At 71.6% G+C, this 112,893-nt stretch carries 105 protein-coding genes (2 of these 105 cut by a window edge); 56 read left to right on the top strand and 49 right to left on the bottom strand.

Going from position 1 to position 112,893, the window contains the following annotated elements; genetic code table 11:
* Positions 1 to 1,263, top strand: partial view of a B12-binding domain-containing radical SAM protein gene (locus tag ACGFH8_RS01465; RefSeq protein WP_393361692.1) — the 3' portion only. 858 nt of this gene lie to the left of the window's left edge; 1,263 of the gene's 2,121 nt are visible here — the last part of the coding sequence; its start codon lies off the left edge, out of view; its stop codon occupies positions 1,261 to 1,263.
* Between the two features lie 49 nt (positions 1,264 to 1,312).
* Here the strand turns inward: ACGFH8_RS01465 and ACGFH8_RS01460 are convergent, their stop codons facing one another.
* The 3 genes from ACGFH8_RS01460 to ACGFH8_RS01450 all read right to left on the bottom strand — a co-directional run bounded on the left by ACGFH8_RS01460 (position 1,313) and on the right by ACGFH8_RS01450 (position 4,052).
* Positions 1,313 to 1,834, bottom strand: coding sequence for a monooxygenase family protein (locus ACGFH8_RS01460; RefSeq protein WP_393361689.1), 522 nt, complete (start codon positions 1,832 to 1,834; stop codon positions 1,313 to 1,315).
* A gap of 124 nt (positions 1,835 to 1,958) precedes the next feature.
* A complete protein-coding gene (locus tag ACGFH8_RS01455) occupies positions 1,959 to 3,194 on the bottom strand; it encodes an MFS transporter (RefSeq protein ID WP_393361686.1) in 1,236 nt (411 codons plus the stop codon).
* Positions 3,195 to 3,254: 60 nt separating this feature from the next.
* A complete protein-coding gene (locus ACGFH8_RS01450; protein ID WP_393361683.1) occupies positions 3,255 to 4,052 on the bottom strand; it encodes an alpha/beta fold hydrolase in 798 nt (265 codons plus the stop codon).
* A 140-nt stretch (positions 4,053 to 4,192) separates the two neighbouring features.
* On the opposite strand from ACGFH8_RS01450, the gene ACGFH8_RS01445 reads away from it, so the two are divergent.
* On the top strand, positions 4,193 to 4,429 hold the full coding sequence (locus ACGFH8_RS01445; protein ID WP_393361681.1) for a 2TM domain-containing protein: 237 nt from the start codon (positions 4,193 to 4,195) through the stop codon (positions 4,427 to 4,429).
* Positions 4,430 to 4,519: 90 nt separating this feature from the next.
* Here the strand turns inward: ACGFH8_RS01445 and ACGFH8_RS01440 are convergent, their stop codons facing one another.
* Positions 4,520 to 5,698, bottom strand: a complete 1,179-nt coding sequence (locus ACGFH8_RS01440) for a PEP/pyruvate-binding domain-containing protein (RefSeq protein WP_393361678.1) — start codon at positions 5,696 to 5,698, stop codon at positions 4,520 to 4,522.
* Between the two features lie 108 nt (positions 5,699 to 5,806).
* Between ACGFH8_RS01440 and ACGFH8_RS01435 the strand changes: the two genes are divergently transcribed.
* Both ACGFH8_RS01435 and ACGFH8_RS01430 read left to right on the top strand, forming a co-directional pair.
* Positions 5,807 to 6,451, top strand: coding sequence for a transcriptional regulator (locus ACGFH8_RS01435; RefSeq protein WP_393361675.1), 645 nt, complete (start codon positions 5,807 to 5,809; stop codon positions 6,449 to 6,451).
* Between the two features lie 9 nt (positions 6,452 to 6,460).
* Positions 6,461 to 7,063: a histidine phosphatase family protein gene (locus ACGFH8_RS01430; protein ID WP_393361672.1), complete on the top strand. Its 603-nt coding sequence runs from the start codon at positions 6,461 to 6,463 to the stop codon at positions 7,061 to 7,063.
* A 13-nt stretch (positions 7,064 to 7,076) separates the two neighbouring features.
* Here ACGFH8_RS01430 and ACGFH8_RS01425 read toward each other — a convergent pair whose 3' ends face one another.
* From ACGFH8_RS01425 to ACGFH8_RS01395, 7 genes are all read right to left on the bottom strand, one after another.
* Positions 7,077 to 7,688, bottom strand: coding sequence for a DM13 domain-containing protein (locus ACGFH8_RS01425; RefSeq protein ID WP_393361669.1), 612 nt, complete (start codon positions 7,686 to 7,688; stop codon positions 7,077 to 7,079).
* Between the two features lie 95 nt (positions 7,689 to 7,783).
* On the bottom strand, positions 7,784 to 8,626 hold the full coding sequence (locus ACGFH8_RS01420; RefSeq protein ID WP_393361666.1) for an S-methyl-5'-thioadenosine phosphorylase: 843 nt from the start codon (positions 8,624 to 8,626) through the stop codon (positions 7,784 to 7,786).
* 33 nt (positions 8,627 to 8,659) lie between these two features.
* A complete protein-coding gene (locus tag ACGFH8_RS01415) occupies positions 8,660 to 9,073 on the bottom strand; it encodes a hypothetical protein (RefSeq protein ID WP_393361663.1) in 414 nt (137 codons plus the stop codon).
* Positions 9,070 to 10,218, bottom strand: a complete 1,149-nt coding sequence (locus ACGFH8_RS01410; RefSeq protein WP_393361660.1) for a molybdopterin-dependent oxidoreductase — start codon at positions 10,216 to 10,218, stop codon at positions 9,070 to 9,072. Before ACGFH8_RS01410 ends, ACGFH8_RS01415 begins: the two co-directional genes overlap by 4 nt.
* On the bottom strand, positions 10,215 to 10,928 hold the full coding sequence (locus ACGFH8_RS01405; protein ID WP_393361657.1) for a methyltransferase domain-containing protein: 714 nt from the start codon (positions 10,926 to 10,928) through the stop codon (positions 10,215 to 10,217). The genes ACGFH8_RS01410 and ACGFH8_RS01405 overlap by 4 nt, the downstream gene beginning before the upstream one ends.
* Positions 10,925 to 11,605, bottom strand: a complete 681-nt coding sequence (locus ACGFH8_RS01400; protein WP_393361655.1) for a DUF2064 domain-containing protein — start codon at positions 11,603 to 11,605, stop codon at positions 10,925 to 10,927. Before ACGFH8_RS01400 ends, ACGFH8_RS01405 begins: the two co-directional genes overlap by 4 nt.
* A complete protein-coding gene (locus tag ACGFH8_RS01395; RefSeq protein WP_393361652.1) occupies positions 11,602 to 12,279 on the bottom strand; it encodes a glycosyltransferase family 2 protein in 678 nt (225 codons plus the stop codon). Before ACGFH8_RS01395 ends, ACGFH8_RS01400 begins: the two co-directional genes overlap by 4 nt.
* A 147-nt stretch (positions 12,280 to 12,426) precedes the next feature.
* Here ACGFH8_RS01395 and ACGFH8_RS01390 point away from each other — a divergent pair, with 147 nt between their 5' ends.
* On the top strand, positions 12,427 to 13,782 hold the full coding sequence (locus ACGFH8_RS01390) for a hypothetical protein (RefSeq protein ID WP_393361649.1): 1,356 nt from the start codon (positions 12,427 to 12,429) through the stop codon (positions 13,780 to 13,782).
* On the opposite strand, the gene ACGFH8_RS01385 is transcribed toward ACGFH8_RS01390, so the two are convergent.
* A complete protein-coding gene (locus tag ACGFH8_RS01385; protein ID WP_393361646.1) occupies positions 13,754 to 14,833 on the bottom strand; it encodes an NAD-dependent epimerase/dehydratase family protein in 1,080 nt (359 codons plus the stop codon). The two genes, ACGFH8_RS01390 and ACGFH8_RS01385, sit on opposite strands and share 29 nt — an antisense overlap.
* A 161-nt stretch (positions 14,834 to 14,994) precedes the next feature.
* On the opposite strand from ACGFH8_RS01385, the gene ACGFH8_RS01380 reads away from it, so the two are divergent.
* The 3 genes from ACGFH8_RS01380 (at position 14,995) to ACGFH8_RS01370 (ending at position 17,733) form a co-directional block, all read left to right on the top strand.
* Positions 14,995 to 15,690, top strand: a complete 696-nt coding sequence (locus ACGFH8_RS01380) for a response regulator transcription factor (RefSeq protein ID WP_393364423.1) — start codon at positions 14,995 to 14,997, stop codon at positions 15,688 to 15,690.
* Positions 15,683 to 16,699, top strand: a complete 1,017-nt coding sequence (locus ACGFH8_RS01375) for a sensor histidine kinase (RefSeq protein ID WP_393361643.1) — start codon at positions 15,683 to 15,685, stop codon at positions 16,697 to 16,699. The genes ACGFH8_RS01380 and ACGFH8_RS01375 overlap by 8 nt, the downstream gene beginning before the upstream one ends.
* 131 nt (positions 16,700 to 16,830) lie before the next feature.
* Positions 16,831 to 17,733: a CPBP family intramembrane glutamic endopeptidase gene (locus ACGFH8_RS01370; protein ID WP_393361641.1), complete on the top strand. Its 903-nt coding sequence runs from the start codon at positions 16,831 to 16,833 to the stop codon at positions 17,731 to 17,733.
* Positions 17,734 to 17,887: 154 nt separating this feature from the next.
* On the opposite strand, the gene ACGFH8_RS01365 is transcribed toward ACGFH8_RS01370, so the two are convergent.
* On the bottom strand, positions 17,888 to 18,418 hold the full coding sequence (locus ACGFH8_RS01365) for a GNAT family N-acetyltransferase (protein WP_393361638.1): 531 nt from the start codon (positions 18,416 to 18,418) through the stop codon (positions 17,888 to 17,890).
* A gap of 179 nt (positions 18,419 to 18,597) precedes the next feature.
* Between ACGFH8_RS01365 and ACGFH8_RS01360 the strand changes: the two genes are divergently transcribed.
* Entirely contained in the window at positions 18,598 to 19,473 is an 876-nt protein-coding gene (locus ACGFH8_RS01360) for an endonuclease/exonuclease/phosphatase family protein (RefSeq protein ID WP_393361635.1), read from the top strand.
* A 109-nt stretch (positions 19,474 to 19,582) separates the two neighbouring features.
* Here ACGFH8_RS01360 and ACGFH8_RS01355 read toward each other — a convergent pair whose 3' ends face one another.
* From ACGFH8_RS01355 to ACGFH8_RS01345, 3 genes are all read right to left on the bottom strand, one after another.
* Complete coding sequence (locus ACGFH8_RS01355) at positions 19,583 to 20,335, bottom strand: hypothetical protein (RefSeq protein ID WP_393361632.1); 753 nt, start codon at positions 20,333 to 20,335, stop codon at positions 19,583 to 19,585.
* Positions 20,336 to 20,413: 78 nt separating this feature from the next.
* Positions 20,414 to 21,247 carry a hypothetical protein gene (locus ACGFH8_RS01350; protein ID WP_393361629.1) on the bottom strand — a complete coding sequence of 278 codons (834 nt, stop codon included), beginning with the start codon at positions 21,245 to 21,247 and terminating at the stop codon, positions 20,414 to 20,416.
* Positions 21,248 to 21,365: 118 nt separating this feature from the next.
* A complete protein-coding gene (locus ACGFH8_RS01345; protein WP_393361626.1) occupies positions 21,366 to 21,761 on the bottom strand; it encodes a DUF3224 domain-containing protein in 396 nt (131 codons plus the stop codon).
* A 158-nt stretch (positions 21,762 to 21,919) separates the two neighbouring features.
* Between ACGFH8_RS01345 and ACGFH8_RS01340 the strand changes: the two genes are divergently transcribed.
* On the top strand, positions 21,920 to 22,954 hold the full coding sequence (locus tag ACGFH8_RS01340) for a phosphotransferase (protein ID WP_393361623.1): 1,035 nt from the start codon (positions 21,920 to 21,922) through the stop codon (positions 22,952 to 22,954).
* Here the strand turns inward: ACGFH8_RS01340 and ACGFH8_RS01335 are convergent.
* Positions 22,896 to 23,453 carry a hypothetical protein gene (locus tag ACGFH8_RS01335; protein ID WP_393361620.1) on the bottom strand — a complete coding sequence of 186 codons (558 nt, stop codon included), beginning with the start codon at positions 23,451 to 23,453 and terminating at the stop codon, positions 22,896 to 22,898. The two genes, ACGFH8_RS01340 and ACGFH8_RS01335, sit on opposite strands and share 59 nt — an antisense overlap.
* Before the next feature lie 259 nt (positions 23,454 to 23,712).
* Here ACGFH8_RS01335 and ACGFH8_RS01330 point away from each other — a divergent pair, with 259 nt between their 5' ends.
* The 10 genes from ACGFH8_RS01330 to ACGFH8_RS01285 all read left to right on the top strand — a co-directional run bounded on the left by ACGFH8_RS01330 (position 23,713) and on the right by ACGFH8_RS01285 (position 35,760).
* Positions 23,713 to 25,128: a family 43 glycosylhydrolase gene (locus ACGFH8_RS01330; RefSeq protein WP_393361617.1), complete on the top strand. Its 1,416-nt coding sequence runs from the start codon at positions 23,713 to 23,715 to the stop codon at positions 25,126 to 25,128.
* A 36-nt stretch (positions 25,129 to 25,164) separates the two neighbouring features.
* Positions 25,165 to 26,604: a glycoside hydrolase family 43 protein gene (locus ACGFH8_RS01325; protein WP_393361614.1), complete on the top strand. Its 1,440-nt coding sequence runs from the start codon at positions 25,165 to 25,167 to the stop codon at positions 26,602 to 26,604.
* Between the two features lie 51 nt (positions 26,605 to 26,655).
* Positions 26,656 to 28,149: an RICIN domain-containing protein gene (locus tag ACGFH8_RS01320; protein ID WP_393361611.1), complete on the top strand. Its 1,494-nt coding sequence runs from the start codon at positions 26,656 to 26,658 to the stop codon at positions 28,147 to 28,149.
* 168 nt (positions 28,150 to 28,317) lie between these two features.
* Positions 28,318 to 29,028 (top strand): ThuA domain-containing protein, encoded by a 711-nt coding sequence (locus ACGFH8_RS01315; protein ID WP_393361608.1) that lies wholly within the window; start codon positions 28,318 to 28,320, stop codon positions 29,026 to 29,028.
* Entirely contained in the window at positions 28,998 to 30,152 is a 1,155-nt protein-coding gene (locus tag ACGFH8_RS01310) for a Gfo/Idh/MocA family protein (protein ID WP_393361605.1), read from the top strand. Before ACGFH8_RS01315 ends, ACGFH8_RS01310 begins: the two co-directional genes overlap by 31 nt.
* Positions 30,153 to 30,161: 9 nt before the next feature.
* Positions 30,162 to 31,703: a phenylacetate--CoA ligase family protein gene (locus ACGFH8_RS01305; protein ID WP_393361602.1), complete on the top strand. Its 1,542-nt coding sequence runs from the start codon at positions 30,162 to 30,164 to the stop codon at positions 31,701 to 31,703.
* Entirely contained in the window at positions 31,700 to 32,146 is a 447-nt protein-coding gene (locus tag ACGFH8_RS01300) for a DUF4188 domain-containing protein (protein ID WP_393361599.1), read from the top strand. Before ACGFH8_RS01305 ends, ACGFH8_RS01300 begins: the two co-directional genes overlap by 4 nt.
* A gap of 11 nt (positions 32,147 to 32,157) precedes the next feature.
* Positions 32,158 to 33,240: a hypothetical protein gene (locus ACGFH8_RS01295; protein ID WP_393361596.1), complete on the top strand. Its 1,083-nt coding sequence runs from the start codon at positions 32,158 to 32,160 to the stop codon at positions 33,238 to 33,240.
* Positions 33,237 to 34,139 (top strand): hypothetical protein, encoded by a 903-nt coding sequence (locus ACGFH8_RS01290; protein ID WP_393361593.1) that lies wholly within the window; start codon positions 33,237 to 33,239, stop codon positions 34,137 to 34,139. Before ACGFH8_RS01295 ends, ACGFH8_RS01290 begins: the two co-directional genes overlap by 4 nt.
* 169 nt (positions 34,140 to 34,308) lie before the next feature.
* On the top strand, positions 34,309 to 35,760 hold the full coding sequence (locus tag ACGFH8_RS01285) for an alkaline phosphatase PhoX (RefSeq protein WP_393361590.1): 1,452 nt from the start codon (positions 34,309 to 34,311) through the stop codon (positions 35,758 to 35,760).
* Positions 35,761 to 35,851: 91 nt separating this feature from the next.
* Here the strand turns inward: ACGFH8_RS01285 and ACGFH8_RS01280 are convergent, their stop codons facing one another.
* Positions 35,852 to 37,597, bottom strand: a complete 1,746-nt coding sequence (locus ACGFH8_RS01280; protein WP_393361587.1) for an RICIN domain-containing protein — start codon at positions 37,595 to 37,597, stop codon at positions 35,852 to 35,854.
* A 423-nt stretch (positions 37,598 to 38,020) separates the two neighbouring features.
* Between ACGFH8_RS01280 and lanKC the strand changes: the two genes are divergently transcribed.
* The 4 genes from lanKC (at position 38,021) to ACGFH8_RS01260 (ending at position 44,310) form a co-directional block, all read left to right on the top strand.
* Positions 38,021 to 40,618: a class III lanthionine synthetase LanKC gene (gene lanKC, locus ACGFH8_RS01275; protein ID WP_393361584.1), complete on the top strand. Its 2,598-nt coding sequence runs from the start codon at positions 38,021 to 38,023 to the stop codon at positions 40,616 to 40,618.
* Positions 40,619 to 40,623: 5 nt separating this feature from the next.
* Positions 40,624 to 40,743 carry a SapB/AmfS family lanthipeptide gene (locus ACGFH8_RS01270; RefSeq protein WP_013734295.1) on the top strand — a complete coding sequence of 40 codons (120 nt, stop codon included), beginning with the start codon at positions 40,624 to 40,626 and terminating at the stop codon, positions 40,741 to 40,743.
* Positions 40,744 to 40,816: 73 nt separating this feature from the next.
* A complete protein-coding gene (locus ACGFH8_RS01265; RefSeq protein ID WP_393361581.1) occupies positions 40,817 to 42,541 on the top strand; it encodes an ABC transporter ATP-binding protein in 1,725 nt (574 codons plus the stop codon).
* A complete protein-coding gene (locus ACGFH8_RS01260) occupies positions 42,538 to 44,310 on the top strand; it encodes an ATP-binding cassette domain-containing protein (RefSeq protein WP_393361578.1) in 1,773 nt (590 codons plus the stop codon). Before ACGFH8_RS01265 ends, ACGFH8_RS01260 begins: the two co-directional genes overlap by 4 nt.
* 27 nt (positions 44,311 to 44,337) lie before the next feature.
* Here the strand turns inward: ACGFH8_RS01260 and ACGFH8_RS01255 are convergent, their stop codons facing one another.
* From ACGFH8_RS01255 to ACGFH8_RS01245, 3 genes are all read right to left on the bottom strand, one after another.
* Complete coding sequence (locus ACGFH8_RS01255) at positions 44,338 to 44,922, bottom strand: response regulator transcription factor (RefSeq protein ID WP_393361575.1); 585 nt, start codon at positions 44,920 to 44,922, stop codon at positions 44,338 to 44,340.
* Positions 44,923 to 45,041: 119 nt separating this feature from the next.
* The gene (locus ACGFH8_RS01250; protein ID WP_393361572.1) at positions 45,042 to 45,647 is read right to left on the bottom strand and encodes a response regulator transcription factor; all 606 of its coding nucleotides are present in this window, start codon (positions 45,645 to 45,647) and stop codon (positions 45,042 to 45,044) included.
* A gap of 200 nt (positions 45,648 to 45,847) precedes the next feature.
* The gene (locus tag ACGFH8_RS01245; protein ID WP_393361569.1) at positions 45,848 to 47,056 is read right to left on the bottom strand and encodes a hypothetical protein; all 1,209 of its coding nucleotides are present in this window, start codon (positions 47,054 to 47,056) and stop codon (positions 45,848 to 45,850) included.
* 298 nt (positions 47,057 to 47,354) lie between these two features.
* Here ACGFH8_RS01245 and ACGFH8_RS01240 point away from each other — a divergent pair, with 298 nt between their 5' ends.
* The 5 genes from ACGFH8_RS01240 (at position 47,355) to ACGFH8_RS01220 (ending at position 51,736) form a co-directional block, all read left to right on the top strand.
* Positions 47,355 to 47,897: a hypothetical protein gene (locus ACGFH8_RS01240; RefSeq protein ID WP_393361566.1), complete on the top strand. Its 543-nt coding sequence runs from the start codon at positions 47,355 to 47,357 to the stop codon at positions 47,895 to 47,897.
* Positions 47,898 to 47,954: 57 nt separating this feature from the next.
* Entirely contained in the window at positions 47,955 to 49,250 is a 1,296-nt protein-coding gene (locus tag ACGFH8_RS01235; RefSeq protein ID WP_393361563.1) for a GAF domain-containing protein, read from the top strand.
* A gap of 73 nt (positions 49,251 to 49,323) precedes the next feature.
* Positions 49,324 to 49,758 (top strand): glutaredoxin domain-containing protein, encoded by a 435-nt coding sequence (locus tag ACGFH8_RS01230; RefSeq protein WP_393361560.1) that lies wholly within the window; start codon positions 49,324 to 49,326, stop codon positions 49,756 to 49,758.
* Between the two features lie 203 nt (positions 49,759 to 49,961).
* On the top strand, positions 49,962 to 50,333 hold the full coding sequence (locus tag ACGFH8_RS01225; RefSeq protein ID WP_393361557.1) for a DUF302 domain-containing protein: 372 nt from the start codon (positions 49,962 to 49,964) through the stop codon (positions 50,331 to 50,333).
* 149 nt (positions 50,334 to 50,482) lie between these two features.
* Entirely contained in the window at positions 50,483 to 51,736 is a 1,254-nt protein-coding gene (locus ACGFH8_RS01220; RefSeq protein ID WP_393361554.1) for a hypothetical protein, read from the top strand.
* A gap of 73 nt (positions 51,737 to 51,809) precedes the next feature.
* Here the strand turns inward: ACGFH8_RS01220 and ACGFH8_RS01215 are convergent, their stop codons facing one another.
* Complete coding sequence (locus ACGFH8_RS01215) at positions 51,810 to 52,157, bottom strand: winged helix-turn-helix transcriptional regulator (RefSeq protein WP_393361551.1); 348 nt, start codon at positions 52,155 to 52,157, stop codon at positions 51,810 to 51,812.
* Positions 52,158 to 52,227: 70 nt separating this feature from the next.
* Between ACGFH8_RS01215 and ACGFH8_RS01210 the strand changes: the two genes are divergently transcribed.
* Complete coding sequence (locus ACGFH8_RS01210; protein WP_393361548.1) at positions 52,228 to 52,983, top strand: hypothetical protein; 756 nt, start codon at positions 52,228 to 52,230, stop codon at positions 52,981 to 52,983.
* A 5-nt stretch (positions 52,984 to 52,988) separates the two neighbouring features.
* Here the strand turns inward: ACGFH8_RS01210 and ACGFH8_RS01205 are convergent, their stop codons facing one another.
* The 8 genes from ACGFH8_RS01205 to ACGFH8_RS01170 form a co-directional block, all read right to left on the bottom strand.
* The gene (locus ACGFH8_RS01205) at positions 52,989 to 54,113 is read right to left on the bottom strand and encodes an LLM class flavin-dependent oxidoreductase (RefSeq protein WP_393361545.1); all 1,125 of its coding nucleotides are present in this window, start codon (positions 54,111 to 54,113) and stop codon (positions 52,989 to 52,991) included.
* The gene (locus tag ACGFH8_RS01200) at positions 54,113 to 55,156 is read right to left on the bottom strand and encodes an aldo/keto reductase (RefSeq protein ID WP_393361542.1); all 1,044 of its coding nucleotides are present in this window, start codon (positions 55,154 to 55,156) and stop codon (positions 54,113 to 54,115) included. The genes ACGFH8_RS01205 and ACGFH8_RS01200 overlap by 1 nt, the downstream gene beginning before the upstream one ends.
* A gap of 20 nt (positions 55,157 to 55,176) precedes the next feature.
* The gene (locus ACGFH8_RS01195; protein WP_393361539.1) at positions 55,177 to 56,514 is read right to left on the bottom strand and encodes an LLM class flavin-dependent oxidoreductase; all 1,338 of its coding nucleotides are present in this window, start codon (positions 56,512 to 56,514) and stop codon (positions 55,177 to 55,179) included.
* Positions 56,511 to 57,248, bottom strand: a complete 738-nt coding sequence (locus ACGFH8_RS01190; RefSeq protein WP_393361536.1) for an ABC transporter ATP-binding protein — start codon at positions 57,246 to 57,248, stop codon at positions 56,511 to 56,513. The genes ACGFH8_RS01195 and ACGFH8_RS01190 overlap by 4 nt, the downstream gene beginning before the upstream one ends.
* Entirely contained in the window at positions 57,224 to 58,060 is an 837-nt protein-coding gene (locus tag ACGFH8_RS01185) for an ABC transporter permease (protein WP_393361533.1), read from the bottom strand. Before ACGFH8_RS01185 ends, ACGFH8_RS01190 begins: the two co-directional genes overlap by 25 nt.
* The gene (locus tag ACGFH8_RS01180) at positions 58,057 to 59,121 is read right to left on the bottom strand and encodes an ABC transporter substrate-binding protein (RefSeq protein ID WP_393361531.1); all 1,065 of its coding nucleotides are present in this window, start codon (positions 59,119 to 59,121) and stop codon (positions 58,057 to 58,059) included. Before ACGFH8_RS01180 ends, ACGFH8_RS01185 begins: the two co-directional genes overlap by 4 nt.
* A gap of 515 nt (positions 59,122 to 59,636) precedes the next feature.
* Complete coding sequence (locus tag ACGFH8_RS01175; protein ID WP_393361529.1) at positions 59,637 to 60,827, bottom strand: amidohydrolase family protein; 1,191 nt, start codon at positions 60,825 to 60,827, stop codon at positions 59,637 to 59,639.
* Between the two features lie 103 nt (positions 60,828 to 60,930).
* Complete coding sequence (locus ACGFH8_RS01170; RefSeq protein ID WP_393361527.1) at positions 60,931 to 61,290, bottom strand: winged helix-turn-helix transcriptional regulator; 360 nt, start codon at positions 61,288 to 61,290, stop codon at positions 60,931 to 60,933.
* Positions 61,291 to 61,363: 73 nt separating this feature from the next.
* On the opposite strand from ACGFH8_RS01170, the gene ACGFH8_RS01165 reads away from it, so the two are divergent.
* The 8 genes from ACGFH8_RS01165 to ACGFH8_RS01130 all read left to right on the top strand — a co-directional run bounded on the left by ACGFH8_RS01165 (position 61,364) and on the right by ACGFH8_RS01130 (position 71,201).
* On the top strand, positions 61,364 to 62,143 hold the full coding sequence (locus ACGFH8_RS01165) for a group II truncated hemoglobin (RefSeq protein ID WP_393361524.1): 780 nt from the start codon (positions 61,364 to 61,366) through the stop codon (positions 62,141 to 62,143).
* A 26-nt stretch (positions 62,144 to 62,169) separates the two neighbouring features.
* A complete protein-coding gene (locus ACGFH8_RS01160; RefSeq protein ID WP_393361521.1) occupies positions 62,170 to 63,351 on the top strand; it encodes a MalY/PatB family protein in 1,182 nt (393 codons plus the stop codon).
* 122 nt (positions 63,352 to 63,473) lie between these two features.
* Positions 63,474 to 64,190, top strand: coding sequence for an alpha/beta fold hydrolase (locus tag ACGFH8_RS01155; RefSeq protein WP_393361518.1), 717 nt, complete (start codon positions 63,474 to 63,476; stop codon positions 64,188 to 64,190).
* 309 nt (positions 64,191 to 64,499) lie between these two features.
* A complete protein-coding gene (locus ACGFH8_RS01150; protein ID WP_393361516.1) occupies positions 64,500 to 64,799 on the top strand; it encodes an acyl carrier protein in 300 nt (99 codons plus the stop codon).
* Positions 64,799 to 66,070, top strand: a complete 1,272-nt coding sequence (locus tag ACGFH8_RS01145; protein ID WP_393361513.1) for a beta-ketoacyl-[acyl-carrier-protein] synthase family protein — start codon at positions 64,799 to 64,801, stop codon at positions 66,068 to 66,070. The genes ACGFH8_RS01150 and ACGFH8_RS01145 overlap by 1 nt, the downstream gene beginning before the upstream one ends.
* 39 nt (positions 66,071 to 66,109) lie before the next feature.
* Positions 66,110 to 68,179 (top strand): 3-oxoacyl-[acyl-carrier-protein] synthase III C-terminal domain-containing protein, encoded by a 2,070-nt coding sequence (locus tag ACGFH8_RS01140; protein ID WP_393361510.1) that lies wholly within the window; start codon positions 66,110 to 66,112, stop codon positions 68,177 to 68,179.
* An 11-nt stretch (positions 68,180 to 68,190) separates the two neighbouring features.
* Positions 68,191 to 70,161: an asparagine synthase (glutamine-hydrolyzing) gene (gene asnB / locus ACGFH8_RS01135; RefSeq protein ID WP_393361507.1), complete on the top strand. Its 1,971-nt coding sequence runs from the start codon at positions 68,191 to 68,193 to the stop codon at positions 70,159 to 70,161.
* Entirely contained in the window at positions 70,158 to 71,201 is a 1,044-nt protein-coding gene (locus ACGFH8_RS01130) for an NAD-dependent epimerase/dehydratase family protein (RefSeq protein WP_393361504.1), read from the top strand. The genes asnB and ACGFH8_RS01130 overlap by 4 nt, the downstream gene beginning before the upstream one ends.
* A gap of 11 nt (positions 71,202 to 71,212) precedes the next feature.
* Here the strand turns inward: ACGFH8_RS01130 and ACGFH8_RS01125 are convergent, their stop codons facing one another.
* From ACGFH8_RS01125 to ACGFH8_RS01115, 3 genes are read right to left on the bottom strand one after another with little or no spacing between them, the layout of a single operon-like run.
* Entirely contained in the window at positions 71,213 to 74,086 is a 2,874-nt protein-coding gene (locus tag ACGFH8_RS01125; RefSeq protein ID WP_393361501.1) for an FAD-binding and (Fe-S)-binding domain-containing protein, read from the bottom strand.
* A 24-nt stretch (positions 74,087 to 74,110) separates the two neighbouring features.
* Complete coding sequence (locus ACGFH8_RS01120) at positions 74,111 to 75,280, bottom strand: anhydro-N-acetylmuramic acid kinase (RefSeq protein ID WP_393361498.1); 1,170 nt, start codon at positions 75,278 to 75,280, stop codon at positions 74,111 to 74,113.
* 11 nt (positions 75,281 to 75,291) lie between these two features.
* The gene (locus ACGFH8_RS01115; RefSeq protein ID WP_393361495.1) at positions 75,292 to 76,851 is read right to left on the bottom strand and encodes a sodium:solute symporter; all 1,560 of its coding nucleotides are present in this window, start codon (positions 76,849 to 76,851) and stop codon (positions 75,292 to 75,294) included.
* 257 nt (positions 76,852 to 77,108) lie between these two features.
* Between ACGFH8_RS01115 and murQ the strand changes: the two genes are divergently transcribed.
* Both murQ and ACGFH8_RS01105 read left to right on the top strand, forming a co-directional pair.
* Positions 77,109 to 78,002 (top strand): N-acetylmuramic acid 6-phosphate etherase, encoded by an 894-nt coding sequence (gene murQ, locus ACGFH8_RS01110; RefSeq protein ID WP_393361492.1) that lies wholly within the window; start codon positions 77,109 to 77,111, stop codon positions 78,000 to 78,002.
* Positions 78,003 to 78,059: 57 nt separating this feature from the next.
* Positions 78,060 to 79,067 (top strand): hypothetical protein, encoded by a 1,008-nt coding sequence (locus tag ACGFH8_RS01105; protein ID WP_393361490.1) that lies wholly within the window; start codon positions 78,060 to 78,062, stop codon positions 79,065 to 79,067.
* 107 nt (positions 79,068 to 79,174) lie between these two features.
* Here the strand turns inward: ACGFH8_RS01105 and ACGFH8_RS01100 are convergent, their stop codons facing one another.
* Together ACGFH8_RS01100 and ACGFH8_RS01095 are read right to left on the bottom strand one after the other, a co-directional pair.
* Positions 79,175 to 79,453 (bottom strand): hypothetical protein, encoded by a 279-nt coding sequence (locus tag ACGFH8_RS01100; protein WP_393361487.1) that lies wholly within the window; start codon positions 79,451 to 79,453, stop codon positions 79,175 to 79,177.
* A 13-nt stretch (positions 79,454 to 79,466) separates the two neighbouring features.
* Positions 79,467 to 80,258, bottom strand: coding sequence for a hypothetical protein (locus ACGFH8_RS01095; protein ID WP_393361484.1), 792 nt, complete (start codon positions 80,256 to 80,258; stop codon positions 79,467 to 79,469).
* 293 nt (positions 80,259 to 80,551) lie between these two features.
* Here ACGFH8_RS01095 and ACGFH8_RS01090 point away from each other — a divergent pair, with 293 nt between their 5' ends.
* Entirely contained in the window at positions 80,552 to 81,817 is a 1,266-nt protein-coding gene (locus tag ACGFH8_RS01090; protein ID WP_393361480.1) for a prolyl oligopeptidase family serine peptidase, read from the top strand.
* Between the two features lie 41 nt (positions 81,818 to 81,858).
* Here the strand turns inward: ACGFH8_RS01090 and ACGFH8_RS01085 are convergent, their stop codons facing one another.
* From ACGFH8_RS01085 to ACGFH8_RS01075, 3 genes are all read right to left on the bottom strand, one after another.
* On the bottom strand, positions 81,859 to 83,373 hold the full coding sequence (locus ACGFH8_RS01085) for a family 43 glycosylhydrolase (RefSeq protein ID WP_393361477.1): 1,515 nt from the start codon (positions 83,371 to 83,373) through the stop codon (positions 81,859 to 81,861).
* A gap of 332 nt (positions 83,374 to 83,705) precedes the next feature.
* The gene (locus tag ACGFH8_RS01080; protein WP_393361474.1) at positions 83,706 to 84,365 is read right to left on the bottom strand and encodes a response regulator; all 660 of its coding nucleotides are present in this window, start codon (positions 84,363 to 84,365) and stop codon (positions 83,706 to 83,708) included.
* Complete coding sequence (locus ACGFH8_RS01075; protein ID WP_393361471.1) at positions 84,362 to 85,738, bottom strand: sensor histidine kinase; 1,377 nt, start codon at positions 85,736 to 85,738, stop codon at positions 84,362 to 84,364. Before ACGFH8_RS01075 ends, ACGFH8_RS01080 begins: the two co-directional genes overlap by 4 nt.
* Before the next feature lie 205 nt (positions 85,739 to 85,943).
* Between ACGFH8_RS01075 and ACGFH8_RS01070 the strand changes: the two genes are divergently transcribed.
* Both ACGFH8_RS01070 and ACGFH8_RS01065 read left to right on the top strand, forming a co-directional pair.
* Positions 85,944 to 86,636, top strand: coding sequence for an ABC transporter ATP-binding protein (locus tag ACGFH8_RS01070; protein WP_393361468.1), 693 nt, complete (start codon positions 85,944 to 85,946; stop codon positions 86,634 to 86,636).
* Positions 86,633 to 89,008, top strand: coding sequence for an FtsX-like permease family protein (locus ACGFH8_RS01065; protein WP_393361465.1), 2,376 nt, complete (start codon positions 86,633 to 86,635; stop codon positions 89,006 to 89,008). The genes ACGFH8_RS01070 and ACGFH8_RS01065 overlap by 4 nt, the downstream gene beginning before the upstream one ends.
* A gap of 65 nt (positions 89,009 to 89,073) precedes the next feature.
* On the opposite strand, the gene ACGFH8_RS01060 is transcribed toward ACGFH8_RS01065, so the two are convergent.
* The 3 genes from ACGFH8_RS01060 to ACGFH8_RS01050 all read right to left on the bottom strand — a co-directional run bounded on the left by ACGFH8_RS01060 (position 89,074) and on the right by ACGFH8_RS01050 (position 92,052).
* On the bottom strand, positions 89,074 to 89,829 hold the full coding sequence (locus ACGFH8_RS01060; protein WP_393361462.1) for an MBL fold metallo-hydrolase: 756 nt from the start codon (positions 89,827 to 89,829) through the stop codon (positions 89,074 to 89,076).
* Between the two features lie 135 nt (positions 89,830 to 89,964).
* Entirely contained in the window at positions 89,965 to 91,371 is a 1,407-nt protein-coding gene (locus ACGFH8_RS01055; protein WP_393364420.1) for an acyl-CoA synthetase, read from the bottom strand.
* 54 nt (positions 91,372 to 91,425) lie between these two features.
* Positions 91,426 to 92,052 (bottom strand): TetR/AcrR family transcriptional regulator, encoded by a 627-nt coding sequence (locus ACGFH8_RS01050; protein WP_393361459.1) that lies wholly within the window; start codon positions 92,050 to 92,052, stop codon positions 91,426 to 91,428.
* Between the two features lie 69 nt (positions 92,053 to 92,121).
* Here ACGFH8_RS01050 and ACGFH8_RS01045 point away from each other — a divergent pair, with 69 nt between their 5' ends.
* The 3 genes from ACGFH8_RS01045 to ACGFH8_RS01035 all read left to right on the top strand — a co-directional run bounded on the left by ACGFH8_RS01045 (position 92,122) and on the right by ACGFH8_RS01035 (position 97,544).
* Positions 92,122 to 94,323 (top strand): MMPL family transporter, encoded by a 2,202-nt coding sequence (locus ACGFH8_RS01045; protein ID WP_393361456.1) that lies wholly within the window; start codon positions 92,122 to 92,124, stop codon positions 94,321 to 94,323.
* A 97-nt stretch (positions 94,324 to 94,420) separates the two neighbouring features.
* Complete coding sequence (gene rph, locus ACGFH8_RS01040) at positions 94,421 to 97,018, top strand: rifamycin-inactivating phosphotransferase (protein ID WP_393361453.1); 2,598 nt, start codon at positions 94,421 to 94,423, stop codon at positions 97,016 to 97,018.
* A gap of 91 nt (positions 97,019 to 97,109) precedes the next feature.
* The gene (locus ACGFH8_RS01035; protein WP_393361450.1) at positions 97,110 to 97,544 is read left to right on the top strand and encodes a VOC family protein; all 435 of its coding nucleotides are present in this window, start codon (positions 97,110 to 97,112) and stop codon (positions 97,542 to 97,544) included.
* Positions 97,545 to 97,563: 19 nt separating this feature from the next.
* Here ACGFH8_RS01035 and ACGFH8_RS01030 read toward each other — a convergent pair whose 3' ends face one another.
* Positions 97,564 to 98,508: an acyltransferase domain-containing protein gene (locus tag ACGFH8_RS01030; protein WP_393361447.1), complete on the bottom strand. Its 945-nt coding sequence runs from the start codon at positions 98,506 to 98,508 to the stop codon at positions 97,564 to 97,566.
* Positions 98,509 to 98,803: 295 nt separating this feature from the next.
* On the opposite strand from ACGFH8_RS01030, the gene wrbA reads away from it, so the two are divergent.
* From wrbA to ACGFH8_RS01015, 3 genes are all read left to right on the top strand, one after another.
* A complete protein-coding gene (gene wrbA, locus ACGFH8_RS01025) occupies positions 98,804 to 99,403 on the top strand; it encodes an NAD(P)H:quinone oxidoreductase (RefSeq protein WP_393361444.1) in 600 nt (199 codons plus the stop codon).
* A gap of 28 nt (positions 99,404 to 99,431) precedes the next feature.
* Positions 99,432 to 100,289, top strand: a complete 858-nt coding sequence (locus ACGFH8_RS01020) for a GNAT family N-acetyltransferase (protein ID WP_393361441.1) — start codon at positions 99,432 to 99,434, stop codon at positions 100,287 to 100,289.
* Positions 100,290 to 100,357: 68 nt separating this feature from the next.
* Positions 100,358 to 101,086 (top strand): tetratricopeptide repeat protein, encoded by a 729-nt coding sequence (locus ACGFH8_RS01015; protein ID WP_393361439.1) that lies wholly within the window; start codon positions 100,358 to 100,360, stop codon positions 101,084 to 101,086.
* Between the two features lie 33 nt (positions 101,087 to 101,119).
* Here ACGFH8_RS01015 and ACGFH8_RS01010 read toward each other — a convergent pair whose 3' ends face one another.
* A complete protein-coding gene (locus ACGFH8_RS01010) occupies positions 101,120 to 101,728 on the bottom strand; it encodes a class I SAM-dependent methyltransferase (protein ID WP_393361436.1) in 609 nt (202 codons plus the stop codon).
* A gap of 30 nt (positions 101,729 to 101,758) precedes the next feature.
* Positions 101,759 to 104,554 carry a BTAD domain-containing putative transcriptional regulator gene (locus tag ACGFH8_RS01005; RefSeq protein WP_393361434.1) on the bottom strand — a complete coding sequence of 932 codons (2,796 nt, stop codon included), beginning with the start codon at positions 104,552 to 104,554 and terminating at the stop codon, positions 101,759 to 101,761.
* Positions 104,555 to 104,776: 222 nt separating this feature from the next.
* On the opposite strand from ACGFH8_RS01005, the gene ACGFH8_RS01000 reads away from it, so the two are divergent.
* Positions 104,777 to 105,238, top strand: a complete 462-nt coding sequence (locus ACGFH8_RS01000) for a PLAT/LH2 domain-containing protein (protein WP_393361431.1) — start codon at positions 104,777 to 104,779, stop codon at positions 105,236 to 105,238.
* Positions 105,239 to 106,083: 845 nt separating this feature from the next.
* Positions 106,084 to 106,302: a hypothetical protein gene (locus tag ACGFH8_RS00995; RefSeq protein ID WP_393361428.1), complete on the top strand. Its 219-nt coding sequence runs from the start codon at positions 106,084 to 106,086 to the stop codon at positions 106,300 to 106,302.
* Between the two features lie 41 nt (positions 106,303 to 106,343).
* Here the strand turns inward: ACGFH8_RS00995 and ACGFH8_RS00990 are convergent, their stop codons facing one another.
* The 4 genes from ACGFH8_RS00990 to ACGFH8_RS00975 all read right to left on the bottom strand — a co-directional run bounded on the left by ACGFH8_RS00990 (position 106,344) and on the right by ACGFH8_RS00975 (position 108,805).
* Entirely contained in the window at positions 106,344 to 107,450 is a 1,107-nt protein-coding gene (locus ACGFH8_RS00990) for a hypothetical protein (protein WP_393364417.1), read from the bottom strand.
* Complete coding sequence (locus ACGFH8_RS00985) at positions 107,431 to 107,694, bottom strand: VanZ family protein (RefSeq protein WP_393361425.1); 264 nt, start codon at positions 107,692 to 107,694, stop codon at positions 107,431 to 107,433. Before ACGFH8_RS00985 ends, ACGFH8_RS00990 begins: the two co-directional genes overlap by 20 nt.
* Before the next feature lie 164 nt (positions 107,695 to 107,858).
* Positions 107,859 to 108,041 carry a DUF397 domain-containing protein gene (locus ACGFH8_RS00980; RefSeq protein WP_393361423.1) on the bottom strand — a complete coding sequence of 61 codons (183 nt, stop codon included), beginning with the start codon at positions 108,039 to 108,041 and terminating at the stop codon, positions 107,859 to 107,861.
* Entirely contained in the window at positions 108,038 to 108,805 is a 768-nt protein-coding gene (locus tag ACGFH8_RS00975; RefSeq protein ID WP_393361420.1) for a DUF5753 domain-containing protein, read from the bottom strand. Before ACGFH8_RS00975 ends, ACGFH8_RS00980 begins: the two co-directional genes overlap by 4 nt.
* 315 nt (positions 108,806 to 109,120) lie before the next feature.
* Here ACGFH8_RS00975 and ACGFH8_RS00970 point away from each other — a divergent pair, with 315 nt between their 5' ends.
* The 3 genes from ACGFH8_RS00970 to ACGFH8_RS00960 all read left to right on the top strand — a co-directional run bounded on the left by ACGFH8_RS00970 (position 109,121) and on the right by ACGFH8_RS00960 (position 110,298).
* Complete coding sequence (locus ACGFH8_RS00970; protein ID WP_393364414.1) at positions 109,121 to 109,402, top strand: hypothetical protein; 282 nt, start codon at positions 109,121 to 109,123, stop codon at positions 109,400 to 109,402.
* Positions 109,402 to 109,647 (top strand): flavin reductase, encoded by a 246-nt coding sequence (locus tag ACGFH8_RS00965; RefSeq protein WP_393361417.1) that lies wholly within the window; start codon positions 109,402 to 109,404, stop codon positions 109,645 to 109,647. The genes ACGFH8_RS00970 and ACGFH8_RS00965 overlap by 1 nt, the downstream gene beginning before the upstream one ends.
* A gap of 165 nt (positions 109,648 to 109,812) precedes the next feature.
* Positions 109,813 to 110,298 (top strand): GNAT family N-acetyltransferase, encoded by a 486-nt coding sequence (locus ACGFH8_RS00960; protein ID WP_393361414.1) that lies wholly within the window; start codon positions 109,813 to 109,815, stop codon positions 110,296 to 110,298.
* 24 nt (positions 110,299 to 110,322) lie between these two features.
* On the opposite strand, the gene ACGFH8_RS00955 is transcribed toward ACGFH8_RS00960, so the two are convergent.
* Positions 110,323 to 111,111, bottom strand: coding sequence for an IclR family transcriptional regulator (locus ACGFH8_RS00955; RefSeq protein WP_393361411.1), 789 nt, complete (start codon positions 111,109 to 111,111; stop codon positions 110,323 to 110,325).
* A gap of 164 nt (positions 111,112 to 111,275) precedes the next feature.
* On the opposite strand from ACGFH8_RS00955, the gene ACGFH8_RS00950 reads away from it, so the two are divergent.
* Both ACGFH8_RS00950 and ACGFH8_RS00945 read left to right on the top strand, forming a co-directional pair.
* On the top strand, positions 111,276 to 112,523 hold the full coding sequence (locus ACGFH8_RS00950; RefSeq protein WP_393361408.1) for an ABC transporter substrate-binding protein: 1,248 nt from the start codon (positions 111,276 to 111,278) through the stop codon (positions 112,521 to 112,523).
* Positions 112,524 to 112,597: 74 nt separating this feature from the next.
* Positions 112,598 to 112,893, top strand: the 5' portion of a protein-coding gene (locus ACGFH8_RS00945; protein ID WP_393361405.1) for a carbohydrate ABC transporter permease. Its footprint extends 652 nt past the window's final position; the window shows 296 of its 948 coding nt (coding positions 1–296); its start codon is at positions 112,598 to 112,600; the stop codon falls past the right edge of the window.

Genomic DNA, 112,893 nt, shown 5'->3' with positions numbered 1-112,893 from the left:
CAGCGTCAGCTTCCCCTGCGCTACGAACGCCTGGCGCAGGTGCCGGTGCCGGACTTCTCCGGCCTGCCCTGGGACCTCTATCTCAGCCCGGAGCGGTTCGTCTACTACTCGCCGAGCCGGGGCTGCTACTGGAACAAGTGCACGTTCTGCGACTACGGGCTGAACACCGACGGTCCGACCAGCCCGTGGCGGCAGGACACGGTGGACACCATGGTCGCGGACGTCACCGAGCTGTCGAAGTTCGCCAAGTTCATCTACTTCTCGGTCGACGTGCTCGCGCCGGCGACCATCCTGCGCTTCGCCGAACGGGTCGTCGAGCGCGGGCTGGACTTCCGCTGGGGCGCCGAGATCCGGCTGGAGAAGTACTGGTCGGACGAGCGCTGCGAGCTGCTGCGGCGCAGCGGCTGCGTGGCCATCTCGGTCGGCTTCGAGTCCGGCAACCAGCGCGTCCTCGACCTGATCGACAAGGGCACGAAGCCGGAGCAGGCGCGACGCACCATGATGTCGATGACCAAGGCGAACATCGGTGTGCAGATGATGGGCTTCACCGGTTTCCCCACCGAGACCCGCGAGGAGGCGTTGGACAGCGTCAACTTCCTGCGGGACAACCCGGACCTGTGGACCCTCGGCGGGCTCGGCGACTTCATGCTGACGCCGGGTGCCATCGTCGCCAAGGAGCCGGACCGGTTCGGCATCACGAACGTGCGGCCGGTGGAGGGATCGGACATCGTCCGCATGCTGAAGTTCGACGAGCCGGTCACCGAGGCGGCGCAGGCCGAGGTCGCCCAGGCCAAGGCCGGCCTGAACCCCGGTCACTACCACCGGCCGTGGCTGGGCGCCACCGACACCCCGCACACGTTCTTCTACCACGACCGGTACGGCACGGCGGTGCGTGGCGTCCTCGCCAACGACCGGGTACGCCACGACACCGACGACCAGACCCAGTTCCTCGCCAACGGCACCTTCGTGGACCGCGACGACGAACAGGTGTGGGAGGCGTACCGGCGGATCCGCTCCGACGAACAGGACGGCGTACCCGGCGACCTGCCGGCGGACCGGCACCTGTTCCGTCGGATCGACGGTCAGGTGTTCGCCCTCAACCGCAGCAGCCGACTGTTCCTGGATCTCTTCAGCGCGCCGCTCACCCTCGCCGAGGCGCAACGCCGACTCTGGATCGTCGAACCGGCTGTCGCCGACCGGGTCTGGCGGACCTTCATCGGGCAGCGGTTGATCCGTCGGCACCAGCTCCCGGCCGACCGGTAGGGCCGGTGGGGGGCGGCGCGATCCGTCGCCGCCTCCCGGGGCCCCGCGCTCAGTGGCCGGATTCGCCGGGGTAGAGGTCTTCCTCGGTGACGACAGGTGCGATGGTGTCCTCGGGACGCCCGACCCGCGCGGCCGAGCCGAACATGGCCCCGCGGGCCGGCCGCACGGGCGCGAACGCGGCGAAGCCCCGCTGCTTCGGAATGTCGTCGTAGACCGCCTCCATCCCTCCCCGCAGCAGGTAGGTCTCGTGCCAGAACCCGGTGCCGCCGCTGTCGCGCAGGAAGTTGCGCCACCAGAGCCGGTGCGGTTCGGAGCGGGCCCACGACAGGAGCGCGGGCAGGTCCCGCCAGTACTGACGGATGCCGACATGCATGGGAAACAGCGACCACAGCAGGGATTCGCTGTGGATCAGGCCGTCCGGGTCGGCGGACGTGGACCGGCCGATCTGCGGGCCGTAGCCCAGGAGTGTCCGCAGGCCGTAGAGCCGGTTGACCCGCATGCCCAGATAGACCACCACGAGGTCCGGATACGACGACAGGTCGACAGTCTGCCGATTGACGCGGGTAGGCATCGTAGGCTCTCCTCGGTTGTGAAGCTCGACGGGACCGACGCTAGGCGGCGGCACTGAACGGGCACTTGACGCCGACTGGATGCCCCGGGCGGGCTCCGCACCGTCGGTCCCGGGGCTCTCCGTGTCACGTCGGGATCCTCTGTCGACGGTGTGGTCGGGTCGCCTCGTTCGGGAGGAGCGGCGGCACCGGTGTTGGCCCGCTCCGGGCGATGGTGCCGACGTACAGGAGCAGGCCGACCGCGGTGAGGGCGAAACCGGCCCAGACGGTGGACAGGGTGCCCCAACCGGCGTCCAGCGTGACCGCGCCGCCGATCGCGCCGAGGGAGTTGGCGAGGTTGAGGGCGGCCAGGTTGAGGGCGCCCATCAGCGTCGGGGCGTCGGGCGCGAAGCTGGTCAGCCGTACCTGGATGGTGGGGATCGCGTACATCATCGTCGCGCCGACCCCGAACAGGCACGGCAGCAGAACCGCCAGGTCGCTGCCGGCCACCCCGATCAGTGCGAGGAGGACCAGAACGCCGCCGTAGCCCCAGAACAGCCCGCGGTTCTCGTGCCGGTCGGCGACCCGCCCACCGAGGTGGTTGCCGACCGCCATGCCGAGGCCGAAGACGGCGAGCGCGAGCGGGATGAGCCAGGCGTCCCGCCGCGCCGCGTCGGTGACGAACGGGCCGATGAACGTGTAGACGGCGAAGATGCTGGAGATGCCGAGCGCCGCCACGGCGACCATCAGCCAGACGTTGCGCCGACGTAGCGCTCGCAGCTCGTTGGCGATCGAGGTGCCGCGTAGCTCGTCGGTGCGCGGTAGCCAGGCGACCAGGGCGGCGCCGGCGAGCAGACCGACGGCGACAACGGTCACGTACATCACGCGCCAGCCCGCGTTCTGACCGATGAGCGTGCCCAACGGGGACCCGGCGATGGTGGCGACGGTGAGCCCGCCCATCACTGCCGCGAATGCCTTGCCGCCCTTGCCCGGCCCGTACACGTAGGCGGCGACGACGGCTCCCGCCCCGAAGAAGGCGCCCTGCACGCTGCCGGCGACGAAGCGGAAGACGACGAGGAGCGTGATGTTCGGCGCCAGTGCGGAGAGCGTGTTGCCGACCAGGAACAGCACGATCAGGCCGATCAGCAGCGTACGTCGGTTGGCCCGGGCGGCGAGCAGGATGATCGCCGGGGAACCCAGCACCACCCCGAAGGCGTACGCGGTGATCGCGTACGTGGCGACCGGAATGGTGACGCCCAGATCGGACGCGAAGAGCTGGATGATGCCGTTGCTGCCGAACTCGCCGGTGCCGATCGCGAAGGTGCCGAGTGCCAACGCGAGCAACGTCAGCTTCGGGTGGCTGACCGGTGCCGTCGTCGACACGCGTCGAGTCTCCTCGGCGGCGCACTGACTCTCGTATGCGTGCGTGTGCATCGTGGCCTGTCAGCGCGCGGCGCGCTTGATGAGGTCGGCCGTGGCGGCGGGCTGCGAGATCATCGCGACGTGCGACGCGCCGACCTCGCGGACCTGCGCGCCGGCCCGCTGTGCCATGAACCGCTGTGCCGCGGCCGGCAGCACCTGGTCGTTGCGGGCGACGAGGTACCAGGACGGAATGGTCCTCCACGCCGGGGCCCCGGACGGCTCCCCGAGGGTGCGGGCATCCGCCGGCCGCTGCCCGGCCCACATCAGCTCGGCGGTGGCCTTCGGCACGTCGCCCGCGAACACATCCCGGAAGAACTGCCGCTTGATGTAGCCGTCGACGACGCCCTCGTCGTACGGCCGGAAGTCCAGCGCTGCCTCGTCGAGCCTGCTGCCCGGGTACCTCGTCTGCAGACCCAGCAGCGTCTCGCCCTGATCGGGCGCGAACGCGGCCACGTAGACCAGGGCCTTCACGTTCGGGTTGCCGGTGGCGGCGTTCGTGGTGACGATCCCGCCGTAGGAGTGCGCGGCGAGGACGATCGGCCCGCTCAGGGTGGCGAGGATGCTGGCCAGGTACGCGGAGTCGGTGGCGACGCCGCGCAGCGGGTTCGCCGGAGCGAGGACCGGATAGCCGTCGCGGATGAGCCGGGTGGCGACGTCGTTCCAGCCGGAGGCGTCGGCGAAGGCGCCGTGCACGAGGACGACGGTGGGCCTGGGCTGGTTACCGGGCCGGGGGTGGGCCTGCGCCGCGGGCGCCCCGAGCACCGCGCCGGTGGCGGCCGCGACGGATCCGGCGAGCAACGTTCGACGGCTGGTTGTCATGAGGTGAACCCTTCGATAATCGTTCTCGGTCGTGATTCTGCGCAGCGTAGGTCCGGCCACTTGACGAGCACTGAACGAAGCAGTGGGTCAGCCGCCAACCAATTCCGTATTCGTCAAGTCCGTCGACCTAATCTGCGCTCATGACGTCGTTGCAGAGCGAAAACGCCATCAGGTGGGGTCTGCGGATCCACCTTCTCAGCTACGTGATCGGCAATCTGGCCCAGATCGTGGTGTGGTGGTTCGCCACCCCGGACCAATTCTTCTGGCCCCTGTGGTCGATTCTCGGCTGGGGTGTCGGGCTGGCATTCCACGGCTGGGCCGTAAACAGGATGTTGGCCGGATCGCACCGCTCGGGGCAGCCATACCCGGGGCGGTGAACGGGGTTGTGCGCGTCGTCGCTGCGAACAGCCCGGCGCTGACCCGGGTGGCCACGGCGGCCACCACGCCAGGGCCGGGTCAGGGCCGGGTCAGGGCCTCTGGTCGGCCCGGGTGGCGATGACCGGTCGGGCCGCCGGGTGGTCGCCCAGGAGTGCGACGAGGCCGGTGCTCCCGTCCACCCGCACCAGCGCGCCGTCGGGCAGGGCTGTCGTCGCGTCCGGGACCGCCAGGACGGCCGGGAGGCCCTGCTCGCGGGCGACGATCGCGGCGTGCGAGAGGAGGCCGCCGATCTCGGTGACGACCGCGGCGACCACGCCGAACAGTGGGGTCCAGGCCGGATCCGTGGTGCGGCAGACGAGGACGTCACCGGGCCGCACCCGGGCGAAGTCGGCGGGGCCACGCACCACGCGCGCCGGCCCGGTGGCGCGACCGGGGCTGCCGGGCGTACCGGTGCGGGCCTGACCGCCCTCGCCGCCGACCGTGGGCGCGGGAGGGAGGGCGCTGGTGACCGGGCGCGACTGGAGGATCCAGATCCGGGAGCCGGCGATCGCCCACTCGACATCCTGCGGGCCACCCAGCAGGTCGGCGGCCTGCCGGCCGAGCTGCGCGAGCCGGGTGAGCTGGTCGTCGGTGAGGCAGAAGCGCTCCCGGTCGGCCGGCGCCACCTCGCGGGTGACCGTGCGGTCGACCCGGGTCTCCTTCGTGCCGAGCGACCGGTGGGTGATGTCGCCGCCGGAGAGCGTCCACGAATCCGGGGTGACGTGGCCGCTGACCACGCTTTCCCCCAACCCCCAGGACGCCTCGATCCGGATGTCGTCACCGGTGAACATCACCCCGGCGACGTCCGCGTCCACCAGGCGCTGCACCAGCACGGCAATCGACGGCGACGGTGCGTCGCCCTGGCGACGCCGATATTCCACGGCACGCTCGGACCACAGCGACAACCAGCACCCGCGGACGGCGTCAGCCACCTGATCGGGGCCGCGCACGCCCAGGAAGGTGTCGTGCTGCCCCGCCGCGGTGGCGTGGGCGGTGTCCTCGCTCGTCGCCGACGACCGCACGGCAAGGTAGCCGCCCCCGCTCCGCGGCAGCGCCTGAGCGATCTCGTCGATCAGCTCCGCCGGGAGGCCGTCGTCGGTCTCCTGGTAGGCGCTGGTCGGCACCACGAACCCGGGTGGGACCGGCATGCCCGCGCGGAGAAGCCGGGCGAGCGCGGCGGCCTTGCCGCCGGACGTCGCGGCCTCGGCGTCGGTCAGGTCGATGAGCAACGGGCCCCCTTCACGCGTGGGGAGCCTACCTGGCCCCGGATGAGGGGGCTGACCTGCGCCGAGTGCGCCACGTTGACGTCCGATGCGGGAATCTGGATGCTGACTGCCATGACGCATGCCTCAGCACCGGACCTGTCGGTTCTGCACGCCGTGCGGGTCGCCGGGGTGGCCGACGACGCGGCCGTCTCCGACCGCACCGGCGTCGACCTGGAGACGGCCGCCGAGCTGCTGTTGGACTTCGAGGCGTACGGGTGGGTGACACACGTCGAGTTCGGCGGCACCGGCGGGTGGACGCTCACCGAGCGCGGCCGTGAGCAGGACTCCCGGAAGCTGGGCGAGGAGCTGGACCAGACGGGCGCACGGACCACCGTCGAGCAGGCCCACAAGGAGTTCGAGACCCTCAACGGACGACTGGTCCGGGCCTGCACCGACTGGCAGTTGCGGCCGGTCGAGGGTGACCGGTTGACGTCCAACGACCACACCGACCCGCAGTGGGACGGCCGGGTGCTGGACGAGCTCACCGCGATCGGGGTGGAGCTGATCCGGCTGATCGGCGCGCTCGTCAGCGTGCTGAGCCGGTTCGACGGTTACGCCGACCGGTTCGACGCGGCGCTCACCCGGGCTCGCGCGGGGGACGGGCGGTGGGTGACCGGGGTGGGGGTCGCGTCGTGCCACGCCGTGTGGATGGAGCTGCACGAGGATCTCCTGTCGACACTCGGGATCGCCCGGGACGCCGCACCGGAAAGCCGATAGGTTCCCGCCGTGGCTGTCCGATACCTCTACCTGGCCCGACACGGCGCGGCGGACACCTTCGGCGAGCTCACCGACGTGGGATACCAGCAGGCCGACCTGCTCGGTCGACGGCTCGCCCGCCTGCCGATCGACGCGGTGTGGCACTCGATGCTGCCGCGTGCCGCCGCGAGCGCCCGCGCGATCGCGACGCACCTGCCCGACGTGCCGGTCGCCGAGGCGGCCGAACTCGTCGACCACGTGCCGTACGTGCCGAACGCGGACGAGATGCCCCGCTCCTGGGCCGGCTTCTTCGACGGCTACGACGAGGCCGAGGCGGCAGCCGGTGCACGTATCGCGGAGGCTCTGGTGACCCGGTTCACCACGCCCCCGGAGCGCGCCGAGCCGGACTCACACGAGGTGCTTGTCACGCACGCGTACCCGATCGCGTGGCTGGTGCGGCACGCGCTGGCGGCCCCGCCCACCCGGTGGCTCGGCCTGGACAGCGCGAACACCGGCCTCACCGTGCTCGAATACCGGGCCGGCCTGTCGCCCACCCTGGTGATGTTCAACGACCAGAGCCACCTGTCGGGCGACCTGCGCTGGACCGGATTCCGCACGGCCGCCCGCCCCTGAGGCGCCGGCCCGGTCAGGTGGTCTTGATGTCGGCCGCGCCGAAGGAGACCGAGAATCGCTTGCACCAGATGGAGACACTCCGGAAGTCACGGGGGTCCACCGAGGCCGGTAGGTCGTACACCTGGTTGCCCCTGTTGCCCTTGAGCCGGGCCAGCTCGACCCAATCGCCGTCGTCGAACACGTGCCAGCCGGCAGTGCCCCGGATGACCGGTTGGTCGGTCAGCCACACCCGCAGGTCCGGCCCGTTCGACGTCTTCAGGTCGCGCAGGACGAGCTGGTGGCGTCCGTTGGCGAGCCGGTGGATCTCGGCACTGCCGGTCGTCTGGTGCTCGTGGGTGACGAACGTCCCGGCGGCCAGGATCTCGTTAGCCGCCGGTGTGGCCTTCGACGCGGGGGCCGGGGTCGCGGGGGCCAGGGTCGTGAGGGCCGGGGTCGTGGGGGCCGGGGTCGCGGAGGTCGGCGCGGGGACGGCCGAGGTCGTCCCCGCGCCCGGGAGCGCCTCGTCGACGTAGGTGTCGGTGAACAGCTTCCACGGCTGAAACCAGGAGAGGGCCAGGGCCGTCACGACGACGGCGGAGACGAGGGCGGCCCAGGCCACCGGCGACCGGAAGATCGATTTTCCCACCCCCGCAGCGTACGGCGGCGGTGGTGGCCGGACCGGTCGCGAACCCTTGCGGAACCCTTACGAATCGGCAGCTGTCGACACCCCCGCCCCGGTTGTCAGGGGAGCGTGATGCCGGTTTCCGTGCCGAACAGGGCCTGTGCGCAGGGGCAGCCCGCCTGGTCCGCCGGCAACGCCTGAACCGCGTCGCCGAGCAGGACGCGCAGGCGTTCGACGTTTCGCGCGAAGACCGTGAACACCTCCTGCTGGGTGACACCGTGACCGACCTCGACGCCCGAGTCGAGATCGGTGACCAGCGACAGCGCGGTGTAACACAGGGCCAGTTCGCGGGCCAGCACCGCTTCGGGGTGACCGGTCATGCCGACGACCGACCAGCCCTGCCGGCCGTACCACACGGATTCGGCACGTGTGGAGAAGCGGGGCCCCTCGATGACGACGACGGTGCCGCCGTCGACAGGCCGCCAGTCGGCGTCGCGGGCGGCGTCGAGGACCGTGGCGCGACCGACCGGACAGTAGGGGTCGGCGAACGGCACGTGGACGACTCCGGGGAGTTGTCCGTCCGGGCGGAGCCGCCCGTCGTAGTAGGTCTGCTCGCGGCCGGAGGTCCGGTCGACAAGCTGGTCCGGCACGACGAGGGTCCCGGGGCCCAGCTCTGGTCGCAGGCCGCCCACGGCCCCCGGCGCGAGCACCTGGCGGACGCCGACCGCCCGCAGCGCCCACAGGTTCGCCCGGTAGTTGATGCGGTGCGGGGGGAGTGTGTGCCGGCGTCCGTGGCGGGGCAGGAACACCACGGGTCGCCCGGCGACGCTCCCGACGGACAGCGCGTCGCTCGGCGGTCCGTACGGTGTGTCGACGGCGACCTCGCGGACGTCGTCGAGGAACTCGTAGAAACCGGATCCGCCGATCACGCCGATCGGTGGGCGGGCCGTACCTTCTGACATGTGTACGTCTCCTCGGAAGCGGGTGGGGTCGACTCAGGAACGGTTCGTGCCGCGCCGGCCGACGAGGGTGGCGACGACAAGCACGATCACGACGACGGCCCAGACGACGGCCAGACCGGCCGCGAGCCCCAGCGGGTAGTCGCGGTCCGGTAGGCCGGGGTTCGGCGGCGCCGAGAGCGGTCGCCACAGCAGTGGCACCGCGAGCAGCAGCAGCGTGGCGCTGGCCAGCAGGCCCGCGCCGATCCAGGCCAGGCGGAACCGGTCCGTCACCAGTCGGCCCAGCCCCAGCCCGACCAGTCCGACAAGCGGTGCGACAAGGACGTCGTGCAGCACCGGACCGCCGAGAAGCCACGGCAGAGCGGTGCCGAGCTGGGGAAGGAGCAGCCAACCGCCGTACGCCGCCGCGGCGACGCCGAGCACGAGCAGGAGCAGTCGGACGGCCCTCACCGCACGACCTCCAACCGGGCCACCCACTTGGTCTGCAGGACGCCCGGCCGGCTCGGCGCGATGAGGCGGCAGGGATACCCGTGGTCCGGCGACAGCTCCTCGCCGTTGATCCGCAGTGCCAGCAGGGTCAGCGGGTCGCGGGCGTGGGCCGCGGGGAGGGTGCTCGCGGCGTACAGGCCGTCGGTCTCCAGCGAGGTGACGCGGACCGGTCGGCCGGTGGGCGCGCCGGCGTGGCGCAACAGGTCGACGACGGGTACGCCGGTCCAGTGGGCGGAGGCGCTCCAACCCTCGACGCAGGCGATCGGCAGCTCCGCCGTGCGTTGCGGCAGGGCCGCCAGGTCGGCAAGCGTCAGGGCGTACCGGCCGCCCGGCCAGACGATCTCCAGCCGCCAGTCGGGTGCAACGGTGACGTGCGCGGCGGCGGCCGTCCGGTTGATCGGTACGCCCTGCGGCCCGGACGCGGACCGCCACGCCAGCGGGGACACCCGCCGCAACCACGGCACGGTGACCCCGGCGGTGGCCAGCACGGCGACGCCGGCGACTCCCAACGAGGTACGCAGGAACGCGCGCCGTCCGGCCGCGTCCCGATCGTCGCGCCCGACGGCGCTGCGTCGCAGTGACGTGCCCAGCGCCGCCCGGGCGACCGGTAGCTGCACCGCCACGTGCAGCAGCAACGCGCCCACCACCAGCCAGGCGACCGCGTAGTGGGCCGTCGGGAAGAAGAACCCCCACGGGTACGACTGGGCGACGTTGAACAGGCCGGTGACAAGTTCGAAGAACGCGGCGCAGACCAGGACCAGGACGGAGATCCGTTCGAGGGCGTGGGCGGACAACCGGATCGGCTGGCGCAGGGGCGGACGGACGAACAGCCGGGGGTAGACGCTCCACAGTTTGGCCAGCAGCAACGGGATCGCCGCGACACCGGAGAGCACGTGGACGCCCTGGGTGATCCGGTAGAGGCTGACCGGTCGGGTCGGCCAGGTGAACCAACCCGGCGGGTGCTGGATGTAGTGGCTCAGCAGCCCGGTGCCGAAACACAGCCCGAACGCCACCGCGAGCCAGAGGCCGAGCCGGGCGGCGACAAGCGGCGAGTGCGACGGGGCGGTGAAGTCCTCGGGGACGGGCACGCGGGGCCTGCGGATCACGGGCGCACCAACTCGGTGAACCAGCGTCTGCCGAACCGGAGACGGTGCGCGACCCGTAGGCCGGCAACGGCGGCGGCACCGGCCATCACGTCCGCGCCGACCCGCGCCCACGGAAACGCCGGCCCCTGGCGTCCCCCGTCGCCGGACGCCCCGGACAGCACGTACGCCTGCCCCTGCCACAGCCCGGCGCCCGGGGGTTCCACCTCGACCAGGAGCGTCCCGTCGGCCGCGAGCAGGGTGGCGCAGCGGCGCAGCAGCCGGACCGGGTCACCGCCGATGCCGATGTTGCCGTCGACGAGCAGGGCGTGGGCCCACCTCCCCTCGCCGGGAAGGGGGTCGAAGACGTCGCGTCGCAGGGCGACCACACCCCGGCCCTGGGTCAGCCGTACCGCCTCGGCGGAGATGTCCACCCCCAGTGCGACGAGACCGCGCTGGGCGAGTGCCCTGGTCAGTCGGCCGGGGCCGCAACCGAGATCGATCGTCGGCCCGTCGCAGCGGGCGGCGATGGCTTCGATCGCCGGTTCGGGTGGGCCGTGCCAACGCCGTACCGGCAACAGGTCGCGTCGCCCGTCGGTGTGCACCAGCCAGTGCTCGGGTGCGGCCGGGGGCAACGGGGCGACAGTCGTGGCGCGGGAGCCCTGGTCGGCGGGCCACCCGTCGAGCCCGCCCAGCACCACGGCGAAACCGTCGAGGCTGATCGTCGAACTCACCTGGGACGTCCGCTCACCAGGTGGCCGCCCACCGACTCGACGGCCGCCGCGAACCGGGTGCCGGGCAGGTCGGCGGCGACGGCCAGCGCGCCGGGCCAGTCGTCGACATCGCGCTGCGCCGGCAGGATCGCCGGGCGCACGCCGTGCTCCCGGAGCGCGGCGAGGGTGCGGCGACCGGTGTCGTCGGTCGACATCGGTACGTCGCGCAACGCGCTCGCGGACGCCGGATCGCGTAACCCGAGTGCCCACCAGCCGCCGTCGAGCGCCGGCCCGAACACGGCCCCGTGCTCGGCGAGCAGGTCCAGGGCGGTGGTCAGCAGGGCCGGCCGGACCTGCGGGGTGTCCATGCCGATCTGGAGCACCGGTCGGCCGGGGAAGGCCGCGGCGGTGTCGGCGTGCGCGTTCGCGAGACGGTCGGCGAACGTCGCGCCGCGCTGCGCGACGAGGTGCCAGCCCGCCAGCGCGGCGGCCAGCTCGTCGGCGTACGCGGCATCGGCGAACCGACCGGTGTGGGCCAGCACGGGAATTGTCGCGGCGGTGGCGCGTACCGCCGCGAGGGTGTCCAACAGCGCCGCCGCCGCGATGTGGGCCGCCTGGGCGGGACTCGCCGGAGGGCAGAGGCGCGTCTTGGCCAGCCCGGCGACCGGTGCCTTCGCGACCAGGAGCAGCACGTTCACCGGCCACCGCCGACGCCGCCGCGCAACACGCCGGCGAAGTCCCGGGTCGCCCGCACCGTGCCCCGGATCGACCCGGAGACCTTCGACCTGGTGCCGGCGGCCCGCGGCGCGTACGCGACGTCCAGCTCGACGATCCGCCAACCCGCCTCGGCCGCCCGGAGCAGCAACTCCAGGGGGTAACCGAACGCGCGGTCCTCGACGCCGAGTCCGAGGAGCGCCGCGTGCCGGGCCACCCGGATCGGGCTGATGTCGTACACCGGCACACCGCGACGCCGCAGCAGCGCGGCCACCAGCGCGTTTCCCGTCCGGGCGTGCCACGGCCAGGCATCCGCCGAGACCGGCCGACGCCGCCCGACGGCGAGATCCGCCCGACCGTCGAGCACCGCCGCGACGAGCCTGGGCAACTCGGCCGGATCGAACGAGCCGTCCGCGTCGAGGACGCAGACCAGCTCCGCGTCGGCCGCCAGCAGGCCGGCGTGCACGGCCGCGCCGTACCCGCGTCTCGGCTCGTGGACGACCCGGGCCCCGTACTCGGCCGCGACGGCCGGTGACCCGTCGGTGGAGCCGTTGTCGACCACGATGGCCCGGTAGCCGGGCGGCAGCCCGCTCAGTACGACAGGCAGTGCGGCCGCCTCGTCCAGACACGGCAGCACCACGTCGATCGTTGTGTGCATACCGGCGACGCTAGGCCCGCCACGGGCCGTCGGGACCGCTGTTCGTCCTTACGAATCGCTTACGCGGCAAGGGATCTTACGAGTCCCTGACGTCCCGCCGTCGCGCTGTCGGATCCCTGGTCGGAGGTCGTAACGTCGGCCGTCACCATGACCACGATGACCCGGCCGGGACGACCCCGGTCCGCCGACCTGATCGTCCTCGGCGTCGAGGTGGCCCTGCTCGCCATCGCCGTCGCCGTGGGCGCACTGCTCAACCATCGGGGCGTACGGCTGCACGCGGACGCCGCCCCGCTCTACGCCACCTGGCAGCCGCATCTGGGCCCCGGCACTCCCGCCGCGCTCCTCGTCGCGGCGCTGTTCGTCTGGCGGGGCACGCGCTGGGCGACCACCGCGCGGTGGCCACTGCTGCTCGTCGTCGGCTTCCTCACCGCGGTGTTCTGGACGCTGTCGCTGGCCCTGGTGGACGGCTGGTCCGCCGGGTTGACCGAGCGGCTCACCGTGCAGGCCGAGTACCTGCACGAGGTACCCGGGGTGACGGATGTCGGCGCCATGGTGGCCGGCTTCGCCGATCGGATCCTCGATTTCCAGCCGGACTCGTGGTCCACCCACGCCGCCGGCCATCCACCGGGAGCGCTGCTGTTCTTCGTCGTCCTGGAGCGGATCGGTCTGGGCGGCGGGGCGGCCGCCGGGCTCGCGTGTGTGGTGCTCGGCGCCACTGTCGCCGTGTCGGTGCCGGTGACGGTGCGGGCGCTCGGGACCGAGGACGCCGCTCGGGCGGTGTGGCCGTTCCTGGTTCTCCTCCCGGGGGCGGTCTGGGTGGGCGCGTCCGCGGACGGGATCTTCGCCGCGGTGGTCGCCGCCGGGCTGGCGCTGTTGGTGGTGGGCGGCCGCCCCGGGGCAGTACTCGGTGGGCTGCTGCTCGGCTACGCGCTCTACCTGTCGTACGGGTTCGTCCTGGTCGGGATTCTCGCGTTGACTGTGGTGCTGCTGCGGGCGCGGGACCGACTCGGCGTGCTCCTGGTCGCGGCGACGGCGGTCGTGGCCGTCGTCGCCGGGTTCAGCCTCGCCGGCTTCTGGTGGCTGGACGGCTACCACCTGGTGGCGCGTCGTTACTACCAGGGCTGGGCGGCGGAACGCCCGTACGGCTACTGGATCTGGGCGAACCTCGCCGCCCTGCTCCTCTCGGCCGGGCCGGTGCTCGGGCCGGCGCTACGTCGGGCGGTGGCCGCCGTGCCGGTCCGCGCACCGCACCCGACGGCCCTGCGACAGCGGATGGTCAGCGCCGGACCCACCGTGTGGCTGCCCGTCGCGGCGGCGGTGGCCGTGCTCGCGGCGGACCTGTCCGGGCTCAGCAAGGCCGAGGTGGAGCGGATCTGGCTACCGTTCACCGTCTGGCTGCTGGTCGCCACCGCGCACCTGCCCGCCCGACACCGACGGTGGTGGCTGGCCGCCCAGGCCGTCACGGCTCTCGCCGTCAACCACCTACTGTGGACGGTGTCCTGACCGAGGCCGGCTCCCGCATCACCGCGGTGGTGAAGTCGGCGATGCCAGCGGCGAACCCGACCCGGGCGGTGAAACCCAGCAGCCGGGTGGCGCGGGCCGGATCGGCCACGACGTGCCGGACGTCGGCCACCCGCCCGCCGCCGACCGTGACCGGCGCCGGCCCGCCCATCGCCGAAGCCAGCTCGTGGGCCAACTCGCCGACGGTGTGTGGTTCACCCGAGCAGACGTTCACCGGGACCAGGGGCTCCGGCGCCGGTGTCGTCAGGGCCAGCAGGTTGGCCGTCGCGATGTCGTTCACGTGCACGAAGTCGCGCCGCTGCCGGCCGTCCTCCAGGACCCGGGGCGCCTGCCCGGCGGCCAGGGCCGACCGGAAGATCGACGCCACCCCGGCGTACGGGGTGTCGCGAGGCATCCGCGGCCCGTAGACATTGTGGTACCGCAGCGCCCAGACCGACCCGCCGGTCTGCCGGGCCCACGCGCCGGCGAGGTGTTCCTGGGCCAGCTTGGTGGCGGCGTACGTGCTCTGCGGTTCCAGCGGCGCGTCCTCGGGCACGAGATCGGGGGAGAGCGTCAGGTCGCAGCGGGGGCAGGTCGGCTCGTACCGGCCCTCGGCCAGGTCGGCGGCGCGACGGCCGGCCGGCCTGACGATTCCGTGGACCGGGCAGTGGTAGCGGCCCTCGCCGTAGACCACCATCGAACTGGCCAGCACGAGGCGGCGTACGCCGGTGGCGTGCATCGCGGCGAGGAGGGTGGCCGTGCCGAGGTCGTTGTGCGCGGCGTACCGGGGGGCGTCGGCCGGGTCGACGCCGTGGCCGACCATGGCCGCCTGGTGGCAGACCGCGTCGACACCGGCGAGCAGCCGGGTCAGCAGCTCGCCATCGCGCACGTCGCCGACCACGAGATCGTGCCGCTGCGCCCAGGGCGGTGGCGTCGCGCCGTGCGCCTCCGGCAGGAGCGCGTCGACGGCCACCACCTCGTGCCCGTCCTCGCCGAGCAGGTCGGCGACGTGGGAGCCGATGAACCCGGCAGCACCGGTGACAAGTATCCGCATTCCGGTCACCGTAGGACCCCGCGTACGCCCACACCGGCCGTCCCGCGCTGCCGTAAGAACCTCGTTAGGTTTCGCCGGTGCGGTCGGCGCCCGGCACCTGGCTACGCTGGGCGGATGGACAGGCCGGGGGACACGTCGACCGGCCGGAACGGGGGACGTTCGTGACACAGCGGGTGCTGGTGGTCGACGACGACCAGACCGTCAGCGACGTCATCTGTCGCTACCTCGAACACGACGGCTTCCAGGTCAGCCACGCCGGCGACGGAGCGGAGGCACTGGCGGCGGTGGCTCGCCAGGCACCACACCTGGTCGTGCTCGACCTGATGCTGCCCCGGATCAACGGCCTACAGGTGTGCCGGGAGCTGCGGGCCCGGCCGGACGGCATCCCGATCATCATGCTGACCGCGCGGGGTGACGAGTCCGACCGCATCCTCGGGCTGCAACTCGGCGCGGACGACTACCTGACCAAGCCGTTCTCCCCCCGGGAGCTGGTGCTCCGGGTCCGCTCGGTGCTCCGTCGCGCCGCCGGCGGGCCGCCACCCGAGCGGCCGGAGGCGCTCACCGACGGCAGCCTGGTGGTGCACACCACCTCCCGAACCGCCCGCCTCGCCGGTGCCGACCTGGCGCTGACGCTGCGTGAATTCGACCTGCTCGTCCACCTCATGCGGCATCCGTCCCGGGTGTTCAGCCGGGCCGAACTCCTCGAACAGGTCTGGGGCTGGAACTTCGGGGACCACTCGACGGTGACCGTGCACGTCCGCCGACTGCGCGAGAAGATCGAGACCACCCCGGCCGATCCGCAGCGGATCGTGACCGTCTGGGGCGTCGGCTACCGGTACGAGCCAGCCGATGCGTGACCTGCTGCTGATCTTCGCGATCGCCCTCGGCGCGGCACTGGGCATCGGGCTCGCCGGCGCGCTGCTGCTGCGCGCCCTGCGGCGCAGCTCGATCACCGTGCACGTCAGCGTGCTGCTCGCCACCACCGTGGTCGCCGTCGCCGTCGGGGTCCTGGCGGTCGCGGAGGCGATGTTCCTCTCCGCCCACGACCTCGAGGTGGTGCTGATCACCGTCTCCGCGGCGGCGGTGGTCAGCCTCGCCGTCGGCGGGCACTTCGGCCGTCGACTGGCCCGCGCGGCGGTCTGGCGCGACCAGGCCCGGGAGCGGGAACGGCAACTGGAGAAGGGCCGACGCGACCTGGTCGCCTGGGTCTCCCACGACCTGCGTACCCCGCTCGCCGGGCTGCGGGCCATGGCGGAGGCGCTGGAGGACCGGGTGGTCCGCGATCCGTACACCGTCGACGAGTACCACCGCCGGATCCGCCTGGAGACCGACCGGATGACCCGACTCGTCGACGACCTGTTCGAGCTGTCCCGGATCAACGCGGGAGCGCTGCGGCTGTCGTTGACCGCGGTGCCGCTCGGCGAGGTGGTGTCGGACGCGCTGGCCAGCACCATCCCACTGGCCGACGCACGCCGGATCAAGCTGATCGCCAGCGAGTCGGGATGGCCGACGGTGGCCGCGAGCGAACCGGAGCTGGCCCGGGTCGTCGCCAACCTGCTGCTCAACGCCGTCCGCTACACCCCGGAGGACGGCACCGTACGCATCGAGGCCGGCCGCGAGGACGACCACGCCTGGCTGTCGGTCGCCGACACCTGCGGCGGCATCCCCCCGGCCGACCTGCCCCGGCTGTTCGACATCGCGTTCCGGGGCGAACCGGCCCGCACCCCCCGCCCCGGCGACGGTGGGGCATCCGGAGGGCTCGGCCTGGCCATCGTCCACGGACTGGTGGAGGCGCACGGCGGCCGGGTCGAGGTGCGCAACACCCCGGAGGGCTGCCAGTTCATGGTCCGACTGGCCACCGCCTGAGGAATCGAACGTTCGGGGTGCTGGGAGAGGCGGGTTAACCCTACCGGAAGCTCACCGACCAGCCGGATCGTTAGGGACCGAGGATCCTCGTAGCGTCGTGGTCATCAATGCGACGACGAGATGAGCACACCATGGCCAAGTTGCGCCAACGGCAGCGCGGGCATCGCCGTCCGGTCACCCGGGCCGCGGTGGCGGACGAATTCGCGCCGACGCGCCATCTGCCCGCCGAACGCGGCTTGGTCCGCCGGCGGCTGCTGGAGTTTTGGGCCGTGTGTCTGTTGCTGACCTGGATCCCGTTTGCACTGCTGGGAGTGCTGGGTGTCAGCCCCGACGAGGGACTCGGATTGCTGGTGTTCGCGCTCGCGGCGAGTGGCCCGTCCCTGGCGGCGCTGATCCTGTGGTTGCGGCGCCGCGGGGAAAGGCGTCCGGGCCCCCGCACGCGATGGTCGCTTGGCACGTCAGTGGTGGCGGTACTGCTGGGCGGGGTCGCCCCGGTGGGTGCAGCGGTCCTGATGAACCTGAACGACCTGTCGGCGATCCCGCACCACGCGGGTTCGGTAGTCGCCGGTGTGGGCGGACCGCTCATCGCGCTGGCCTACACGCTGCTCGCAGGGCCAGTGGCGGAGGAGTTCGGCTGGCGGGGGTACGTACAGCCACGCCTGAGGCAGTCCTACAGCCGGATGGCGACCACCCTGGTGCTGGGAGCCGCGTGGGGCCTGTGGCACGTGCCGCTGTTCTTCCTGCCTGGCACCGGGCAGCACGACGAAGGCTTGTTCACCCAGCAGGGGGCGGTGTTCTTCCTGGCGCTCCTTCCATTCACCTACCTCATGCTCTTCGTCACCGAACGCCTGCGCGGTGGTGTCCCAGCGGCGATCCTGATGCACGCGGCCTGGAACCTCGCCGACGAGACGATGCCACACCTGGGCAACGGCGGCCCGTGGCTGAAGCTTGTTCTCCTGTCGGCTACGGCGGCAGTGGTGGGCCTGCTGTGGCTCCGTGCGACTCCGGTGGGCCAATACCGCCCCGACTCCTGATCCGGGTGCGCTGCAGACCTCGTCCGGCGTTGTCGTGGTTGAGGCGGGCGAGCACCTCCTGCTTACGCTGCGTCAGATCGCCCGGCGGTTCGGGTTCCATGTCGGAATCCTCCACGGGTTCTCGGCGGTCGCACAACTGACGGAGAGGCGCGGCTCAGCCGACCCGCTGGGCCAGTACCCGCCCCGGCCAGGACCCAGCCAGGAAGGTTTCGGCGGGAGTGAACCCGTGGCGTTCGTAGTACGCCACCAACTCACCACCGCCGCCCGCCCAGCAGTCGACGCGTAGCAACCGCACGCCGGCCCGTCGGGTTTCCTGCACGGCGTGGGCCAGCAGGGCCGACCCGAGATTCCGGCCGGCGAATCGTCGGTCGGTGACCAGGAGGCGGACGTAGCGCTCGGGTTCGTCCGCAGGCGCGATCGGTGCCCGCGGATCGGGCCCGGAGTCCAACACCAGGGCTGCGGCCGGCGTCCCGTCCACCTCCGCGATGTACGGGAGGTTCTCGGTCAGGTACCGGTCGACCAGTTCGGCCCCTCCGGGCTTCGCGGAGAACGGGGTCGTGCCCCACTGCTCGGTGTTCCCGCGATCATTCATCCAGGCCACCGCGGCGTCGAGCATGTCCAGCATCGCGGGGGCGTCGGGCGGGCCACCGCCTCTGATTCGTACGCCGCGGGTGGTGTCGTCCATGGCGGAATGATAATTCGTGCCTGGTCGAGCACGGCCGGTCGTCATCCGCCCCGACCCCCGCCCGCACGGGTCGACCCAGGTCTGTCCATGCTTCGTCACCGGATGTTCGGCCTCGCGTCGACTCGAATCGATACGGTTCGTTGGCCGCCACCGACGGCGGCTTGTGCGGAGGGACGTCGATGCGCAGGACAACGGACTGGCAGGCCCGCGCCCTGGGCGCTCTCGCGGGCGCCGTCGCGCTGGTGGCGGCCCTGCTGCCGGCAGCCCCGGCGACTGCCGCCAGCGCGGGCTTCAAGACGGCGACGCTGAACATCTACTACGGGCTGAGCCAGGCCGACTTCGTGCACGACCTGAACCTGATCGCGTCCAAGGCGGACCTCGTCGGTCTCAACGAGGTCGGTGCCCGCAAGGCGTTCCTGGAGAGCTGGGCCGCGGACAACGGCTGGTGGTTGTACGCCCCGGGCGGGACCAACCAGGCTGGCGAAGCGTTGATCGCCAGGAAGAGCGTGTTCGACGTACTCGACAAGGGATCGATTTTCGTCTGTGACACAAACGGTCCGGGCGAGGTGCCGCCCGCGCGGTACAACAACTGGGTCAAGTACCGGCACAGGACCAGTGGCCGCAACGTGACCCACATCAACGCCCACGCGGTGGCGAGCATCGAAAACGCCGGCCGGCCCGAGGACCTGCCGCGCACCCGGTGCGCCGAGGCGCAGTTCCAGGGTCTCAAGGACCTGGCGGTGGACAAGCAGGACGAGGGCCAGGTCATCGTGAGCGGCGACCTCAACGTCGACTTCAGCGCCGACCGGAGCTACGGGTACGCGAGGTTCCCGTGGCAGGTCTTCGAGGCCAACGAGCTGCCGAATCTGCGCTCCAACTACAACCTCTACGGCGAGAAGGGCACCGGCACACACGGCAACCGGCACATCGACTACGTCTACTTCTGGAAGCGGCTTCCCGCACACCAGCTGATGTGGATGACCGATTACGACGTCGTCGGTGGCACCAGGTCCGACCACAACGGTGTCGTCGCGACGTTCTCCATCCAGAACTGACGCGCCCGACTTCGGCCGGCCACGAGTTTCTGGAGAGGTTTGTGCCGCCGGGGGCAGACGCCACACGTGTGTCACGGCAGTCCGACTGGCCACCGCCTGACGCAGTCCGCTACTCGTACTGCTGCCCACACCGGGCCAGGTCCGCCAGATCGTCCCAGCCGAGAAAATCGATGGCCTGATCGCCTGGCTCCCGTTCGTTCACCAACTCCGCGTGTGGGCCAGGAAGCGGCTTCCGTATGCCGTCGTCCTCGCTCCAGCCGCCCAGCGCTCCGGCCGCCCCGCATTCGAGGTACGTATTCGGATCGAAGTTGTACCAGGTGGTGGTCAGGGCTCGTGCACATCCGGCGGTACGGGGCGCAGCAACGCCGAAGTAGGCGTACTTGTCGAGGGGACCCTGGTCGGCGAAGTCGGCCAGGTCCGCGATCTGCGACAGGACGATGGCTTCCCAGTGGGCATACGTGGTCGGCTCGTGTGTGTAGGGGAACGAAGCGGATCGCCAGGAGGCCTGCGGCGGCGCCGGCTCGACCATGCCTGCTGCCGCGACCATCGCGGCAACCGTGTCCAGGTCCAGCCGGACCTGGTCCGACAGCGGCCGGGAAACCTGCCACCAGGCGCGCAGGAACCTGTCCAAACTGTGTCCGGCGGCGTTCATCCCCTCGCCTTCTCGGACAAGCCGTCGGTAGAGGTCGCGGTTCGTGCGGCAGACCGGGTCGGCTGGGCCGTGGACCCAATAGGTCTGCTTGTGCACTACCCCGGATTCCAACGCCAGGGCGTTGGCCAGCGCCTCAACCCGATCAGCGAAAGCGCGTATCTGGACCCGGTTGCCGTTGTCATCCTGCCGCCACAGCTCCCACACCGCCACGGCAGCACCGTAGCCGTCCGCTCGCAGCATTGACGACCGGGGGAGCCGAGCAGGCCGCGCTCCCGGCCTGACCCAGAATCACGGACGCTCCAGGTGGCCCAATTCGTGCCATCCGGACCATCGCCAACCGTGGACGTCAGGCCAGTTTGTCGCGAGACCGGCGGAGAGCGCGCCGCCGAAGGCCACGGTCCCCTCGTGGGACGCGTAGGCGATCCAGTCGTGCCGCTCGTCGCTCCAGAGAGATTCGGCCCCGGCGTACCTCGGTGCGAAGATCCCGACGTCCAGCAGGTAGTCGGCGCCGTACTCACTCACCTCGACCACGCGGCGGCGGCCCAGTTCCCGCAGCACCCGGCGGACCTGGTCAACGCCGTCGTCCTCCCACATCGACTCCCCGGTCAGCACCAGCACGTCGTCCGGAACCGAACTGCTCAGCAAGGGGTGCCACCAGCCGTTTCGCACACCCCATCGGTGCTGCAGCGACGTGCGCCAGGCTGATGACTCCTCAGGCGTCAGCACGCGTCGGTACGGAAGCGGGTCGATGTCGAGGTCGGGCTGCGCCACCCACCGCCGCACGTTTGCGGCGAACAGCCGACGCTCGTCCGCGATGGCGCCAGCCTCCACCTCGTCCTGCCTGGGCGTGGTGAACGGAGAGTTCGCGGCCTCGGCGGCGGCGAGGAGGGCGTGAGTCAGCACGTCGATGCCGGGGAGGTGGTCCGGGTCGAGGCGCTCGACCTCCACCAGGATCGCTGCCACCACGTTGTAGCGGGGAAAGATCTGCTTCGCCTCGGTGGTGTAGTGGTACCCGTCGGCTTGGCGGCCATCGTTGGGCAGTTGGCGGTACCCACGCCGCAGATCCTCGTATCGCGCCTTGAGGTAGCGCCGCGACGCCCAGTGCACGGTGTTGGATTCCACGCGAGCATCCTTGCTCTGCTGGGTGGTTGTCGTTGCTGTGGGGTGCGAGTGCTGGGCAAGTCTCGCCGCCACTGCTCGGTGGGTCGGGTGAGTCGCTGGTCGCGCAGGTCGGTACGCGTCAGGCCAGTGTGTACTCCAAGACGTAGGAGTGGCTGCCGTCGTCGGACTGGATGATCTCGAATTCTCCCGCGATCCCGGCGAGGTCACCGGAGCCCGTTCCCGGGACGACGCGGATGGCGAGTCGCTCACCGTGGCTGCCGGGTGCGCTGTGTTGCAGGACGAACGAGCCTTTGCGGCCGTCAAGTTCGCCCGTGAATCGCTCCACGGCGACGTAGGCAGCGGGGCTGCCCTCGTTGTCGGTCACCGACAGCATGGTCACCGTACCGGTGCCGGCCAGGCCGCCCTGGAAGGTCTTGGTGACCCGCGCCCGGCCAAGCGCGGCCCCCGGGCCTTCGTCGAGCACCTCCGGCTCGAATGATGTGACCTCGAACGTTCCGCCAGCCTTCGAGCTCATCTCGCACCTTCTCATCTTGGTGGCACTTATCGCGCAGCAGCCTTGCAGACGGCACTGACATTTCCGGACGGTGACTCTCCGAAGCCCTGTACCCCGAGGGTGACCACGCTCGGCGGCTTGGCCAGCGTCCAGATGAGAGCGGTACGTAGGATGCGCTGATGAACCCGCCTGGTGATCTCGTAGGGCGGCAGTCGGAGGCCGAGCTGCTGACCCACAACTCGCTCAACGGGGCGACCGGTGGCATCTGGCGGGTGAACCGCGATGGCCGGAATACGATCTTGAAGATCGCGGCCCCGCCTGGCCGGAGCGGGGTGCCCGCGCACTGGGCGGCGAGCACCGACCAGGGCCACTGGAACTACTGGCAGCGAGAAGCCCTGGCCTACCGCGATGGGCTGGCGGAGACTGCCTATTCGGCGGCGGGCATCCGCGCTCCGGCCCTGCTGGAGTGGACAGACCGGCCCGACGGGTCGGTCGCGCTGTGGCTGGAGCACGTCGACGGCGTGCCCGGCACCGCGGCAACGCCCGCGACGCTTGGCGACTTCGCGGAGCGGCTCGGCGCTGGGCACGCGTTCTGGCTGGGCCGGCGAGCCACCGAGCCATGGTTGTCCCGCGACTGGCTGCGCGACTACACCACGACCCGCCCCGTCACCGAACCGATCCCCTGGGACCATCCCACCGCGGCCTCCGCCTGGCCGGACGACCTCCGGACCAGCCTACGAGAGCTGTGGCTACGCCGGTACGACGTGCTGCGTGCCACGGATGAGCTGCCCCGCACCCTCTGCCACCACGACGTCTGGCCGACGAACCTGATCGTCGGCGACTCGGGGCCGGTGCTGCTGGACTGGAGCTTCGTCGGCCCAGGTCCACTCGGCGAGGACGCCGCCAACCTCATCCTCGACACGTTCTTCGACGGACTGGTCGACCTGGCCCTGATCGACGAGGTCGTCGAACTGGTCACCACCGGCTACCTTCGCGGCCTCGCTGGTGCGGTGGACGCCGCTACCGTCCGCCGCGCCATCCAACTCACCGGCGCCGCGAAGTACTTCTGGTTGGCCCCCTTCATGCTCAACCACCTCATCACCACGCCCACGAAGACCCGCCAGACCTACGACCTCCGTAACACGGTCACCATGTTCACCGGTCGCCGCCGCCCGCTGGAGTTGGTCGCCGCCTGGTTTGCGAAAACCCGCTGACCCCATCACCAGACCGCGGTGCCCGCCGCCACACCTGGAACGTCTGATCGAGTCGCCACGTGCCGTCGGGCTGTCGTGCCTCGTTGCGCCAGCGGAACTCGTCGGCCTCGATGTCCGAGAAGGTCCAGCGGAGGTCGCCGCCGTCCAGCACGATCTGCTCGCCGACGCGAGAGGCCAGGAAGGTGTGTGCCCGACGGCGTCCGGGTCCCACCCACGTCGAGCGCCAGACTCCCGCACCGGCTGCGGGGTCGGGGAATCGCACGCTGACGCCGTGTTCGACGCCGGGCAGGATCCAGACATCGGTGGTGGCCCGGCCGCCCAACGCGTACCCGAAGTGCCACTCGCCTCGTCGAACCGTCGAGGACCCGTCGGGGTCGTACTCGGTGCAGTCCAGTGCCCAGGAGCCCGTGAACTGTCCGAACAGGCTGAGGTCGACGCCGTCGGCCGGCTCGTCGGCGAGGAAGGCGGCGCCGACGGCACCGGATGACGTGAGCACCATGCCAGAACGATAGCGCCGGCCACGGCGGCGCGATCAAGGTAAGCGAGATTGGTCGATCCTTGACACCCGTTGATGCGATCGCTAACACTGGTCCGCAACGCGAACTTAACGAGCAGAACACATTGTGCCTGTACGGCGTGGCGCACCAGAGTTGTCCCGTGCGGCAGGTTGCCCGTCGCGCAAAACCATGAAGACCCCGAGCCACGCACGATTTGATCTTGTTAACGCTAACATCGACGGTCCGCCCGGAGGAGGAGTCGTGACCCTGGCCAACGGCTACGTCCGCATCCGGATCCTGGCCCTCTCCGCCGTGGCCGCCGCCGCTTTCGTGGTGGTCGCCGACGGGCCGGCGCAGGCCGCCACGCTGCCGACCGGCGCCGTCTCGCTGGAGGCGGTCAACCAGACCGGACGGTACGTGCGGCACGTCGACTACCTCGGGCAACTCGATCCGGTGACCTCCGGCAGCGCCAACCAGGTCAAGCTCGACGCCACCTTCACAGTGGTCAACGGTCTGGCCTCACCCGCCTGCTACTCGTTCCAGACCAAGAACGGCATGTTCCTGCGGCACCGCGACTACCGGCTGCGGATCGACCCCAACGCCGGTGACGCGGGGTTCCGAGCCGACGCCACCTTCTGCGCGGCGGACGGCTCGGTCGCCGGATCGGTGGCACTGGCCTCGTACAACTATCCGAACCGGCGGATCCGGCACCGCGACTTCGCGCTCTGGCTCGACGCCTACCAGGACACGGCCGCGTTCCGGGCGGACAGCTCCTTCCGCCTCGTCGCGCCGTGGGCGCCCAAGACCACCAGGGGCCCGGTGCTCCCAGGCCTCTTCGCCGACCCGCACCTCGCCGTCTTCAACGGCCGCTACTACCTCTACCCGACCACCGACGGCTACGCGAGCTGGGCCGGCACCTACTACAAGGCGTTCTCCTCCACCGACCTGGTCAACTGGACCGACCACGGGGTGATCCTCGACCACGGCCCGGACGTGTCCTGGGCGGACAACTCGGCCTGGGCGCCGGCGGTGGCCAGCGCCAACGGCCGCTACTACCTGTACTTCAGCGGTGGCGCGGCCAGCGGCAACACCGCCAAGCACCTCGGGGTCGCCGTGGCCGACAGCCCCACCGGGCCGTTCCGGGACGCGCTGGGCCGGCCGCTCGTCCGCAGCGACCAGTTCTCCGGTGGGCAGGCGATCGACCCGATGGTGTTCACCGACGACGACGGGCAGTCCTACCTGTACTGGGGGCAGGGCGTCGCCCGGGCGGTGCGGCTGAACAGCGACATGACCTCCTTCGACGCCGCACAGGTGCGGGTCAGCACGCCGTCGGGCTACAACGAGGCGCCGATCGTGTTCAAGCGCAACGACCAGTACTACTTCATGTGGTCGGAGAACGACACGCGCAGTGAGGACTACCGGGTCGCGTACGCCACCGGCCCGTCGCCTCTCGGGCCGTGGACCCGGCGCGGCGTCGTGTTGCAGAAGCGGCTCGACGTCGGCATCCGGGGCACCGGCCACCACTCGGTGGTCCGGGCGCCCGGCACCGACACCTGGTACATCGCCTACCACCGGTTCGCCGTGCCGGCCGGCAACGGCACCAACCGGGAGACCGCCATCGACCGGATGGAGTTCAACGCCGACGGCACCATCCGTCCCGTCGTACCGACGCTCTAGCTGACCCGGATGCCCCTCCGCGAAGGAGAAAGACACATGTCGAGAGTCCTCGCGCGGCTCGGCGCGGTCGCGGTGGCCGCGTGCCTGCTGTTCACCACCTGGTCGGCGGCGACACCGAAGCAGGCGTCCGCGCTCGACCCGACAGTCGGCTACCTGATGGCGCACTTCACCGGCGAGTCGTCCACCGCCCAACAGATCTACCTCGCCCACAGCACCGACGGCCTGCGCTGGACGGACCTCAACAACGGTGGGCTGGTCCTGCGTTCCACGGTCGGCACCCGCGGCGTCCGCGACCCCGCCCTGGTCCGCTCTCCGGCCGGCGACCGGTACTGGATCATCGCGACCGACCTGTGCATCGGCTGCGGCCAGGACTGGTCGGCGGCGATCAACAACGGCAGCCGCAACCTCGTCGTCTGGGAGTCCACCGACCTGGTCAACTGGTCCGCACCCTGGTTGCTGAACGTCGCCGGCGCGATTCCGGACGGACGCAACGCCTGGGCGCCGGAGGCGATCTGGAACCCGGAGACCGGCGACTACGTTCTCTACTGGGCGACGAACGTCCCGTTCAACGGGGCGACCAAGCACCGCATCTACTCCGCGCGCACCACGAACTTCCGCAGCATCACCACGCCGCAGGTCTACATCAACCGACCCGGCAGCCAGGAGATCATCGACACCCAGATCGTCGAGGTGCCCACCGGCGTCGGCGCCTACCGGTACGTCCGGGCCTCCCGGGACGGCCAGATCGCCATCGAGGGCAGCAACTCCATCCTCGGCACCTGGACGAGCCTCGGGAACCTGTCCGGCATCGGGCTGACCGGCGCCCAGGTCGAGGGCCCGATGTGGATGAAGTACAACAACCGCAACGAGTGGGTCCTCTACCTCGACCAGTACTCCAGCGGGCGCGGCTACCTGCCGGTGCTGACCAGCAACCCGTCCAGCGCGAGCAGTTACCGGCTGCCGGCGTCCGGCTCGTACGCCATGGGTGGCTCCAAGAAGCGGCACGGAACGATCCTCAACCTGACCGCCGCCGAACAGGACCGGGTGCTCGCCCGCTGGCCCGTCACCGCCGTCAACCGGATCCAGTCGTACAACTTCCAGGACCGGTACGTACGGCACTACGACTACGACGTCCGCATCGACCCGAACGTCAGCCCGGCCCAGGACGGTCAGTGGCGGATCGTGCCCGGCCTGGCCGGCTCCGGCACGGTCTCCATCCAGTCGGTCAACTACCCGGGCTACTACCTGCGCCACTACGGGTTCGACTTCCGACTGGAAGCCAACGACGGCACCGCCACCTTCGCCGCCGACGCCACCTTCCGGCGGGTCGCGGGTCTGGCCGACTCGTCCTGGACGTCGTTCCAGTCCTACAGCCACCCGGACCGGTACATCCGGCACTACGCCTACCTGCTCCGGCTCGACCAGATCCCCGACGCGCAGAGCCGTGCCGACGCGACCTTCCGCGTGACCAGCTAACCCCCCGAGATGTCGAGCCCGCAGAGGCACGATCTAGTGATTGGACAACGCATGGAACGGATCAGCCGGTCGTTGCGCCGGACGTTGATCGCCCTGGTGGCCGCCGTGACGGCGATGGTCGGCGGCGTGGTCGTCGTCGCGTCGTCGCCCGCCGTCGCCGCCACCAGCCAGTTCCGAGGCATGAACTGGGCCATGTTGGGTGACAACTTCAAGACCAGCCCGCTCGTCGTGCAGGGCCTGAGCATGTCCGACAGCAACGCGACGGTGCGGGCCAAGGCCAACGCCATCTACGACGACATGGCGTCCACCATGGGCATCAACACCGTCCGGCTGCCCATCAACACCCACACGGTGGGTACTGCCTGGTGGGAGGCCTACCGAGGCGCCATCGACGCCGCCACCGCCCGCGGCTTCAAGGTCATCCTCGCGTACTGGGAGGACGCCGCCGCCTCCGGCGGCAGGATCACGAATCTCGCCGCGTGGAACACGATGTGGTCCACGGTGACCAACACGTACGGCTCGAACACGAACGTCTACTTCGAGCCGATGAACGAGCCGCACGGTTACAGCTCGACCGAGTGGCGCAACGTCGCCGCGAACTGGCTCAGCTACCACACCTCGGCCGTGCCCGGCCGGGTGCTGATCGGCGGCACCGGCTTCAGCCAGGACCTGCGCGACATCTGCAACGACAGCCGCTTCAACTCGACGCTGCTGTCCTTCCACTACTACACCTTCTTCTACGGCGCGATGACCTACGACGGCTTCCGCAGCCACATCCGGGAACGCCTCGGCAACTGCGCCTCCCGCGCCGTCGCCACCGAGTTCGGTGGCCCCATGAACGACGGTCGCAACTACGCCGACGCGGGCAGCACCGACAACTTCGTGCGCTACATCCGGGCCATGGCCCAGGTCATGCGCGACAACCAGATGGGCGGCACCTACTGGCCCGCCCTCGGCGGCAAGACCGGCACCATCGGCTACGACTGGTACTCGATGTTCGCCCTCACCGGCAGCGGCACCGACCTCAACCTGACCGTCCGCAACGCCTCCGGCGCGGACCGGATCCGGTACGCGTGGGGCGACACCATCGGCGGCGGCGACCCGACGACGCCTCCGCCGTCGACGGGAACGTTCTACCGGCTCGACGTGCGGCACAGCGGCAAGGCCATGAACGTCCAGTCACCGAACGCCGACAACGGCGCGCGCGTCGCCCAGTACACCTACGGCGGCAACGCCTGGCAGCAGTGGCAGTTCCAGGACGCCGGCAGCGGCTACTGGCGCATCGTCAGCCGCAACAGCGGCAAGTGCCTCGACGTGGTGAGCGCGTCGACCGCCGACGGTGCCGAACTCGTCCAGTACACCTGCGGCAGCGGCACCAACCAGCAGTTCCAGATGGTCACCAACGGCAACTACTTCCAGCTCCGAGCCCGACACAGCAACAAGTGCGTGGACGTACCCGCCGCGTCGACCGCGGACGGCGTGGTCCTCAAGCAGTACACCTGCAACACCGGCACCAACCAGCAGTGGTCGCGCACGGCCGTCTGAGGTAGCAACACATCGACGGTACGGCCCGTACGCCTCGACACCGAGGCGTACGGGCCGCCTTCACTGTGTGATCCGGAAGCTGGCCAAGGTCGGCTTTGACGGCAATCACGAGTACGGTTTCGGTGCCCGACATGCATGGGTATCGGCGGACCGTGGGAGGGAGCGAGGGTGGCGCAGCGGAGAGCACTTGTGGTTCGGGGCGGGTGGGAGGGGCACCAGCCGGTCGAGGCGACCGAGTTGTTCATCCCCTTCCTCGACCGGAGCGGCTATGCCGTACGGGTCGAGGTGTCGACGGAGATCTACGCCGATGCCGCCGAGATGGCCGCCACCGACCTCGTCGTGCAGTGCATGACGATGGCGCAGATCACCTCGGCCGAGGCGGCGGGCCTGAGCGCGGCGGTCAGCGCCGGTACGGGTTTCACCGGGTGGCACGGCGGCATTGTGGACTCGTTCCGCGCGTCCTCGGAATACCTGCACCTGGTGGGCGGCCAGTTCGCGACCCATCCGGGCAAGGAGCCGTGCGAGCGTCACGGTGGCCCGGAGGACAACTTCCTGCCGCACACGGTGCGCGTCACCGACCTCGGCCGGGAGCACCCGATCACCGCCGGTGTGGAGGACTTCGACCTGGTCACCGAACAGTACTGGGTGCTGCACGACGACCTGATCGACGTCCTGGCCGTCACCACCCACCCCACGCAGGCGTGGCACCCGTGGCACCGGCCGGTCACCTCACCGGCGATCTGGACCCGGCGCTGGGGTGCCGGACGCGTCGTCGTGACGACCCCGGGGCACAGCGTGGACGTGTTGGAGCACGCGAGCGTGCGTACCGTCATCGAGAGGGGGATGGTGTGGGCGACCCGCACCGCGTCGGCGTCGTAGGTCTCGGGGTCATCTCCCGCGCCTACCTGGACACCCTCGCCAACCATCCCGCGGTGCGGATCGCCGCACTCGCCGACCTCGACGCCTCCCGGTCGGCGGCGGTCGCCGCCACGATCCCCGGCGCCGAGGCGATGAGCGTCGAACGCCTGCTCGCCAGCCCGGACGTGCAGACGGTGCTCAACCTCACGATCCCCGCGGCGCACGCCGACATCTCGCTGGGCGCGGTCGACGCCGGCAAGAACGTCTACGTCGAGAAGCCGCTCGCCGTGACCTTCCCGGACGGCCGCACGGTCATCGACCGGGCCGCGACGACCGGCGTACGCGTCGGGTGTGCGCCGGACACCGTCCTGGGCACGGGCACGCAGACGGCGCGGGCGGCGATCGACGGCGGGCTCATCGGACGCCCGATGTCCGCGTCGGCAGTCATGGTCACCGCGGGGCACGAGCGCTGGCATCCCCACCCCGACTTCTACTACGCCCCGGGCGGCGGCCCGTTGCTGGACATGGGGCCGTACTACGTCTCGGCGCTCATCCACCTGCTCGGACCGGTCCGGGCGGTGGTCGGCGCCGCCAGCCGCCTGCGCCCCGAGCGCGTCATCGGCTCGGGTCCGCGTACCGGGCAGCGGATCCCGGTGGAGGTGGACACCCACGTGACGGGCGTGCTCGAACACGCGAACGGCGCCCTGTCCACGATCACCACGAGCTTCGACGGGGTCGCGACGACCGCCGCGCCGATCGAGGTACGAGGGGAGACCGGCACACTCGCCGTACCCGACCCGAACTACTTCGACGGAGAGGTCCGCGTCCTCGCGCTCGGCGACACCGACTGGCGCGCTCTTCCACCGCAGGCCGGCTACGCCGAGGCGTCCCGGGGCATCGGCCTGATCGACATGGTCACCGCCGACGGGCACCGTCCGGCGCGGGCGGGCGGCGACGTCGCGCTGCACGTGTTGGAGACGATGACCGCCCTGCTCCGGTCGGCGGCCGAGGGCCAGCGGATCGAACTGACGACTGTGGTGCGGCGGCCCGTACCCGTTCCGCTCACGCCGGCCGAGGAGTGGCGTGCTCACTACTCAGGACACCTGAGTACCCGCCATCAGGTGGCCGGCTCGACCGACAAATAGTGTTGCCGCGTGGTGACATTCCTGCGTCGGTGGACCCTGCGGGCCGCAAGCTTCGCCCTGACCTGGCTCTACACCCTCTACCGGATCCATCCGGCGGTGTGGCGGCTCACGGCCCGTCAGTACCGCCCCTCCCTGGGGCGCTTCGCCCGGCTGCACGCCTGGATGACCTGCCAGTTCGCCGCGATCGACGTGCCCGCGTACGGCGATTTCCTGCGCGGTCACAATTGGCGGTTCCGCTGGTTCGATCTGTCGTCGTACCCGCCCACCGACAAGCGGTCGTACGTGCAGGCGTACCCGGAGGCGCAGCGTTGTCGGCACGGGGAGATCGAGATCGCCGGCAGCGTCGTCGACGAGTCGTCGGGCTCGTCCGGCCAGCCGTTCAACTGGATCCGCAGCCGCCGTGAGCTGCGCTCGGTGCACAAGAACCTGGCCGGTTACGCGACGATGGTGTTCCCGTCGAAGCGGCGGTTCGTCATCAACGCGTACTCGATGGGCGCCTGGGCAACCGGCACCAACACCGGCATCGCCATGTCGAAGATCGCGATGGTCAAGAACACGGGGCCCGACCTGCGGAAGATCGTCGACACCCTGCTGTACTTCGGCCCCGGTTTCGACTACATCGTCACCGCCTACCCGCCGTTCCTCAAGCACCTGCGCGACAAGCTCGACGCCGAGGACTTTCCCTGGGCCGACTACCGCATCAGCGGACTCGTCGGCGGTGAGGGGATGACCGAGGCGCTGCGCGACTACCTGCAGGAGCGCTTCGTCAAGGTGCGTTCCGGCTACGGGGCCAGCGACCTCACCATCGGTATGGCGGGGGAGAGCGACTTCAGCGTCTGGGTCCGCCGACGACTGCGTACCGACGCCGCGTTGCGGACCGCCCTGCTCGGCGCCGACGAGCACCGGCTGCCGATGGTCTTCCAGTACAACCCGCTGGAGACGTACCTGGAGACCACTCCGGACCACGAGGTGCTCTGCACGATCAACTCGACGGCGGTGCTCAATCCCCGGGTCCGCTACAACATCGGCGACGAGGGCCGGCTGATCTCGTACCCGGATGTCCTGGCCGCGATCGCCGACCCCGCGGCGCGGGCCGCCGCGGACCGTGCCTGGCAGGTCGACCGGATGCGTCTCCCACTGCTGTTCCTGTACGGCCGCAAGGACAGCACTATCTCGTACATGGGCGCCAACATCTACCCGCAGGACGTCGAGTACGGCCTCTATGCCGACAATCCCCGGGCGCACCTGCTGCAGAGCTTCTGCCTCGCGGTGACCGAGCAGGCCGACCTGGAGAGCCGGCCGGTCGTCAACCTGCAACTCCGCGAGGGCCTGACGCTCGACCCGGTGGAGCGGGCAACCCTCACCGAGACCTGCCGCGCGGGAGTGTTGCGCCACCTCGCCGAGGTCAGCCGGGACTTCGCCGAGTCCCTCGCCGAGGACCCGTCCGCTGCGGACCTGCGCGTGGAGGTCCACGAGTACGGCACGGGCCCGTTCGCCGGCGCGGCATCGACGATCAAGAACGTCTACCTGGTGAAGGGCGTGCCGGCATGAGGACCACGGACTTCTCCGCCGCGCCCGCCGTGGGCCAGGCGACAGCAATGTTCGTCGGCGCCACCCGTTACCGGGGGCCGCGCTCGATCCTCACGCTCACCCGGGTCTGGTTCCGGATGGTTGGGCAGATGAAACGAATGGACGGATACCGGTGGCACACCGTCTATTACCAGTTCCCGTTCACACTCGGCACCATCGCCTTCTTCAGCGACCGTGACGCGCTCCTGACGTTCGCCCGGAGCCGCCATCACCGTGACCTCATGTGCTGGGTGACCGATCACGGCACGAAGAACGCCACTGGCGGCTACATCCGCCTCTACAACGCCGAGCCCGAGGGCTACAGCAACGGCATCTGGCGCGCCGAGGGAGACGGCATGGCACACATACCGACCTTCACCCCGCTCTCGCGGGAGACGTCCGGCCCGCCGGTGCACCGCACATGAGACTGGATCCCGTGCGGTCACGGGCCGACCTGCGGGCCTTCGTCGACTTTCCGCTCCGGCTCCACCCGACCGACAGGTACGTGCCCCTGGTGTCATCGGTCATCGCGGCCCACCGCGGCGACGCCGAGCTGTTCGTGGTCCGCGACCGACGCGGCGAGGTCGTCGGACGCACCAGCATGCACCGCAGTGCGCCCTTCGACGCCAAGGTCGGCCCGCGCCAGTTGTTCGGGCACACCGAGTTCGTCGACGACGACGACGTCTTCGCCGCCATCATGGACGCGGTCGAGCACCGGGCCGACGGGCGACACCTGTTCGGGCCGGTGGCCCTGCTGCCCAACCAGACCGGTGGGGTGATCACCTCCGGCTTCGCCGACCGTGGCTTCGTGGACTCGGCGTGGAACCCCGCCTACTACCCGGACATGTACGAGCGGCACGGCTTCCACCGTCGCTTCGAGGCCGACACCTGGCTCGTCGACGTCGACGGCACGGCCACGGGTGCGTCGCCGGCCGTCGACGTCGACTGTGGATTCGCCTTCGACGATGCCCGGATCGGCGGCGAACAGCTCGTCATCCGGCACGGCTCCCGGCGGCACCTGCGCAGCCAACTGCCGATCCTGCGCCGGATGCTCAACGCGAGCTTCGCGCAGCTGGGCTACTACACCGACATCTCCGCCGAGCAACTGGCCGAGCAGACCGACGGCCTGGCGTTCCTGCTCGACGAGGGGCTGCTCCTCTGGCTGGAGAAGGCCGGCCGACCCGTCGCGTTCGTCGTCACCGTGCCGGACATCTCCGAATACCTCATGAAGGTCGGCGGTCGGCTCGGTGTCCTCAACCAGCTCCGGCTTCTCGCCACCCGCCGCCGGTACCGGCGGGACGCGGTCCTCATCATCAAGGGCACAGTTCCCGACGAGCAGGGCAACGGTTACCTGACGCTGCTGTCCCGGGAGTTGCACCGCAACCTCGCCCGCAGCGGCTACCGGACGCTGCGCAGCACCTTCGTCGAGCGGACGAACGTCGCCTCCGCCGCCCAGTACCGGCGCGCGGGTGGGCGGCCACTGCACGGGTACACCTTCTACGAACGAGGAGCCCGGTGAGCTGGGTCGAGCGGTTGCGGGCCACCGAGGCGATCTGCCGCCGGGCGCCGAGCGCACACAACACGCAGCCGTGGCGACCGGAGTACCACGCCGACGAGATCACCATCGACGTCGATCCCGCCCGCAGCCTGCCGGACTCCGACCCGACCGGGCGCGACCTGGCCCTCGGCATCGGCGCGTTCGTCGAGACCTGCCTCATCGTCTCCGCCGACCTCGGCCTCACCGTCACCGTGGCGCCCGGTCCACGACTGGTCCCCGCGGCACATCGGTACGCGACTCCGTTCACGATCGCCGACATCGAGGCCCGCCGGGTCGCCCGTGGTCCGTACGCGCCCGGGTCCGTCGACGACGCCGTCCTCGCCGAACTCGAGCCGGGTCTCGCACACGTCCCGACCCGGGATCTCGTCTCGGACCTGGTCGTCGCTGACCGGTGGATGTTCGGCACACCCGCCGTCGCGGTCGAGCTGCGGGACTGGCTGCGCCTGAGCCCACGTCACCCTCGCTACCACCTCGACGGACTCACCGACCGGGCGCTCAGCCTGTCCCGGACCGAAGCGCGGGTCCTGTCCGCCGCGCTGCGCGCGTACCCGGTCACCCGCCGGCTGGGTCTGCCGGCGCTGCTGGCCGCCAGCGGACGCGGCCTGTTGCGCTACGACGGCAGCGTCCTGGTCCTCCTCGCCGCCGCCGACGAGGACCGGACCAGCGCGGGGCGACGTCTGCTGCGTACGTGGCTGGCTCTCGCCCGGCACGGCCTGGCGGTCCATCCGCTCAGCCAGCTCATCGACTGCCCCGCGACCGCCGCTCGGCTCGCCGAGCGGGTAGCCGGCCTTCCGCTCGCGGTGTTTCGGGTCGGTCGACCCCGTGTCGCCCCGATCCGGTCGGCCCGACGGGGCGAGTAGCCGTCGACCCGGCCGGAAAGCCCGCCGCCGGACCGTGGTCCGCGACGGGCGAGCTGCCCTGATTCTTCACCGTGACGTCACCTCTGGAACCCCCGGGTGACGTGTCGGTGTCCGCCCACTCCAGTTGGCTGTCAGCCGTCGCACGTACCCTGACCAGGAGCTGATTCGAGTGCCTTCCTCCCGTCGTACCTTCCTCGCGGGCGGCGCCGCCGCCGGCGTGGGCCTTGCCGTCGCCGGTGGGCTGCCGTCCCTCGCTCAGGCCAGCCCGAGCCGGCCGCACCCGGTCAAGGGCGGTCCCGTGCCCTTCCCGCCGCTCGTGGACGACCCCAAGGGGATCCTGGCCCTGCCGGCGGGCTTCAGCTACACGGTGGTGACCCGGACCGGCGTCACCCGACTCGATCGTGGCCAGGGCGTGACGCCGTCGGACCACGACGGCATGGCCGTCTACGACGCCGGCCAGGGCCGTTACACCCTGATCCAGAACCACGAGATCGACCCGGGCGCCGAGTTCGGCGTACCGCACGTCAAGGGCACGGTGTACGACGCGGGCGCCGTCGACGCCGGCGGCTGCACCGTGATCAGGACGGACCGCGCGGGCCGCAACCTGGGTGAGTTCGTCGCCCTCTCCGGCACCATCTCCAACTGTGCCGGCGGACCGACCCCCTGGGGCACCTGGCTCACCTGCGAGGAGACCGAGGACCGGGCCGGCGACGAGTGGGAGGAGGGCGGCCGGTCCGGCGTCTACCAGAAGGACCACGGGTACGTCTTCGAGGTCTGGTCGGACGGCAGCGCGGACCCGAAGCCGATCAAGTGCCTGGGCCGCTACTCCCACGAGGCCCTGGCGGTCGACAGGGACCGCACCCACATCTACCTCTCCGAGGACGCCGACGAGCCCAACGGCCTGTTCTACCGCTGGTCGGCGCCCCGCGGCGTCAAGCTCGGCCCGGGCGTGCTCACCCGCCTCGCGCCGAACGCGGGCGTCCTCGCCGCCATGCAGATCATCATGGACGACGGCTCGGTGCTGCCGGACGTCGCCTACCTGACCTCCGCCCAGTTGGGCCGCCCCTTCCCCGTACGGTGGATCGAGGTGCCGGACCGCGACGCGCGGCACACGTCCGTGCGCGAGCAGTTCGCCGACGGTCAGGTCACCCGGGGACGCAAGTTCGAGGGCGTGTGGAGCACCGACGAGGGTGTGTACGTGGTCAACTCCTACGCCTGGGACGAGGGCGACCTGCCGGCCGACGCCGCGCCGCACGACGGCATGGTCTGGTTCTACGACTTCAGGGCCCAGACCATCCAGCTGGTGACGTACTTCCCGCACCAGACGGCCTCGGAGGAGGGCACGCCGGTCAAGTACAACGACCTCACCTTCGACGGCCCGGACAACGTGTCCGTCACCCCGTGGGGCAGTCTGGTCCTCGCCGAGGACGGCACCGGGGCCTCGCACGTGCTCAGCACGACGCCGGGTGGGCCGACGTACGCGATCGCCCGCAACCAGCTCAACGATTCCGAGTTCTGCGGGCCGACCTTCACCGCCGACGGCCGGGTCCTCTTCGTCAACATGCAGGACCCGGGTCTCACCCTGGCCATCACGGGGCCGTGGGAGAAGTACCTGGGCTGACCGGGTCGGACCGACAGGCGGGGGCGGGCAGCCCCGCCGGTGCGGCTCCGGGTCGGCCGTGGGTGGTCGACCCGGAGCCGCGCGGTGACCGTCAGCCGACCGGGACCAACCGCCAGTTGTTCCTGGTGCTGCCGTTGTCGGTGTACTGGACGGCCTGGGTGCCCCAGGTGCTGGATCCGTTGAGGATGGCGAGCACCTTGCCGCTGTTGACGTTGCGGATCCGGTAGGAGCCGTCGCTGTTGGCCACGAGCGTCCAGCGGTGGTCGGCGGTGCCGTTGTCGCTCCACTGCATGACGCGGGCGTTGTCGGCGGTGGACATGTTCTCGACGCCGAGGACCTTGCCGCTGTTGACGTTGCGGAACCGGAACGCGCTGCCGTCGGTGACCCGTACCCAGTTGTGGTCGGCGGTGCCGGTGTCGCCCCACACCACGGCCAGGCCGCCGTCGGCCGTGGACATGTTCTGTACGCCGAGAACCACACCGGTGTCGACGTTCACCAGCTTGTAGGTGTCTCCCACCGGGGTCGTGCCGCCGCTCACGGTGGTCACGAACGTCATCACGCTGCGGGCGGGAAGCGTGACGGTGAGCGAGCCGTTCGACATGGTGAGCGCGCTCTGCGGCGCGACGGTCCTGCTTCCGTCGGTCAGCCAGTTCGAGACACTGCCGGACGCGGTGGTGTTCGCCAGGGTGAACTGCTGGCTCACCGCCGAGGTGTTCTTGTTGACGGCGACGATCACGACGGCGTTGCCGCCCCGGTACGCCGAGACGTAGACGTTCGACGCCGGGTTCGCGGTCGCGTCGATCCGCTGGTATCCGGGGCGGACGAACCTGGAGAAGTGCGCCATCATGGCCCCGCGCTTGCTGATCTGGCCGTCCTCGCGCATCGGGCCGTAGCTGCGCCGGAGATACCACCAGACGTACGCCTGGAACTCGGCGTCGACCATGGCGCGGTGGATGTGCTCGCCCACGTCGAGCGCCTCGGGCCACGCGTCACCGGAGTTGGTGTTGCTGTTGGGGTAGTAGACCTCGGTCATCCAGAGTTCTTTGCCCGCGCCCTTCTGCTTGAACAGGGGGTAGGCGAAGTTCGAGTACGAGGTGCCGTAGAGGTGCGCGCCGATGATGTCCACGTTGGCCAGCGCCGTGGCGTCGTTGAGGATCGGGTCCGACACCGACTTCACGTACTGGAAGGACTCCGGCGCGATGACCCTGGTGCTGATCGAGCCGGCGTTCTCCCGCAGGAACCGGACCATCTCGGTGGTGGTCCACCACGTCCACTCGGCCGCGTAGTCGGGCTCGTTCTGCACCGATATGCCGTACAGGTTCACCCCGTTGTTGCGCATGTGCGTGGTGAAGTTGTTCAGGTGCGTGGCGTAGGCGGCGTACGAGCTGTACCGCAGCCGCCGGGCGTTGGTCTGGCTGCCACGGGTGAAGGTCTCGATCATGCTGGCCGGGGGGTTCCACGGCGAGGCGAAGACCGTCGCTCCGAGCGCGACCGCGCGTTGCGCCGTCGCCAGATCGGCGCTCCAGTCCGCCTGGTTCTCGTTGACGGGGATCCTCAGCAGGGAGAACCCCAACTGACCCTGGCCGGTGCCGAAGGCCGTGTCCCGCTGGGCGGCCGTCAGGTCGCCGATCCAGGCGGCGTGGGCCATGGCGCCGAAGCCTCGGATCGTCTGCCGGGTCGCGGACGGATTGATGCTCGCCGCCGCGGCCGAGGCCGGCGAGGCCCCCGCGACCGCGGCGACAGTCGCGATCGGTACGGCCCCCATCGTCGTCAGGACGGTTCTCCGGCTCAGCAATTTCCGCTCGCCGCTCACCGGCTCGTTCTGCTCGTGCGTCATGTCTCGTCCTCCTGGCTGGTGGTGGTACGCGCCGTCGCGGTCCCATCGGCCCGGTCGGGCACCGGTCTGTCGCGTCGCCACCGGGGGTGACGGGAACCCGGTGGCGATGACGCGTCGATTACGATCGAGTGACGTGACTGTTAACGTTAACAATCACGGAAGTCTAAGTTCTGTCTTCGCCAGGGGTCAAGAACGCGCAGCTCAGTGAGCGGACGGCCACCCTGCGTGTCACGTCGAACAGGGACGCCGGCGGGGGTGGCGGGCGACCGCGTGGGCGCAGCGCCCCTGACTATTGTCATTGCGCACCCGTGCGCCTCGCATCGAACGTGGTGACTACGTGCACTGGGACCGACCACGTCCCGTCGATGAGACTCGATGCAACGCCGGCACATCAGCCGGCCGAGTCGAAGGGGCGGCGGGACAGTGGACGAACGTTACGACAGCTACTGCGCCGCGGATCCGCTGTTCTACGACTCGCTCGGCAGCGCCGTCGCGCAGCCCGTCTTCCCGGCCGCCGAGCGGCCGCTGCCGACCGGCTGGCGTCGCGAGCCGCTCGACGACTGGCTGATCTACGCACCCGACGGCGGCTCGCTGCCGCAGCAGGGCTGGAAGATCCACATCTCGGCGGGCCTGGCGAACGCCGAGCGGGTGCTGGACGCCGTGTGGGACTACTGCGTTCCCCGCGGCCTGTCCTTCAAGTTCCTGCGCGGGCCCCGCACCCTGCTGCTGCGCAACTCCAAGTACGCCGCCCGGGCCGCCAGTGGCAAGTTCATCACGGTCTACCCCAGCGACGACGCGGAGCTGGAGCTGACCTGCAAGGAACTCGACGAACTACTCACCGGCGAGACCGGCCCGTACATCCTCAGCGACCTCCGCTACGGCAACGGCCCGGTCCACGTGCGCTACGGCGGCTTCGCCGCCCGCTACTGCCACTCGCCGGACGGTCAGGTGGTGCCGGCGATCGAGGACGAGTCCGGCACGCTGGTGCCGGACCGCCGGGAGCCGGTCTTCCACGTACCGTCCTGGATCACCCTGCCCGACTTCCTCGGCCCGCACCTGGCCGCCCGCAGCGGCACCAGCACCGACCAGGTGCCGTACCGGATCGAGCGGGTGATCCACTTCTCCAACGGCGGTGGGCTGTACGTGGGCCGGGACCTGCGTACCGACACCGAGGTGGTGCTGAAGGAGGCACGGCCGCACGCCGGCCTGGACGCCGACGGCACGGACGCCGTCGCCCGGCTGGCCCGCGAGGCGGAAGCCCTGCGGCACCTCGCCGACCTGCCGCAGGTGCCACGGGTGCACGACGAGTTCGTCCTGGGCGAGCACCGGTTCCTCGCGCTCGAGTTCATCGAGGGGCGAGCGCTGAACAAGGTGCTCGTCGACAGGTACCCCCTCATCGACGCGGACGCGACCGACGACGACCGGGCGGCGTACGCCCACTGGGCCCGGCAGACCTACGAGCAGGTCGAGTCCCTCGTCGAGGCCATCCACGAACGCGGCCTGGTCTACGGGGACCTGCACCTGTTCAACATCATGATCCGGCCGGACGACCGGGTCGCCCTCGTCGACTTCGAGGTGGCCGCCCCGATCGCCGGGCACCGCCGACCCGGACTGCGCAACCAGGGCTTCGCGGCCCCGCGGGACCGGACCGGGCCGGCTGTCGACAGGTACGCCCTGGCGTGCCTGCGGTTGGCGCTGTTCCTGCCGCTCACCCAGTTGGTTCGGCTCGCACCGGCGAAGGTGACGCACCTGGCCGACATCATCGCCGCGAACTTCCCGGTGCCGAGGTCCTTCCTCGACCCCGCGGTCGAGGAGATCACCGGCAGCCCCCGGGCCGCCACGGACCCGGGCGGCGCCCTGCGCGCCGACGACTGGCCCGCCACGCGGGACCGACTGGTCACCGCGATCCGGGCCAGCGCCACTCCCGAACGCGACGACCGACTCTTCCCCGGTGACATCGAACAGTTCCGCAGCGGCGGCCTCAACCTCGCCCACGGGGCGGCGGGAGTGCTGTACGCGCTCGACCGGAGCGGCGCCGGGCGGTGGCCCGAGCACGAGGACTGGCTGGTGCGGCGAGCGACAGCGCCGCCGTCCGGCACCCGGTGCGGCTTCTACGACGGGCTGCACGGCGTCGCGTACGCGCTCGATCACCTCGGCCGGCGGCAGGACGCGCTCGACGTTCTCGACATCTGTCTCCGCGAACCCCTGGACGGGCTCGACCACAGCCTGGCCAGCGGACTGTCCGGGATCGCGCTCAACCTGGCCGAGCTGGCCGCGCGTACCGGGGAGGTGTCGTTGCACGACACCGCGTGGCGGGTCGCCGAGCGGGTGATCGCGCACCTGGCCGACGACCCGGGGCCGGACGTCAGCGGCGGACGTAACCCGTACGCCGGGCTGCTGCGCGGCCGGACCGGACCGGCGCTGATGCTGGTGCGGCTCTACGAGCTCAGCGGTGACGACGAGCTGCTGGAGCACGCCGCCACGGCGCTGCGCCAGGATCTGCGCAGGTGTGTGCTGCGCCCGGACGGCGCCCTGGAGGTCAACGAGGGCTGGCGGACCATGCCGTACCTGGCGCACGGCAGCGTCGGTATCGGGCTGGTCCTCGACCAGTACCTGCGGCACCGCGCCGACGAACGGTTCGCCGAGGCGAGCGCGGGAATCCGCCGCGCGGCGCGGTCACCGTTCTACGCGCAGTCCGGGCTCTTCGCCGGCCGGGCCGGCATCATCGCCTACCTCGCCGCCTCGACCGACGACGCCGACCGCCGGGAACTCGGCGCGCAACTGGATCGGCTGAGCTGGCACGCGCTGCCGTACCGGGAGGGAACCGCGTTCCCCGGTGAGCAGTTGCTACGGCTCTCCATGGACTTCGGCACCGGCACGGCCGGCGTGCTCTTCGCGCTGGCCTGCGTACAGCACGACCGGCGGCCGGTGCTGCCCTTTCTCGCGCCGCTGCCGGGCGCGCAGAGACTCCCCCGCAACAGCGGGGGCGACCTGATCGGCGAACAGAAGGAAGGGAGGTGAACGACATGGCGCTTCTGGACCTCCAGGGCCTGGAGATGGCTCCGGCCGACCGCACGGGTGGCGGTAGCCGGGCGAGCCTGCTGCTCTGCGGCGACAGCTCGCTCTCCGTCACGACCTGCAACTGACCCGCCGCACAAGCGCAGCCCTGGGTGGGCAGACGTGCCCACCCAGGGCAACCGCGTACCACCGGGAGGGCCGATGCCGACGTTCGCCTCGGGGGATCGACTGCTCCGGCGGACGGCCCGGAGCGGCGGCGGCTGGACCGGCGCGCTCGCGGCGGTCGCGCTGCTCGGCGCGGCCGCCGAACTGGTGCTACCCGCGGTCCTCGGCCGCGCCGTCGACGCCGCCCTCGGCGGGGGCTCCGGCTGGTGGGCGGTGACCGCCGGTGGCCTGGTCGTCGTCCTCATCGCCGTCGACACCCTCACGGACCTGGCCAGCGGATTCGGCGCGGCGCGCGCCACCGCCGGGCTACGCCGGCACCTGCTGCGGCACGTGTTCGCGTTGGACGTCCGCGCCACCCGCCGCCACCCGGTGGGTGATCTCGTCGGCCGGTTGGTCGGCCAGGCCGCCGACGCGGGGCAGGCCGGGAACGCCATGGTGCTGGCCGTCGTGGCGGTGCTTCCGCCGCTCGGCAGCGTCGTCGCGCTCGCCATGCTGGAACCGGTCCTCGGGATCACCCTGCTCGCCGGTCTCGTGCTGCTCGCCGTCCTCATGCGCGCCTTCGTGACCGACGCCTCGGCCGCGACCGCCGGGTACCAACGGGTCCTCGGCACCATGGCCGGCCGACTGCTGGAGTCGCTGGGCGGTGCCCGGACCATCGCCGCAGCCGCCACCACCCGCCGCGAGGAGGACCGGGTGCTCGCGGCCCTGCCGGAGCTGGGCCGGCACGGCCGGCGCGGGTGGGACCTGCTGGCTCGGGCCGGTGCGCGTACCTCCGCCGTGGCGCCGCTGCTGCACCTGAGCGTCGTCGCGGTCGGCGGGTACGCCCTGACCGCCGGCTGGCTCACCCCGGGTGAACTGGTCGCCGCCGTCCGGTACGCGGCCATGGGCGCCGGGCTCGGTGGAGTGCTCGCCACACTGAACCACCTGGTGCGCAGCCGTGCGGGGGCACACCGGGTCGCCGAACTGCTGCGACAGCCGGTCGCGCCGGCCGGCGACCGGCCCCTTCCGCCCGGCGGCGGCACCCTGCGACTGCGCGGGGTGCGCGTGTACGCCGACGACGGCCGACCCATCCTGGACGGCATCGACCTGGACGTGCCGGCCGGCGCGACGGTGGCTGTCGTCGGAGCGTCAGGTGCCGGCAAGTCGACCCTGGCCGCCGTGGCGGGACGGCTGCACGACCCCGACGACGGCGAGGTGCGGCTCGACGGGGTGCCGCTGCGCGACCTCGACCTGTCGGCGCTGCGCCGAGCCGTCGGCTACGCCTTCGACCGGCCGGTGCTCGTCGGCGCGACGGTCCACGACGCGATCGGGTTGGCGCTGCCCGCCGACTCGGCGCCGCCCCCCGACCGGAGCCCGGCCACACCGGCGGTCCGCCAGGCGGCCCACCTCGCCGCGGTCGCCGACGTGATCGACAGGCTGCCCGACGGTTACCGCACCCCGCTCGTGGACGCGCCGCTCTCCGGCGGCGAGGCCCAACGCCTCGGCCTGGCCCGGGCGTTCGCCGCCGAGCGACTGCTCATCCTGGACGACGCGACGTCCAGCCTGGACACCGCCACCGAACACCGGATCACCGAGGCGGTGACCGGGTGGGTCGGCTCGCGTACCCGACTGGTGGTCACCCACCGGCCGGCGGTGGCCGCGGCGGCCGACCTCGTCGCCTGGCTGGACGGCGGTCGGCTGCGCGGACTGGCGCCGCACCGGCGGCTCTGGGCCGACTCGGACTACCGGGCTGTCTTCCAGCCGCCCGGCGGTGGCTCGTGAGCCGACCCGGCGTACGGCGGGTGACCTGGCATGCGCTGCGGGCCCGCCGGCGCGATCTGGCCGGGCTCTGCGGCTGGTCGCTCGTCGAGGCGCTGCCCGCCCTGCTCGCCGGCCTCCTGGTCGCCCGCGCCATCGACGAGGGCTTCCTGGCCGGACGTCTCCTCGACGGCCTGGTGTGGTTGGCGGTCCTCGCCGTGGCCGTGCTTGTCGGCGCGGCGGCGACCGGTCGGACGTACCGGTGCCTCGGCGCCGTGGTCGAGCCGTTCCGCGACGAGGTGGCCGCCCAGGTGGTCCGGGGATCGTTGCGCGACGCCACCCGGGCGGGTGGTCACCCGGACAGCGCCGCCGTCACCCGGCTGACCCACCAGATGGAGATCGTCCGCGACACCTTCGCCGGTCTGCTGATGGTGACCCGCGGCTTCCTCTTCTCCGCCGGCGCGGCCCTGCTCGGACTCCTCGCCCTGGCGCCGGTGGTCGCGGTGCTGGCCGCCGCGCCGATGGTCGCCGGCCTGGCCGTGTTCCTCGCCGCGCTGCCGGCGATGGCCGCGCACCAGCGCGCGTACGTCCGCGCTGGCGAGCAACTCGGCCAGTCGGCCGCGACGGCGCTCGCCGGTCACCGCGACGTGCTGGCCTGTGGTGCCCAGGCACGGGTGACGGCCGACGTGGAACACCTGGTGTCGGCGCAGGCCGCCGCCGAACGCACCCTCGCCCGGATGGCCGCGATCCGCAGCCTCAGCCTCGGCATCGGCGGCTGGTTGCCGCTCGTGGTGCTGCTGGCGGCTGCTCCGTGGCTGGTCGAGCGGGGGTTGACCGCCGGCGCGGTGGTGGGCGCGCTGATCTACGTCTCCACCGGGCTGCAACCCGCCCTGCACACCCTCGTGCAGGGCCTCGGCGGTGGCGGGCTGCGGTACGTGGTCACCCTGGAGAACATCCTGCGCGCCGGTCCGGTCTCCGCCGGCCCCCGTCGGTCCGACCCCGCCACCCCGCCACCCCGCCCGTCGTCACGTCCGGTCGGCCGCTCGCCGGCCGTCGAGGTCCGGGGGCTGACCTTCGGCTACGGCCCGCGCGCCCGGCCCGTCCTGCGGAACTTCTCGCTGACGGTGGCCGACGGGGAGCACCTCGCCGTGGTGGGACCGAGCGGCGTCGGCAAGTCCACACTTGCCGCCCTGGTGGCGGGACTGGTGCCGCCGCAGACCGGCACTGTCCACCTGGCCGGCGCGCCGGTCACCGACGCCGAGCCGGAGATGCTGGCCGGGATGCGGGTGCTGGTGCCCCAGGAGGCGTACGTCTTCACCGGCAGTCTCGCCGACAACCTCCGCTACCTGCGGCCGGACGTCGACGACCAGACGCTGGAGGTCGCCCTCGACGCCCTCGGCGCCCGCCCGCTGGCGACCCGCCTGGGCGGGCTGGGCGGGCCGGTCGCGCCGGCCGTGCTCTCCGCCGGGGAACGGCAGCTCATCGCGGCGGTCCGGGCCTGGCTGGCACCCGCCCCGCTGGTGATCCTCGACGAGGCGACCGGTCACCTGGACCCGGCGCTGGAGGCGACGGTCGAGAGTGCCTTCGCCCGGCGGCCCGGCACCCTCGTGGTGATCGCGCACCGGATCAGTTCCGCGCTGCGGGCCGACCAGGTGCTGGTCCTCGACGGCGACGAGCCCGTGCTCGGGACGCACCGGGAGCTGATGGCCCGCTCGGCCACCTACCGGGCGCTCGTCGGCTGCTGGGACGACCACGTGCTGCCGCCCCGGACGGCACCGGCGCGGCGAGGCTGAAGCGCAGGCTCAAGCCGACCGCACCGGTCAGATCCAGCCCGCCTCGCCGGCCATCCGCACGGCCTCCACCCGGGTACGCGCGCCCACCTTGCGGGCGATCCGACCGAGATGGTTACGGACGGTGCCACGGGTGAGCCCGAGCGACGCGGCCACCTCCGCGACCGGCGCCCCCGCCGCCGTCAGCTTCAACACCTCGGTCTCGCGGCTGGTCAGCGGGCCGTCCGAGCGCAACGCCGCGACGACGAGATCAGCATCGACCACCGGCTCCCGGCGGGCGAGCCGGCGGATCCCGTCGATGACCCGCTGCGGGGCGGCGTCACTGCGCAGGATGCCGACCGTCCGGGTCGGGCAGAACATGCCGCGCAACCGCCGGGCCCGCTGTGGGTGGGCAAGCACCAGGACGGGGCACCGGCCGAGTCGGCTCGGCTCGACCGCCTCGACGACGTCGAGGTCGGCCACCACCACGTCGGGGCGTTGGGCGCGGACGGCCGCGGAGACCGCGTCGCCCCGGTCGACCTTCGCGACGACATGGATGTCGTCCTCGGCGGCGAGGACGAACGACAGCGCGCCCAGCACCAGGGCACCGTCCAAAGCGAGCAGGGTACGGATCACGACGAACCTTCCCGCACTCCGATAGTGATCACTCAACGTCAATATTCAAACACGCATCCGGCAGGTCCGCACGGCGAGGGGGACGGGTCCGGACCTCTCCACCGGACCCGCCCGCACCGCTACAACCAGCCGTTACACCGCGCGCGCCACACCGCTTCCAACCGGTTGCGCGCCCCCGTCTTGCGCAGGATCACCGACAGGTGGTTGCGCACCGTTCCGTGTGCCAGGTAGAGGCGGGCCGCGATCTCCTTCAGGGGCAGCCCCTCGGCGGCCATCCGCAGCACGTCCATCTCCCGAGGTGTCAACGGGATCTCCGGTGGGCTCAGCACCGCCACCGCCGCGGCCGGGTCGATCGCCCGTTCCCCGGCCGCCAGCGCACGGATCGCCCGCACCAGCTCTGCCAGGGAGCTGTCCTTCCCGACCAGGCCGCGCGCGCCAGCCGCCAGCGCCGCCTCCACAAGCGTCGGACTCCACCGGGGGCTCATCGCCAGCACAGCGGCGTGCGGCACGTCGGCGCTGATCCGTGCCACCACCTCCACCGGGTCGGGCGACTCCGGCGTCAGCGCCAGCACCACCACCTCGGGTTGGCACCGCCGCACCACTGTCAACAGCTCGCCGACGCCATCGACGTCGGCCACCACCTTCATGTCCTCCTCACCTGACAGCGCGGCGCAGAGCGCACCGCGCAGCAAACCCATGTCCTCGGCGACGACAACGTGGATCACCACGTTTCTCCGATCTCAGGTACGCGTCACACCGGCCACCGATCCCGGAACATCCACGGGTTGGTCAGGGCGGTCGTGCGCGACGGACGGATAGGCATGGCCCGGGGCACCGTCACGGCGGACGGGCGCGGGCACTGGTCGACCAGACCGGCGGGTGCGATGGCCGTGTCGGTCAGCCACCCGGGGTCGGTCGACCCGCCTCAGCCGGGGCGGGCGATCGGAGCGGGAGCGCGGCTCGCGACGAGAGGCGGCACGAGGTCGCGGAATCGCCCGGCGCGAAGGTGAGCCTGCCGGTCGTCAGCCCGGACCAGTCCCGGCCCGGGCGGCGATCCGTCGTCGGCGCCGGCGGCGTCCTGGTCGGCGGGCGTGACGGGTCGGCCCGGAAGGCTGGCCTGGGCGGTCACCGGATCCGGGCGCGCGGCGAGATGTCTCGTCGAGGCCCTGGCGCACGCGGGCCCGGCGACGGACAGCCACGGTGGCGCGGCTGTCGCCGCCGCCGCGGCACGTATCGGGGCCGACGCCGGTTCCGCCGGTCCCGCTGACGGCGTCGGTACCGTCGGCGCGGGTGTCGGGTCGGCCGGCGGCACGGCGGCCGGCACGAGCGCTGGGGGAGTGGGCGGTGCAGGTGCCGCCGGAACGACCACCGCGTGGACAGCGTGCGCCGGAACGGCGCCGGTGACCTGACGCAGCGCCACGACCAAAGGCCGGATGGGCAGTGCGCTCACGATGTCGGCGACGTGCGGTAGCGAGGCGCTCACGATGTCCGCGACGTGCGGCAGTGGGGCGTTCACGGTGTCGACGATGTGCGGCAGCGGGGCGTTCACGATGTCCGCGACGTGCGGCAGTGGGGCGCTCACGGTGTCGACGACGTGCGGTAGCGGGGCGGTGATCAGGTCTGCTGCAGGCGTACCGGCCGGTCTGGGCATCGCGGGCCGGCCGGGTACGGCGCGCGCCGCCTGGCGTGCGGGATCAGCGGGTGGTCGCGACGCCTGAACTCGGCGGGCCGGGCGATGAGCCGCGCGGGCTGCGGAGGCTGACCGGAGGCTTTCGCGCCCCGCCGCGCCGGGGGTGTCGACCCGGGGCAGCCGCACGGACACCGGCGGCGTGCCCGCCGACCGTGGCGACCTCGGCGCGGGCGTCGCGTCGCGGGGGGCGACGACGCCACCGACGGCCCTGGTCAGCGGGGCGTCGGGGTTGCCGGCGCGGCGGTGGTCGGCACCCGTGGCCCGCTGGCGGTCACGGTCGGGGCGTGCCGCCTCCGTGAGCCGCGTGACCGGCTCGACCAGGCCGCCGATCTCCAGCTGGGGCTCGGCACCGGAGCCGCTGCGCATCCCGTCGGCGGCGGCCGGACCCTGGAACAGGGCGGCCAGGAGGAAGCCGGCTCCGACGGCGGCCGCGAGCAGCACCATCCGGCGGACGAGCCTGCGCAGTCGGTCGGCCGCAGGCGGCGCGGACGGGCTTGACGCGGACGTCGGTGCGGTTCCGTTGACGGGACTTCGCACGCGGCCACGACCCCCTTCCCTCTGGATTGCTGACCCATAGTAGCGACGCACTCACGTATTCGCATCCGCTGAATTGTGGTTCCGCACCGTGCCCCGCCTCGGGGCCGAGCTGAGCGTGTGGACACGGCCGCGCCTCGCTCGGCTGCGGGAGGGAAGCCCCCGGAGGAGGGAGGCGTCGTCGGGCCGGCGCGACGAGGGTGCTGGTATGCCCGCCTGCAGAGATCCGCGTTGGGCGTACGGCGCCCTCGCCTGGTTGATCTTCTTTGTGGTGTCCCACGTGTTCCTGGTGTTCTTTCCGGGTGACGATCCGACCGGTGACGGACCCTGGAGTATGCGGGCCTACGTGATCTTCAACGTCGTGCTCATCTCGGTGTCGGCCGTCGGGGCGGTCGTCGTCCACGCCACCGTCCGTCCCTGGGCTCGACGCCTTCCCCGCTGGTTACTCCTGCCGCCGCTCCTGTGTGGCAGCATCCTGCTCGTGATCCGGGGCGTTCCCGGGATGGCCGAGAACCTGCTGATGGTTACCGGCGTCCGTCGCGGCGGCTTCGTCGGCGCCGACGACATCTCGACGACCGAGTTCTGGACCGGCCTCGGCATCAACACCTACTTCTTCCTGGGGGCCGTGCTCCTGGTGGGGGCAACCGTCTCCTACGGCCGCCGGACGCCCGGATCCCGCGTGCGTTCGCTGTCGGACCGTCCCGCCGGTACGCTGCATCGGCGACCTCAGCCACCTCCTCGCGCACGGTGAGAGCGGCGACGCACCATCGAGCATTCCCGTAACCGCAGACGAGAGGCGGACCACGACGTGACGGCGGTACCAGGCCAGCTGCGCTCGACCGCCGATCCGGCGGGCGCCGGGCAGGGAGGGGCGGACGAGGATCTGCGGGCGTTGTTCGGGCAGTCCACCGCCGTCTTCGCCTCACTGGCCGGGCCGGAGCATCTGGTGGAGACGGCGAACCCGGCGTTCTTCGCCACCATCGGCGAAGACCGGGCTCGCACCGGGGTCGCCCTGGCGGACCTGATGCCCGAGTTGGCTGGCCAGGGCTTCATCGCTCTGCTGGACCAGGTCTACCGCACGGGTGAGCCCTACACCGGCAGCGACGTCCGGATCCTGCTGGGCACCGGCCCGCAGGCGCGGGAGGCGTTCTTCGACTTCACCTACGAGCCGCGCCGGGACGTCGCCGGTCAGGTCTCCGGGATCCGGGTGCTCGGCGTGGAGACGACCCAGGTCAAGCAGGCCCAACGGCTGATGGCCGAACACCGCGCCCTGTTGGAGCAGATCGCCCGTCAGGCACCCCTGACCGAGGTGCTCGACGGGATGGCCCGCTGCATCGAGAATCTCGCACCGCAGGAAGTGTTCGTCTCCGTCCTCCTCGCCGATGCCGACGGCCGGCACCTGCGCCACGGCGCCGCACCCAGCCTGCCCGACTTCTACAACGAGGCCATCGACGGGATCGCCACCGGCGAAGGTGTCGGGTCTTGTGGCACCGCCGCCCACCGCCGGCAGCCGGTGATCGTCACCGACATCGGCACCGACCCGTTCTGGGACGACTTCCGGCACCTGGCCGAGCAGGCTGGCCTGTCGGCCTGCTGGTCCACGCCGATCCTGGCCCGCGACGGCGGCCTCCTGGGCACCTTCGCCATGTACCACCGCACCCCGCGCGCCCCGCAGGACTCCGACCTCGCCCTTGCCCGGGTCTTCGCCGGCACCGCCGCCCTGGCCATCGAGTGTCACCACAGCGAGCAGGCGCGCCGAGCCGCCGAAGCACGCGCCAGGTCCGCCCATGACGAGCTGGCCAAGGTGGTACGCGTGGAACGGGAGCTGCGCGCCGAGGCCGAGCAGCGCGCGAGTGTCGCCGCGGAACTCGCCGCCCGGATGCGCGCCGCGGCGGCCGCGCAGGCCGCCATGCCGCACCCGGAGCACTGCGAGCTCGGTGGCGCCCTGGGATGCACCGCCCCGGCCGAGATCAAGATCGCCGACTCGTGGGGCGACGCGGCGTGGGGCTGCTCCGCCCACGTCGAGGAAGCCATCCTCAACGTACGGTCGGTCTTCATCGCCAGCGAAGAGCTCGGCGGCCTGGCCGCGTACCTCAAGCGCTAGGGCCTGTGTCAAGAGGAGTTGGGGACGCGGCCGACGCCGTCGGTCACCGCGTGACCGGGGTAGTGTCCGCGTCGTGCTGCGGCGGTGGATCCTGGCGATCGTGATGGTGGCGTGCGGCGTGCTGGTCCTGGTGACGCAACTGGCCGCCGGTCTGCCCGCCGTCGGCGGCGTCGAGTTGGTGGTCTTCCTGGCGCTGGCATTCGTGCTGTCGCCGTGGGCGTTCCCCCGCTCGGTGGACGCCGCCGAGGCGCAACGGGCCAGCGCGGCGGACGGGCGGCCGATCGTGTACTGGCGCCCCGGGTGTCGTTACTGCCTTCAGCTCCGGTTCGCGCTCGGCCGGCTCGCCGGGCGGGCGCACTGGGTGGACATCTGGCAGGACCCGGCGGGTGCCGCCGCGGTCCGGGCGGTGGCCGGTGGCAACGAGACGGTGCCCACCGTCGTGCTCGGCGGTCGGGCCGTGGTGAACCCCGACCGGGCCTGGCTCCGCGAGCAGCTCCACTCGGGCTGAGCAGGACCGCGGGGCGACGGACCCGTGTCACGCCGTGCCGCGCCACACCGCGCCCCGCCGCGGCTGACCGGTCGTCGCGGCGACGGGGGAGCACGGGTGGCCGGTTACGGCAAAGCTGCCCGGAACCAGCTCGGGTGCCGGCACGATGAGATGGATTCGCTGGGTGGCACGGTGAGCGGGGGTCGGCCATGAACGACGGATTGGTGACCAGGCGGAGTGCCCACGACGTCGCGGAGACGGTCTCGGCGCTGCGGGCCGAGGCGGAACGCCTGGGCGCGGCGGTGGCGGCGGTGGTCGACCACGCGGCGGCCGCTCGCAAGGCCGGGCTGAGCATGCCCGAGACGCAGGTCATCATCTTCGGCAACCCGCAGGCGGGCACGCCGCTCATGCAGGCCCGTCCCGAGATCGCCATCGACCTGCCGATGCGACTCATGGTGCGCGACGACGGCCAGCCCGGCTCGCTGATCACCTGGCAGGACCCCGCGTACCTCGCCCGGCGTTACGGACTGGGCGAGGACCAGCTCGCGCCCCTGAACGCCCCGGCAAAGATCGCCTTGGCGGTCGAGGGCCGCTGAGCAGGGCCGCGGCGCAGCCGCTCCAGCGCCGCGTACGGTGAGCGCTGCCGTGGATCCACCCGTACGCGTCCCCGGCCGGGCTGCCTGTCGACATCAACGCTGTTGACTTCCTCGATACCCTGCAGGGGCCGCTCGGGGAGAGGTCGTTGATGTTGAAGGACGTCACGTCGATACGTGTGGTCGCCTATTTTCCGTGCCAGCTGTCGGCGGAGGCCGCGTCCTGGCGTGCCGAATCGACCCGGTGGAGTGTCACCGACGGGCTCACCGACCTGGCGTTGCAGCCCTATGGTCAACGGCTGCTCGACGAGCTGCTGGGCAGCATGCCACGGCCGACCATGGAGATCAGCGGTGGCGCGGAGGTGCTGCGGACGCCCGGGGACGAGGAGATCGAGGCCAGCCTGCTGCCCAGCACCGTCGCCGGTGCGTGGCGGGTGATCTCCGCCCGGATCAGTCTCTGGAACGTCGACTGCGGTCTCCTGTGCGTCACCTACCAGCTGCCGGACGGCATCGTCGACGGCACCGGCGACGATGTGGTCGCCGAGGTCGCCCCGGCGGTCCAGCGGATGCTGCCCGCGGTGACCCGGTTGTTACGCGCCGTCCTGCCGCCGGTCGGCGAGGACGAGATGTTCGTCCTCTGGGGCAACACCACATTCGCCGTCCAGGTGGACCCGGAGTGCGTTCCGGCACGACGGCGCGCCATCGCTGAGCAGTTGACCCCGGACGGTGTCGACTGCACGCCCGACGGCGCCCGGGATGCCGTGTTGCGGGTCGGCTCGCACACCACAGCCGTGGTCACCGACTTCGGGTCCCGTCCGGCGCTGCTGCTGTCGCGGTTGACCGGGGTGCAGCACGTCTGCTGGGCCGCGGCGCTGCGATACGACGCGGTGCTGTCGGCGGAGCTGTCCCAGATCGAGCCGGGACGCGCCGGCCTGTCCCTGAACGCGCTCGAAGAACAGTCCGCACGCATCCTCACCGGCTATCACCGGATCCGCCTGTTCCGGCTCGGCTACTCGTCGGTGGAGGCGCACCTCGACGCGGATGCCGGAGCCGTCTGGAACGCCCTGGAGCGGCAGTGGAAGTTCCGGCTCGTCCTCACCACGCTGGACGAGCGGCTCGACTTCGTCCGTACGCTGCACCAGCAACTTGTCGGCCGGCTCCAGGACCGCCGTTCCCGTCTGCTCAACGAGCTCGTCCTGGCCTTCACCTTCCTCAACATCTTCGCCATCGTGCTGGCCGCCCTGACCTTCGTGGCGCTGCCGAGCCTCGATGTCGGGCTCGTGGCGTCGATGATCGGGTTGGTGCTGCTGCTGGCAAACCTGAGCGCGTACTTCGCCTTCCGGCGCCAGATCAACGACCCGGGTCGAAACCCGCGCGCGTCGTCGTCGGTGTCGACGCGGCCCTGACCGGCCGGCGATCGACTCCCGGCGGTGGGGCGACAGCAGTCCGGCAGGTGGCATCCGGCCCTGGTGGCGGTGGCTACCCGGCAGACTCCCGCGCCCGCGCTCGTGCCTGTTGGATCTCGGACGCATGATCGACCGCCCACTCGCCGAGGGCGATGACCAACGGGAGAAGTGAGTGGCCCAGGTCGGTGAGCGCGTACTCGACGCGATCCGGCAACTGTTGGCGGCTGATCAGCCCATCGGCCTCCAGTGTCCGCAGCGTGCGGGTGAGGATACGCCGGCTCAGCCCGTGGACGGTGCGATCGAGTTCGTTGAAACCGTACGGGCGTTCGTGGAGCACGGCGAGAAGGAGAACTGTCCACTTCTCACCCACGCGCCGCAGGACGTCGGTCGCCGTGCACGCCGCATGGTCGGCCAGCGTCACGGGTAGCGGTAGTACCGGTGACATCGATGTGCCTTCTTTCCGCGAACTCGGGCGGGACCCACGATGAAGTATGCGCACAGTGGTAATCACGGGCGGGACACGCGGCATCGGCGGAGCACTCGCTGACCGGCTCCGGCAGGCCGGAGACCGGGTCGTCGCGATCGGCAGCGCCGACGCGGACCTCACCTCGATCCGGCAGACCGCCGCACTGACCAACCGGCTCCCCGACAAGATTGACGTGTTGGTGCTGGCAGCGGGCCGTTTCGACAAGCGGCGGATCGTCACCGACGAGGGTTTCGAGCAGACCTTCGCGATCTCCGTCCTCAGTCGTTATCTGCTCGCCGAGCGGCTTCGCCCCGCGTTGGAACGCGCGGAGGCGCCGCTCATCCTCAACCTCTGCGGCACCGGTGGGATCCGGGCCGGCCGCATCAACTGGAACGATCTGCAACTCGCCGACGGATACAGCCTGTTCAGGGCCACCATGCAGGGCGCACGCGCCAACGACCTGCTCGGAGCGGGCTTCGCGGCCGCGCATCCGGAGAGTCGGATCCGATACGTGCTCTACAACCCCCTGTTCGTCGACAGCGGCATGCACCGCCAGTTCCGCCAGCCGACCCGCGCCATCGTCGGCGCGTCGGCCGCCCTGTTCGGACAATCCACCGATGCCTCAGCCGCCCTCCTGTCCGCTCTGCTGGCCCAACCGCCGAGCGCCCCACTCACGGCGCTGCGTCGCCGAGCGCCGGTGCCTCTCACCCGGCCGGAGTTCGACAGCTCGGCGGCTGCCCGGCTCTACACGCTGCTTGCCGAGCTGACCGGGGCTCATTGATCGGGTCAGGTGGCCGTCGGCACCGCCTCTCGCTCCCGGGTGCTGGTCGGGCGGGTGGCGACGGCCCCCTGGCGCAGCAGCGGCAGGAGCTGGGTGCCCTGGCGATCGATCTCCGGAAGGTAGGGCGTGTCGGAGAGCACGAAGTGCGTGATGCCGAGACGCTCGTACCGGCGCAGTGATCGCGCCACGTCCTCGGCCGAGCCGACCAACCAGGTGGTGCCGGCCCCACCACCGCCGTACCTGCCGGGCGCGGTGTAGAGGTTGTCGTCGAGCACGTCTCCGCGCGCGGCGAGGTCGAGCAGCCGCCGTTGGCCGACGGCGGCCTGCCAGTGCGGGTTGCGCTCGATGCCTCCGCTGCGGCGGGCCAGCTCGGCGACCTTCGCCTCGGCGTCGGCCCACGCCTGCTCGGTGGTGTCCCGGACCAGGGTGGTGACCCGTAGCCCGAACTCCAACGGGGCGTGCTCGCGCCCCAGCTTCTCGCTGAGCTGCCGCAGCCGCTGGATCCGCTCGGCCACGCCGTCGAGTGGCTCGCCCCAGAAGAGCTGGACGTCGGCCTCGGTGGCGGCCACCTCCTCGGCGGCGGCCGAGGCGCCACCGAAGTACAACGTCGGGTGCCGGCGCTCGCCCCGGACGACCGGTCGGGGCGCCAGGGCGGAGTCGGTGACGCTGAAGTGGGCGCCGCGATAGGTGACCCTCTCGGTGGTCCACAACCTGCGCACGATCTGGATGAACTCTCTGGTCCGGGCGTACCGCGCGGCCTGGTCGCCGTCGCTGTCGCCGTACGCGGCCAGGTTGTCCTTGCCCGACACGATGTTGACGAGCACCCGCCCCTGGGTGAGGTGGTCCAACGTCGCGGCGGCGGCGGCGAAGTGGGCCGGACGCCAGTAGCCGGGCCGGATCGCGATCAGCGGTTGGAATGTCGTCGTGCGGGCGGCCAGCGCGGCGGCGACGGTGAAGGTGTCGGGGCGACTCCAGCCGGTGCCGATCAGCGCACCGGCCCACCCGTGCTGCTCGATGGCCCGGGCGTGACCGGTGAGGGTGTCCAGGCTGTTGTGGTGCTGGACGACGTCGTCGCCGCGGTGGCCGGGTTCGACCTGGTTGGGGATGTACCAGAGGAACTTCGAACTCATCAGCCGTTCCTCCCGCCGCGACGCCGGTGCTCCGGGTCGGTCAGCGACGGCGGCTGGTATCCGGCGTCGGCGGGGTTCAGCGTGGTGCCCGGCGGGACGATGGCGTCGATGCGGTCCAGCACGTCGCGGGACAGGCTCACCTTGGCCGCGCCGAGCTGTGACTCCAGGTGGGTGAGCGTGCGCGGGCCGATGATCGCCGACGTGACGGCCGGGTGCTCCAGGACGAACGCGACAGCCAGGTGGATCAACGACAACCCGGCCTCGTCGGCGAGGGCGGCCAGCTTGTCGACGGCGGCGAGCTTGGCGGCGTTCGCCGGGCGCGTCGGGTCGAACCGGGCGGGGAGTCGGTCGGCCCGGCGGGAGATCGGGGCGTCGAGCCCGCCGTGGTAGCGCCCGGAGAGCCAACCACCGGCCAGCGGGCTCCACGGGATCACCGCCAGGTCGTAACGCTGCGCCACCGGCAGCACCTCGCGCTCGATCTCGCGGGCCAGGATCGAGTACGGCGGCTGCTCGCTGACCACCCGTTCCCGGCCGCGCCGCTGCGCGATCCACTGACCCTCCACGATGGCCGACGGCTCGAACGTGGAGGTGCCGATGTAGCGGATCTTGCCCTGGCGCACCAGGTCGGTGAGCGCGCCCAGGGTCTCGTCGAAGTCGGTGTCCGGCTCCGGCCGGTGCACCTGGTACAGGTCGATCCAGTCGGTGCCCAGCCGGCGCAGGCTGTTCTCCACCGCCCGGACGATCCAGCGGCGGGAGTTGCCCCGGTGCTGCGGGTTGTCGCCCACCTGACCGTGGAACTTGCTGGCGAGGAAGACCTCGTCGCGACGCCCTGCGGCGAGGGCCTTGCCGACGATCTCCTCCGACTCGCCGTGCGAGTAGACGTCGGCGGTGTCGATGGCGTTGATGCCCGCGTCGAGCGCCCGGTGGATGATCCGGATGCCGTCCTCGTGGTCGGGGTTACCCCGTTGGCCGAAGTTCATCGCGCCCAGTGTCAGCGAGCTGATGCGTACGCCGGTGCGTCCGAAGGGTCGTTGGTCGACCATGGTTCGTCCTCTCCTGGTGGTCAGTGGGAAGCGGCGGCGAGCCGCCGGGCGGACTGGTTGACCGGGCGGGGCAGCCCGTAGTGGTCGCGCAGGGTGGTCCCGGTGTATTCGGTGCGGAACAGGCCCCGGCGCTGGAGGATCGGCACGACCTGGTCGACGAACGTCTCCAGCCCGGACGGCAGCACCGGCGGCATGATGTTGAAGCCGTCGGCGGCGCCACTGCGGTACCACTCCTCGATGGCGTCGGCGACCTGCTCCGGCGTGCCGGCGAAGGTGCGGTGCCCGCGTCCGCCCCCGAGCCGGCCGATGAGCTGGCGGACGGTCAGGCGTTCCCGCCGGGCCAGGGTGACGATGAGGGTGTACCTGCTCTTGGCGCCCTGGATCTCGTCCTCGCTGGGCAGGTCGGCAGGCAGTTCCTTGTCCAGGTCGAGGTCTTCCGGTGCCACTCGCAGGGTGGTGGCGAGCTGGGCTCTCGCGTACTCCGGTTTGATCAGCCGGTCCAGCTCCTCCTCCAGCGCGCGGGCCTCCGCCTCGGTGGCGGCGACCGCCGGCACGATGCCGGGCAGGATCTTGACGGAGTCCGGGTCGCGGCCGAACTGCGCGGCACGCCGCTTGAGATCGCGGTAGAAGTCCTGCGCCTCGGCGAGCGTCTGCTGTGCGGTGAAGACGGCCTCGGCGTACCGGGCGGCCAACTCCTTGCCGTCCTCGGACGACCCGGCCTGCACCAGCAGCGGGTAGCCCTGCGGTGAGCGGGGCACGTTGAGCGGGCCGGCCACCCGGAAGTGCCGTCCGACGTGGCGGGGCGGGTAGAGCAGGTTGTCGTCGCCCCACCGGCCGGCGTCCTTGTCGCCGAGTGGGGCGTCGTCGTCCCAGCTGTCCCAGAGCTTCAGTGAGACCTCCAGGAACTCGGCGGCTCGCTCGTACCGGTCCCGGTGGGCGGGCAGCTCGTCCAGGTTGAAGTTGCGGGCCGCGTCCACGCCTGCGGTGGTGACGATGTTCCACCCCGCCCGGCCGCCGCTGACGTGGTCCAGCGACGCGAACCGGCGGGCCAGGTTGAACGGCTCGTTGTACGTCGTCGAGGCGGTCGCGATGAGCCCGATGTGTTGTGTCGCGCCGGCCAGCGCGGTGAGCAGCACCGTCGGTTCGAGTGTGCCCGCCGGCCGCCGGCCGATGCTGTTCCAGAGCACCGGGCTGTCGGCGAGGAAGAGCGAGTCGAGCTTGCCCCGTTCGGCGATGCGCGCCAGGCGCGTGAAGTGCGCGACGTCGGTCTGCGCGAACGGGTCGCTCTCCGGCAGCCGCCAGGCCGCCTCGTGGTGGCCGACGCCCATCAGGAACGCGTTGAGGTGCAGCATGGTCATCCCTCCGTCGGGTCGACGCCGAGTGCGCGGAGCAGGGTTTCGCGGTACGCGAGGAATTGCGGCTGCCGGTACGAGCGGGGCGTCGGCAGGTCGATGGCGAGGTCGACGGCGATCCGGCCGGCGTCGAGCAGCAGTACCCGGTCGGCCAGGGTGATCGCCTCGTCGACGTCGTGGGTGACGAGCAGGACCGTGGGCCGGTGCCGGGCGCACAACTCGCGCAGCAGGCCGTGCATGCGGAGTCGGGTCAGCGCGTCCAGCGCGCCGAACGGCTCGTCGGCGAGCAGCAGGTTCGGCTCGGACACCAGCGCCCGGGCCAGCGCCACCCGTTGCTGCTCGCCACCGGACAGCTCGCTGGGCCAGGCCCGTTCCCGTCCGGCCAGTCCGACCTCGGCGAGTGCCGCCTGGCCGCGCGTGTGGGCGTCCGGTCCGCGCAGGCCGAGAACCACGTTGTCCAGCACCCGCTGCCAGGGCAGCAGGCGGGCGTCCTGGAAGACGACCGAGGAGTTCTCCGGCACGTCGACCAGGCCGGAGCCGGTGGCCTCGCCGTCCAGACCGGCGAGCGCACGCAGCAGGGTGCTCTTGCCCGAGCCGCTGCGGCCCAGCAGCGCGACGAACTCGCCCTCGCCGATCTCCAGGTCGAACCCGTCCAGGACGGCCCGATCCCCGAAGCCGCGGATCAACCCCTCGACCCGGACGGTACGGGTGGCGGTCAGTCCGCCATGGTGCGTCGCCATGACAGGGCCCTCCTCTGCACGAGTCGGACGGCGCCGTCGGACAGCAGTCCGAGCAGTCCGTACAGCACGAGTCCGACGATGATCACGTCGGTCTGGCCGTACTCGCGGGCCAGGTCCATCATGTAGCCGATGCCGCTCGTCGAGTTGATCTGCTCGACGACCACGAGGGACAGCCATGCCCCGACGACCGCGAACCGCATGCCGAGCAGGAAGCCGGGCAACGCTCCGGGCAGCACGATCCGGCGGATGAAGGCGGTCCGCCGCAGTCGCAGCGACTCACCCAGCTCGACGTACCGGCTGTCGATGGTGCGCAGCCCGTTGTGGGTGTGTATGTAGACGGGGACGAACACGCCGAGCGTGATGGTGATGACCTTCATCTGCTCGCCGATGCCGAACCAGAGGACGAGCAGCGGGATCAGCGCGAGGGCCGGGATGGCCCGCTTGATCTGGATCGGACCGTCGAGGATGGCCTCGCCCCACCGGCTCAGGCCCGCGAGCACGGCCAGCACCGTGCCGACGACGGTGCCGATGGCGAGGCCCAGGCCGGCGCGCTGCGCCGAGACGATCAGGTTGTCCTGAAGTCGCCCGTCGGCGATGAGGTCACCCGCCGTCGTCACCACGGTCCAGGGCGCCGACAGGGTACGGGGATCGATCCAGCCGCCCGCCGAACCGGCCGACCAGACCGCCAGCAGCAGGAACGGCCCGATCGCCGACCCGAACGGGATGGGGCGACCCGGCTTCAGCCGACGCCGTGGGCGACTGGCGGGAACCGTGGTGGCCGGTCCGGGCCGGGTCAGTGTCGAGGCGGTCACTTGGCGCCTCCCGCGGTCAGTGCCTGCGCGGCGACGGATTCGTACCGTCGGTCGTACAGGTTCTCGGCCTTGAGGGGCTTGTTGCCCGTCTCCTTGGCCAGCAGATCGATGGTTTCCTGGTGCCGGCCGATGGCCTCGGTCCAACTGGCCGGGATGTCGGCGAGGCCGGCGTTCTCGACCAGCCACTTGCCGTCGTCGCGGGTCAGCCCCTGGTCCTTGACGTAGTACCGCTCGATCCACTCGTCGGGATTGGCCTCGCGCCACCGCCAGGCCCGCGCCCACACCTGCACGTACTCGCGGATGGCGGCCGCCTTGGCCGGGTCGCCGAGCACGGTGACCGGCGCGTACAGGTGACCGGGGTCGTCCCGCAGTCCGTGCGCGATCGCTGTCGCGCCGTCCCGGGCGTACTTGGTCTCGTAGCGTTTGATCTGCACGCCGCCGATCGGCGCGACCTCGACCTGGCGGCTGGCGAGCGCTGTCGCGTAGACGTCGCCGGTGCTGGGCAGCTCGACCAGCTTGACGTCCTTCTGGCCGAGGCCGGCCTTGTGCAGCACCCGCAGCACCAGCGCCCCCTGTGCCTGCCCCGGGCTGTACGCGATCTTCTTGCCCCGCAGGTCGGCGAGGGTGGCGACCCGGACGCCGGGTGCGATGCCGAGCCGGTAGAGGGCGTGGTTGAGCGGGTCCTGGCGGTACTTCGAGGCGACGATCTTCGTGGGGATGCCCGTCCAGTGCGAGTGGATCGGCGGGATGTCGGCGACCGCTCCGATGTCCAGTGCCTTCGCGCGGAATGCCTCAAGGGTCTGTGGGCCGCCGCTGATGTTCGCCCACTCCACGTCGAAGGTCAGCTTCTCCGCCTCTCCGGAGAACTCGATCGCCTTCTGGTGCTCCTTGTCTCCGATGACGAGCTTGGTGCCCTTCGGCACGGCCTCCGGCAGTGGCGCGCCGGCGGCCAGGGTCACGGCGGGTGTCTCGTCGCCGGCGCAGGCGGTCAGGCCCAGCGTGACCACGCCGAGGGCGGCCGACAGGATGGCCCGGCGATCCAGGAGGGGTGGTGACGTCACTTGCGACTCCTTCGTAGCTGGTTGCACGACGGGACCGCGCCCCACGTGGTCGAGGGGCGGCGCCGTCGCCGTGACTGCCGATCGGCGGCTCGGCGAGCACGATCGTGTGCTCGCCAGCGGGCACCCGCCGGGTGAACGGCAGGCGCCAGGCGATCGGCTCGGCGCGCTTCTGTTGATCGGTTCGAGGAGGCGGCTGCCGGTCGTCGTCGAGCCGGCGGCGCCGCGGATGGGGGAGGGGGTTAACGCTCGCTCAGCAGCAGCAGCAGCGGCAGCAGCCGCAGGCGGCGGTCCAGCCGCGGCAGCATCCCCGCGACACCGCGATGGCGGTGCCCCGAAGCAGGGTGTGCTGGCTGGTCATGGGTACGACGCTAACCCACAATTCCTATGTGTCAACTAGGATTTCATGCGCTGGGACGCGCCAGGCGTGACAATGGATAGAAATACGTAAATCTTCTCCGAGGGTGCACACCCGACGCCGGGTCAGAGCCGAGGGAGGCAGCGATCCCGTGAGCCGGTCAGCCGCTGACCAGAACACCCGCGCGGTACACGGCGAGCGGGCGGCGCAGCACGGTGATGTCGCTCGTCGGGTCGCCGTCCACGACCAGCAGATCGGCCTCGAACCCGGGGCGGATGCGGCCCTTGCGCCGCCCCAGGCCACACACCTCGGCCCCGATCGAGGTGGCCGCGGCCAGCGCGACGGTGGCGGAGATGCCGCACGCGACGTACTCGACGAGCGTCTCCGGGAGGATCCCGTGCGGCTTCGCGGGGCCGAGACCCGCGTCCGAGCCGGCCACCAGGCGGACCCCGGCCCGGTGCAGGGTGGCGATGCCGTCGCGCAGCGCGGCCTCGCTGAGCCCGGCCCGCGCCGCCATCGCCACCACCTCCGGCGGTGTCACCACGGCCGGGTCGGTGCCGAGCGTGGCACAGACCGTCACGCCGGACGTGGCCAGGCGGTCCGCGAGCTCGTCGGGCACGTGGGCGCCGGTCGCGGTGACGCACGTGCAGTGCTCGATGCCGTCCACGCCGACGCGTACCGCCTGCTCGACCGCGCTGAGCGCGTGCGCGTGCGCGGTCACCGGCAGGCCGAGGTCGTGTGCCTGGGTCAGCGCGGCGATCAGCTCCTCGTCGGTGAACTGCGGTCGGGTCGTGTCGGTGCCGGGGGTGAACACCCCACCGCTGGCCATGACCTTCACCACGTCGGCGCCGGCGTCCGCCCGCAGGCGCACGGCCGCGCGGATCCCATCGACGCCGCTGGCCTCGCCCCCCAGCGACCAGCAGTGTCCGCCGACGCTGGTGACCGGCGCACCCGATCCCACCACCGTCGGCAGGTCGTCGCGCAGCCCCCGCCCCCGCCAGCGGAGCACGGCGTCGCGGCGGTCGCCCAGGTCGCGGACGGTGGTGACACCGGTCGCCAGGTGCGCGCGCAGGGACGCCTCGACGACCCGGTCGAGGTCCGGCTCGGGGCGCTCGGCGAGCCGGCCGAGCGCGTCGGACCCGGCGTCGGCGCACAGGTGCACGTGCGCGTCGACCAGGCCGGGCAGCACTGTCGCGTCCGGCTCCTCGCGCACCGGCCAGCCGTCCGGCGCCTCGGCCCGACCCCGGTGTACGTCGGCGATGTGGCCGTCGTCGAGCAGAACGAGCACCCCTCCGTCCACGAGTCGCGCACCGTCGAACATCCGCGCCGCCCGGACCGCGTGCCGCGTCATTGACCCTCCCCGTGGGTTGAACCGTCTCGGTCAGGCTCTCAGCTGGCGGCGTCGCGCGGGCACCCGTTCATCCCCGGCAGAGTGTGGCTGCTCCACCTTGGCCTCAGCGATCAACAGGCGCCAGCCGGACCGGATCGTCGATTGTGGTACCGGTGCGGGCGGCCCGTGCCGCACCCCAGTCGTACAGGGCCTGCAACACCGGGGCCAGGCTCAGTCCCTCCTCGGTGAGCCGGTACTCGACGTGCGGTGGGGTGGTCTCGCGGTCGTGCCGCAGGATGAGCCCGTCGGCCTCCAACTCGCGCAGACGCTGGGTCAACATCTTCTCGCTGACCCCCGGCATCCGGCGGCGCAGTTCGCCGTAGCGGTGTACGCCCTCCTTCAGATGGGCCAGGATCACCGGCCGCCACTTGCCGCCGATGACGTCGACGGCGAACTCCACCGGGCAGTGATAACGCTTGGGCATCGTGGCCTCCCTCGGGGCACGCACCAGATGGTGCGTACTTGATCGCCGCCGCTACGGGTGTTGGGCTGTCCCCATGGTCATCGAGTACATCAGGTACCGGGTGCCGCAGGAGCGGCTGGACGGGTTCGAGGCGGCGTACGAGCGGGCCGCCGAGGCGCTGCGCGCCGCGCCGGAGTGCGTGGACTACGAGTTGAGCCGCTGCCTGGACGACCCCTCCTGCTCCGTGCTGCGCATTACCTGGACGTCGGTCGACGAGCACCTCAACGGGTTTCGGGGCGGCCCGGTGTTCGGGCGGTTCTTCGCCGCGATCAGGCCGTACGTCGAGGACATCGAGGAGATGCGGCACTACCGCCGAACCGGGATCTCCGGGCCCGGTGGCGGCGCACCGCCGAGCCTGTACGAGTGGGCCGGCGGTGGCGACGCGTTCGTACGGCTCTGCGACGCCTTCTACCGCCTGGTCCGCGCCGACGACCTCCTCGCGCCGCTCTTCGCGCACATGGACCCGGCGCACGCCCACCACGTGGCGATGTGGCTGGCCGAGGTCTTCGGCGGCCCGGCCACCTACACCGCCGAGCGCGGCGGTTACCGGCACATGCTCGGCCAGCACCTGGGCCTGACGATCAGCGAGGCGCAGCGTCGGCGGTGGGTGAACCTGATGATGGACGCCGCCGACGAGACCGGCCTGCCCGACGATCCGGAGTTCCGTGCCGCCTTCACGGGCTACCTCGAGTGGGGCACCCGGTTGGCGGTCCGCAACTCCCAACCGGACGCGGACCCGATCCGACGGGCACCGGTGCCACGCTGGGGCTGGGGTGTCGCGCCGCCGTACCGGGACGGCTCGCGGCCGGCGTGACGCAGGGGGCGGAATAGGCTTCGGCGATGAGTGGCGTGCTGAGCGGTACCCGAGACTCGACGAATCCCCTTCGCCAGCTCACGATCGACCAGCTCCGTGAACGGACGAGCCTCAAGTGGCGGGAGTACCCCGACGACGTGCTGCCGCTCTGGGTCGCGGAGATGGACGTGCCGCTGGCCGAGCCGGTCGCGGCGGCGATCACCGACGCGGTCGCGCGCGGCGACACCGGCTACCCCGCCGGGACGGCGTACCCGCGGGCACTTGCGGATTTCGCCCGGCGGCGGTGGGGTTGGGACGGGCTGGCGGTGGAGCGCACCGCGCTGGTGCCCGACGTGATGCACGGCGTCGTCGAGGCGCTGCGGCTGGTCACCGAGCCGGGGGACGCGGTGGTCGTCAACTGTCCGGTCTATCCGCCGTTCTACGAGTTCGTGGCGCACGCCAGCCGCCGGATCGTGGAGGCGCCGCTCGGAGCGGACCTGCGGCTCGACCTCGGCGCGCTGGAGGACGCCTTCCGGCAGGCTCGGGTCGGCGGGCGACAGGCGGCGTACCTGCTGTGCAGCCCGCACAACCCGACCGGCGTCCTGCACACCGCCGACGAGTTGGCCGCCGTCGCCGGGCTGGCGCGGCGGCACGGGGTGCGGGTGGTCGCCGACGAGATCCACGCCCCGGTGGTGGGTGGGGGAGCGCGCTTCGTGCCGTACCTCTCGGTGCCCGGCACGGAGAACGGCCTGTCGCTCATGTCGGCCTCCAAGGGGTGGAACCTGGCCGGCCTGCGCGGTGGGCTGCTCATCGCCGGCCCGGCCGCGGCCGGAGACCTCTCCCGCGTTCCGTTCGAGGCCAGCGTCAGCACCAGCCACCTCGGCGTGATCGCGCACACCGCCGCCTTCCGCGACGGCGGCGACTGGCTCGACGCCCTGTTGGCCGGCTTGGACGACAACCGTCGGCTCCTCACCGCGCTGCTCGCCGAGCACCTGCCGGCCATCCGTTACCAACCCGGTCAGGCCACGTATCTCGCCTGGCTCGACTGCCGCGCCCTCGGCCTCGGCGACGACCCCGCCGCGGTGTTCCTCGACCGTGGTCGGGTGGCGCTCAACTCGGGTTCGGCCTTCGGCACCGGTGGCGACGGGCACGTACGGCTGAACCTGGCCACCGCGCCGGAGCTGATCACCGAGGCGGTACGCCGGATGGCGGCAGCCGTCGCCGGCTGAGTCACGTCGCCGAGAGCGTGGTGGTGACGGCTCTGAGATGTTTCGGTTTCGCGGAACGGGTATTCAGGCGCACCGGCGCGGCCGTGGGTGGAACAGTGTCACGGAGTAAGGGAGTGCGTGTTATGTCTGATCCGCAGCCCACAATCGTTCTCGTGCACGGCGCGTTCGCCGAGTCGGGCAGCTGGAACGGCGTGATCGAGCGGCTGGGCGCCGCGTACGACGTGGTGGCTGCCGCCAACCCGCTGCGGGAGGTCGCCGGCGACGCCGCGTACGTCCGGGACGTGGTACGTGGGATCGGCGGCCCGGTCATCCTCGTCGGACACTCCTACGGCGGCATGGTGACCACGCAGGCCGCTGCCGACGAACCACTGGTGCGGGCCCTCGTGTACGTCAACGCCTTCGCCCCGGACACCGGCGAGTCGGGGCTGTCGCTGTCCGGGAAGTTCCCCGGCAGCACGCTCGCCGACACGCTCGTGAAGTACCCGCTGTCGACCGGCGGCAATGAGGTGGCGATCGGCCAGGACACCTTCCACAAGCAGTTCGTCGCGGACGTGTCGGCCGACGTCGCCGCGCAGATGGCCCGGACCCAGCGACCGATCACCGAAAAGGCCCTGGGTGACGGTCTCACCGGCGACCCGGCCTGGCGATCGTTGCCCAGCTGGTTCGTGTTCGGGGACTCCGACAACAACATCCCGGTCGCCGCGCACCGGTTCATGGCCGAGCGGGCCCAACCGCGAGGCCAGCGTGAGGTCGCCGGTGGTTCGCACGCCATGGTGGTGGCCCGGCCGAGTGAGGTCACCGAGACGATCATCGAGGCGGTCCGGGGCGTGGGCGGCTGACGTCCGATCCCGGAGGGCACGCCGGCCGACCGCTGCCCCGGTCGGCCGGCGTGCCGCACGGCTGCGGCCCCGCGTCACGACGCGGGGCCGCAGCCGTGCGCCTACCAACCGCCCGCGCCCGCTGGTGTCGAGGATGCCGCCGGACGGAATGAGCACGCCGTATTGGCGACGACAGATCCGAGTCGGATCCATGACGCAGGCGTGATCGAGGCCTTTCTGGGCCCCAACACTGCGTGCTAGCCTGCCTCAACTCTTGCAGGTAAAGCCCCAATCAGGCACTGATCACCTCGGGTGATTGTGGGAGGGCACATGGACAGACTGCAGGCTCTTTCGGTCTTACGCGAGGTTGCGGTCGAGGTGCTGACGGTCGAGCCGGAGGCGGTGACCGAGGACGCCGACTTTCGCAAGGATCTCGACGCGGAGAGTCTCGACCTGGTGGAGCTTCTGATGGCGCTCGAGGACCGGCTCGGGATCCGACTGCCGCAGGACGGTCTGCGGGGGATCAACACCGTCGGGCAGGCGCTCGACATGGTGCTCGCCGGCGGGGCCGGCGATGCCACCGAGGGCACCGGGGTGGTGGGGGAGGCCGAACGGAAGACGCCCGCCTGATGACGGGCGACAGCCCTGTCCGGCACCGGGTTGCCGTCACCGGGCTGAGCGCCAGGACGCCGGCCGGCGACACCCCCGACACACTGTGGACGGTGCTGCGGTCCGGGCGATCGGTCATCGGCCCGATCCGCAGCTTCGACGCCTCCGGGCTCGCGACCCGCATCGCCGGTGAGATCCAGGGCTTCGATCCGACCGCCTACCTGACTCCGAAAATGGTCCGGCAGACCGATCGGGTCAGCCAACTCGCCTTCGCGGCGGCGCTCGACGCGTTCACCGACGCCGACACCAGAGACTTCGACCCGGACCGGTGCGCGGTCGTGGTCGGCACCGGCATGGGCGGATCGGACAGCTTCTACCGGCAGGTCCGCGCGTTCATCGAGAACGGCCCGGACCGGATCAGCCCGTGGGCCATCCCGATGATCATGCCGAACGCGGCGGCGTCGCTCATCGCCCGGCACCTGCGCTGGCGTGGGCCGAACTTCTGCATCTCGACCGCCTGCACGGCCGGTGCCAACGCGATCGGTGAGGGCGTCCGGCTCATCCGTGACGGCAGCGCCGACGTCGTCCTGGCCGGCGGCGCGGAGGCGGCGGTCAACCCCATCGTCGTCGCCGGGTTCGCCCGGATGCACGCGCTGAGCACCCGCAATGCCGAGCCGGAGACCGCCTCGCGTCCGTTCGACGGCGCACGGGACGGGTTCGTGCTCGCCGAGGGCGCGGCCTTCGTGCTGCTGGAGCGCCTCGACCGGGCGCTGGCCCGGGGCGCCCGCGTCCACGGTGAGGTCACCGGCTACGGGTTCAACAGCGACGCGTACCACTCCACGATGCCGCACCCGGAGGGGCGCGGCGCGGTGCACTGCATGCGGCTGGCGTTGCGCGACGCCGGAGTGGACCCGGCCGACGTCGCGCACATCAACGCCCACGGCACCTCGACGACGCTCAACGACGCCGCCGAGGCACAGGCCATCCACACCGTCTTCGGCGGCGCCGCACCGCCGACCACCTCGACGAAGGGCACGCTGGGACACCTGATCGGGGCCGCCGGCGCGGTCGAGGTCGTCGCATCGTTGCTCGCCCTGCGCCACGGCGAGATTCCACCAACGGCCAATTTGAGCACCCGCGGGTCCGACATCCCCATCGACGTCGTCGCCGACGCCCCGCGCGCCGGCCGTCCCGGCCCGATCCTGACGAACTCGTTCGCTTTCGGCGGGCACAACGCCTCGCTGGTGCTCGCCTCCGTCGACGACGGCGCAGCGGTCGTCCACTCCAACTGAATCATCCGCACCGTCCAATCGAGACAAGGTGGTCGAGGGGTGAACATCCAGGCCGCCCCGGCGGGGCCCGGCAGCGTCATCGACAGCATCGGCGTCGCACTTCCCGACCGGGTCATGACCACCCGTGAGGTGCTCGACGGGTGCCGGAGCCGGTTGGCCCTGCCGCTGGAACAGACCACCGGCATCGTGTCGCGGCGCGTCGCCGGTGACGTCGAGTACGCCCTCGACCTGGCCACCCGGGCCGCGCAGGACTGCGTCTCCCGCTCGTCGATCGGGCCCGCCGACGTCGACCTGCTCATCAGCGCCAGCATCTCCCGTGTCGACAGCCCGGACCGGTCGACCTACGAGCCGTCGGCGGCCACCCAACTGCGCCACCGGCTCGGCTGCGAACGGGCCTGGGCGTTCGACGTGACGAACGCGTGTGCCGGCCAGTTCACCGGCATCTACGTCGCCGACGCGCTCATCCGGGCCGGCGAGATCGGTTCGGCGCTGATCGTCAGCGGGGAGTACATCTCCCATCTCATGCGGACCGCCCAGTTGGAGATCACCGACGAACTCGACGCCCGCGTCGCCTGCCTGACGCTCGGTGACGCGGGTGCGGCGGTCCTGCTGACCCGGGCCGACGACGGGCCGGGGGGCTTCGACCACATCGGCATCCGTACCGTCGGGCGGTACCACAACCTGTGCGTGGCCGGGCCGACCGACCAGCCGCACGGTGGCGTGATCATGAAGACCGACATGATGGGCCTGGCGGCCGTCGGCATCCGGGAGATGGTCAAGCACACCCAACAGGCACTCGCCACGATGGGCCTGTCGCCGACGGACTTCGACCGGTTCATCCCGCACCAGACGTCGACGCTGGCGATCCAGGCCGCCGTCCGTCGTACGAACAAGGTCTTCGGCGGTGTGGTGTTGGACGAGCGGGACGTCATCAACAACCTGCCGAGGCGCGGCAACACCGCGACCACGACGCACCCGGTCGCGCTGCGCGACGCGAGCCGCGACGGGCGGATCCGGACCGGCGACCGGGTGCTGTTCGAGGTCGCCGCGTCCGGCGTCAACGTCGGCACCGCCGCGTACCGGCTGGACGGGCTGCCCGACCGGCTGGCCCGGGGGACCCGCTCGGCGCGGACCGCGCCCCCGCGCCCCCGCCCGACGCGATGGCCGGACCCGGTGCGCGCCGTCGCGATCGGCCTCACCGAACCCCAACCCGCGACCGGAGCCATGACCGGAGCCGCGACCGGACCCGCGACCGGACCCGCGACCGCGGCCGGGCCCGACGTGACGACGCTCCAGCTCATCCGGGCCGCGACCGACGACTGCCTGCGCCGGGCGGGCGTCCGCGCCTCCGGCGTCGACCTGCTCATCCACGTCGGCGTGTACCGCACCGGCATGATCGCCGAGCCGGCGATCGCGGCGATCGCCGCGGGCGAGCTGGGCTTCGACGGCAGCACCGCAGCCACCGGCGAAATCCTCGCCTTCGACGTCACGAACGGCGCGCTCGGCATGCTCGACGGCTGCCGGATCGCCGCCGAACTCATCCGGGCCGGCAAGGCCGACACCGCCGTCGTGGTCGCCTCCGAGGTCGAGCAACGCGAGCCCGGTGCCGCCGGGCCCGGGGTGGCCAGGTGCGGCTCGGCGGTGCTGCTGCGCCTCGACCCCGATCGGGCCAGCGGCTTCCTCGGTTTCCACAGCCGCTCCGTCGCGACGCCCGCCGCCGACCGGGGCGCCTGGGTGATGCAGGACGGCGGGCACAGCTTCATCCGCGCCACCGACCGTGCCGAGCCCGCCGCGGCGTACGCCGAGCACCTGCCAGTTGTCGTCGCCGAGCTGCTGGACCGCCTGCGGGTACGCCCCGACGCGATCCGCGCGGTCGTACCGCCCTGGCTGCCACCGCCGGTCGAGCGCCGGCTGCGCGACACCTGGCCGGTGCTCGGTCCACGGCTGGCCGCGCTGCCGCCCGCGCGCGACGGCACCGACCTGTTCACCTCGGCCCTGCCGATGGGCCTGCGCGCCGTGTCCGCCGGCGGCGCATCGCCAGGCGAACTTGTGGTGGTCGTCGGCGCGAGCACCGGCATGGAGATCGGCGCCGCGCTGTACCGCATCTGAAGGGAACGCGTATGTGTGGTGTCGCCGGCATCCTCGATCTCGACGCCGCTGTCGAGCCGCACCGGCTGGCCCGGATGGCGCATTCGCTCGCCCATCGCGGCCCCGACGGCGAGGGCTACTTCGTGGGCCCGGGGATCGGGCTGGCGTACCGGCGGCTCGCGATCGTCGACGTGGCCGGTGGGCAGCAACCGCTGAGCGACGAGCGCGGCGACGTCCAGGTCGTCTTCAACGGCGAGATCTACAACCACCGGGCGCTGCGGGCCCGGCTCGTCGCGCGCGGCCACACGTTCACCAGCGGCAGCGACGGCGCGGTGATCGCCCACCTCTACGAGGAGCACGGCCTCGCCTTCGTCGACCACCTCGACGGGGACTTCGCCATCGCGTTGTGGGACGTCCGCCTTCGCCGGCTCACGCTCGCCCGGGACCCGGTGGGTGTCAAACCCCTCTACTACCACGTCGCCGGGGGCCGTCTTCAGTTCGCCAGCGAGGTGAAGGCCCTGTTCGCGTCCGGGCTGTGCGCGGCGCGCGTCGACCCGCAGGGGCTGCGCGACGTCTTCGGGTACGGCCAGCCGACCGCGCCCGGCACCTTCTGGGCCGACGTCCACGACCTGCCGCCCGGGCACCTGCTGGTGGCCGACGGGCAGGCGGTCGTCCTGCGCCGGTACTTCACCCCGCTGGCCGGGGACCCGCGCGACCTGCTCAACGGGCGGCCCGCCGTCGAACAGTTCCGCTCGGCCCTGGTCGAGGCGGTCCGCAAACGGCTGCCGGACGAGGTCGGCTTCGGCGCGACGCTGAGCGGCGGCCTGGACAGCACGGCCGTCGTCGCGACGATCTCGGCCGTCCTCGGCACACAGGTACAGACCGCCAGCATCCGACTGCCCGGCTCGGACCTCGACGAGGGTCGCTACTCCCGGCTCGCCGCGACGGCGCTTGGGGTCGACAACGTCGAAATCGAGTTCGGCGGCGCCGAGGCGTGCGAGCACCTGGCGAAGACGCTGTGGCACCTGGAGGCGCCGCAGTGGTTCGGCGTCGCCACGCCGTTTCTGAAGGCGACCCGCATCGCCGCCGAGCGGGGCGCCAAGGTCGCGCTGACCGGCGACGGCGCCGACGAGTTGCTCGGCGGCTACTCCTGGTACGTCCTCCAGCGGCTGGAACAGCGACTCGGCCGGCTGACCCGGGCGGGCCTGGACCCGCTGCGTCGGCTGATCCTGAGCGGGGTGCTGGCCTACCACGGCGCCCCCACCGGCGCGGCCGCCCACGTGGCCGCCGTGCCGGGGCGGCTCGCGACCGCCGCGGATCGCTTCGGCGGTGGCGCACCCGCCTGGTTCTACCTCTGGTCGGCGATGGACGCGGTAGCGCCCGCGCTGCTGCGCCCGTCCAGCGGCGCTCTCACCCCCTCGCCGCTGCCGGCCCCGCCGACGCACACGGCGCTGCACCGCTCGTTGCACTACGAGTACCAGACCCGCCTGCCCAGCTGGGTCCTCATGCTCAGCGACAGGTTGTCCATGGCCAACGGCGTGGAGGTACGCGTCCCGTTCATGGACCGGGCGCTGCTGGACCTGTCGGCGCGGTTGGATCCACGGGTGCTCCTGCGCGGCACCAGCGAGAAGCACATCCTCAAGGAGGCCCTTCGCGACGTGGTTCCGGCGCCGATCCGACGCCGTCGGAAGAAACCGTTCTTCACACCCATCACGCCGTGGTATCTCACCGGCCCCGGGGAGGACCTCGCGGCGACCTATCTCGGGCCGGCGGCGGTACGCGCCCACGGGCTCTTCGACCCGACGCAGGTGACAGCGCTGCACCAGGCCGCGCTGCGGGGTGCCGGACGCACCTGGGAGGGCACGGTCGCCGAGTGGGCCAGCATGGCCGTCCTCACCACCCACCTGCTGCTGGAGGTGTTCCGCGACGCGGCGGCCGTCACCGCACCGGCCGCGCTCCCGGCACCGCTCGCCAGCGCCGTGCAACGCGCCGAGCGGCGATGACGAGCCCCGAACGGCACCGCTGGCCCGGCATCGCGTCGCGCACCATCCTGGTCACCGGGGCGACCGGCTTCATCGGCGCCCGGCTCGTGCGACGGCTGGCGGACCTGGGTTGCGCACCCGTCGCGATGGTCCGCCCCACGTCGGACCGCACGGTCCTGGCCGGCGTCCCCGGGCTGCGCTACGCGGTCGCCGACCTCGACACCGGCGCGGGCGTGCCGGCGGCCCTCGCCGGCGTCGACACCGTCGTGCACCTGGCCGGCCAGGTGAAGGCCCGCCGTCCGGGGGACTTCCGGCGCGGAAACACCGAGTCCACCGGCCGGCTGGTCGCGGCCCTCGCCGCCACCGACCCGACCCCTCGGCTGGTGCTGTGCTCGTCCCTGGCCGCCGCCGGCCCGTCGCGTCCCGGCCGGCCCCGGGACGAGTCCACCCCGGTCGCGCCGGTCTCCGCGTACGGCCGCAGCAAACTCGCCGCCGAGGAGATCGCCCGCGCCGCGGGTGTCCCCACAGTGGTCCTCCGCCCGACGATCGTCTACGGCCCGGGTGACCACGACTTCCTGCCGTCCTTCCTGCCGATGGCCCGGTGGGGCGCCCACCTGCGCCCCACCCGCCCGGAACGCGAGTACTCCTTCGTGCACGTGGACGACCTGTGCGCGGCCCTGATCGCCGCCGTCGTCCGGGGCGGGACGCTGCCCCCGGACCGTGGTGCCGAGGGGGTGTACCTCATCAGCGACGGCGCGGTGTACGGCTGGAGCGACTTCTGTCGGGAACTCGCCGTCGCGGTCGGCCGTCCCCGCGCGCGCTTCATCGCGGTGCCGGGTCCGCTCGTGCACGCGACCGGCTGGCTGTGCGATCTGAGTCCGGTTCGCCGGGGCCCGGCCCTGACGATGAACCGGGACCGCGCGTACGAGATCCGGCAGTTGGCGTGGACGTGCGCCACCGACCGGGCCCGGGCGGACCTCGGCTTCACGCCCGCGTACCGCCTCCCGGAGGGCCTGGCCAGCGCGGTGGCGTGGTACCGCGACCAGGGCCTGCTCCGCTGACGCCCGCGCGGCTACGCCTGCGGCTCGACCGCCTCGACGAGGACCTGGAGCACGTGCCGGTACGGCTGCCCGGTGGCCCGGCTCATGCCCATCTCGCAGGTGCGGTTGCAGGAGGCGTACGCGTCGTGGTCGCGCTCGTTGATCTCGGCGGCCTGGGCGGCGGTGGCGCTGGCGGTCACCTCGGGATGCAGCAGCCCCCGGTCGCCGGCGAAGGCGCAGCATCCCCAACTGTCCGGCACGGTCACCGTGTCGGCGACCGCCGCGGCGACCGCGCGCAGGTCGTCGATGCCGTCGAGGTGCACTGTGGAGCAGGTCGGGTGCAGGGCCAGCGAGCCCAGCCGCCGGGGCTCCGGCAGCGCCGGCAGCAGGCGTTCGGCGGTGAACGTGACGCTGTCGACGAAGCGCAGGGCGTCGTACCGTGCCCGGTCCTCCTCGGCCAGCGCGGCGGTCAGCTGGGTCAACCCGTGCGTGCAGGACGACGCGTCGCACACGACGGGCAGGCGACCCTCGTCGCTGGCCTCCCACAGCGCGGCCAGGGTCCGCTCGGCCATCTCGCGGTGACCGGCGGGATAGCCCTTGGACTGCCACGGCGTGCCGCAGCACAGGCCCGCCGTGGCGGCCGGCACGACGACCGGCACGCCGGCCAGCTCGCACAGGCGCAGGAACGCCGCCGCCGCGCCGCCGGACGGGCCGTCCTCCGGGGCGAAGAGGCTGCCGACGCACGCCGCGAAGAACACCGCCTGGGCGTCCGGCGCGCTGCGGGGCCGGGGACGGGGAGCGCCGGCGCGCGGCATGTCGTCGCTCCACCGCGGCACCAGTTCGGTGGCGCCGAGTCCACGGATCACCCCGGTGGCGGCGCGGGTCAGCGGTGTCGGGACGGCGTGCGCGGCGGTCAGTCCCACCCGGACACCTGTCACGGCGGCCTGCCAGTGCCGCGCGGCGGTGCGGGCGGTGCGCTGGGCGCGGGGGCTGTGCCGCTCGGCGCGCAGCCGCTTCATGGCCGCGCCGGTGTCGATGCCGACCGGGCAGGCCGTGACGCAGAGGCTGTCGGCGGCGCAGCTGTCCACCGCCGCGTACGCGTAGTCGGCCGTCAACTCCCGGCGGCGCTCCTCGTCACCGGCGGCGGTGGCGAGGGCGATCTGCCGTTGCAGGACGATGCGCTGCCGGGGCGTGGTGGTGACGTCGGCGGTGGGGCAGACCGGCTCGCAGTAGCCGCACTCGACGCAGGCGTCCAGCTCGGGGTCGACAGTCGGGACGGCCTTGAGCTGTCGCAGGTGCACGGTCGGGTCGTCGTTGAGCAGCACACCGGGGTTGAGCAGGCCGCTCGGGTCGCACAACCGCTTGAGGTCGCGCATCACGTCGTACAGCTCGTCGCCGTACTGGCGGCGGACGAAGGGCGCCATCGCCCGGCCGGTGCCGTGCTCGGCCTTGAGGGTGCCCCCCTCGGCGAGCACGAGGTCGACCATGTCGTCGGTGAACCGGGCGTAGCGGTCGATCTCGGCCGGTGTGTCGAAGGACTGGGTCAGCATGAAGTGCAGGTTGCCGTCGCGGGCGTGTCCGAAGATCACCGCGTCCGGGTAGCCGTGCCTGTCGAACAGGCCGATCAGCCCGTCGCAGGTGCCGGTCAGGCGTGGCATCGGCACCGCGATGTCCTCCAGCAGGGCCGTGGTGCCGGGTGCGCGGGCACCGGCGACCGCCGTGTAGAGGCCCTTGCGCAGGTGCCAGAGCGCGGCCCGTTCGCGCGGGTCGTGGGTCAGCGCGGTGCCGGTGACGGCGGGCAGCCGGTCGAGCACGGGCTGGGCGTCGGCAAGCGTCGCGGCCAGCCGTTCCGCGCTGTCCTCGGCGAACTCCACGAGCAGCGCGGCATGCCCGGTGACCGTCAACCCGCGCAGGGCCGCGCTCGCGTCGGGGTCGCGCTGGCTGACCCGCAACGCGGCCGCGTCGAGCAGTTCGGCGGTACGCGCGCCGGCGGCGAGCAGGGCGGGCAACGCGTCGGTGGCGGCGCTGAGTCCGGGCAGGATCAGCAGGCCGGTGGCGGCGTGTTCGTGGATCTCGACGGTCCGGAAGACGGCCTCGGCCACGAAGCCGAGGGTGCCCTCGCTGCCGATCATCAGGTGGGCGAGCATGTCGGCCGGGCTGTCGTGGTCGAGCAGGGAGTTCAGCCCGTACCCCATGGTGTTCTTCATCGCGAACAGCCGCTCGATCGTGGCGCGTGAGCCCGGTGTCGAGCGCACCCGGTCGCGCAGCCGCAGCAGCCCGGCGTGCAGCTCCGGCTCGTCGGCCCGCAGCCGGTCGTCGGCGTCGCGCGCGGCGGAGTCGACGACGGTGCCGGACGGCAGGACGAAGCGCAGCGACTCCATGGTGCGGTACGCGTTGTCGGTGGTGCCGCAGGTCATCCCGCTGGAGTTGTTGGCCACCATGCCACCCACCGTGCAGGCGGCCTCGCTTGCCGGGTCCGGGCCGAGCCGGCGGCCGTAGCGGGCCAGCCGGGCGTTGGCCTGCCGGATCGTGAGGCCCGGCTGGAGCCGGATGCGGCGGCCGTCGTCGAGGACCTCGGCGTGCCGCCAGTCGGTCCGGACGTCGACGAGCACGCCCGCGCCGCCGGCCTGCCCGGCGAGGCTGGTGCCGCCGCCGCGCAGGGTCAGCGGGACACCGGCCTCCCGGGCGGCGGCCAGCAACGCCCCCACCTCGGCCGCCGAGGCGGCGCGCACCACCGCCTGCGGCTCGAACAGGTACGGCGAGGCGTCGTGCGCCGCCGCCAGCCGCCGGGGCAGCTCGGTGCTGACCCGGGTCGGATCACCGAGGCGCGAGCGCAGCAGCTCGACGACCTCGCGGGCGCGGACGCCGGCGGTGGTCGGCGCGGGTACTCCTACGACGGGTCTCATGGGCGGTCCTCCCGGGAGGGGCGGTCAGTAGGCGACGATCAACCGGTCCGGCGCGGTGTCGACGGGCGCCGGCAGCCGCAGCGGCTGGCGACCGGGGGTGATGCTGCCCAGCACCGATGCGTGCCGTGCGCCGGTGCCCGAGGGCAGGGTGCCGGGCAGCCCGTGCACGCTCAGGTAGCCCAGCAGCGCGAAGGCGAGCGCCTCCTTGGCGTCCGACACGACACCCAGGTCGTCGCTTGACGACAGGCGCACGTCCGGCAGCTCCTCGCCGATCATTCGTAGCAGCGTCGGGTTGTGCGCGCCGCCGCCGGAGACGACGAGCTGGGTGACGCCGTGGTCGCGGCAGGCGGCGGCCACCGTGACCGCCGTCAGCCGGGTGAGCGTGGCCAGGACGTCCCGCTGATCCGGCGTGGGCGCGTCGGCGAGGGCGGCGAGCAGGTACGGCAGGTGGAACAACTCCTTCCCGGTGCTCTTCGGGCCGGGCTGCCGGTAGTACGGCTCGTCGAGCAGCCGCCGCAGCAGGGCCGGGCTCACCTCCCCGGCCGCCGCCCCGCGCCCGTCCCGGTCGTACTCCTCCACGCCGCCGCTGAAGTGCCGCGCGGCGGCGTCGAGGAGCGCGTTGGCCGGGCCGGTGTCGTACGCGAGCGGGTCCGCGTCCGGCGCGACGACAGTGATGTTGGCGATGCCGCCGAGGTTGAGCGCGGCGGGGACGCCGGGCAGACCCCGCAGCAGCAGCGTGTCGAACAGGGCGACCAGGGGAGCGCCCTGGCCGCCCGCGGCGACGTCGCGGGTGCGCAGGTCGGCCACGACCGGAAGGCCGGTGGCCTCCGCGATCCAGGCCGGCTGCCCCAGTTGCAGGGTGCCCCGGACCACACCGCCGTCGACCCAGTGGTGCATTGTCTGCCCGTGCGAGACGACCAGGTCGGCGTCTCCGCCGCACAGCTCGGCGAGAGCCCGCACACCGGCCTCGGCGAAGGCCTGGCCGATGCCGGTGTCCAACACCGTGATCGCCTCGGTCGTGGTCGACGCGGGCGGCAGGGCGGCGGCGATCCGGGTGCGCAGCTCCTCGGGGTACGGGTGGCTGAGCCGGCCCAGCGGCCGCATCCGCAGGGTGTCGCCGCTGAGCTGGAACTCGGCGGCGGCGGCTTCGATGCCGTCGTAGGAGGTACCGGACATCAGGCCGATGACACGCATCAGGGTCTCCTTCACGCCCGGCCGGCGGGCTCTGCCGCGTCGTCGATCTCGTCGGCACGTCCATGGTCGTACGGCGTCGCCGGGGCCGCGTGGAATCGGCTCGACACCGCGCCGACCAGCAGGGTGATCAGGACGCCGATCGGCACCAGCCACTGCGCGGCGATGGCGGTGGGGACGGTGTGCCCGGCCGTCGTGACGTCGATCTTGACGTAGCGGACGATGTAGGTCATCACCGCCACGGTGACGAGGAAGGCGACGAACGCGTCGACCTGGTTGGCCCGGCTGACCAGGCGGCCGAGCAGGAAGGCCCCGAGCAGCGCCCCGTAGGTGTAGCCCGCGATGGTCAGACCGGTCAGGTAGACGTTTCCGGTGCTGGAGCTGAACGCGCAGGCGAAGATCGCCATCAACACCGCCCAGACCAGTGTCATCACCCGGGCGAGGCGCAGCATCGCGTCGTCCGACGGGACCTTCCGGAAGAAGCTGTGGATGAAGTCGGCGACAGTGGAGTTGGACATCGAGTTCAGCGCCGACGACAGCGAACCCATCGCGGCACCGAGGATGCCGGCCACCAGCAGGCCCGAGATGCCCACCGGCAGGGCGTGCAGGATGAAGCTCGGGTAGAGGTTGTCACTGCTGGCCAGGCCGAGCTCCTTGAAGGTCTGACCCTTGTTGTACGACCACAGCAGCGCGCCGACCAGGGAGAACGCCGCGAACTGGATCACCACGAAGATGCCCGAGGAGATCATCGCCTTCTGTCCCTCGCGCAGCGTTCGGGTGGACAGGATGCGCTGCACGATCAGCTGGTCCGACCCGTGGCTGGCCATCGCGAAGATCGCACCGCCGATGATCGCCGTCGGCAGGGCGAACGGGCTGGTGAGCACGTGCGCGAGCGTCAGGTTGGTGTCGAAGAGCTGGAACTTGCCGGCGTCCAGCGCCTGCGAGTAGCCGTCGAAGCCGACGGCGTGGCTGAGCACACCGATGGCCAGGATCGCCCCGCCCAGGTAGAGCCCCATCTGGATGGCGTCGGTCCAGATGACCGCCTTGATGCCACCGAGGTAGGTGTAGACCACCGTGATCAGCGTCAGGACCACGATAATCGCCTGATAACCGACATTCAGGCCGAACTCGTCGAGGAGCAGCTTGATGGGGATGGCCGAGGCGAAAAGCCGTACGCCCTCGGCGAGCAGGCGGGTGAAGACGAACGTGACCGACGCCAGACCCTGGAGTTTCAGGCCGAACCGCTCACCGAGGTACTGGTAGGCACTGACGAAGCCACCGCGCTTGTACAGCGGGATGAGCACCGCCGCCACGACGACGCGACCGATCACGTAGCCGAGGGCCAGTTCGACGTTGCCGAACCCCTGCCCGCTGTAGGCGCCGCCGGGCACGCTGATCACCGTCAGGACGCTGGTCTCGGTGGCGACCACGGAGAACGAGACGGTCCACCACGGCAGCCGACCCTCGCCCACGAAGTAGTCCTTGGCGGACTTCTGCTTGCCCGACAGGCGAAGTCCGACGTAGGCGATCACCACGAGGTACAGCACGATCACGACAAGGTCGAGTTGACGCACGGCTCGCTCCCAACCAGGGGTTGTAGATAAGTGACGCATGTCTAGCGTATCGCGAAAGTTTTTGCCAGTCCCCGCCCGGGCTGGCTACGCTGTGGTCCCGGCCTGCGGATACGGGGGATGCGGGGCCCAGCCGACATCCCACCGCGCCCACCCAGGCTGGCACGGTCGGAACGGCGCGTTGCGGACGCGGCGCTCGACGAGCCGCCGCCCGTCGTCCGACCGGCGACCGCGCACCAGCGAGAGGAACGAGTAACCCCGTGGACCTCAGCACCCTCGGCACCGAGACCCGCAACGACAAGACAAGCGACCTCGACCTGATGTCCCCGACCGAGCTGCTCCTCGCGATGAACGACGAGGACCAGACGGTGGCCCAGGCGGTCCGGCGCGCCGTCCCGGACATCGCGGCCGCCGTCGACGTCGTCGTGGCGTCGCTCCGCCAGGGCGGGCGGCTCATCTACCTCGGTGCCGGCACCAGCGGCCGGATCGGCATGCTCGACGCCGTCGAGATCCCACCCACCTTCGGTACGTCGCCCGACCGGGTCGTCGGCCTGCTCGCCGGCGGCGCGGGAGCCTTCGCGGTCGCCGTCGAGGGCGCGGAGGACAGCCCGGCCGGCGCCGTCGCCGACCTCGACGCGGTCGGCCTGACCGCCCGCGACACGGTGGTCGGGCTCGCCGCCAGCGGCCGTACGCCCTATGTGGTGGGCGGGCTGGAGCACGCCCGCGCGCTCGGCGCGTCGACGGTCTCGGTGGCCTGCAACTCCGACGCGGTGATCAGCCGGTACGCCGACGTCGCCATCGAGGTGCCCACCGGCCCCGAGGTGCTCACCGGCTCCACCCGACTCAAGGCCGGCACCGCCGAGAAGCTCGTCTGCAACATGCTCTCGACCGCCTCGATGGCCCGGCTCGGCAAGGTCTACGGCAACCTGATGGTGGACATGAACGCCACGAACGAGAAGCTCGTCGACCGGGCGCGACGGATCGTCGCCGAGGCCGCCGACACCGATCTGGACTCCGCCACCCGGGCGCTCGCGGCGGCGCACGGGCACGCCAAGACGGCAATCGTGCTGCTGCTCGCGAACTGCACCGCCGAGGAGGCCGCAGCGCGGCTGCGCGACGCCGACGACGACGTCCGGGCGGCGGTCGCGGCCTGACCGGAGGGCGGGTCCGGGCACGGACTTCTGTCGGGCCGTTCGCCTAGGGTTCGCCGCATGTACTTCGTGTGCCGGTGGCGAGAGGAATCGCCGTTCAGCAAGCGGGTGGTCGCCCTGCCCGACGCGACGATCCTCGACTGGTTCCGCCGGGGCTGGGGCCGTGCCAACCCGCAGGGCTGGATCGAGAGCGAGCTGGGCGACGACGTGTACGGCCTGGACTCGATCTTCGAGGAGGCCGGGGAGCGGCACCTGCCGCCGCCGGAGACCCTCGACGAGCTGCGCGAGCTGCTGCGCGAGCACCTCTACGTGGAGGGCGACGACGACGGCACGTTCATCCGGCTCGACGAGCGCGCCCTGCGCGTGCGTACCGACGACGACGAGGTGGACCTGGCCTACTACTTCGTCGAGGAGGACGCCGCCGCGTCGCCGGACCGGCTCGCCTTCCTGCTGCACGACACCTGGCCGCTGCCGGCCGACGCCGCCGCGCCGGGCGCGGTCTTCGACCACGGGGTGCCGGTCCGTACGGTAGGGATTACCCCACCCGGTCCGGAGGCCGTGTTCTCGGTCCGTCTGGGTTGGGGTTCGCACGACGCCGACCGGACCCTGGACCTGGCTGGCGCCATCGCCTTTCCCGGCCTCACCCTGCCGGACCTCGCCGCTCGTCTGCGTGCCGTCGACGCGCCCGGCGCCCGCCGCTGGCCACACGACGCCCAGCTGTTGCGAGCCCTGGTCGCGCCCGACGAGACGGACGCCGGCGCGGCGCTGGAGCGCTACGCTCGCCTGCCCGGGTACGACCCGTCGCCCGCCGGCTCCGAGCTGGCGTCGGCACACCACACGGTCCACCTGGAGGTGCTGGGGCTGCTGGCCCCACAGCCGTCCCTCGGGTCGCTGGTCCGGTCGGATCCGCACATCGCGCAGGTCGCCCGATACATCGACGACTTCTTCGGCTTCGACCAGTGGTTCCTCTTCGACACCAGGTGGGCGGCGGCACACCCGGCCCTGGCCCGTTCGCTGCTGCGCTACGCGGCGCACTGGGATCCGTACGACGGCGCGACGGCGGAGTAGGCGAGCCGCCGTGGTCCGTGACAGCCGTGGCGAGCCGCGCGGGGTCTCCGGCACGGTCGAGAGTCGACCAAGCGCCCCGTCCGGGTTGGACGGGGCGCTTCGTCGTGTCAGCCGAGCTGTGGGTAGGAGGTCGTTCGGTCCCCCTCCGCGCCGGTCGCGGTGGCCAGCTCGATCCGAGGGGACCGGTCCGGCGGGAGGTGGGCATGGTCGGCGATGACGACGACGTCCACCTCTCCGTCGATCATGGCCTGCTCGACGGTCTCCCACGATGCCCGCATGATTCCCGCGAATCGGTACGAGTGTCGGCGAAGGTGCGCAAGACACGTCGCGACGGCGGGCTCCACCGGCTCGATGTCGGCGGGAATCCAGATAACGGCTATCTCCATGGTCCTCTCCTGATCAACGTCGTGGACGCGAGTGGGTGATCAGGAGTTGCTGTGGCGGTGGGGGACCCCGCTCCACCGGTCGGCTGGCAGCGCGCCTGTCGACGGCGGTCACGGTGAGACCCGGGCCCAGCGACGCGCTGGGCGGCGGAGCTTCGGCTGTCGACGTGTGTGGATCGGTGCCGCCGGTGCTGGCGCCGGTGGGCGCCGACGCGAGTGCCAGCACGAGCGCCGGTGGCCCCGACGCGGGACGGGCGGGTGGCCGGGGCGGCTCGTCGGTGATCGCGGCCCTCGCCACCCGCGCCCGATCCGGTGTCCGGCCGCCGGGGGTGTCGTGCACGACGCGGAATACCGTCGCCGGCACGGGTGTCGACGCCGACCGCGGGGCGGCGTGTGCCACCGCGGCGGCCGAGTTCGACGGTGCGGGCGTGGCCCGCGGCGAGGACGACGCCGACGTACGGGCCGGTGGCGTCGGTACGACTGTGGACGGATCGACCGACAGCGTCGGCAGCGGGACGGCCGACGGCAGGGGCAGGGGAACTGCGGATGGCAGGGGAAGGGGAACTGCCGACGGCAGCGGCAGGGGGAGCGCGGTCGGCAACGGCAGGGGAACGGACAACCGCACCTCGACGAGGTCGGGCACCCGCACCGTGATGGTGCTCGGCGAGGTGCCGACCTCCACCGGCTGGAGACTCGTCGGCAACGGCAACGGCAGCGGCGTGTCGGCGTGGGCGGGGTCGGTGCCCAGGACCGCGCCGAGCGCCGCGGCCCCGAACGCCGCCACCGGAAGGCCGTGCCTCAACCGCATCAGACGGAGGCCGCCCGGTCCGACTCACCGGCACGGTGCCGCCGGCCGGGCGGATGCCCGTCGCGTTCTGCCATTCCCTTCATCTGCGGGTTCTTGCCCCGGGAAACCCCGGGCTACACCCTCTGTCGATGTCCGGTTGGCTGGCTCGGCTCCGGCGGACTGGCGAACGTCTCCACCTCTCCGGACGTGGAGCGCCCTGATCGCTCGTGCCGGCGCTGGTTGCCAGCGGATCTCGGCGGCGTTACGTTGAGATCTCATCGACACACGTCTACCTCAGAAGGTACGGGGGCCGCATGTCCACGTCTGTCACTCGTCGCACCGTTCTGGTCGGTGGGGCCGGTGCCGCCATCGGCCTGGCCCTGCCCGGTCGCGCCGCCCACGCCGGTGACCGCCATCCCACACACGTGAGCTTCACCCTCGACGCGACAACGCTCGACGGCGGTGAACAGGTCACCTCGGTCACCCTCGACACCCGCCGGCTCGGGCCGATCGACCCGGCCGGGCTGACCGCCGGCACGTTCAGCGTGCACGCCAAGGCCACCAGCCCGCTCCCCATCGCCCCCGGCGACCAGATCTTCAGCGAGTACGACCTGGACCGTACGGTGACCGCGGCCCGGCTCGACCGGCACGGCAACATCGTGTTGGAGCTGAGCACCGCCGAAGGTCAACCCGGCGGCGGCACCCTCGGCTACATCCTGAGCAAGGGCCGCAACGTCCGACTGGACCTCGTCTACACCATCACGCAGAACACCCCGATCGCCCGACGCCACGGCTCGCCGGTCACCATCACGCGCTTCGTGCAGGGACGGCTGTCGAACCCCGAGGTGGACGCCTTCAGCTACCACGCCTCGGGCTCGGGCCTGAAGTACCGGCTGTTCTCGCCCGACAACTCGCCCCGGCGGGGTCGGCGGCCGCTCGTCGTCTGGCTGCACGGCGCCGGGGAGGGTGCCTCGCTGCCCGACGACTACTACGACAACGAGACCACGCTGCGCGCCAACCGGGGGGCGCTCGGCTTCGCCACCCCGCAGGCGCAGCGGATCTTCGGCGGGGCGTACGTCGTGGCTCCGCAGAGCACCTCGTACTGGATGGAGGACGGCCCCCGGTTCGCCCCGCTGATCCGCGAGATCGTCCAGGACCTCGTCCGCCGCGAGCGCGTCGACCCCGACCGGATCTACGTGGTCGGTTGCAGCAATGGCGGTTACATGTCGCTGGAGATGACAGTGGCCTATCCCGACCTGTTCGCCGCGTCGGTGCCGATCTGCGGCGTCGTCGAGCCGCTCGGCGGGGAGGGCCCGCCGCTGATCACCGACGCGGAGCTGGCGAACATTCGGACCCCCACCTGGCTGGTCACCTCGCTCGACGACGACACCGTGCCACCGCAGACCAACACGATCCACGCCCACGACCTCATCCCGGGGTCGCTTGTCAGCCTGTACGACCACGTCGTCTGGAACGGCTACCAGTTCCCCGGCCACTGGTCCTGGATCTACGTGGCCCGCAACGACCCGAGCCTCAACGGCACCCACATCTGGCAGTGGATGGCCCGCCGCCGTCGGTGAGCGCAGCGGGTGCGGCCGTGGGCGCCGCGGCCGGTGGGCGACTATTCCAGGTGGAAGGTGGCCGAGGCGCGGTCGGCGCTCGAACTCACCGGCTCCACGTAGAGCAGCCCGGCGCGGTGGCGCACGTGTCGGCCCGGGAAGTTGTGGGACTCCAGGGAGATCCCGGCGCCGTCGGCGAGGCCGGACTGGCGACGGAAGCTCGCGTCGCCGCCGAAGAGGGCCGAGCCGTCGTTCTTCTCGACGTACAGGGCGTAGCCCCGGTGGCGCAGGTAGTACCCGGGGAAGTTCGTCGACTCCAGCGACACCGATCCGCCGCCGGCGAGCCCGTTGACGATCCGGAACTGCGAGTCGGCCAGATTTGTCACGTTCGGCTCGATCCGGGCCCGGTACTCCCAGTGCCGGATGTAGCTGGTGGCCAGGTCGTGCGAACGCAGCCGGACCGGGGTGGCCCCGTCGGGCACCGGAATGCCGAAGTTCGGGGTGCCGTCGGCGTTCCAGTACACCTTCTGGAGCCGGGTCCGCCGGTTCGGATCGTTGAGCGGATCACCGCTGATGTCGCGGTAGTTGCGGTCGTGGTAGACCAGGATCTCGCTCTGCCCGTCCTCGGAGACGGTGAACGAGTTGTGCCCGGGGCCGTACTGGCCGGTGGCCGCGTTGCTGACGAACACCGGGTTGGGGCTCTTGCTCCAGGAGCCGGCGTCGAGCAGGTTCGCGGTGGAGGACGCGCTCAACATACCGAGGCAGTAGTTGGCGTCGGTGGCGCTGGCCGAGTAGGTCAGGAAGACGCGGCCGTTGCGCTGGATCACCGCCGGTCCCTCGGCGACCCGGTAGCCGCGGGTCTCCCAGTCGTACGTCGGCACGACGAGCCGGGTCACGGTGCCCGTGATCTGCCAGGGGTTGGCACCCATCCGGGCGAGGTAGACGTTCGAGTTGTTGGAGATGCCCGGCTCCTGCTGGGCCCAGGTCAGATACCGCACCCCGTTCGCGACGAATGTCGACGCGTCCAGGCTGAAGGTGTCCCACGGAGTCGTGATCCGTCCGCGTTCGGTCCAGGAACCGGTGAGCGGATTGGCGCTGGCGTTCTCCAGCGCGTACATCCGGATCCGCCACACGTCATCGGTCCGCCCCGCGGCGAAGTAGACGTACCACCTGTTGTTTATGAAGTGGATCTCTGGCGCCCAGATGTGGGCGCCCATCTCTCCGCTGGTGTGGCGGCTCCAGATCGTCGTCTCCGCAGCCGTCGCCAGCCCCTGCAGGGTGGTCGCACGGCGCAGGACGATCCGGTCGTACTGCGGCACCGTGGCGGTCAGGTAGTAGTAGCCGTCGGTGTGCCGGAAGATGTGCGGGTCGGCCCGTTGGTTCACCAGCGGGTTCGTGTAGCTGACGGCCGGCGCCGCCTGCGCCGGCCCTGCCGCGGGCAGCCCGGCGGAGACGGCGAGCACCACGAGCGCGGCGGCCACGACCGACCGCAGGCGTCGGCGCTTCCGGCGGTCGGCGCGGGCCGGACCGATGGCGCGGCGGGTGGCGGGATCGGTGCGGGGGAGTGGCAGCGGCATCTGTCCTCCGTGCGGTTCGTGAGCGACCCGTCTGTCGGTGCGGCAGTGCCGGCCGAGGCGTCGTGGCCGATCCGGTTGATCGCCGCGCGGTGACAGCGGACCGGTGGGGGTCGCGCCTGGTGGCGACGCCACCACGGGCGGCCGACCTGCGGCACACCACCGGAGCAGGAACACGAGCGGGACGGGAAACATGACAGCGGTGTTGCGCCCAGGTGGCGGTCATAATGTTGGCGTTAACATTGATGTGTGTCAAGGAAATCTAGGCGGTGACCTGCTCAGCGTCCGGCCGAGGGTCGGCGTCGTGGGCGCGAGGCTCGACCGGTCGGGCGCGGTCAGGGAGCGACCAGACCGGTCCGGTACGCGACGACGACGGCCTGGACCCGGTCACGGAGGCCCAACTTGGCCAGGATCCGGGCGACGTGCGTCTTCACGGTCGCCTCCGACAGGTGCAGGCGGCCGGCGAGTTCGGCGTTGCTCAGACCGTGCGCCAGCAGGCCCAGCACCTCCAACTCCCGTGGGGTCAGCGCGGCCAGGTCCCGATGGATGGCCGGCGGGTCGGAGTCGCGCTGGGCGAACCGTTGCACAAGCCGCCTGGTGATCGTCGGCGCCAGCAGCGCGTCACCGGTGCGGACCAGCCGGACCGCGCCCACCAGGTGCTCCGGGGTGACGTCCTTGAGGAGGAAGCCGCTCGCTCCCGCGGTCAGTGCCGCGTACACGTACTGGTCGAGGTCGAATGTCGTGAGCATGATGATGCGGGGCGCCTCGCCAACGCCGGCGAGGATCTGGCGGGCTGCCGCGAGACCGTCCAGGTCGGGCATCCGGATGTCCATCAGGACCACGTCGGGTCGGTGCCGGTGGACCGCCTCGACGGCCTCGACCCCGGTCGTCGCCTCGGCGACCACGTCGATCCCGTCGGCGGTCAGGATCATCCGGAACCCGGCCCGCACCAACGCCTGGTCGTCAGCGACCACCACCCGCAGCGCCTCTGTCATGCCGTGCCCCCCAGAGGTGTGCCCGTCCGGCCGTCGCCCGCGACGTCGTCGATCGTGGCATCTTCCAGCGGGATCAGGGCCTGGACCCGGTATCCACCGGTGAGTCGTGGACCCGCCCGCACCGTGCCACCGTAGACCGCCAGTCGCTCGCGCAGACCGATCAACCCGCGCCCGGTGCCGGTACCGGCGGTCGCGCCGGCGCGACCGCCGGTGTCGGTCACCTCGACCCGCAGGTGCGTCCCGGCATAGTCGACGAGCACGCGTACGGGTGCGCCGGCAGCGTGTTTGACGGCGTTCGTCAACGCCTCCTGCACCAGTCGGTACACGGTCAGCTCGATGCCGGACGGCAGCGGCCCTCGCTGCCCGCGCAGGACCAGCTCGACCTCGACCCCCGAGTCGCGCACCCGCCGCACCAGCGCGTCCAGCCCATCGAGGCCGGGCTGCGGAGCCAGCTCGGCGGCGCCCTCCTGCCCCAGCACGTCGCCGTCCATCGTGAGCAGCCCCATCACGTGCCGCAACTCGGTCATCGCCGCCCGGCCACCGGCTTCGACCGAGAGCAGCGCCGCCCGGGCGTCCTCGGGCCTGGACTCCATCACCTTGCGGGCCGCGCCGGCCTGGATCACCATCACGCTGACGTTGTGGGTCACCACGTCGTGCAACTCCCGGGCGATCCGGGCGCGTTCGACCTCCGTCGCCCGGCGCAGCGCCTCGACCTGCTCGTGCTCCATGGCCGACATGCGTGCCCGGCCCTCGTCGGCGTGCTCCTTCCACCGGCGTAGCCCGTCGGCCGCCACCGCGATCGGCAGCAGGATCAGAAACGGCACGGCGCTGTCGGACACCGAGCTGGCGTCCGACTGCAACTCGGCGTGCAGGATCGCGGCCGCCGGCAGGCTGGCCAACGCCAGGATCTTGTACGGGCTGAAGACAGCGGCGCTGTAGCCGGCCACCACGCAGGCGAAGAAGGACAGCCGCAGCGCGGCCGGATTGTCCTCGATGAGCCCTGCGCTCGCCAGCACCACCCAGAGCGTCCCCAGCGGGTACCGGCGGCGAAAGAGCAACGGCAGGACGACGAGCATGAGCAGCACCGCCGTCCAGCCGGTGCCGTCGTCCTCGACCGGGAGGAAGGGCGGCCACACCGGGTCGGGTGGCACCGGCGGACCTAGCCACACCTCGCCCCGCTCGAACACGATGCGGTGCTCCGCCGGCCGGTCATCGACACCCCGGTCCGCCTGGATGGCGAGGAGACCGAGCCCGAGCGCCAGCAGCGCGTCGAACAGCTGCCCCCGGCGCGACAACGGCGGCAGCTGGCCGACCGGACGAGCCAGGGACCGGAGGTACGACCACAGCCGGATCACCACCGCACGGACCGTCATCGGTTCATTCTCGGCGCCGACCGCGCCCGTGCCTATCCGCCTGGGGAGCGGTGTCGCTACATCGCACGCCTACCTCGCAGGGATGACGTCGGCAGCACTCATCCCGGCGCGGTACCGAAGATGCCTCTCGCTGCCGATGCGTCCGACTCGTACCCGCCCCTAGCGTCAGCCTCGCCAGCTCACCACCACCTGAGGAGACGGGGACATGACCACACCGCTTATCGAGTTGCACGAGGTGACACGCCGGTACGACGAGGGGCCACCGGCGCTGCGTGAGGTGTCGTTGAGCGTCGCGCCCGGCGAGGCGGTGGCGATTCTCGGCCCGTCCGGCAGCGGCAAGTCGACGATGCTGAACCTGGTGGCCGGGCTGGACCGGCCGAGCACCGGCACGGTCACCGTCGACGGGGTGCGTGTCGACCAGCTCGGCGAAGCGGCCTCCGCCCGTTACCGGAGGGCCCGGATCGGCCTGGTGTTCCAGTTCTTCAACCTCCTCGACGACCTGACCGTCGCAGACAACGTCATGCTGCCGGCACAGCTGGCCGGCATGGGCCGCGGCACCGCCCAGCGGCGGGCGGCCGAGCTGCTCGGCCGGCTCGGCGTCGACCGACACGCCGGCGCGTACCCCGGGAGGCTCTCCGGCGGTGAACGACAGCGGGTCGCCGTCGCCCGCGCGCTGATGAACCGGCCGCCGCTGCTGCTGGCCGACGAGCCGACCGGGGCGCTGGACACCGCCTCCGGCGAGGAGGTCATGCGGCTGCTGACCGAGCTGCACGCCGACGGCCAGACCATCGTCGTGGTCACCCACGACCTGGTCCTCGCCGAGAGGTGCGCGACCCGGACCGTCCAGCTCCTGGACGGGCAGGTCGCCGCCGACTCCGCGCTGGAGCGGGCCCGATGAGCGCGCTGGCTCGGGTGGTGCGGGCCGGGGTCGGCCGGCGACGCGTACAGACTGTCGTGATCGGCCTGGTCGTGATGATCGCGGTGACCTCGGCCGTCCTCGGCGGTTCGCTGATGGTGGCCTCCCGGGGACCCTTCGACCGGGCCTTCAGCCAGCAACAGGGGGCGCACCTCACCGCCCAGTTCGACGCTGGCGCGGTAACCGAGGCGCAGTTGGCCGCCTCCGCCGATGCCGCCGGGGTCGCCGGGTCGGCGGGACCGTTCCCGAACGCGGAACTCAACGTGACCAGCCGCACGGGTGACCCGGTGCCGCCGCTGACCGTCGTCGGGCGTGCCGATCCGGGCGGCGAGGTCGACCGGGTCGAGGTCGTCGACGGCCGGTGGGCGACCGGCCCGGGGGAGATCGTGCTGGCCACGGGGGAGCACCTGCGGTTGCCGAAGCAGGTGCTCGGCCAGCGGTGGACGGTGTCCGACGCGCCGGGCAGCCCAGCGGTGACGGTCGTCGGGCTCGCCCGGTCGGCCAGCCAGACCGCCGACGCCTGGACCACCCCGGCGCAGCTCGCGGCGTGGACCGGACCCGACGGCCCCCGCGCCTACCAGATGCTCTACCGCTTCACCGAGGCCGGCACGGCCGCACAGGTCCAGGCCGGCCGGACCGCCGTGCAGGCGTCCGTCCCCGCCGCCGCGTTCGACAGCGCCGTGTCGTGGCTCGACGTCCGCCGGGAGGCGACCGGCGAGACCGTCCTGCTGGTGCCGTTCCTGATCGCCTTCGGCATGCTGGGCGTGGTCATGGCGGTGCTGATCATCGGCAACGTCATCGCCGGCGCGGTCTCCACCGCCACCCGCCGGATCGGCATCCTCAAGGCGCTCGGCTTCACGCCAGCCCAGGTGGTCCGGGCGTACGTGGGGCAGGCGCTCATCCCGGCCACCGTCGGCGCGGCGCTCGGTGTGGTCGCCGGCAACCTCCTGACCGTGCCGATCCTCGCCCAGACCAACCAGATCTACGGTACGGACGACAATGGTGTGGCGTTCTGGGTCAACGCGGTCGTGGCCGGCGGCGCGCTCGCCCTCGTGGCGGTGACCGCCCTGGCCGCCGCGGCCCGGGCCGGCCGGTTGCGCAGCGTCGACGCGCTCGCCGTCGGGCGTACCCCGCGGCCGGGCCGCGGTCGATGGGCGGCCCGCCTGACCAGCCGGCTGCCGATCTCCCGGCCGGTGACGCTCGGACTGGCCCACCCCTTCGCCCGACCGGTACGAGCGGTGAGCATCGTCGCCGCGATCGCGTTCGGCGCGGCCGCGGTCACCTTCGCGGTCGGTCTGGGCACGTCGCTGAACCGGATCCAGGAGGTCGAGGACATCGCCGACGTCCAGGTCGGGCAGCCGCACCGGGCGCCGCAGGGCGGGCCACCACCACCGCCGGGGCAGCCGCCGAGGCCGGGGCAGCCGGAGCCGTTCGGCGACCCGGCCGCGATCGAGCGGGTGATCGCCGGCCAGCCGGGCACCGACGGATACCTGGGCATGGCCCGCAGCGAGGTCACCGCCGGGGGGATCACCGGAGAGTTGGACGCGGTTGCCGTCACCGGGCCGGACGCGGCGCGCTACTACCGGATGGTGTCGGGGACCTGGCTGACCGGCCCGGCGCAGATCGTCGTCTCGACGCCGTTCCTGACCGCTGCCGGCAAACAGGTGGGTGACCGCATCGTGCTGACCGACAAGGGTGTCGACATCCCCGTCACGATCGTCGGTGAGGCGTTCAACCTCGACGACGACGGCATGCAGGTCGTCACCGACGTCGCCACCCTCCGGGTGGCCGAGCCGGAGCTGACGCCGTCGATCTACTACGTCACAGTGGCGTCCGGCACCGACGCCAGGGCGTACGCCACGGCGTTGACGGCGGCTCTGGAGCCGCTCGGCGCGCTGGCCGACGGACTCAACCACGAGCCCGACGAGATGATCATCATCATCAACGCGCTGACCGGGCTGCTCAGCCTCCTGCTGATGGTCGTCGCCGGCCTCGGCGTGCTGAACACGGTGGTGCTGGAGACCCGGGAACGCGTCCACGACCTGGGCGTGCACAAGGCGCTCGGGATGACACCCCGGCAGACCACGGCCATGGTCATCGCGTCGGTCGTGGTCACCGGCCTGGTCGGCGGGGTGGTCGGCGCGGCGGTCGGCGTGCTGCTGCAACGCACGGTCATCACCGAGATGGCGAGCAGCGTGGGCTTCCGCCTGCCGGACGCGGTCCTGGACGTGTACGGCTCGGTCGACCTGTTGCTCTTCGGTCTCGGCGGGCTGGTCGTCGCCGTGGTCGGCGCCCTACTGCCGGCCGGCTGGGCGGCGAAGACCCGGGTCGCGGTGGCACTGCGAACCGAGTGACGAAGGGGGAGCCGCCGCTCGCGGGAGTTGCCCGTGAGCGGCGGTCACCCGCGTGTGCCGGAAACTCAGATGGTCGCCGTGTCGCCGGGCCGCAGGTCGACGAGCACCTGTCGCAACCCCGCCTCCTCGAAGGCACGCACGACGTCGTCGGCGCCCTGGGTGTAGTGCGCCCAGCCGTGCTGGTGGACCGGGACCACCGCCCGCACACCGAGCAGGGCCGCCGCGCGGGCCGCCAGTTCCGCCGTCAGGGTGAGGAACCCCTCGCCGCGTGCCGCGATGTGGGCCGCGCCCAGGTTGAGGATCGCGATGTCGATCGCCGGGAACCGCTCCGCGATCACCGCCACGACATCCACCGAGGCGTTGTCACCGCTGACGTAGACCGTCGGCCAGCCAGTCGCCTCCAGCACGAAGCCGATCACCGGACCGTTGACCACACCGATCTCCGGCGTACCGTGCAGCGCCGGAACCGCCGTGACGCGCAGGTCACCGACGTCGACGTGCTCGAACGGCCGGAGGCCGACCGCGCCAGGGCCGAGGTTCGGCGCGCCCGCCGCCGTGGTGAGCACCCGTCGGGACTGCCGTGCGTACTCCCGCCCCGAGACGTCGAGATTGTCGAGGTGGTGCTCGTGCGACACGAGCACCAGGTCGGCCTGGCCGAGGTCCCCGGGTGAGACGCTCGGGCCGGCCAGCTTGGTCGCGGTGACCTTCCCGTAGTGGTACGTCTGCGGATCGTCGAAGGTCGGATCCACCACGACGCGCGAGCCCGCGTAGTCGAGGACGGCCGTCGGCCCGCCGATGGCGCGCACGGTCAGCTCGGTCATGGCGCTCTCCCTGGTCTCCGGTGGCACCCGCGGTCGTTCGCACGAGGTGCGCGAGTCGGCGTTCCCACTTTTCGGCGGGGAACGCCTCGATCTCGGGGCGGCCGGTCCGGGAGGGTCGCCGGCGGCCGGCGGGGATCACTCCGTGCCGAGTCGGCTCTTCTGCACCTTGCCGAGAGCGTTGCGGGGCAGGGCCTCGACCAGCCGCACCTGTCGGGGACGCTTGTGCGTCGACAGCTGTCGGGCCACGAACTCGATGAGGTGCGCCTCGTCGATCCCGTCGCCCACGACGTACGCCGTCACCTGTTGGCCGAGGTCAGGGTGCGGAGTGCCGACCACCGCGGCCTCCCGGACGCCCGGATGCGCCAGCAGCGCGTCCTCCACCTCCCCGGCGCCGATCCGGTAACCGCCGCTCTTGATCAGATCGGTGGCTGCCCGGCCGACGATGCGATGCCAGCCGTCCGGGCCGATCGTGGCCACGTCGCCGGTGCGGAACCAGCCGTCCGAGGTCCGGGTGGCGGCGTCCGCGTCGGGCCGGTTCAGGTATCCGTCGAAGAGGGTCGGGCCGCACACCTCCAGCTCGCCCATCGTCACCCCGTCGGTGGGCATCGGGCGGCCCTGCTCGTCGACGACCCGGGTGCGTACCCCCGGCAACGGCAGACCGACGGCGCCGGGCCGGCGGGGGCCGTCGGCGGTCGCGCTGATCGTGATCAACGTTTCGGTCATCCCGTACCGCTCGACGATCTCGTGGCCGGTGAGCCTGGTCAGGTCGGCGAAGACCGTCGCGGGCAGGGCGGCGCTGCCCGACACCAGCAGCCGCGCGGAGCGTAGCGCCCGGGCCGACGTCTCGTCGGCGGCGATCCGGGACCAGATGGTGGGGACGCCGAAATAGAGGGAGCCGGCCGCCGCCGCGTACCGCTGGGGGCGGGGTTGGCCGACGTGGTGCAGCCGGCCGCCCACGCGCAGGGGGCCGAGCACCCCGAGCACCAGACCGTGCACGTGGAACAGCGGCAGGCCGTGCACGAGCAGGTCGTCGGGCGTCCACTGCCAGGCCGCGGCGAGCCCGTCGAGACAGGCGGCGATGGCTCGGCGGGAGAGCGTCACGCCCTTCGGCGCGCCGGTGGTGCCGCTGGTGTAGAGAATCAGCGCGATGCCGGCCGGGTCGGGCTCCGGATGGTGGGTGTCCGACCCTCGGCCCAGGTCGATCGGAATTGTCGGCAGCCCGTCGGGTGGCTGCTGGCGCTCACCGTGAGCCGGCACGAGCATCGCTCCGGGCGCCGAGTCACGCAGAATGTGCTCACGTTCCATCGGGCCGGCGTCCGGCGGCACCGGTATCACCGCGGACCCGGCCAGCAGCGCGCCGACGACACCGACCACCGTGTGCAGGCTGGCAGTCGCGTCGACGGCGACACGGTCCACACCGCGCAGGTCGTCGGCCACCGCGGCGGCGAGCCGTCGCAACTCGACCCACGACGTGGCCCGGTCGTCGATCCGGATCGCATCCGGACGCTCGTCGGTTGCCGAAAGCAGCCAGCTCAGCAGCACAGGCACGGGACCCTTCTCGTCGTGCCCCGCGTGCGCCACCGGCGCACGCGGGGGTCAGCCGGTGCCGCCGAGGTGGTGCCAGGTGGAGCTGATGGCGGCTTCCAGTTCGGCGCGCATCCGCTGGGGATCCGCGGCCATCCGGGCCGCCACCGCGGCATCGGAGTAGAGCATGGTGATCGCACCGACCAGGGTGCCCACCATGGCACCGACGAGCGCCGAGGCGGCTACCGGGTCCAGCGTGTCGGGATAGGCGTCGAGCAGCGCCCGGACGATCTCGCGTTGACCCTCCAACACCTTGCGCACCGCGCCGGCCTGTAGTGCCGGCGTCTGGAGGATCAGGTCGGCGCGGACACGCTCGGACTGGCCCATGAGGTCGGTGTCGGAGTGAAGAACCGAGTGGAACGCCCGGACCAGCAGTTGCGCGGGGGTCTCGTCCGGACCGGGGTGCGCCAGCACAGCGGTGAAGAGTTCCAGCTTGAGCGGGGGATCGTCGAACAGCACGTCCTCTTTGCTGGCGAAGTGGACGAAGAAGGTGCGGGGCGAGACGTCGGCGGCGGCCGTCACGTCGGCGATTGTGGTCTCGTCGTATCCCTTGCTGGCGAACAGTGCGATCGCCGCGTCGACGAGCGCCTGTCTGGTGCGCGCCTTCTTCCGCTCGCGAAGGCCCATGTTGCCCGTCATCGCTGCATCCTACAAGCCCGCTTGTTGCATCCATTGCAATGTTGCATAGAGTGCATCTAGGCTTCGGGCATGGAGAGAACCCTCGATCGGTTGGGGCGCACCACGGCCCGGCACCCTTGGCTGACGCTCGCGGCCTGGGTCGTGAGCGTCCTGGCGTTGCTCGGTGCGGCCCAGGTCAGCGGCGGCGCCTTCGTCAACGAATTCCGGATCCCCGGCGCGGAGTCGCAGCGCGCCGTGGACCTCACCCAGAAACACTTCGCCGAACTCGGCGCCGCCAGCGCCGACGTCGTCTGGCACAGCGACAGGGGCCCGCTCCGCGAGCCGGCCCAGGCCGAGGCCATCCACGCGGTGGTCGCGGACTTCGCCGGACAGCCGGACGTCCGGTCGGCCACCGACCCGCTGGCCGAGCAGGGCGGTCAGCTCAGCGCCGACGGCCGCACCGCGATCAGCTCCGTGCAGTACGACAGGGAACTCGGCGACCTCACCGCCGAGCAGAGCGAACGGCTCGACGCCGCGGCCGACAAGGCTCGTGCCGCCGGGCTGACGGTGGAGTTCCGCGGCCTGGTGGTGGATCTGGCCGCCACCCCGGAGACCAGCGGATCCGAGTTCATCGGCGTCGGGACGGCGCTGCTCGTCCTGCTGTTCGCGTTCGGGTCGGTGGTGGCCGCCGGCCTGCCCGTGCTGGTCGCCGTGCTCGGGCTGATGGCCGGCACCGCGCTGGTGTTGATCGTCGGCACCAGCATGGACATCCCGGCCATCGCACCGATCGTGGCGGTGATGCTCGGTCTCGGGGCGGGCGTCGACTACGCGTTGTTCGTGATCACCAGATTCCGGCACTACCTCGCGACCGGCATGCCGACGGTGGACGCCGTCGGCCGGGCACTCGCCACGGCAGGCCACGCGGTGCTGTTCGCCGGCGCGACAGTGGTGGCGGCGATTCTCGGGTTGCTGCTCACCGGCATCCCGTTCATCGGCGGCATGGGTGTGGCCGCGGCGTTGACCGTCGGCATGACCATGCTCGCCGCGCTGACCCTGCTGCCGGCGGTGCTCGGGTTGCTGGGGCCGAAGATCAACGCCCTGCGCGTCGGCCGTCGGCGCACGGACGCGCCGGTCGCGGGAAAGCCCGGCGCGGGGCAGGCGATCGGCGGCTGGGGGCGGTGGGCGAGCCGGGTGGCGAAGAACCCCTACCCGTACGCCGCCGGCGCACTGCTGCTCCTCGTCGTGCTCACGATCCCGATGTTCAGCCTGCGGCTGGGCACCCCGGACGACGGCAACGCGCCGCCGAGCTTCACCCAGCGCAAGGCGTACGACAGGATCGCCACGGAGTTCGGGGCCGGCTGGAACGCGCCGTTCCTGGTCGTCGCCGACCTGCCGAGCGGTGGCCGGGGCGACGCCATGCTGGAGAGGTTGGGCAGCGGCCTCGCGGCCGATCCGGAAGTGTCCCTGGTGACCCCGGCCCAACTGAGCCCGGACGGCGGCTTCGCGCTGCTCACCGTGGTGCCCCGGCACTCGCCACAGGACGCCGAGGTCAGTGACCTGCTGCATCGCCTCCGCGACGAGGTGGCGCCGGCAGCCGAGCGGGGCACGGACGGGACAATCTACGTCGGCGGTCCCACCGCCTTCGTCACGGACCTGTCCGACGCGGTCGGCGGTCGGCTGCCCTGGATGGTGCTTGCCGTGCTCGCCGTGGCGGCACTACTGCTGATCGCGATGTTCCGGGCGCCCGTGCTCGCCCTCAAGGCGGCGGTGCTGGCGCTGCTGTCGATCGGTGCCGCGTTCGGCGTCCTGGTGGCCGTCTTCCAGTGGGGCTGGGGCCTGTCGCTGATCGGCATCGACGAACCCGTGCCGATCATGTCGATGGTGCCGATGCTGTTGTTCGCGGTCCTTTTCGGACTCTCCATGGACTACGAGGTGTTCCTGCTCTCGGCCGTCAAGGAGGAGTACGACAGTGGCCACGACGCACAGCGGGCCATCGTGGTCGGCGTGGACAGCACGGGCCGGCTGATCACCGCCGCCGCGGCGATCATGACGGTGGTGTTCCTGTCCTTCGTGCCGATCGAGGACACCAGCATCAAGATGATCGGTATCGGACTGGCGACCGCCGTCATCATCGACGTCACAGTCATCCGCCTGGTGCTCGGCCCGGCGGTGTTGAGCATTCTCGGGTCGGTCGCCTGGCGTCGGTGGCCGGGCCGGCGTCACCCAGAGTCTCAGCCTGCCCCGGGCGACCACAGCAAAAGGCAGGGAGATCCGACTCCCTGCCACTTCTAACTTATAGCGTACCGGGGGGCTTGCGGCAAGACCCGGGTCGTGCCGCAGAATCGGCGGCTGCGGTGCGCCCGAGCGCGGCCGCGGAGGAGGTGTGGCGATGATCGAGCCGTACGTTGTGGATCTTCGAGAGGTGGACCGGACCTCTGTCGCGCTCGTTGGCGGCAAGGGCGCGAACCTGGGCGGACTGACCCGGATCGACGGCGTCCGGGTGCCGGCCGGCTTCTGCGTCACGACTGCCGCCTTCCGGCGGATCGTGGCGCAGGGGCCCGCGATCGGCGATCTGCTCGATGAGCTGGCGCGCCTGAGGCCGGACGACCGGGAGGCGATCCGCGTGCTCAGCGCCGAGGTCCGCCAGCGCATCGAGGGGACCGCCATCCCTGACGACCTCGCGGCGGCGATCACCCGCGCGCTCCTCGTGCACGGGGAGCAATCCGCCTACGCCGTGCGGTCCAGCGCGACGGCGGAGGACATGCCGACGGCCTCCTTCGCCGGCCAGCAGGACACCTACCTGAACGTCCAGGGTCCGACGGCGGTCCTCGCGCACGTCGGCCGGTGCTGGGCGTCGCTGTTCACCGAGCGGGCCGTGACCTACCGCCTCCGCAACGGCTTCGACCACCGCAGGGTCGGGATGGCCGTGGTCGTCCAGCAGATGGTCTTCCCACGGTCGGCCGGCATCCTCTTCACGGCCGACCCCGTCACCGGCAACCGGCAGGTCGCCACCGTGGACGCCAGCTTCGGCCTCGGCGAGGCACTGGTCTCCGGCCGGGTGAACCCGGACGTCTTCCGGGTGCGCGACGGTGCGGTCGTCGACAGGGCGGTCGCCGCCAAACAGGTCGCCGTGCACGCCCTGCCCGGTGGCGGGACGCACGAGGTGACGATCGACAGCCAGCGGCAGGAGCAGCCCGCGCTGACCGATGAGCAGGCCCTCCGGCTCGTGCGACTCGGGCGACGGATCGAGGCGCGGTTCGGCTGTCCGCAGGACATCGAGTGGTGCCTGGTCGACGATGACTTCCAGATCGTGCAGAGCCGGCCGATCACCACGCTCTTCCCCATCCCCGTGGCCGACGACCAGGAGAACCACATCTATCTCTCCGTCGGCCACCAGCAGATGATGACCGATCCCATGAAGCCGCTGGGCCTCTCCATGTGGCAGCTGACGGCCATGACGCCGATGCACGAGGCCGGCGGCAGGCTGTTCGTCGACGCGACCCGGATGCTGGCCGCGCCGGCGAGCCGCGCCAGCTTCCTGGAGATGACCGGCCGGATCGATCCGCTGACCGGGGACGCGCTGCGGACCGTCCTCGACCGCCCCGGCTTCGTCCCGGCGCTGCCGGACAGCGGTCCCCTCCGGCCGCCGGGCGGTGCCACCGCCACCCCGATCGCTACCGACCCGGCCATCGTCACCCAACTGGTCGAGCGCAACGAGGCGTCCGTCGCGGCCCTGCGGAACGACATCGCCCCGTTGACCGGACCAGCGCTGTTCGACTTCCTGCTGAAGGCCTTCGACGAGCACAGGCGGGACCTCGGCGATCCGTTGAGCATGCAGGCGATCATGGCGGGGATGCAGGCCACCTGGTGGCTCAACGACCGGCTGGGGGAATGGCTCGGCGAGCGGAACGCCGCCGACACCCTCACCCTGTCCGCCCCCGGCAACGTCACGTCGGAGATGGGGCTCGCGCTGCTCGACGTCGCGGACGTGATCCGACCGCATCCGGAGGTGGTGGCGTTCCTGCGGGGCGTCGAGGACGACGGTTTCCTGGACGAGCTGCCGAAGCTCGCGGGCGGGGCCGAAGCGCGCGACGCCATCGAGGCCTACCTCGACCGGTACGGCATGCGCTGCGTCGGCGAGATCGACATCACGAGACCGCGGTGGCGCGAACGCCCGGCCACGCTCCTGCCCGTGCTCCTCGACAACGTCGCGAACTTCGCGCCGGGCGCCGCCCAGCAGCGCTTCGAGCAGGGGAGGCAGGAGGCGCAGCGGAAGACGCGCGAGGTGTTGACGCGCCTGCGGGCGCTGCCGGACGGTGAGCAGAAGGCCGACGAGACCGAGCGGATGATCGAACGGGTCCGGACCTTCGTCGGCTACCGGGAGTATCCGAAGTACGGAATCATCAGCCGCTACTTCGTCTACAAGCAGGCCCTGCTGCGAGAGATCGAGCGCCTCGTGCGGGCCGACGTGCTCCGCGAGCCGGAGGACGCCTTCTACCTCACGTTCCAGGAGTTGCACGACGTCGTGCGCTCACACCGGGTGGACCACACGCTGATCCGGCAACGCAGGGACGCGTTCCGGTCGTACCACGCGCTCACGCCGCCCCGGGTGCTGACCTCCGAGGGCGAGGCCCTCACCGGGGCGTACCGACGCGACGACGTCCCGGCCGGCGCTCTGGTCGGCCTGCCGGTCTCCGCCGGGACGATCGAGGGGCGCGCCCGCGTCATCCTGGACCTGGCACAGGCTCATCTCGAACCCGGCGACATCCTCGTCACGGCGCACACGGATCCGAGCTGGACGCCCCTCTTCGTCGCGATCGCGGGCCTGGTGACGGAGGTCGGCGGGTTGATGACACACGGCGCGGTGATCGCCCGGGAGTACGGCCTGCCGGCTGTCGTCAGCGTGGTGGACGCCACCCGGCTGATCGCCGACGGACAGCGGATCCGCGTACACGGCAGTGACGGGTACGTCGAGATTCTGCCGTGACGGCCGGTCGTCGTCACGGTGGCCCACCGACGGCAACGGTCGCGCCGATAATTCGGTGCGACCGACGCGCGGGCCCCTCTAGGGTGGAGCGATGTCGCCGGTCAAGCAGGTCCAGATCACCTTCGACTGCGCGGAGCCGGAGCGTGTCGCCCGGTTCTGGTGTGCGGTGTTGGGATACGTCGTACCGCCGCCGCCGGAGGGCTTCGCCACCTGGGACGATTTCGAGGCGACCCGGCCGGCTGCGCAGCGGGGTTCGGCGTTCGCCTGCGCTGATCCCTCCGGGGTGGGCCCGCGCCTGTTCTTCCAGCGCGTCCCCGAAGGCAAGATCGTCAAGAATCGGCTGCACCTCGACGTGCGGGTCGGCACCGGGCTCGTGGGCGGCGAGCGGCTGGCCGCGCTGGAGGCCGAATGCACGCGACTTGTCGCGCTCGGCGCGACGCGCGTGCGGCTGCTGACCGCCGACGAGGACAACGAGTCGTGCCTCGTGATGCAGGACGTCGAGGGCAACGAGTTCTGTCTCGGCTGAGGGGCCGCGCCACTCGCGACTAGATCGGGAACCGGCCCCGGCGCCAGCGCCAGTGGCGGCCGGCCGTCAGATGGTCGACGACCGCACGCCGGAGCACGGTGTCGCGCGGCAACTCGTCGAGGGGCGTGGTCAGGGTGCGGAACACGAATCGCCGCACCTCGACATCGGCGTCCAGCCCCTCCGGCTCCTCGTAGGGGTCCAGCACGAAGCGTTGTTGGAACCGGATGATGTGGGAGTCCGCGGGCAGGTACTCCCGCAACTGCGGGTCGAGCAGCCAGGATCCGCAGGCGAACGCCGTGTAGTGCTCGTCGGGGAAGTGACGGGGGAAGAACGCGCGGGCCTCGTCGAGCGACGCCTCGACGGCCTCCGGGGTCAGCGGCCCCGCCTCGGGGATGTGCAGGTCGATGGCCGTGCCGCCGCGCTGGTGCTGCAATCGGCCCAACTGGTAGAGGCCGCCGCGCGCGTGCAGCGTCAGCCAGCTCTGCATGACCGGCCAACCCTCGCCGCGCATCCGCCTGTCGATCGCGAGGTTGCGGCCCAGGTCCGCGAGGGTCGCCCAGGACACCTCGTCGGTGATGCCGTGGTCGCGGTGGTATCCCCGGACGACGTCGACCAGGGCCAGGTACGCGTACACGTAGAGGTGCCGCCAGGCGGGACCTCGGTCGCGCGGCAGCTCCGGACCGGGCGGCAGCCAGCCGTGGCCACCGAGATCGGCGAGAACCAGGGCCGTCGAGCGGTCGAGCAGCCAGCGCAACTCCGGTGTCCACAGTGGTGAGTCGGGGTGGGGCCAGCCCGCCATGATCTCGGCGGCGTCGTCCGGTCGTGCCGCGAGCCGGTCGAGGATCGCTGGCGCGTCGGCCGGGGCGGGCAGCGGGGCCGACGGCCCGTCGTTCGCCAGGCGGTGCACGCGGTCGATGGCCTCGACGGGCACCCCGAGTCGGTCGGCGACGACCTCCAGATCCACGCGGCCGATCGTACCGGCCGTGGAGTCGCCTCGTCGGCCGTCGATGTCTCCGGTGGCCTGGTTCCGTGTGGCACGGGACACCACTTCGTGCCGTCGGGCGTCGGCCGTCCCGACCGGGGGCATTCGGTGGTCACCGCCGCGGAGCGCCGTCTGTCGGTATTCGGGTCCCCGCCGATGGGGGGAAGGGGGCGTCGGGCCGAGGTCCGGTGGCAACCGCTCGCCGCCGTTGCTAGAGTGAGATTGTTGCGGCAGCAAATTTATCGCTAGCAACTACTTCGACGGAAGGACCCCTCCGATGACCAAGCTCGCCGTCATCTACTACTCCTCCACCGGCACCATTCACGCCATGGCCAAGCGGCTCGCCGAGGCCGGCGAGAAGGCCGGCGCCGAGGTGCGCCTGCGCCAGGTCCCGGAGCTTGCCCCGGCGGAGGCCATCGCCTCCAACGCCGCCTGGAGCCAGCACTTCGACGCCACCAAGGACGAGGCGAAGGCGACCGCCGACGACGTCGTCTGGGCCGACGCGGTGCTGTTCGGCAGCCCCACCCGGTTCGGCAACGTCGCCAGCCAGCTCAAGCAGTTCCTCGACACCCTCGGCCCGCAGTGGGCGCAGGGCCTGCTGGCCGACAAGGTGTACGCCGGTTTCACCGCGACCATGACCGCTCACGGCGGCCAGGAGTCGACGCTGCTGGCGCTCTACAACACGATCCACCACTTCGGCGGCCTGGTCGTCGCGCCCGGCTACACCGACCCGCTGAAGTTCGCCGACGGCAACCCGTACGGCGTCTCGCACGTCACCGGCGGCAGCAACGACGCCCCGCTGGGTGACGCGCAGCTCAACGCCCTCGACCACATGGCACAGCGGGTCGTCAAGATCGCCGACAAGCTCGCCGCCTGACCGCCCTCGCTGGGGCCGGTTTCCATCGGTGGAGACCGGCCCAGGCATACTCGAACGCTTCCCGGGCTGGTCCGGGGCCGCAGGGCTGGGGGTGGTGGCCGCGGACAGCACGAGGGGGGTTCCGATCAACACCATCGCCGAGCGGATGGCGGCGTCGTACTTCGACGCCATCAGGCGCCTCTGTGCGGTCACCCCGAAGGGCTGGTACGCCGAGCGGGGCACCGCCCGCGCAGCGCTGACCCACTCCGGGGTGGCGACGCTGAACGCGGCCTACGACACGACGCTCGAACCGGACCTCGTGGCGCTCGCCGAGATGGCGGTCGAGGTGGGCAGACAGGCCGCGCGCTGGTCGATAATGGTTCGCGGCGAGGCCGACGACGAGGTCCGCGCTCTCGCGGCTCGACACGGGCTGCTCCACCTCAGCGATGTGCCGATGCTGGCCTGTGGCGCGCAGGACGTTGTGTTCCGGGCCGACGCGAGGCGGCGAGAACCGGTCCGCCAGGTCCGCGCGGCGGAGGCCGACCTCTACACCGACACCCTCACGCGGGGCTTCGAAGCTCCCGAGGGCATCTTCGGTTCACTGATGAGCGGCGGTGTGCTCGACGCCGACTCCATCACCGGTTACCTGGCCGAGGAGTCCGGTCGGCCCGTCGGCACCGGGCTCGCGATGTCGACCTCCGGCGTGGTTGGCGTGTTCAACATCGCGGTCGTGCCATCCGCACGAGGCCGCGGACTGGGTCGCGAGATCACGGAGGCCGTACTGCGCGATGGCATCGCGGCCGGCGCGGACGCGGCCTACCTGCAGTCGAGCGTGATGGGCCGGGCGCTCTACGAGTCGATGGGGTTCGGTCTCGTGGAGACCTGGACCCTCTTCACAGCGGGCTGACCGCACAGCGGGCCGACGAGCACGCGTTCGCGCAGGACGACGACCGCAGCGGAGAGGGAAGAACACACATGGGTTTCCGCGAGGACGTTCGCGCGGCCTTCCGTCGGGGCGAGACCGACGCGGTGGTGCGCATGAGCGAGGCCGAGATCGACAGGGCGCGGGCCGCCGGCGATCCGGCGGGGGAGGTGGAGGCCCGCTACAGCCTCGCCCGGGTCGCCATCCGTGGTGGTGACCTCCCGGGCGGGGAGGCGCGCGCCCGGGAAGCGCTCGTGGTCGCCCTTCGATCCGGCGATCGGAGTCTGGAGGAGCGGCCCCGCCACGTGCTGGCCGCGGTGGCCCGGATGTCCGGCGACCTGACCCGGGCCCGGCAGCTCTACCGGGAGAGCATCGCGCTCAACGAGGCTCTGGGCCAGCCCAAGCTCGCCAACTCGGAGACCCACAACCTCGGGTTCTGCGAGTTGGGTCTCGGCAATCTCGACGCGGCGCGGGCCTTGTTCGCCGCGAGTCGGGAGAGGGTCTTCCGCAACGGCTGGGCGGACTTCGTCCCGTACGTCTGCCTGGCGGGCGCGGCGCTCGCGTCGGCCCACGGCGACCACGCGCGGGCCGGCCTGCTGGTCGCCGTCACGGACGCCGCCTTCGCGGAGCTGGGCCAGGTGCCCGACCCCGACGACGCGGCCGACCTGGCCGCCGTCCGGACGGCCGCGGTCGAGGCGCTCGGCGCGACCGGCTTCGCCGCGGAGTACGCGCGCGGCCAGCACCTCGCGCCGCGCGCGGCGTTCGCCGAGGACGCCGACTGACGCGATCGACACCCGCCGCGCCGAGGACCCCGGCTACCCGGCATCCGCGACCGCCGCGATGGCGGCATGGGGCCGCTGGCCGCCCTCGGCCGGCCGCTGGACGCGTTCGACCTCCCGGAAGCCGGCCCGGCTGAGTCGCGCGGAGACCTCGTCCGGAGGCCAGCGGTACGCGGTCACCACCTTGTGCGCGAAGGGGCCGACCTCGTCGGCGTCGAAGAAGCCCAGCACCAGCTTGCCGCCCGGGGCCATCGCCCGGCGGAACTCACCGAGTACGCCGTCGACCTCCTCCGGCGGCAGGTGGATCAGCGAGTACCAGGCCAGGATGCCGTCGACGGAGCCGGTGGCGACGTCGAGGCGTTCGAACGACCCGAGGTGGAACTCGACGTCCGGGTGGGCCGCCCGCGCATGGGTGATGAACTCGGGGACCAGGTCGATCCCCCTGGCGTCGACGCCCAGCGACCGAAGGTAACCGGTGAGATGGCCAGGGCCACAGCCCAGGTCGAGCACCGTGCCGGTCTGACCGGCCAGGTGACGGCCGATGAAGGCCGGGTCGTCCGGGTTGATCTTTTGGGTCGTGCCGAACAGGTCGATGTAGAGGTCTGCGACGGACCCGTACGCCTGCCGAACCTTCTCGCTCCGCACCGCCGGAACTATACGAGGCCCGGGTGGGGGTCAGGCGCAGGGCGCCGGGGTCGGGGGGCCGACGATCCGGTGGTGGCGGAGCTTGGCGCGGAGCCGGTCGGCGTCGGAATGGCCGAGGGCGCCGAGGATGTCCAACGCCCTCGTCCAGGCGACCCGGGCGGCCTCCGGGTCGCCCGCCGCCTGGTGGCTCTCCCCGGCGTGGGTGAGCGTGTCGGCCTCGTAGTAGCGGTCGCCGAGATCCCGGAACAGCTCCACCGCCCGCTGGTAACAGACGGACGCCTGCTGGAAGTCGCCGAGGTGGTGGTGGGCGTAGCCGATGCTGTCCCAGGTGTTGGCCTCCCCGAACCGGTCGCCCACCTCGCGGACGAGGCGCAGCGCCCGCCGGCAGTGCCGCAGGGCCGCGCCGTGGTCGCGGAGCTGGGCGTACTGCCAGCCGACCGAGTTGAGGGCGCGGGCCTGCAGAGCGCGGTCACCGACGGCTTCGACCAACGTCAGCGCGTGCTGCGCGTGGGCCAGGGCCTCCCGGTGCCGCCCCTGCCGGGCGCAGACCCAGGCGATGCTGCGGGCCACGTGCGCCTGGCCGGTCAGGTCGCCCAGGAGGACGTACAGGTCGGCCGCCTGCCGGAGCTGGGCGTGCGCCTCGGCGAACTGGCCCAGGTGGGCGCGGGCACGACCCAGACCACGGCGTACGCTCGCCGCCGCCCACCTGTCGGCGAGCAGGTCGGCGGCGGTCAACGCCGTCTCGTGGGTCGTGGTCCAGTCGTGCCAGTGACCCTTGCGGTCGAAGAAGTCGGCCATCGTCCACGCCAACCGCCACGCGTGCGCGTAGAGCCCGTCCTCCGCCGCGCGGGTCACGGCGTTGAGCAGCACCGGATGCTCCGCGACGAACCAGGCCATCGCCTGTCCGGCGTCGGCCGGCGCCACCGCCGCGACGCCGGCGTGGACGATGCCCAGGTCGATCGGGTCACGGAAGGGTTGCAGGAGCCGGGCGCCGGCATACGCGACGTGCAGGTAGAAGTCGAGCGCACGGCGTACGGCGGCCTTCCGCTCACCGTCGCTGTCGAGGTCGTGGGTCAGCTCGGTCGCGTAGACGCGCAGCAGGTCGTGGATCGCGTACCGGCCGGCCGTGTGCTCGATGACCAGGTGGGTGCGGGTCAGCTCGGTCAGCAGCGCCCGGGCCTCGCGCAGCGGGACGCCGGCCAGGCTGGCCGCGGCCGGCACGGCGATGTCCGGACCGCTGTGCAACCCCAGCAGCCGGAACATCCGACCGGCCGCCGGGCTCAGTGCGCGGTAGGACCACGAGAAGACCGCGCGTACGTCGGTGGTCGGGTCACCACCGTCGAGGGCGTCCAACGCGTCGGCCGCGTCGCGTAACTCACCGGCCAGGGCCGCCAGTGGGAAACCGGGACGGGTGGCGGCCCGCGAGGTGGCCACGGCCAGCGCGAGGGGCAGCCGGGCGCAGCTCGCGATGATCTGGTCGACGGCGACCGGCTCGCTGGCGACGCGATGACCGCCCAGCCGGCGGGCCAGCAGGTCCCGGGCCTCGGACGCGGGCAGCAGGTCGAGAGCGAGAGGCTGGGCGCCCTCGCCGGCGACGAGCGAGGTGAGCTGGTTGCGACTCGTCACCACGGCAACACAGCCGGCCGAGCCGGGCAGCAGCGGGCGGACCTGCTCCGCGTCGCGCGCGTTGTCGATCAGGACGAGGACCCGTCGGCCGGTCAGCAGACTGCGGTAGAGCGCGGCCTGTGCGGACAGGTCGGCCGGGACACGCTGCACCGGCACACCGAGCGCGTCCAGGAATCCCCGGATCGCGTCGGCGGGGTCCAGCACCGCCCCACCGGCATCGAAGCCCCGAAGGTTGACATAGAGCTGGCCGTCCGGGAAGCGGTCGGCGACCCGGTGGGCCCAGTGCACGGCGAGCGTCGTCTTGCCGACGCCCGGTGTCCCGGAGATGGTCGAGATGACCACCGCGGGCGGGTGTGGCGCACCCGGCCGACCGAGCCGGTCGTCGAGCCAGCGCACCTCGTCGTGACGACCGGCGAAGGCGCGTACCGCCGGGGGTAGTTGGGCCGGCGCGGACTCGCGGGCCGCGACCGTGACCACCTCCCCGGCCGGCGCCGACCAGGCGAGCGCCGGGTCCTGCGCCAGGATGGCGCTCTCCCGGTCGCGCAGCGCCGGGCTCGGCTCGATGCCCAGGTCGTCGCGCAGGGTGCGGCGCAACCGCCGGTACGTCGCGAGCGCGTCGGACTGTCGGCCGGCGCGGTAGAGCGCCACCATGAGTTGGTCGTGGATGTGCTCGTCGAGGGGATGGTGCTGGGCCGACAGCTCCAACTCCGGTACGAGTTGCGCGTGCTCGCCGAGCGCCAGGCGGTTGTCGGCGAGCGCGCGCACGGCGACCAACCGGAGGTGTTCCAGGCGTTCGGCCTGCGCGTGCAGCCAGTCGAGGCTGGCGACGTCGACAAGTGAACGACCCCGCCACAGGTCGAGGGCATCCGCCAGCAGCGTGCGGGCGTGGCCGTGGTCGGTCGACCGGGTGCCCTCGCGGATGAGCCGCTCGGCCACCTGGACGTCGGTGGCCTCGCCGTGCAGATCCAGCAGGTAGCCGGGTGGACGACCCAGGATCGCGCTACGCGCGCCGAGGACGCGACGCAGGTAGGACACGTGGCTCTGCAGGCTGTTCGGCGCGGTGGCGGGGGCCTGGTCCGCCCAGATCACGTCGATCAGGCGGTCGGTGCTGACGATGACGCCCGGGTGCAGGGCGAGCACGGCGAGCACGCCCTTGCGGCGGAGTCCGGAAATCGTACGGGCGGTCGTCTCCGTGGTCACGTCGACCGGTCCAAGAAGCCTGACTCGCATTGGGTCCCCCGCCTCGACCACACGATTCGACTCAGGTTATCGACGGAACCTCTGGCCTGGACGGCTCAGTCGGAGACCGGACGGTGCCGGCATTTTCAGCGCCACGTCAGCGTCGCGGCAGCAGGCGCTGCCACAGTCGTCGTACTGCCCTGGCAGCAATCGTTTTCAGCTCTCCGTAGGAGGAAGTCAGCCATGAGATTCCGAATCCCCATCGCAGTTGCCGGCGCGCTCGTCGTGATGATGACGGCGTTGGTCGGCGGCACCGCCGCCAGCGCCGCCGCGGCCGGTGACATGGGCGTCAACGCTGTTCAGCGGTACACGATCTTCGTGCACACCGCGAACATCAACGGGGCCGGCACCGACGCCACCGTGAAGATGAAGGTCTACGGCACGCTCGCCGAATCGCCCGGCTATGTCAACCTCGACAACTCGGCCGACAATTTCGAGCGCAACAGCAATGACTATTTCGGGCCATTCTCGTGGTTCGACATCGGACGCCCGGACTTCATCGGTGTCTACAAGGGAAGTAATGGCTCCGAGTGGTACCCGGAGTACGCGCAGGTTTACGCGCACGCCACCGGAACCTGGTACAACTGCCCGATGAACGCCTACTACGGCGACGGTGAGGAGACCCGCTGGTTCGACTGCCCCTGAGGTCGAACCCGTTCCGACGCCTCGGCGGTGTCCCCGGCCAATCGACGGCCGGGGACACCGCCGCGCCCGGCGTTCACGATGGGCCGGCGACGCCTGGGCGCTCCAAGATCCGGCACAGTCGGGCCACTAGACTCCGCGCGTGAAGCATTGCCGACCCTCCGCCGCCAAGCGCACCGCGATCGGGGCGTTACTGCTGGTCTTGGCCGTAGCAGGCTGCAACTCCACGGCGGAATCGTCCTCCGGTGCCACGTGGTCGAGCCCTGACACCGCCGCTACCGCGACCGCCTCCCTCGCTGCTTCCCCCACAAGTCCCCGTGACGCCGGACCTTCCGCATCTTCCTCCCCCTCCGCGGACGCGTCACGGAAGCCCGAAGCGGCACAGGAGTCCACGGCGGCACCGAGCACGAAGGCGCCGAGCGGGGGCGGCAGCACGTACCCGGCGTGTGCCGACGGCGACTGCACAGTGTCCTTCTCCGGTTCGGTCAAATTCCCGCTCGGCAGATGGACGGTGTCGTCCTCGGTGGAGGACGGCGGCGTCCGGGTGCGACTGACCGACGCCAATGGCAGGGGCGGCGGTGGCGGCTTCCTGTCGCGCCCCGGGTGCACTGTGGGGACACACGCCGACGGCGGCGGGCGAGTCGGATGCGACCAACCCGGAGCCGAGCCCAAACCGGGAGGGTGGGTCGTCAACCTGCTGGAACTGGACGGAAACAACGCGGTCATCCGAGCGGTCCTGGGCTGACTGTGCGGATCGCTGTCGCAGCCTGACGACTGGGCCGGGCACTGCTGAGCGCTCCGCCGCCATCGCGTGTTTGTGGCACCGGCCCGTCGGGCACAGAATCACCATGGCGAATGAACGAGTCAAGTCGGTCGGCGGCTACTTCATGCGACTTGTCGGCGGGGTGGCGGTCATCGTGGGCCTGCTGGGCCTCTTCGCGACCCTGGCCCAGGGCAACGTCACCGGGATAGTCCTCAGCATCATCTTCGTCGTGGGCGGTGTCGTCCTGCTCAAGAAGTCGCCAGACCTCGGCCGAGCGGGTCGGAGGGCACGCGGCCCCGCGTGACCCGCCACCGGCTCGCGCGCGAGAGCGCGAGGTGTCCGGCCTTAACCGCGCTCGCCGTCGACGCGCCGTTGTTCGGCATCGCGGAGCTGCCGGTAGAGCCTCGCCGCGGCCTGGTGACCGACTCGGTCCGCCGCCTCGGCGGCGACTCGCAGCACCACCACAGGCAACCGGGGGACCTGGTGCGCCTGCCGGTCGGCCTCGGCGAACACCACAGCGGCAAGCTCGGCGCCGGCGCAACGGGCCAGGAGGAAAAGCTCCCCCACGTACATCCGACCCAGGCCGACCTCGGTCCAGCCGGACACGTCGTGCAGGGCCCGGCGACACTCACGTAACGCCTCCCAGGCGCCGGCGTGGTCGCCGGCCTGGCGCTCCAGTTCGGCGAGGGACTGCCACGCCGACGCCGCATCCCATGCGGTGTCGGTGAACACCAGACTCTCCCGCTGCGCCGCAGCGGCCTCAGCGAACGCCCCGAGGTCGGCCAACTCATATCGCAGATGGCTCAGTGTGGACTCGTCCCGAGGCCGATCCACCGCCCAGCGGTCCAACAACTCGCGCGCCAGCACCCGATCACCGACCAGTTTGGCGCGAGCGATCCAGGTGAGCGGGTCCTCGGCGGTCGGATCATCCGGGAAGAACGATCGTTTCCCTCGCCACCATTCCGCCAGCGTCTCCTCGGAGACCCACGGCTGGCCCTCCTCGTCCAACAGGTACGCCAGCACGTCGTCCCGCTCGGCGTGCCCGCTGTCCCGCACGAAGGCAACGGTGACCGGCACGCCGGCGGCGAACAGGTGCTCACCGTCGTAGCCGCACCAGGTGTCGAAGTCGGCCCGCTTGAGTTCCCAGTGCAGCCACACGTCCTCGACCTGGCGATACTCGGCGAGCAGATAGCCGGCCAGCTCGGTCTCGTCGGTCATGCCCTGGGACGGCGCCTCGCGTCGACACTGTGCCTCCTGCCTGGCCAGCCACCGCACCAGCGGGAGGTCCTCGGCCCGACGACCGTACTGCAGCGCCCACAACACGCTCGCCCGCCGACAGGCGTTCTCGTCGCAGGCCTGGCCATCGGCGTCGGTGCCGCGCTCGTAGCGCAGCTCGTGCCACCCGGCCGAGGAGCTTCGTGCCCGTTCGAGTTCACGTCGCGCGGCCTCCATCACCCGTACACGATCCCACCGTCGGCGAGCCTTCGGTGGCGCAGGGACCCGAGGCTCGGGCCGCAGCGCGCCACCAGCGGCGCGACGCCAACGCGGCAAGTCCGGCGCCGGCGGCGTTGAGCAGTACGTCGTCCACCGACGACACCCGATCCAGCCGCAGGACGTACTGCGCGGCCTCGACACCGACCGAGCAGCCCGCCGCGAGCGCGACGATCCGCGACACCGACGCCAGCGCCGCGAACATCGCCGTACACCTGCCGCCGGCCCTGGAGGCTCCCACTCCGGGATGACGCCCCGGTGACCTGCATCCGCGACCAAGGTCCGGCACATGATCGTCGCCTCGACCTGACCACCGAAAGACGTAGGCCCGGCCCCCGAGTGGGAGCCGGGCCTTCTTGCGCCTCGGGGTCAGTGCTGCTTGGCGAACGAAAGGAAGGAGCGCCAGGTCTGGGCGCTGAAGTTGAGCGTTCCGCCGTCGCGGTTCTTGGTGTCGCGCACGAGTACGACGCCGGGGAGATTGTCGGCGACCTCTATGCAGTCGCCACCGTTGCTGCCGCTTCTGGTGCTCTTACGCCACTGCGCGCCGCTCATGTCCATGATGTCGCCGCTTCTCTCAGGAGTTGCACTGATCGCCCCCGGGGTAGAGCCTCACTCCGGATGAGTTCCCACCGCCGTTCGAGCGTACCAAGCTCGGACGCTTGCTCAACGATCTGCGCGTGCGCTTGGCTGTCCACATGCGCCACTCGCGTCCCGTTCGGTAGATCGGCAATGGTGAACGGTCCGTTGAGCCCTGGGTAGGCCATCGCTTCGCGCGGTATTACATGAAGCTCGACGTTGGGCAGCTCGGAGCATTGCACCAGGTAGTCAAGCTGGGCGGCCATGACCGATCGGTCCGCGGTGATGGGGCGCTCCAACACGGCCTGGTCCACGACGGCGACGAACAGCGGGCCGCGCTCCCGGGTCAGGACCGCCTGCCGGTCTATGCGTGCGGACACCAACTCGTCTATCTCAGCCGGTGTCAGCGCCTCCCACGCGAGCGTGGCTCGCGCGTACGCCTCGGTCTGTAGCAGGCCCGGCACCCACGCGAGTTGGAATGCGCGCAGCGCGAGCGCCTCCCGCTCGATGTCGACCCATCGACGAAACCAGGAAGGTTCTCGACGTTTCAAAACGTCCGGCCATAGTTCGGTTTCTTCTCGACCCAACAAGGCGGCGACCTTCGAGCGGTGCCGAGTCTGCGGGATGCTTCCCGGGTTAGCCCACTTGGCTGCTGTCTTGGGGTCAACGCCGATTTGACCTGCGAGGCTGTCCGCCGTCTCGCCCACCGCCGACATGGCTTCGATAACCGCGTGGTTCATCCTTTACCTCCTCAGATCGTCGCGATCGTCTACCGAAGGTAGTACAACGCAGTGTGTTCGTGACGCAACAGTCGGCAAGGTGGCGATAGGCGGCGCGGCCGGTGGAGGACTCGAGACTCGGCGGCCGCGTTCGTAAGAGGGGCCGCTCCTGGCGGGCGAGCATCCACAGGGGCGGCTCCTTCCCGACCGGCAGCAGGAGGAAACTGTGCCCGACGACTCCAAGCACGACAGCAAGCCCAAACCTGGGCGGCCGCCCGTTCCGTGGCCGCTGGGGATCGTGGTTCCGATTTGGCCCGTGACGCAGTGATCGGGCAGATGAGGGCCGGTGACGTAATCTGCCTGACGACCGCCGCGAGCGTGCGGTTCCTGCGCCCGATCACGGTCCGAGCGATTCGCGAGTTGCCTGATCGGCACACGTACGACGGATGGCTGTGGATCGATGGCTATGAGCTGAGCGCGGCGGGCGACGCGGTGGCGCGGCGCGAGCTGTTCGTGATGCGCGATGGTGTGCGGTGGGAGGCCCACCCCTCCGCACCCAGAAAGCCCAGGTCCGCTCACCGGCAGGTCATCCGTCGCGGCTCCGTGAGGGTCGGCTGATGCGCGGCGAGCCGGAGCACAAGCCGCTTCGCCCGTCGTGGCGCTGCCCGAACTGCGGCATCCTGTGGCCCTGCTCGGCAGCAAAGCTGCGCCTGCTGGGCGAGTTCCGCGAGAATCGGCCGGGCCTGCTGCTTCACCTCGCGGGGGTCCAGAAGGAGGCCGAGGCCGACCTCGCTCGGCTCAACCCGGACGCCACGCTGCCCGACCTGGCGCCACGCTTCGTCGGCTGGGCCGAGCGCCGTTAGGCGAGTAAGTCCGCACTGAGAGACTCGGGCGGAATCATTGACGAAACGGGCGCAATTACGAATGCGATCGGATACGTGTAAAGATGTCCTGTGAGCTGCGCTTCGACAATTTCGTCCGCCGTCGATCCGACCGATTCTCCGCTCCGGCTGATCGGGGAGAGGGTGGTGTTGCGCGAATGGGGGGACTTCGATGTGCCGTACCTGCGAGGGCTCTTCGACGCGGCCGACGTGGCCGCGAACACCGACATTCCCTCTCCGTTCGACGCGGCGGCGTTCCTGGCCAGGATCCGGCGGCGTCGCGCACAGCGCGTCGTCGATCTGGCCGTGACGCGTGACGGCGGGGAGCCGCTCGGCCTCGTCGCCCTGCACGTGGCAGGCGGCGTCCTGGGGTACGCCATCGGCCCGGCGCACCGTGGTCGGGGCCTGGCGTCGCGGTCGTTGCGACGGATGACGGACTTCTGCCACGAGGAGCTGGGTTTCTCCCGGCTGCGGCTAGCCATCGTGCGGGGCAATGTGCCCTCGCAGGGGGTCGCCCGGTCCGCCGGATATGTCCGCGGCGACGACGCCCTGGTCGAGAGGGTCAACGGGCTGGGGGAGTCGAAGCTGCTCGAAACCTGGTGGTGGACCGCGCCCGGTTCGACCGGACGCTGAGGGCACGGGGCGCGGCGTCCCCGGTTATCCGCCGACCTGCGCAGCGTCCGGGCTCGGGGCGGACGGGGGCGTGTAGCCGAGTTCGCCCGAGATCTGGTTCGCGGTCTCCAGCAGGCGCGGCAGGTTGCTCTTCAGTTGGTCGAGGCTGGCGATGACCTCGATCGCCGTGATCGAGGCGGCGGCGATGACCTGGCCTCGGGAATCCCTGATCGGCGCGGCGACGCACATGACGTAGGCGTCGTGCTCGCCGTTGTCGGTGGCCCAGCCGTTCTCGCGGATGCGGACGAGTTCGGCTTCGAGGGCCTCGTGGTCGGCGAAGGTGGTGGCGGTGAATCTCTCGAAGACGACGTGGGAGAGCAGGCGGTCGCGTTCCTCCGACGGCAGGTACGCCAGGATCGTCTTGCCGACGGCGCTCGCGTAGATCGACACCGCCCGGCCCACCCGGGACGGCAGCTTGACGGCGTCGAACGCCGGGCTGTCGACCTTGTCGATGTAGATGATCTCGTCGCCGGTCAGTTGCGCCAGGTGCACGGTGTGGCTGGTCTCGCGCTGTAGGGCGCGCAGGTGCGCGGCCGCGAACTGACGCAGGTCCATCGAGCCGAGCGCGAGCTCGGACAGCTCGATCAGTCCGCTGCCGAGCACGTAGGTGCCCGCGCCGGTCCGGCGGACGAAGCGCGCGGATTCCAGTGTCTGCAGGATCCGCAGGGCCGTGGACTTGTGCACGCCGAGCACGTCCGCCGCCTCGGTGAGCGACAGTGGGTGCTCCGCCGACCGACGGATGAGGTCGATCGCACGGCGAATCGATTGCGCCAAGGCTATGCCTCCCCCTCGAAGCGAGGGCCGAGCCCATCGCTTGCGTTGCAATATGTGCAATGTAGACGACGCCATGCGCAACCGCCACTTGACACCGTTGCGCATGGCGCTACGATCGTTGCAATTTCATCCCGAAGACTCTGACTCGTAACACTGGAGTAACGATGGGTAACCAGCGCGCTCGTTTCGGCATCGCGGGGGCGACATGTGCCCTCGGCTTGGTCGCCACTCTTCTGACCGGCTGTGGCTCCGACGGCGGCTCGGGCGACGGGGTCACCAAACTGACCTTCGCCGCCTCGACCTTCGGCGACCCAGGCCGCGGACCTCTGCTGACCAAGTGGCTCGACGAGTTCAACCAGAGCCAGACCAAGGTCCAGGTCTCCGCCGCCGCGGTCCCGTACCCGACCTTCGGTCAGACGGTCCTCACGCAGATGGGCAGTGGCAAGGGCCCCGACCTGGTCCGCTTCGACATGCCCGAGTTCGAGGCCGCCTCGGACGCCGGCCTCGTCGCACCGCTGGACAAGGTGATCGACGCCGGCAAGTACGACCTGCTCAAGCAGCCGGACCAGTTCATGGTCCACGACGGCGTCCGGCACGGCGTCATCTTCGAGGCGTCGAACTACGCGATGTTCTACAACGCGGACCTGATCCCGACGCCGCCGACCACCTACGAGCAGTTCACCTCCACCGCGAAGTCGCTGACCAAGGGCGACGTCTTCGGGCTGGCGTTCCGCCAGACGGAGGCCGAGGAGGCCGGCGTGTGGCAGGACATCTTCAACTACGTCTACGGCTTCGGCGGCGCGTGGTCCGACGGCAAGAACCTGACGATCAACTCGCCGGAGAACCAGAAGGGTCTGCAGGCGTTCAAGGACCTGTACGACGCGAACGTGATCCCGCGCGGCGCGGACGCGGCGACGTTCCGGCGGATGTTCGCCGAGGGCAAGGTCGGGATGGAGCTCAACAACGGGGGGTACGTGACCGCCACGCGCGGCCAGAACGCCAAGCTGAACTTCAGCGTCGCGCCCATCCCGTTCCCGGTTCGCAAGCAGGGCGCGATCCTCGCGCCGATCGTGATCAACGAGGCGAGCGAGGGCAAGGACGAGGCCGGCACCTTCATCAAGTGGGCGCTGGAGCCGCAGAACCAGATCAAGCTGCAGGAGATCCTCGGCGCGAGCAGCGTCGCCACCACCACGCAGCGCAGCCCGGAGACGCTCAAGGCGACCCCGTTCCTCCCCGTCTTCGACGGGCTCACCGAGACCAGCCTGCCGCAGATCGTCCTCGGGTTCGAAGCCAAGACGCCGGACATCCGCAAGGTGGTCGTGCAGAACGTGGTCGCGGCACTGCAGGGTAAGACCGACCTGAAGTCGGCACTGGACCGCGCCCAGCAGCAGGCGACCGACCTGGTCCGCTGACCGCTCGACACGGCGACGCTGCCGGCGCGACGGACGTGCGCCGGCAGCGTCCTTCCCCAGAAGGATCGAACCCGATGACTGTGGTCGAGCAGACCGGAGCACCGAAGACAACACCCCGAGCCCGGCGTCGGCCCAGCCCGCTGGGGAGCAAGTGGACGCCGTACCTGTTCCTGGCACCCGCCGCGCTGTTCATCCTCGTCTTCCAGGCGGTGCCTCTCGTCCAGGAGGTGTACCTCAGCTTCACCCGGACGAGACTGCTCAACCCGACCAAGAGCGAGTGGGTCGGCTTCGACAACTTCAACCGGATCTTCGGCGACCCGGAGTTCCGCCACACCCTCCTGATCACCGTCGTCTACGTGATCACCTGCGT

Origin of the sequence: Micromonospora sp. NPDC049175 (genome assembly GCF_043197345.1) — a bacterium.
Lineage (GTDB): Bacteria > Actinomycetota > Actinomycetes > Mycobacteriales > Micromonosporaceae > Micromonospora.
The sequence above is the reverse complement of the archived record's forward strand: the minus strand, read 5'-3'. Positions and strand labels throughout refer to the sequence as shown.

Excerpts from the sequence above, each read along its gene's own strand:
- ACGFH8_RS01365 (WP_393361638.1), bottom strand. The coding sequence starts at position 18,418 with ATGGACGACACCACCCGCGGCGTACGAATCAGAGGCGGTGGCCCGCCC.
- ACGFH8_RS01060 (WP_393361462.1), bottom strand. The coding sequence starts at position 89,829 with ATGACCGAGCTGACCGTGCGCGCCATCGGCGGGCCGACGGCCGTCCTC.
- ACGFH8_RS01165 (WP_393361524.1), top strand. The coding sequence starts at position 61,364 with ATGGTCATCGAGTACATCAGGTACCGGGTGCCGCAGGAGCGGCTGGAC.
- ACGFH8_RS01000 (WP_393361431.1), top strand. The coding sequence starts at position 104,777 with ATGAGATTCCGAATCCCCATCGCAGTTGCCGGCGCGCTCGTCGTGATG.
- ACGFH8_RS01095 (WP_393361484.1), bottom strand. The coding sequence starts at position 80,258 with ATGCGGTTGAGGCACGGCCTTCCGGTGGCGGCGTTCGGGGCCGCGGCG.
- ACGFH8_RS01345 (WP_393361626.1), bottom strand. The coding sequence starts at position 21,761 with ATGAGCTCGAAGGCTGGCGGAACGTTCGAGGTCACATCATTCGAGCCG.
- ACGFH8_RS01070 (WP_393361468.1), top strand. The coding sequence starts at position 85,944 with ATGACCACACCGCTTATCGAGTTGCACGAGGTGACACGCCGGTACGAC.
- ACGFH8_RS01065 (WP_393361465.1), top strand. The coding sequence starts at position 86,633 with ATGAGCGCGCTGGCTCGGGTGGTGCGGGCCGGGGTCGGCCGGCGACGC.
- ACGFH8_RS01220 (WP_393361554.1), top strand. The coding sequence starts at position 50,483 with ATGTTGAAGGACGTCACGTCGATACGTGTGGTCGCCTATTTTCCGTGC.
- ACGFH8_RS01320 (WP_393361611.1), top strand. The coding sequence starts at position 26,656 with ATGGAACGGATCAGCCGGTCGTTGCGCCGGACGTTGATCGCCCTGGTG.
- ACGFH8_RS01445 (WP_393361681.1), top strand. The coding sequence starts at position 4,193 with ATGACGTCGTTGCAGAGCGAAAACGCCATCAGGTGGGGTCTGCGGATC.
- ACGFH8_RS00970 (WP_393364414.1), top strand. The coding sequence starts at position 109,121 with ATGAGGGCCGGTGACGTAATCTGCCTGACGACCGCCGCGAGCGTGCGG.
- wrbA (WP_393361444.1), top strand. The coding sequence starts at position 98,804 with ATGACCAAGCTCGCCGTCATCTACTACTCCTCCACCGGCACCATTCAC.
- ACGFH8_RS01375 (WP_393361643.1), top strand. The coding sequence starts at position 15,683 with ATGCGTGACCTGCTGCTGATCTTCGCGATCGCCCTCGGCGCGGCACTG.
- ACGFH8_RS01335 (WP_393361620.1), bottom strand. The coding sequence starts at position 23,453 with ATGGTGCTCACGTCATCCGGTGCCGTCGGCGCCGCCTTCCTCGCCGAC.
- ACGFH8_RS01325 (WP_393361614.1), top strand. The coding sequence starts at position 25,165 with ATGTCGAGAGTCCTCGCGCGGCTCGGCGCGGTCGCGGTGGCCGCGTGC.
- ACGFH8_RS01130 (WP_393361504.1), top strand. The coding sequence starts at position 70,158 with ATGACGAGCCCCGAACGGCACCGCTGGCCCGGCATCGCGTCGCGCACC.
- ACGFH8_RS01460 (WP_393361689.1), bottom strand. The coding sequence starts at position 1,834 with ATGCCTACCCGCGTCAATCGGCAGACTGTCGACCTGTCGTCGTATCCG.
- ACGFH8_RS01210 (WP_393361548.1), top strand. The coding sequence starts at position 52,228 with ATGCGCACAGTGGTAATCACGGGCGGGACACGCGGCATCGGCGGAGCA.
- ACGFH8_RS01150 (WP_393361516.1), top strand. The coding sequence starts at position 64,500 with ATGGACAGACTGCAGGCTCTTTCGGTCTTACGCGAGGTTGCGGTCGAG.
- ACGFH8_RS01200 (WP_393361542.1), bottom strand. The coding sequence starts at position 55,156 with ATGGTCGACCAACGACCCTTCGGACGCACCGGCGTACGCATCAGCTCG.
- ACGFH8_RS01170 (WP_393361527.1), bottom strand. The coding sequence starts at position 61,290 with ATGCCCAAGCGTTATCACTGCCCGGTGGAGTTCGCCGTCGACGTCATC.
- ACGFH8_RS01125 (WP_393361501.1), bottom strand. The coding sequence starts at position 74,086 with ATGAGACCCGTCGTAGGAGTACCCGCGCCGACCACCGCCGGCGTCCGC.
- ACGFH8_RS01395 (WP_393361652.1), bottom strand. The coding sequence starts at position 12,279 with ATGCACACAACGATCGACGTGGTGCTGCCGTGTCTGGACGAGGCGGCC.
- ACGFH8_RS01120 (WP_393361498.1), bottom strand. The coding sequence starts at position 75,280 with ATGCGTGTCATCGGCCTGATGTCCGGTACCTCCTACGACGGCATCGAA.
- ACGFH8_RS01265 (WP_393361581.1), top strand. The coding sequence starts at position 40,817 with ATGCCGACGTTCGCCTCGGGGGATCGACTGCTCCGGCGGACGGCCCGG.
- ACGFH8_RS01390 (WP_393361649.1), top strand. The coding sequence starts at position 12,427 with ATGACCACGATGACCCGGCCGGGACGACCCCGGTCCGCCGACCTGATC.
- ACGFH8_RS01205 (WP_393361545.1), bottom strand. The coding sequence starts at position 54,113 with ATGAGTTCGAAGTTCCTCTGGTACATCCCCAACCAGGTCGAACCCGGC.
- ACGFH8_RS01155 (WP_393361518.1), top strand. The coding sequence starts at position 63,474 with ATGTCTGATCCGCAGCCCACAATCGTTCTCGTGCACGGCGCGTTCGCC.
- ACGFH8_RS01450 (WP_393361683.1), bottom strand. The coding sequence starts at position 4,052 with ATGACAACCAGCCGTCGAACGTTGCTCGCCGGATCCGTCGCGGCCGCC.
- ACGFH8_RS01280 (WP_393361587.1), bottom strand. The coding sequence starts at position 37,597 with ATGACGCACGAGCAGAACGAGCCGGTGAGCGGCGAGCGGAAATTGCTG.
- ACGFH8_RS01300 (WP_393361599.1), top strand. The coding sequence starts at position 31,700 with ATGAGGACCACGGACTTCTCCGCCGCGCCCGCCGTGGGCCAGGCGACA.
- ACGFH8_RS01245 (WP_393361569.1), bottom strand. The coding sequence starts at position 47,056 with ATGGTGCTGCTCGCGGCCGCCGTCGGAGCCGGCTTCCTCCTGGCCGCC.
- rph (WP_393361453.1), top strand. The coding sequence starts at position 94,421 with ATGATCGAGCCGTACGTTGTGGATCTTCGAGAGGTGGACCGGACCTCT.
- ACGFH8_RS01370 (WP_393361641.1), top strand. The coding sequence starts at position 16,831 with ATGGCCAAGTTGCGCCAACGGCAGCGCGGGCATCGCCGTCCGGTCACC.
- ACGFH8_RS01435 (WP_393361675.1), top strand. The coding sequence starts at position 5,807 with ATGACGCATGCCTCAGCACCGGACCTGTCGGTTCTGCACGCCGTGCGG.
- ACGFH8_RS00950 (WP_393361408.1), top strand. The coding sequence starts at position 111,276 with ATGGGTAACCAGCGCGCTCGTTTCGGCATCGCGGGGGCGACATGTGCC.
- asnB (WP_393361507.1), top strand. The coding sequence starts at position 68,191 with ATGTGTGGTGTCGCCGGCATCCTCGATCTCGACGCCGCTGTCGAGCCG.
- ACGFH8_RS01340 (WP_393361623.1), top strand. The coding sequence starts at position 21,920 with ATGAACCCGCCTGGTGATCTCGTAGGGCGGCAGTCGGAGGCCGAGCTG.
- ACGFH8_RS01105 (WP_393361490.1), top strand. The coding sequence starts at position 78,060 with ATGTACTTCGTGTGCCGGTGGCGAGAGGAATCGCCGTTCAGCAAGCGG.
- ACGFH8_RS01015 (WP_393361439.1), top strand. The coding sequence starts at position 100,358 with ATGGGTTTCCGCGAGGACGTTCGCGCGGCCTTCCGTCGGGGCGAGACC.
- ACGFH8_RS01100 (WP_393361487.1), bottom strand. The coding sequence starts at position 79,453 with ATGGAGATAGCCGTTATCTGGATTCCCGCCGACATCGAGCCGGTGGAG.
- ACGFH8_RS01190 (WP_393361536.1), bottom strand. The coding sequence starts at position 57,248 with ATGGCGACGCACCATGGCGGACTGACCGCCACCCGTACCGTCCGGGTC.
- ACGFH8_RS01080 (WP_393361474.1), bottom strand. The coding sequence starts at position 84,365 with ATGACAGAGGCGCTGCGGGTGGTGGTCGCTGACGACCAGGCGTTGGTG.
- ACGFH8_RS01145 (WP_393361513.1), top strand. The coding sequence starts at position 64,799 with ATGACGGGCGACAGCCCTGTCCGGCACCGGGTTGCCGTCACCGGGCTG.
- ACGFH8_RS00995 (WP_393361428.1), top strand. The coding sequence starts at position 106,084 with ATGGCGAATGAACGAGTCAAGTCGGTCGGCGGCTACTTCATGCGACTT.
- ACGFH8_RS01075 (WP_393361471.1), bottom strand. The coding sequence starts at position 85,738 with ATGACGGTCCGTGCGGTGGTGATCCGGCTGTGGTCGTACCTCCGGTCC.
- ACGFH8_RS00990 (WP_393364417.1), bottom strand. The coding sequence starts at position 107,450 with ATGGAGGCCGCGCGACGTGAACTCGAACGGGCACGAAGCTCCTCGGCC.
- ACGFH8_RS01270 (WP_013734295.1), top strand. The coding sequence starts at position 40,624 with ATGGCGCTTCTGGACCTCCAGGGCCTGGAGATGGCTCCGGCCGACCGC.
- ACGFH8_RS00975 (WP_393361420.1), bottom strand. The coding sequence starts at position 108,805 with ATGAACCACGCGGTTATCGAAGCCATGTCGGCGGTGGGCGAGACGGCG.
- ACGFH8_RS01385 (WP_393361646.1), bottom strand. The coding sequence starts at position 14,833 with ATGCGGATACTTGTCACCGGTGCTGCCGGGTTCATCGGCTCCCACGTC.
- ACGFH8_RS01090 (WP_393361480.1), top strand. The coding sequence starts at position 80,552 with ATGTCCACGTCTGTCACTCGTCGCACCGTTCTGGTCGGTGGGGCCGGT.
- ACGFH8_RS01240 (WP_393361566.1), top strand. The coding sequence starts at position 47,355 with ATGCCCGCCTGCAGAGATCCGCGTTGGGCGTACGGCGCCCTCGCCTGG.
- ACGFH8_RS01175 (WP_393361529.1), bottom strand. The coding sequence starts at position 60,827 with ATGACGCGGCACGCGGTCCGGGCGGCGCGGATGTTCGACGGTGCGCGA.
- ACGFH8_RS01045 (WP_393361456.1), top strand. The coding sequence starts at position 92,122 with ATGGAGAGAACCCTCGATCGGTTGGGGCGCACCACGGCCCGGCACCCT.
- ACGFH8_RS01420 (WP_393361666.1), bottom strand. The coding sequence starts at position 8,626 with ATGTCAGAAGGTACGGCCCGCCCACCGATCGGCGTGATCGGCGGATCC.
- ACGFH8_RS01195 (WP_393361539.1), bottom strand. The coding sequence starts at position 56,514 with ATGACCATGCTGCACCTCAACGCGTTCCTGATGGGCGTCGGCCACCAC.
- ACGFH8_RS01160 (WP_393361521.1), top strand. The coding sequence starts at position 62,170 with ATGAGTGGCGTGCTGAGCGGTACCCGAGACTCGACGAATCCCCTTCGC.
- ACGFH8_RS01085 (WP_393361477.1), bottom strand. The coding sequence starts at position 83,373 with ATGCCGCTGCCACTCCCCCGCACCGATCCCGCCACCCGCCGCGCCATC.
- ACGFH8_RS00980 (WP_393361423.1), bottom strand. The coding sequence starts at position 108,041 with ATGAGCGGCGCGCAGTGGCGTAAGAGCACCAGAAGCGGCAGCAACGGT.
- ACGFH8_RS00965 (WP_393361417.1), top strand. The coding sequence starts at position 109,402 with ATGCGCGGCGAGCCGGAGCACAAGCCGCTTCGCCCGTCGTGGCGCTGC.
- ACGFH8_RS01360 (WP_393361635.1), top strand. The coding sequence starts at position 18,598 with ATGCGCAGGACAACGGACTGGCAGGCCCGCGCCCTGGGCGCTCTCGCG.
- ACGFH8_RS01035 (WP_393361450.1), top strand. The coding sequence starts at position 97,110 with ATGTCGCCGGTCAAGCAGGTCCAGATCACCTTCGACTGCGCGGAGCCG.
- ACGFH8_RS01050 (WP_393361459.1), bottom strand. The coding sequence starts at position 92,052 with ATGACGGGCAACATGGGCCTTCGCGAGCGGAAGAAGGCGCGCACCAGA.
- ACGFH8_RS00985 (WP_393361425.1), bottom strand. The coding sequence starts at position 107,694 with ATGTTCGCGGCGCTGGCGTCGGTGTCGCGGATCGTCGCGCTCGCGGCG.